This window comes from Streptomyces vulcanius (assembly GCF_042653945.1).
GTDB classification, from domain to species: domain Bacteria; phylum Actinomycetota; class Actinomycetes; order Streptomycetales; family Streptomycetaceae; genus Streptomyces; species Streptomyces mangrovi.
This window is the reverse complement of record NZ_JBHSFK010000014.1, coordinates 1-113,398: the sequence shown is the minus strand read 5'-3', so window position 1 is coordinate 113,398 and position 113,398 is coordinate 1. Positions and strand designations below refer to the sequence as shown.

At 71.1% G+C, this 113,398-nt stretch carries 96 protein-coding genes, 1 other RNA gene and 5 pseudogenes (1 of these 102 cut by a window edge); 56 read left to right on the top strand and 46 right to left on the bottom strand.

From position 1 onward, the window contains the following. The 4 genes from ACFPIH_RS22435 to ACFPIH_RS22420 form a co-directional block, all read left to right on the top strand. Window positions 1-796, top strand: partial view of a CHAT domain-containing protein gene (locus tag ACFPIH_RS22435; RefSeq protein ID WP_381164283.1) — the 3' portion only. 1,262 nt of this gene lie to the left of the window's left edge; the window shows 796 of its 2,058 coding nt (coding positions 1,263-2,058); its start codon lies beyond the left edge, outside the window; its stop codon occupies window positions 794-796. An 11-nt stretch (window positions 797-807) separates the two neighbouring features. Next, entirely contained in the window at window positions 808-1,239 is a 432-nt protein-coding gene (locus ACFPIH_RS22430; protein ID WP_381164286.1) for a hypothetical protein, read from the top strand. A 206-nt stretch (window positions 1,240-1,445) separates the two neighbouring features. Then, window positions 1,446-1,691: a CD225/dispanin family protein gene (locus ACFPIH_RS22425; RefSeq protein WP_381164289.1), complete on the top strand. Its 246-nt coding sequence runs from the start codon at window positions 1,446-1,448 to the stop codon at window positions 1,689-1,691. After that, window positions 1,688-2,083 (top strand): DUF2752 domain-containing protein, encoded by a 396-nt coding sequence (locus ACFPIH_RS22420; RefSeq protein ID WP_381164292.1) that lies wholly within the window; start codon window positions 1,688-1,690, stop codon window positions 2,081-2,083. The genes ACFPIH_RS22425 and ACFPIH_RS22420 overlap by 4 nt, the downstream gene beginning before the upstream one ends. 328 nt (window positions 2,084-2,411) lie before the next feature. Here ACFPIH_RS22420 and ACFPIH_RS22415 read toward each other — a convergent pair whose 3' ends face one another. The 3 genes from ACFPIH_RS22415 to ACFPIH_RS22405 are packed head-to-tail and all read right to left on the bottom strand — an operon-like array spanning window position 2,412 to window position 3,689. Next, window positions 2,412-2,609 carry a hypothetical protein gene (locus ACFPIH_RS22415; RefSeq protein WP_381164295.1) on the bottom strand — a complete coding sequence of 66 codons (198 nt, stop codon included), beginning with the start codon at window positions 2,607-2,609 and terminating at the stop codon, window positions 2,412-2,414. A 30-nt stretch (window positions 2,610-2,639) separates the two neighbouring features. Next, entirely contained in the window at window positions 2,640-3,218 is a 579-nt protein-coding gene (locus ACFPIH_RS22410; protein ID WP_381164298.1) for a suppressor of fused domain protein, read from the bottom strand. 24 nt (window positions 3,219-3,242) lie between these two features. Beyond that, window positions 3,243-3,689, bottom strand: coding sequence for an ATP-binding protein (locus ACFPIH_RS22405; protein ID WP_381164301.1), 447 nt, complete (start codon window positions 3,687-3,689; stop codon window positions 3,243-3,245). A 75-nt stretch (window positions 3,690-3,764) separates the two neighbouring features. Between ACFPIH_RS22405 and ACFPIH_RS22400 the strand changes: the two genes are divergently transcribed. Together ACFPIH_RS22400 and ACFPIH_RS22395 are read left to right on the top strand one after the other, a co-directional pair. Next, window positions 3,765-4,595 (top strand): helix-turn-helix domain-containing protein, encoded by an 831-nt coding sequence (locus ACFPIH_RS22400; RefSeq protein WP_381164304.1) that lies wholly within the window; start codon window positions 3,765-3,767, stop codon window positions 4,593-4,595. After that, window positions 4,573-4,764, top strand: a complete 192-nt coding sequence (locus ACFPIH_RS22395) for a DUF397 domain-containing protein (RefSeq protein ID WP_381164307.1) — start codon at window positions 4,573-4,575, stop codon at window positions 4,762-4,764. The genes ACFPIH_RS22400 and ACFPIH_RS22395 overlap by 23 nt, the downstream gene beginning before the upstream one ends. Here the strand turns inward: ACFPIH_RS22395 and ACFPIH_RS22390 are convergent. Beyond that, window positions 4,748-5,917 carry a steroid 3-ketoacyl-CoA thiolase gene (locus ACFPIH_RS22390; protein ID WP_381164310.1) on the bottom strand — a complete coding sequence of 390 codons (1,170 nt, stop codon included), beginning with the start codon at window positions 5,915-5,917 and terminating at the stop codon, window positions 4,748-4,750. The two genes, ACFPIH_RS22395 and ACFPIH_RS22390, sit on opposite strands and share 17 nt — an antisense overlap. A 173-nt stretch (window positions 5,918-6,090) precedes the next feature. Between ACFPIH_RS22390 and ACFPIH_RS22385 the strand changes: the two genes are divergently transcribed. The 3 genes from ACFPIH_RS22385 (at window position 6,091) to ACFPIH_RS22375 (ending at window position 8,090) form a co-directional block, all read left to right on the top strand. Further along, window positions 6,091-7,326, top strand: coding sequence for a cytochrome P450 (locus ACFPIH_RS22385; RefSeq protein WP_381164313.1), 1,236 nt, complete (start codon window positions 6,091-6,093; stop codon window positions 7,324-7,326). Window positions 7,327-7,443: 117 nt separating this feature from the next. After that, window positions 7,444-7,707 (top strand): hypothetical protein, encoded by a 264-nt coding sequence (locus ACFPIH_RS22380; RefSeq protein ID WP_381164316.1) that lies wholly within the window; start codon window positions 7,444-7,446, stop codon window positions 7,705-7,707. Then, entirely contained in the window at window positions 7,704-8,090 is a 387-nt protein-coding gene (locus tag ACFPIH_RS22375) for a PIN domain-containing protein (RefSeq protein WP_381164319.1), read from the top strand. Before ACFPIH_RS22380 ends, ACFPIH_RS22375 begins: the two co-directional genes overlap by 4 nt. 23 nt (window positions 8,091-8,113) lie before the next feature. On the opposite strand, the gene ACFPIH_RS22370 is transcribed toward ACFPIH_RS22375, so the two are convergent. From ACFPIH_RS22370 to ACFPIH_RS22350, 5 genes are all read right to left on the bottom strand, one after another. After that, on the bottom strand, window positions 8,114-8,803 hold the full coding sequence (locus ACFPIH_RS22370; RefSeq protein WP_381164322.1) for a YoaK family protein: 690 nt from the start codon (window positions 8,801-8,803) through the stop codon (window positions 8,114-8,116). 111 nt (window positions 8,804-8,914) lie between these two features. Further along, complete coding sequence (locus ACFPIH_RS22365) at window positions 8,915-9,331, bottom strand: aggregation-promoting factor C-terminal-like domain-containing protein (RefSeq protein ID WP_381164647.1); 417 nt, start codon at window positions 9,329-9,331, stop codon at window positions 8,915-8,917. Window positions 9,332-9,604: 273 nt separating this feature from the next. Further along, window positions 9,605-10,033 (bottom strand): nuclear transport factor 2 family protein, encoded by a 429-nt coding sequence (locus ACFPIH_RS22360; RefSeq protein ID WP_381164325.1) that lies wholly within the window; start codon window positions 10,031-10,033, stop codon window positions 9,605-9,607. 104 nt (window positions 10,034-10,137) lie between these two features. Beyond that, on the bottom strand, window positions 10,138-11,175 hold the full coding sequence (locus ACFPIH_RS22355) for an MBL fold metallo-hydrolase (RefSeq protein ID WP_381164328.1): 1,038 nt from the start codon (window positions 11,173-11,175) through the stop codon (window positions 10,138-10,140). A gap of 512 nt (window positions 11,176-11,687) precedes the next feature. Continuing rightward, window positions 11,688-12,218, bottom strand: coding sequence for a helix-turn-helix domain-containing protein (locus tag ACFPIH_RS22350; protein ID WP_381164331.1), 531 nt, complete (start codon window positions 12,216-12,218; stop codon window positions 11,688-11,690). 647 nt (window positions 12,219-12,865) lie between these two features. On the opposite strand from ACFPIH_RS22350, the gene ACFPIH_RS22345 reads away from it, so the two are divergent. Beyond that, complete coding sequence (locus ACFPIH_RS22345; protein WP_381164334.1) at window positions 12,866-13,753, top strand: CPBP family intramembrane glutamic endopeptidase; 888 nt, start codon at window positions 12,866-12,868, stop codon at window positions 13,751-13,753. Between the two features lie 658 nt (window positions 13,754-14,411). Here ACFPIH_RS22345 and ACFPIH_RS22340 read toward each other — a convergent pair. Continuing rightward, entirely contained in the window at window positions 14,412-14,786 is a 375-nt protein-coding gene (locus ACFPIH_RS22340) for a hypothetical protein (RefSeq protein WP_381164337.1), read from the bottom strand. A 269-nt stretch (window positions 14,787-15,055) separates the two neighbouring features. Here ACFPIH_RS22340 and ACFPIH_RS22335 point away from each other — a divergent pair, with 269 nt between their 5' ends. Both ACFPIH_RS22335 and ACFPIH_RS22330 read left to right on the top strand, forming a co-directional pair. Beyond that, the gene (locus ACFPIH_RS22335; RefSeq protein ID WP_381164339.1) at window positions 15,056-16,513 is read left to right on the top strand and encodes an aldehyde dehydrogenase; all 1,458 of its coding nucleotides are present in this window, start codon (window positions 15,056-15,058) and stop codon (window positions 16,511-16,513) included. Window positions 16,514-16,519: 6 nt separating this feature from the next. Further along, on the top strand, window positions 16,520-16,792 hold the full coding sequence (locus tag ACFPIH_RS22330; protein ID WP_381164341.1) for a ferredoxin: 273 nt from the start codon (window positions 16,520-16,522) through the stop codon (window positions 16,790-16,792). A gap of 48 nt (window positions 16,793-16,840) precedes the next feature. Here ACFPIH_RS22330 and ACFPIH_RS22325 read toward each other — a convergent pair whose 3' ends face one another. The 3 genes from ACFPIH_RS22325 to ACFPIH_RS22315 all read right to left on the bottom strand — a co-directional run bounded on the left by ACFPIH_RS22325 (window position 16,841) and on the right by ACFPIH_RS22315 (window position 21,048). Next, complete coding sequence (locus ACFPIH_RS22325) at window positions 16,841-18,847, bottom strand: ATP-binding protein (protein WP_381164343.1); 2,007 nt, start codon at window positions 18,845-18,847, stop codon at window positions 16,841-16,843. 84 nt (window positions 18,848-18,931) lie between these two features. Then, a complete protein-coding gene (locus tag ACFPIH_RS22320) occupies window positions 18,932-20,344 on the bottom strand; it encodes a pentapeptide repeat-containing protein (RefSeq protein WP_381164346.1) in 1,413 nt (470 codons plus the stop codon). Continuing rightward, the gene (locus ACFPIH_RS22315; protein ID WP_381164349.1) at window positions 20,341-21,048 is read right to left on the bottom strand and encodes a TetR family transcriptional regulator; all 708 of its coding nucleotides are present in this window, start codon (window positions 21,046-21,048) and stop codon (window positions 20,341-20,343) included. Before ACFPIH_RS22315 ends, ACFPIH_RS22320 begins: the two co-directional genes overlap by 4 nt. A 209-nt stretch (window positions 21,049-21,257) precedes the next feature. Here ACFPIH_RS22315 and ACFPIH_RS22310 point away from each other — a divergent pair, with 209 nt between their 5' ends. Genes ACFPIH_RS22310 through ACFPIH_RS22300 form a run of 3 tightly spaced genes read left to right on the top strand, consistent with a single transcriptional unit; the run spans window position 21,258 to window position 24,639 of the window. Further along, a complete protein-coding gene (locus tag ACFPIH_RS22310) occupies window positions 21,258-22,832 on the top strand; it encodes a glycosyltransferase (RefSeq protein WP_381164352.1) in 1,575 nt (524 codons plus the stop codon). Further along, entirely contained in the window at window positions 22,826-23,572 is a 747-nt protein-coding gene (locus ACFPIH_RS22305) for a class I SAM-dependent methyltransferase (protein ID WP_381164355.1), read from the top strand. The genes ACFPIH_RS22310 and ACFPIH_RS22305 overlap by 7 nt, the downstream gene beginning before the upstream one ends. After that, entirely contained in the window at window positions 23,569-24,639 is a 1,071-nt protein-coding gene (locus tag ACFPIH_RS22300; RefSeq protein ID WP_381164358.1) for a prenyltransferase, read from the top strand. The genes ACFPIH_RS22305 and ACFPIH_RS22300 overlap by 4 nt, the downstream gene beginning before the upstream one ends. A gap of 4 nt (window positions 24,640-24,643) precedes the next feature. On the opposite strand, the gene ACFPIH_RS22295 is transcribed toward ACFPIH_RS22300, so the two are convergent. From ACFPIH_RS22295 to ACFPIH_RS22260, 8 genes are all read right to left on the bottom strand, one after another. Next, on the bottom strand, window positions 24,644-24,937 hold the full coding sequence (locus ACFPIH_RS22295) for a hypothetical protein (protein ID WP_381164361.1): 294 nt from the start codon (window positions 24,935-24,937) through the stop codon (window positions 24,644-24,646). Between the two features lie 142 nt (window positions 24,938-25,079). Then, the gene (locus tag ACFPIH_RS22290; RefSeq protein ID WP_381164364.1) at window positions 25,080-25,307 is read right to left on the bottom strand and encodes a hypothetical protein; all 228 of its coding nucleotides are present in this window, start codon (window positions 25,305-25,307) and stop codon (window positions 25,080-25,082) included. Between the two features lie 150 nt (window positions 25,308-25,457). Beyond that, window positions 25,458-26,468, bottom strand: coding sequence for an LLM class F420-dependent oxidoreductase (locus tag ACFPIH_RS22285; RefSeq protein WP_381164367.1), 1,011 nt, complete (start codon window positions 26,466-26,468; stop codon window positions 25,458-25,460). Window positions 26,469-26,570: 102 nt separating this feature from the next. Then, complete coding sequence (locus ACFPIH_RS22280) at window positions 26,571-27,410, bottom strand: hypothetical protein (RefSeq protein WP_381164370.1); 840 nt, start codon at window positions 27,408-27,410, stop codon at window positions 26,571-26,573. Between the two features lie 126 nt (window positions 27,411-27,536). Continuing rightward, window positions 27,537-28,496, bottom strand: a complete 960-nt coding sequence (locus tag ACFPIH_RS22275) for an N-acetylmuramoyl-L-alanine amidase (protein WP_381164373.1) — start codon at window positions 28,494-28,496, stop codon at window positions 27,537-27,539. 36 nt (window positions 28,497-28,532) lie between these two features. Further along, the gene (locus ACFPIH_RS22270) at window positions 28,533-29,366 is read right to left on the bottom strand and encodes a hypothetical protein (RefSeq protein ID WP_381164376.1); all 834 of its coding nucleotides are present in this window, start codon (window positions 29,364-29,366) and stop codon (window positions 28,533-28,535) included. After that, window positions 29,366-29,938: a SigE family RNA polymerase sigma factor gene (locus tag ACFPIH_RS22265; RefSeq protein WP_381164379.1), complete on the bottom strand. Its 573-nt coding sequence runs from the start codon at window positions 29,936-29,938 to the stop codon at window positions 29,366-29,368. The genes ACFPIH_RS22270 and ACFPIH_RS22265 overlap by 1 nt, the downstream gene beginning before the upstream one ends. Window positions 29,939-30,009: 71 nt before the next feature. Next, window positions 30,010-31,437: an MFS transporter gene (locus ACFPIH_RS22260; protein ID WP_381164381.1), complete on the bottom strand. Its 1,428-nt coding sequence runs from the start codon at window positions 31,435-31,437 to the stop codon at window positions 30,010-30,012. Window positions 31,438-31,582: 145 nt separating this feature from the next. Between ACFPIH_RS22260 and ACFPIH_RS22255 the strand changes: the two genes are divergently transcribed. The 3 genes from ACFPIH_RS22255 (at window position 31,583) to ACFPIH_RS22245 (ending at window position 35,173) form a co-directional block, all read left to right on the top strand. Further along, entirely contained in the window at window positions 31,583-33,334 is a 1,752-nt protein-coding gene (locus ACFPIH_RS22255; RefSeq protein WP_381164384.1) for an MFS transporter, read from the top strand. 118 nt (window positions 33,335-33,452) lie between these two features. Further along, complete coding sequence (locus tag ACFPIH_RS22250; RefSeq protein WP_381164387.1) at window positions 33,453-34,442, top strand: AraC-like ligand-binding domain-containing protein; 990 nt, start codon at window positions 33,453-33,455, stop codon at window positions 34,440-34,442. Between the two features lie 80 nt (window positions 34,443-34,522). After that, window positions 34,523-35,173 (top strand): class I SAM-dependent methyltransferase, encoded by a 651-nt coding sequence (locus ACFPIH_RS22245; protein WP_381164390.1) that lies wholly within the window; start codon window positions 34,523-34,525, stop codon window positions 35,171-35,173. Here the strand turns inward: ACFPIH_RS22245 and ACFPIH_RS22240 are convergent. From ACFPIH_RS22240 to ACFPIH_RS22230, 3 genes and pseudogenes are all read right to left on the bottom strand, one after another. Next, window positions 35,170-36,663, bottom strand: coding sequence for a hypothetical protein (locus ACFPIH_RS22240; protein WP_381164393.1), 1,494 nt, complete (start codon window positions 36,661-36,663; stop codon window positions 35,170-35,172). The genes ACFPIH_RS22245 and ACFPIH_RS22240 overlap by 4 nt on opposite strands. A gap of 31 nt (window positions 36,664-36,694) precedes the next feature. Beyond that, entirely contained in the window at window positions 36,695-37,327 is a 633-nt protein-coding gene (locus ACFPIH_RS22235; protein WP_381164650.1) for a response regulator, read from the bottom strand. A gap of 461 nt (window positions 37,328-37,788) precedes the next feature. After that, a pseudogene (locus tag ACFPIH_RS22230) lies at window positions 37,789-39,150 on the bottom strand (sensor histidine kinase); the annotation flags it as partial. 300 nt (window positions 39,151-39,450) lie between these two features. On the opposite strand from ACFPIH_RS22230, the gene ACFPIH_RS22225 reads away from it, so the two are divergent. The 3 genes from ACFPIH_RS22225 to ACFPIH_RS22215 are packed head-to-tail and all read left to right on the top strand — an operon-like array spanning window position 39,451 to window position 42,390. After that, window positions 39,451-40,308, top strand: coding sequence for a MaoC/PaaZ C-terminal domain-containing protein (locus ACFPIH_RS22225; RefSeq protein WP_381164396.1), 858 nt, complete (start codon window positions 39,451-39,453; stop codon window positions 40,306-40,308). Window positions 40,309-40,349: 41 nt separating this feature from the next. Continuing rightward, window positions 40,350-41,426, top strand: a complete 1,077-nt coding sequence (locus ACFPIH_RS22220) for a Zn-dependent alcohol dehydrogenase (protein ID WP_381164399.1) — start codon at window positions 40,350-40,352, stop codon at window positions 41,424-41,426. Window positions 41,427-41,442: 16 nt separating this feature from the next. Beyond that, a complete protein-coding gene (locus tag ACFPIH_RS22215; RefSeq protein ID WP_381164402.1) occupies window positions 41,443-42,390 on the top strand; it encodes a 3-oxoacyl-ACP reductase in 948 nt (315 codons plus the stop codon). 67 nt (window positions 42,391-42,457) lie between these two features. Here ACFPIH_RS22215 and ACFPIH_RS22210 read toward each other — a convergent pair whose 3' ends face one another. Together ACFPIH_RS22210 and ACFPIH_RS22205 are read right to left on the bottom strand one after the other, a co-directional pair. Further along, window positions 42,458-42,616: a hypothetical protein gene (locus ACFPIH_RS22210; RefSeq protein ID WP_381164405.1), complete on the bottom strand. Its 159-nt coding sequence runs from the start codon at window positions 42,614-42,616 to the stop codon at window positions 42,458-42,460. A gap of 96 nt (window positions 42,617-42,712) precedes the next feature. After that, window positions 42,713-43,942 (bottom strand): hypothetical protein, encoded by a 1,230-nt coding sequence (locus tag ACFPIH_RS22205; protein ID WP_381164653.1) that lies wholly within the window; start codon window positions 43,940-43,942, stop codon window positions 42,713-42,715. Between the two features lie 203 nt (window positions 43,943-44,145). On the opposite strand from ACFPIH_RS22205, the gene ACFPIH_RS22200 reads away from it, so the two are divergent. Genes ACFPIH_RS22200 through ACFPIH_RS22190 form a run of 3 tightly spaced genes read left to right on the top strand, consistent with a single transcriptional unit; the run spans window position 44,146 to window position 47,245 of the window. Further along, window positions 44,146-44,985 carry a Nif3-like dinuclear metal center hexameric protein gene (locus tag ACFPIH_RS22200; protein ID WP_381164408.1) on the top strand — a complete coding sequence of 280 codons (840 nt, stop codon included), beginning with the start codon at window positions 44,146-44,148 and terminating at the stop codon, window positions 44,983-44,985. Continuing rightward, a complete protein-coding gene (locus ACFPIH_RS22195) occupies window positions 44,982-45,725 on the top strand; it encodes a zinc ribbon domain-containing protein (protein ID WP_381164656.1) in 744 nt (247 codons plus the stop codon). The genes ACFPIH_RS22200 and ACFPIH_RS22195 overlap by 4 nt, the downstream gene beginning before the upstream one ends. An 11-nt stretch (window positions 45,726-45,736) precedes the next feature. Next, window positions 45,737-47,245, top strand: a complete 1,509-nt coding sequence (locus tag ACFPIH_RS22190; RefSeq protein ID WP_381164411.1) for a bifunctional RNase H/acid phosphatase — start codon at window positions 45,737-45,739, stop codon at window positions 47,243-47,245. Here ACFPIH_RS22190 and eda read toward each other — a convergent pair. The 5 genes from eda to ACFPIH_RS22165 form a co-directional block, all read right to left on the bottom strand. After that, window positions 47,217-47,876, bottom strand: a complete 660-nt coding sequence (gene eda / locus ACFPIH_RS22185) for a bifunctional 4-hydroxy-2-oxoglutarate aldolase/2-dehydro-3-deoxy-phosphogluconate aldolase (protein ID WP_381164414.1) — start codon at window positions 47,874-47,876, stop codon at window positions 47,217-47,219. The two genes, ACFPIH_RS22190 and eda, sit on opposite strands and share 29 nt — an antisense overlap. Window positions 47,877-47,962: 86 nt before the next feature. Next, complete coding sequence (yaaA, locus tag ACFPIH_RS22180) at window positions 47,963-48,745, bottom strand: peroxide stress protein YaaA (RefSeq protein ID WP_381164417.1); 783 nt, start codon at window positions 48,743-48,745, stop codon at window positions 47,963-47,965. A gap of 107 nt (window positions 48,746-48,852) precedes the next feature. Beyond that, on the bottom strand, window positions 48,853-49,446 hold the full coding sequence (locus ACFPIH_RS22175; RefSeq protein WP_381164420.1) for a hypothetical protein: 594 nt from the start codon (window positions 49,444-49,446) through the stop codon (window positions 48,853-48,855). Then, window positions 49,443-50,198, bottom strand: coding sequence for a MerR family transcriptional regulator (locus ACFPIH_RS22170; protein ID WP_381164423.1), 756 nt, complete (start codon window positions 50,196-50,198; stop codon window positions 49,443-49,445). The genes ACFPIH_RS22175 and ACFPIH_RS22170 overlap by 4 nt, the downstream gene beginning before the upstream one ends. Window positions 50,199-50,231: 33 nt before the next feature. Next, window positions 50,232-51,842: an FAD-dependent monooxygenase gene (locus ACFPIH_RS22165; RefSeq protein WP_381164426.1), complete on the bottom strand. Its 1,611-nt coding sequence runs from the start codon at window positions 51,840-51,842 to the stop codon at window positions 50,232-50,234. 47 nt (window positions 51,843-51,889) lie between these two features. Between ACFPIH_RS22165 and ACFPIH_RS22160 the strand changes: the two genes are divergently transcribed. The 5 genes from ACFPIH_RS22160 (at window position 51,890) to rnpB (ending at window position 55,344) form a co-directional block, all read left to right on the top strand. After that, window positions 51,890-52,531 carry a TetR/AcrR family transcriptional regulator gene (locus tag ACFPIH_RS22160; protein ID WP_381164428.1) on the top strand — a complete coding sequence of 214 codons (642 nt, stop codon included), beginning with the start codon at window positions 51,890-51,892 and terminating at the stop codon, window positions 52,529-52,531. Window positions 52,532-52,554: 23 nt separating this feature from the next. Then, on the top strand, window positions 52,555-53,379 hold the full coding sequence (locus ACFPIH_RS22155; RefSeq protein ID WP_381164431.1) for an AraC family transcriptional regulator: 825 nt from the start codon (window positions 52,555-52,557) through the stop codon (window positions 53,377-53,379). Between the two features lie 19 nt (window positions 53,380-53,398). Next, window positions 53,399-54,349 carry a DMT family transporter gene (locus ACFPIH_RS22150; RefSeq protein ID WP_381164434.1) on the top strand — a complete coding sequence of 317 codons (951 nt, stop codon included), beginning with the start codon at window positions 53,399-53,401 and terminating at the stop codon, window positions 54,347-54,349. 113 nt (window positions 54,350-54,462) lie between these two features. Then, the gene (locus ACFPIH_RS22145; RefSeq protein ID WP_381164437.1) at window positions 54,463-54,828 is read left to right on the top strand and encodes a beta/gamma crystallin domain-containing protein; all 366 of its coding nucleotides are present in this window, start codon (window positions 54,463-54,465) and stop codon (window positions 54,826-54,828) included. A gap of 114 nt (window positions 54,829-54,942) precedes the next feature. Next, window positions 54,943-55,344: RNase P RNA component class A (rnpB, locus tag ACFPIH_RS22140), an RNA gene on the top strand. A 214-nt stretch (window positions 55,345-55,558) separates the two neighbouring features. Here the strand turns inward: rnpB and ACFPIH_RS22135 are convergent. Beyond that, entirely contained in the window at window positions 55,559-56,533 is a 975-nt protein-coding gene (locus ACFPIH_RS22135; protein ID WP_381164440.1) for an AraC-like ligand-binding domain-containing protein, read from the bottom strand. A 761-nt stretch (window positions 56,534-57,294) separates the two neighbouring features. On the opposite strand from ACFPIH_RS22135, the gene ACFPIH_RS22130 reads away from it, so the two are divergent. From ACFPIH_RS22130 to ACFPIH_RS22090, 9 genes are all read left to right on the top strand, one after another. Beyond that, window positions 57,295-59,016: an amidase gene (locus ACFPIH_RS22130; RefSeq protein ID WP_381164443.1), complete on the top strand. Its 1,722-nt coding sequence runs from the start codon at window positions 57,295-57,297 to the stop codon at window positions 59,014-59,016. After that, the gene (nthB, locus tag ACFPIH_RS22125; RefSeq protein ID WP_381164446.1) at window positions 59,013-59,732 is read left to right on the top strand and encodes a nitrile hydratase subunit beta; all 720 of its coding nucleotides are present in this window, start codon (window positions 59,013-59,015) and stop codon (window positions 59,730-59,732) included. Before ACFPIH_RS22130 ends, nthB begins: the two co-directional genes overlap by 4 nt. Further along, window positions 59,729-60,331, top strand: a complete 603-nt coding sequence (gene nthA / locus ACFPIH_RS22120; RefSeq protein ID WP_381164449.1) for a nitrile hydratase subunit alpha — start codon at window positions 59,729-59,731, stop codon at window positions 60,329-60,331. The genes nthB and nthA overlap by 4 nt, the downstream gene beginning before the upstream one ends. Continuing rightward, window positions 60,328-60,786: a nitrile hydratase accessory protein gene (locus tag ACFPIH_RS22115; protein ID WP_381164452.1), complete on the top strand. Its 459-nt coding sequence runs from the start codon at window positions 60,328-60,330 to the stop codon at window positions 60,784-60,786. The genes nthA and ACFPIH_RS22115 overlap by 4 nt, the downstream gene beginning before the upstream one ends. Before the next feature lie 101 nt (window positions 60,787-60,887). Continuing rightward, window positions 60,888-61,190 carry a (2Fe-2S) ferredoxin domain-containing protein gene (locus ACFPIH_RS22110; RefSeq protein ID WP_381164455.1) on the top strand — a complete coding sequence of 101 codons (303 nt, stop codon included), beginning with the start codon at window positions 60,888-60,890 and terminating at the stop codon, window positions 61,188-61,190. A gap of 36 nt (window positions 61,191-61,226) precedes the next feature. Continuing rightward, a complete protein-coding gene (gene oxdA / locus ACFPIH_RS22105) occupies window positions 61,227-62,288 on the top strand; it encodes an aliphatic aldoxime dehydratase (RefSeq protein WP_381164458.1) in 1,062 nt (353 codons plus the stop codon). Window positions 62,289-62,381: 93 nt separating this feature from the next. Next, on the top strand, window positions 62,382-64,103 hold the full coding sequence (locus tag ACFPIH_RS22100; protein ID WP_381164461.1) for an AMP-binding protein: 1,722 nt from the start codon (window positions 62,382-62,384) through the stop codon (window positions 64,101-64,103). 96 nt (window positions 64,104-64,199) lie between these two features. Next, entirely contained in the window at window positions 64,200-64,421 is a 222-nt protein-coding gene (locus ACFPIH_RS22095) for a CbtB domain-containing protein (protein ID WP_381164464.1), read from the top strand. 22 nt (window positions 64,422-64,443) lie between these two features. After that, window positions 64,444-65,208, top strand: coding sequence for a CbtA family protein (locus ACFPIH_RS22090; RefSeq protein WP_381164467.1), 765 nt, complete (start codon window positions 64,444-64,446; stop codon window positions 65,206-65,208). A 312-nt stretch (window positions 65,209-65,520) separates the two neighbouring features. Here ACFPIH_RS22090 and ACFPIH_RS56520 read toward each other — a convergent pair. Both ACFPIH_RS56520 and ACFPIH_RS22075 read right to left on the bottom strand, forming a co-directional pair. Continuing rightward, window positions 65,521-65,745 (bottom strand): annotated as a pseudogene (locus ACFPIH_RS56520) (transposase); the annotation flags it as partial. 164 nt (window positions 65,746-65,909) lie between these two features. After that, a complete protein-coding gene (locus ACFPIH_RS22075; RefSeq protein WP_381164470.1) occupies window positions 65,910-66,809 on the bottom strand; it encodes a LysR substrate-binding domain-containing protein in 900 nt (299 codons plus the stop codon). Window positions 66,810-67,221: 412 nt separating this feature from the next. Here ACFPIH_RS22075 and ACFPIH_RS22070 point away from each other — a divergent pair, with 412 nt between their 5' ends. The 13 genes from ACFPIH_RS22070 (at window position 67,222) to ACFPIH_RS22010 (ending at window position 85,768) form a co-directional block, all read left to right on the top strand. Beyond that, window positions 67,222-68,496 carry an MFS transporter gene (locus tag ACFPIH_RS22070; RefSeq protein ID WP_381164473.1) on the top strand — a complete coding sequence of 425 codons (1,275 nt, stop codon included), beginning with the start codon at window positions 67,222-67,224 and terminating at the stop codon, window positions 68,494-68,496. Window positions 68,497-68,568: 72 nt separating this feature from the next. Next, on the top strand, window positions 68,569-70,986 hold the full coding sequence (locus ACFPIH_RS22065) for a beta-glucosidase (protein ID WP_381164476.1): 2,418 nt from the start codon (window positions 68,569-68,571) through the stop codon (window positions 70,984-70,986). A gap of 15 nt (window positions 70,987-71,001) precedes the next feature. After that, window positions 71,002-71,640, top strand: coding sequence for a TetR/AcrR family transcriptional regulator (locus ACFPIH_RS22060; RefSeq protein ID WP_381164479.1), 639 nt, complete (start codon window positions 71,002-71,004; stop codon window positions 71,638-71,640). Window positions 71,641-71,678: 38 nt separating this feature from the next. Beyond that, window positions 71,679-72,434, top strand: a complete 756-nt coding sequence (locus ACFPIH_RS22055) for an IclR family transcriptional regulator (RefSeq protein WP_381164482.1) — start codon at window positions 71,679-71,681, stop codon at window positions 72,432-72,434. Window positions 72,435-72,620: 186 nt separating this feature from the next. Then, complete coding sequence (locus ACFPIH_RS22050; RefSeq protein ID WP_381164485.1) at window positions 72,621-73,973, top strand: MFS transporter; 1,353 nt, start codon at window positions 72,621-72,623, stop codon at window positions 73,971-73,973. Between the two features lie 53 nt (window positions 73,974-74,026). Continuing rightward, entirely contained in the window at window positions 74,027-74,497 is a 471-nt protein-coding gene (locus ACFPIH_RS22045; RefSeq protein ID WP_381164488.1) for a nuclear transport factor 2 family protein, read from the top strand. After that, entirely contained in the window at window positions 74,494-74,805 is a 312-nt protein-coding gene (locus ACFPIH_RS22040) for a hypothetical protein (protein ID WP_381164491.1), read from the top strand. Before ACFPIH_RS22045 ends, ACFPIH_RS22040 begins: the two co-directional genes overlap by 4 nt. Further along, on the top strand, window positions 74,802-76,079 hold the full coding sequence (locus tag ACFPIH_RS22035; protein WP_381164494.1) for an aromatic ring-hydroxylating oxygenase subunit alpha: 1,278 nt from the start codon (window positions 74,802-74,804) through the stop codon (window positions 76,077-76,079). The genes ACFPIH_RS22040 and ACFPIH_RS22035 overlap by 4 nt, the downstream gene beginning before the upstream one ends. Then, the gene (locus ACFPIH_RS22030) at window positions 76,069-76,575 is read left to right on the top strand and encodes an aromatic-ring-hydroxylating dioxygenase subunit beta (protein WP_381164497.1); all 507 of its coding nucleotides are present in this window, start codon (window positions 76,069-76,071) and stop codon (window positions 76,573-76,575) included. Before ACFPIH_RS22035 ends, ACFPIH_RS22030 begins: the two co-directional genes overlap by 11 nt. Window positions 76,576-76,599: 24 nt before the next feature. Next, entirely contained in the window at window positions 76,600-77,547 is a 948-nt protein-coding gene (locus ACFPIH_RS22025) for a PDR/VanB family oxidoreductase (protein ID WP_381164500.1), read from the top strand. A 26-nt stretch (window positions 77,548-77,573) separates the two neighbouring features. Next, on the top strand, window positions 77,574-78,857 hold the full coding sequence (locus ACFPIH_RS22020; RefSeq protein ID WP_381164503.1) for an amidase: 1,284 nt from the start codon (window positions 77,574-77,576) through the stop codon (window positions 78,855-78,857). A 378-nt stretch (window positions 78,858-79,235) separates the two neighbouring features. Further along, window positions 79,236-83,474, top strand: a complete 4,239-nt coding sequence (locus tag ACFPIH_RS22015; RefSeq protein ID WP_381164506.1) for a HAMP domain-containing protein — start codon at window positions 79,236-79,238, stop codon at window positions 83,472-83,474. Then, window positions 83,471-85,768 (top strand): SpoIIE family protein phosphatase, encoded by a 2,298-nt coding sequence (locus ACFPIH_RS22010; RefSeq protein ID WP_381164509.1) that lies wholly within the window; start codon window positions 83,471-83,473, stop codon window positions 85,766-85,768. The genes ACFPIH_RS22015 and ACFPIH_RS22010 overlap by 4 nt, the downstream gene beginning before the upstream one ends. A 22-nt stretch (window positions 85,769-85,790) precedes the next feature. On the opposite strand, the gene ACFPIH_RS22005 is transcribed toward ACFPIH_RS22010, so the two are convergent. After that, window positions 85,791-86,720: an anti-sigma factor RsbA family regulatory protein gene (locus ACFPIH_RS22005; protein WP_381164513.1), complete on the bottom strand. Its 930-nt coding sequence runs from the start codon at window positions 86,718-86,720 to the stop codon at window positions 85,791-85,793. Beyond that, window positions 86,717-87,010, bottom strand: a complete 294-nt coding sequence (locus ACFPIH_RS22000) for an STAS domain-containing protein (RefSeq protein ID WP_381164659.1) — start codon at window positions 87,008-87,010, stop codon at window positions 86,717-86,719. Before ACFPIH_RS22000 ends, ACFPIH_RS22005 begins: the two co-directional genes overlap by 4 nt. 399 nt (window positions 87,011-87,409) lie before the next feature. On the opposite strand from ACFPIH_RS22000, the gene haaN reads away from it, so the two are divergent. Next, window positions 87,410-88,687 (top strand): cyclophane-containing RiPP N-acetyltransferase HaaN, encoded by a 1,278-nt coding sequence (haaN, locus tag ACFPIH_RS21995; RefSeq protein ID WP_381164516.1) that lies wholly within the window; start codon window positions 87,410-87,412, stop codon window positions 88,685-88,687. On the opposite strand, the gene ACFPIH_RS21990 is transcribed toward haaN, so the two are convergent. After that, entirely contained in the window at window positions 88,627-89,127 is a 501-nt protein-coding gene (locus tag ACFPIH_RS21990; RefSeq protein ID WP_381164519.1) for an ATP-binding protein, read from the bottom strand. The two genes, haaN and ACFPIH_RS21990, sit on opposite strands and share 61 nt — an antisense overlap. Before the next feature lie 124 nt (window positions 89,128-89,251). Between ACFPIH_RS21990 and ACFPIH_RS21985 the strand changes: the two genes are divergently transcribed. Further along, window positions 89,252-90,046, top strand: coding sequence for a helix-turn-helix domain-containing protein (locus tag ACFPIH_RS21985; RefSeq protein ID WP_381164522.1), 795 nt, complete (start codon window positions 89,252-89,254; stop codon window positions 90,044-90,046). Beyond that, window positions 90,039-90,242, top strand: coding sequence for a DUF397 domain-containing protein (locus ACFPIH_RS21980; RefSeq protein ID WP_381164525.1), 204 nt, complete (start codon window positions 90,039-90,041; stop codon window positions 90,240-90,242). The genes ACFPIH_RS21985 and ACFPIH_RS21980 overlap by 8 nt, the downstream gene beginning before the upstream one ends. Window positions 90,243-90,285: 43 nt before the next feature. Here ACFPIH_RS21980 and ACFPIH_RS21975 read toward each other — a convergent pair whose 3' ends face one another. After that, entirely contained in the window at window positions 90,286-91,719 is a 1,434-nt protein-coding gene (locus tag ACFPIH_RS21975) for an amino acid permease (protein WP_381164528.1), read from the bottom strand. Window positions 91,720-91,870: 151 nt separating this feature from the next. On the opposite strand from ACFPIH_RS21975, the gene ACFPIH_RS21970 reads away from it, so the two are divergent. Continuing rightward, window positions 91,871-92,569 carry a FadR/GntR family transcriptional regulator gene (locus ACFPIH_RS21970; RefSeq protein ID WP_381164531.1) on the top strand — a complete coding sequence of 233 codons (699 nt, stop codon included), beginning with the start codon at window positions 91,871-91,873 and terminating at the stop codon, window positions 92,567-92,569. A gap of 35 nt (window positions 92,570-92,604) precedes the next feature. Then, window positions 92,605-94,071, top strand: a complete 1,467-nt coding sequence (locus tag ACFPIH_RS21965) for an APC family permease (RefSeq protein ID WP_381164534.1) — start codon at window positions 92,605-92,607, stop codon at window positions 94,069-94,071. Between the two features lie 24 nt (window positions 94,072-94,095). Here ACFPIH_RS21965 and ACFPIH_RS21960 read toward each other — a convergent pair whose 3' ends face one another. The 8 genes and pseudogenes from ACFPIH_RS21960 to ACFPIH_RS56460 form a co-directional block, all read right to left on the bottom strand. Continuing rightward, the gene (locus ACFPIH_RS21960) at window positions 94,096-96,318 is read right to left on the bottom strand and encodes a bifunctional serine/threonine-protein kinase/ABC transporter substrate-binding protein (RefSeq protein ID WP_381164537.1); all 2,223 of its coding nucleotides are present in this window, start codon (window positions 96,316-96,318) and stop codon (window positions 94,096-94,098) included. Next, window positions 96,318-98,540: a bifunctional serine/threonine-protein kinase/ABC transporter substrate-binding protein gene (locus ACFPIH_RS21955; RefSeq protein WP_381164540.1), complete on the bottom strand. Its 2,223-nt coding sequence runs from the start codon at window positions 98,538-98,540 to the stop codon at window positions 96,318-96,320. The genes ACFPIH_RS21960 and ACFPIH_RS21955 overlap by 1 nt, the downstream gene beginning before the upstream one ends. Further along, complete coding sequence (locus tag ACFPIH_RS21950; protein WP_381164543.1) at window positions 98,540-99,409, bottom strand: hypothetical protein; 870 nt, start codon at window positions 99,407-99,409, stop codon at window positions 98,540-98,542. The genes ACFPIH_RS21955 and ACFPIH_RS21950 overlap by 1 nt, the downstream gene beginning before the upstream one ends. Before the next feature lie 177 nt (window positions 99,410-99,586). Next, complete coding sequence (mhpA, locus tag ACFPIH_RS21945) at window positions 99,587-101,182, bottom strand: bifunctional 3-(3-hydroxy-phenyl)propionate/3-hydroxycinnamic acid hydroxylase MhpA (protein WP_381164546.1); 1,596 nt, start codon at window positions 101,180-101,182, stop codon at window positions 99,587-99,589. Between the two features lie 10 nt (window positions 101,183-101,192). Beyond that, window positions 101,193-101,981, bottom strand: a complete 789-nt coding sequence (locus ACFPIH_RS21940) for an arylamine N-acetyltransferase family protein (RefSeq protein WP_381164550.1) — start codon at window positions 101,979-101,981, stop codon at window positions 101,193-101,195. Between the two features lie 46 nt (window positions 101,982-102,027). After that, a pseudogene (locus ACFPIH_RS21935) lies at window positions 102,028-105,096 on the bottom strand (type I polyketide synthase); the annotation flags it as partial. Between the two features lie 106 nt (window positions 105,097-105,202). Then, a pseudogene (locus tag ACFPIH_RS21930) lies at window positions 105,203-111,020 on the bottom strand (SDR family NAD(P)-dependent oxidoreductase); the annotation flags it as partial. Window positions 111,021-111,506: 486 nt separating this feature from the next. Beyond that, window positions 111,507-113,243 (bottom strand): annotated as a pseudogene (locus ACFPIH_RS56460) (SDR family NAD(P)-dependent oxidoreductase); the annotation flags it as partial. Between the last annotated feature and the right edge of the window lie 155 nt (window positions 113,244-113,398).

Below are 113,398 nucleotides of genomic sequence, written 5' to 3'. Positions count from 1 at the left end.
CCTCGAAACAGCGAAGGGTGAACTGGTGGCCCAGTGCCTGCCCGTGCAGCGCGAGAAACCGGTGCGCCTTGCCTGGAGCCCCTGGCGACGGCACGTGGCGAGCCGGCACAAGGACGGCACGGTGGTCATCTGGGACCTGAAGACCGAGATGCCCGTGCGCGTCATGACCGCTGGAGGGCAGGGCGACGCCGTCGCTTTCAGCGCTGACGGCCACTGGCTCGCGCTGACCGCGGGGAACCGCATCCACGTCTACGACGCGCTCGGCGCCCGGGTGCGGGACCTGTACGTCTGCTCACCGAAAGAGACCGCAGTATGGTCCGCGGGCCAGAACTCCCCCCTCGGACCCGTCAGCTTCGCGCCAGGAGACCGACACCTAGTCGTGGCCTGCGGAGACGGCGTGGTACGACAACTGAACGTTCGGGGGCTGCCCGTCATGGAATGGCGCCACCCTCAGCCCGTCCTCTCTCTCGCTGTCACGGAAGATCTTCTCGCCGTCGGCTGCCTGGACGGCCGGGTGCGCCTGTGGACCTGGGATGGCCACCTCCTCTGGCGCACGCAACCCGGGCGCCCCGCCTACCATTTGGCGTTCGCCGCCGAATGTCCAGGGGTCGCGATGGCCCATCAACGAGGCAAGGTGGCCATCCGGAACGTGTACACCGGAAAGGCTTCACCTGTGTCGAAGCTTGCCAGCAGGCCTGTGGGGCTTGCATTCCTCGAAGACGACAAGGGACTCGTCACCGCCACCCGCACGGGCACAGTCGAACGCTGGGAACTGCCCGACTGGATGGTCGAATAGGGAGCCGCACCATGACAGACCTCAAGGTCGAGATCCTCTGGCCCTTGTCTCTGCCTGCCAATCCGGCCGAGGAGGGGCAGGACCTTCTGCGTGCAACCGGAATCGACACCACCTGCATGCTGCTTCCGACCCGGAGGGGAGCGGCCGACGTCGTGTTGGTGCTCGTGACGACAGCCGTCATGGAGCCATTCCTGCGAACCATCTTCCAGAAGCTCGCCGAAGAGGCCCACAGAGGGCTGAAGGCATTCACGGACCGGCTGTTGAAGCCGACTGCGGATGGGACACAAGCACCGGAAAGCGTGGTTTTCGAGATGTCGACAGGCGGTCGGGTCACGTTCACCACGGACCTTCCGGAGCGGGCGTACGAACAGGCCGTCGGCCTGGACGCCCGCAATGAGAACTGGACCTGGGACTCCCGGCACACCATGTGGGTCCCCAGCTGAGACCCGGATCCGGAGGAGGGCAGTCAGCCATGGCAGACAAGCATCAACAGCCATCGCCCGAAGAAGGCTGGGGGCCAGACCCTCTGGGATCGGAACGCCATTCCTTCTCCACTCCTCCTCAGCAACCGCAACGGAAACAGCCCCCGCACTCCCAGCCGACCTGGGGGCACCAATACCCGCCACAGAGGCCGGCGCCCGAGTCATACATGACCCCTGCCATCCTCGTCACCATTCTGTGCTTCCTGCCGACCGGGATCGCGGCCATCGTCTTCGCCTCACAGGTCTCGGCCAAGAACACCGCGGGCGAATACCAGGGAGCTGTCGAGGCGTCACGGAGAGCCCGGATCCTCATCTTCGTGAGCATTGGGCTCGCTGTTGTGTTCTGGCTGATCATCATCATCATCGCGGTGAGCGTGTCGGACACCTCCACCGAATACATGCCCGCGCCATGAACTCACTGCGCCGACGCTCCGCCCTTGAAGCATGGCTCGGCGGCGGCCTCTTGGCGGCGGTCACCCTCGCCGCCGCACTACTCGACCCCACGCGCCCGGGCCGGTTCCCCACCTGCCCGTTCCGGGGCCTCACGGGATTCGACTGTCCGGGCTGTGGAACCCTGCGTGCGCTGTACGAGCTGACCCACGGCCATCTGGTGGCGGCGGTGGACTACAACGCATTCCTGGTCGCTTTCCTGCCGTTCGCCGTCGTGGTGTGGCTGCGCGCTATCACCGGGAGGTCAGGCCCACGGGTTCTTCCCGTGTGGTGTGCCCGTGCGGTGCTTGCCGTGGTCGTCGGCTGGGCCGTGATGCGCAATCTCCCCGTCTTCGGGGGCGCGTTGGCCGCGTGAAGGGTTCAGCCGTGTGTCGCGAGCCTGTACCTGCCGCCGTGCGTGTAGGACTCCCGAATGGAGCTGTGTGACGAGGCGCTCATGCTTCTCGCTACTGAACGACCCTAGCGGCGACGCGAACTCCCCCTGTTTCGACGCCCTCCCCGTCAGGAACAATGGCCCGCCGGTCGTGTCGGGGCAAAGGACATGGTGCGGCCTGGCCTGTCGCATCCCGAGCTCCCGCTCTTCGGAGCCCGCGTGGACGAGGACACGATCGTGGTCAAAATTCCCACGCGCCCCACGGACGAGATCCTGCGCGTGGAGGTACCAGCTCGGATGCCGAATGGTCCTACACCGGGTTTCGGTGCCCTCCGGCGATGGCTGGCGCGGACACGCGGAAGATCTTCCAGCTCTCCATCCGGGCGATGGCGTACTCCACGCGCGCGAGCACACCGTGGTCTTGCCGACCGTGCTTCGTACCGGACAGTTCCCACGCCTTGCAGTGGTTCCGGTTGCCGGGCACCGGCCGGGCGGGTCCTTCACTCATCACAAGCGGTTGCCGCTGGAGGCCTGGAGCTCAGACGACCGATGCCCTGAAGGGATCGGTGGGGATGATCTCTGCCTCATCGAAGAGCTGCTCCAACGCCTCGTGCCCGTGACGCCTGCGGAACTCGATCTCAGACGCGGTCACCGGCAGGGTCCATAGGATGCGGGCGTGTCCTCCAGGCAGCGGACAATGTTCAAGGCCGGGGCCGTGGAGATAGGGCAGGCTGATCAGAAGATGGTCGCAGGTCGAACCCGGCACCCACGGTTCACCAATCGGCATGCTGTGCGCCAGGTCGAGTTGATGCCCTCCGCAGTGGTAGTAGGCAATCATCGCCATGAGTTCGATGAACCGCTGGTCGCGGACGTGGGCAGTCATGACGAACTCAAGTCCGTGACCGTGCTTCTCCATCGAGGCCCAGCACCCGGCAGTCACATAGGTCCAGCTGTCGCTGCGGGAGCCGGGTTCCACAACGAGAACCCGCAGATTGGGCATCACCTGTCGCCGTTCCGGTCCGAGGTCGTAGTCGTCGACCTCCACGGTGTGCCCCATGAAGAACGCCCGGACGTGTGACTCAACGGCCTCCGTGGCCAGCAGCCTTGCATCACTCACCGCACGATCATCCCAGACTGCGGTCTACCGCCCCTGGCCGCTCACAACGCATCGTGGTTGGTCGCACTCGAACCACACCGTCTTTCCACCCCCGGATGCCGGTGACACTCCCCACCTGTCGACCATCGCGTCCAGGAGGAACAGACCCCGGCCGGACTCCGACTCCAGGTCCAAGGTCGTTGGGGGAGTGGGGAGTTCCGGGTGGTTGTCGGTTACCTCCACGCGGACTCCCTCCCGGCGTTTCAGGAGGAGGAACGTGCAGTGGTGGTCCGGGACGTGGCGGATCACGTTGGCGATCAGTTCCGTTGTCGCCAACTCGACCGGGTCCGTCAGGGGTTGGAGGTTCCAGTCCTCCAGGAAGCTGCGGATGATGCGGCGGATGTGGCGGGCCGAGTGGGCGCCGGCCGTCAGGGTCATGCGGTACTGGGTGGGGACCGGCGAGGCGTAGATCGAGGGGAAGTATCCGTTCACGGTATGAGAGTGACCCACTTCGACTACTCTGGGCTATCGGTTGGATACAACGCGTTCCGTTGTGGGGGGCCTCTCGTGGTGCACATCAACGTCCTCGATCCCGGTGCTTCGCCGCTCGACTACTACGGCTTTGAGCTGCGGCGGTTGAGGGAGGCCGCGGGTCTCACGCAGAAGCAGATGGGAGATGTGCTCAACTACACCGGCTCGCTGGTTGGGCAGATCGAGACCGCGAGGAAAGTTCCCACGCTTGAGTTCAGTGAGCGCGTGGATGCCGCTCTCGGGGCGGGTGGTCTCTTCTCCCGGCTCGTCGTGCTCGTCCTGCGGAGTCAACTTCCGGCCTGGTTCAGGCAGGTGGCTGAGCTCCAAGCGCGGGCCACCGAGATCTACTCGTTCGAGATCGGGATGGTTCCTGGGCTTCTGCAGACCCCGGCGTATGCCCGTGCTGTGCTGGGGGCGATCGATGACGCGGATCTGGACGACCGCACCGACATCCGGCTGGCCCGTCAGGGGATCTTTGGGAAGGGCGAACCACCGCTCTTCTGGGTCGTCCTCGCTGAGGCCGCTCTGCATCAGGAAATCGGTGGCCCCAAGACCATGCACGAGCAACTGGCCCACCTGTTGTCCTTCCAGAACAACCCCCGGATCAACATCCAGGTGCTGCCGTTCGCGGCTGGAGCACACGCGGGACTGACAGGCTCGTTCGACATCTATCGCTTCTCCAGCGACCCGGCCATCGTCTATACGGAGGGCTATGGCAGCGCGCATCCCAGCGCCAACCCGGACACCGTCAAGGGCTGCTCGCTCCGTTACGATCATCTGCAAGCCGCCGCCCTTTCCCTCAAGGATTCGGCGGCACTGATCCGGCGAGTGATGGAGGAACGCTATGGAGAGCAGCATCTGGCGTAAGTCCAGCTACAGCAGCGACCAGGGCGGCAACTGCGTCGAGATCGCCGAAAACCCCAAGACCGTCGCCGTACGCGACTCCAAGAACCCGGCGGGGCCGATCGTCACGCTTCGGCCCGCCGCGTTCTCGGACTTTCTCAACTGGACGGCAGCGGCTACAGCCGCTGGATGATCGTGCCGGTGGCCAACGCGCCGCCCGCGCACATCGTGATCAGGGCGAACTCCTTGTCCGTGCGCTCCAGTTCGTGAAGGGCCGTGGTGATGAGGCGGGCGCCCGTCGCGCCGACCGGGTGGCCCAGGGCGATCGCCCCGCCGTTCACGTTGACCTTCGACAGGTCGGCCCCGAAGACCTTCGCCCAGCTCAACACCACTGACGCGAACGCCTCGTTGATCTCGACCAGGTCGATGTCCTTCAGCGTCATGCCTGCCTTGCCGAGGACCGCTCGTGTCGCGTCGATGGGCCCGTCCAGGTGGTAGTGCGGGTCCGCGCCCACCAGCGCCTGGGCCACGATCCGTGCGCGGGGGCGCAGCTTCAGTGCCCTTGCCATCCGTTTCGACGACCACATGATCGCCGCCGCGCCGTCGCTGATCTGGGACGAGTTGCCCGCCGTGTGGATCGCAGTCGGCATCACCGGTTTCAACCCAGCCAACGCCTCGGCCGAGGTGTCGCGTAGGCCCTCGTCCTTGTCGACCAGGCGCCACATGCCCTGGCCTGCTGTCTGTTCCTCCTCCGTGGTGGGGACCTGGACGGCGAAGGTTTCGCGCTTGAAGCGTTCCTCCGACCAGGCCACCGCCGCGCGGGATTGGGAGAGGAGGCCCAACTCGTCCACGTTCTCCCTCGTCAGGCCGCGGTTGCGGGCTATGCGCTCCGCCGCCTCGAACTGGTTGGGGAGGTCTACGTTCCACTCCTCCGGGAACGGCTTTCCGGGGCCGTGCTTCGAGCCCGAGCCGAGGGGGACTCGGGACATCGCCTCGACCCCGCACGAGATGCCTACGTCGATGACGCCGGCCGCGATCATGTTCGCCGTCATGTGCGATGCCTGTTGCGAGGAGCCGCACTGGCAGTCGACCGTGGTCGCCGCCGTTTCGTACGGCAGGCCCATCGTCAGCCAGGCGGTGCGGGCGGGGTTCATCGACTGTTCGCCGGCGTGGGTCACGGTGCCGCCGACGATCTGCTCCACCGCGTCGGCGGGGATGCCGGTGCGGCCCAGGAGCTCACGGTAGGTCTCGCCCAGGAGGTAGGCGGGGTGCAGGTTGGCGAGCGCGCCGCCGCGCTTGCCGATAGGGGTGCGTACTGCTTCCACGATCACGGGTTCGGCGGCCATGGGTGCGGATCCTCCTCCGAGGAACTAGTACGTGTTCTAGTTCTTCCGAGCAGTCTGCGGACGTGATGTGCGTCACCGCAAGGGTCTTGCAGCCTTCAGGGGTCTGAACTACCTTCACGACAATCTATTTCTGATGAACCGTCAGATGGAAAGTTCGATGGCTGGAGCCGCCGATGCCCTGTCCAGCGCTTCCCGACGGGTTTGACTTCACCGACCCCGACCTGTTGCAACACCGTGTGCCCCTCCCCGAGTTCGCCGAGCTGCGGACCGCAGAGCCGGTCCGCTGGATCCCGCAGTCGGGCAACGTCGCCGGCTTCCAGGACGAGGGGTACTGGGCCGTCACCCGGCATGCCGATGTCAAGTACGTCTCGACCCACCCCGAGATCTTCTCCTCCTACCTCAACACCGCGATCATCCGGTTCAACGAGCACATCCCCCGGGAGTCGATCGACGCTCAGCGGTTCATTCTGTTGAACATGGACCCGCCTGAGCACACGCGCGTGCGGCAGATCGTGCAGCGTGGGTTCACGCCCCGGGCCATCCGGGGGCTCGAGGAGCGGCTGCGGCAGCGGGCGCAGGGCATCGTCGACGGCGCCCGTGCGCACGACGGGCCCTTCGACTTCGTCACCTCCGTGGCCTGCGAGCTGCCGCTGCAGGCCATCGCCGAGCTGATCGGCGTCCCCCAGGACGACCGGGGCAAGGTCTTCGAGTGGTCCAACAAGATGATCGCGTACGACGATCCCGAGTACGCCATCACTCAGGAGGTCGGGGCGCAGTCCGCTGCCGAGGTGCTCGCCTACGCGATGAACATGGCCGCGGAGCGGAAGCAGTGTCCCGCCCAGGACATCGTCAGCACGCTGGTGGCGGCCGAGGACGAGGGGAATCTGAACTCCGACGAGTTCGGGTTCTTCGTGCTCATGCTTGCTGTGGCTGGGAATGAGACGACCCGGAACGCGATCACCCACGGGATGCACGCCTTCCTCACGCATCCCGAGCAGTGGGAGCTGTACAAGGCGCAACGGCCCGACACCGCCGCCGAGGAGATAGTGCGGTGGGCGACGCCCGTCGTCTCCTTCCAGCGCACCGCCACCCAGGACACCGAACTCGGCGGCAAGCTGATCAAGAAGGGGGATCGGGTGGGCATTTTCTACGCCTCCGCCAATCACGATCCCGAGGTGTTCGAGCGTCCCGACGAGTTCGACGTCACCCGGGATCCGAACCCGCATCTAGGGTTCGGTGGGGGCGGGCCGCACTTCTGTCTCGGGAAGTCCCTTGCCGTTCTGGAGATCAACCTCATCTTCAACGCGATAGCCGACGCCATGCCGGGGCTGTCGCTCGTCGACGATCCCCGGCGGCTGCGGTCCGCCTGGATCAACGGGGTGAAGGAGCTGCGGGTCAGCGCCGGCTGAGGGGCAACCGCGCCCGGACCGGCGGTATCGCAGCGACGCCGGTCCGGTCCCGTGTCCCGATGCCATGAGTTTGGCGGAATGCCGACAGTGCTGTTTACGTGGTCGTATACTTCCGGCATGTCTGACGCGATGATCAGGGTGCCCGCCGAGGTGCGGGATCGCCTCGCGGTGATCGCCGAGTCACGGGGAACCTCGATCCGCTCTCTGGTGCAGGAGTTCGCTGAGTCAACCTTGACCGACGAGGAGCGCCGGGAGCGGGCGGAGCGGACCCGTGCGTATCTTGCGGAGCACTTCGCTGTCGAGGTGACCGACGAGGAGAGCGCCGCAATAGGGCGTAAGGTCCGGGAGGTGTTCGCCCGGCAGCAGGAGAAGGCCGCGTGATCCTCCATCATCTTGTGCTGGATGCGCCGACTCTGGTGGCGATGTCGGGTAATCGACAGGTGTCCGCGCTCATCCACTGGGCCGACTTCGAGGTGGAGACCCGTCTGTGGGTGCCCACCCTGTCGGTCTTGGAAGCTGATCGCGAGTATCTCGGAATCGCTGAGCACGTCGGGCAGTTGGAGTCCCTTCACACCGTCGATCTGGACTATCCGGCCACCTTGGCCGTCGCCCGGATGCAGCGTGACGGCGTGCCTCCAGGGATCGGTGCCGCGATCCAGGCCGTCGGTCACCTGCCCGAGTGGGGTGCGGATGGGGCTGTCGCCACCGTGCGTCCGAAGGCATACGAAGGGCACGCTGTGCCTGTGCTCGACCTCAACCGCTGAGACTCCTGCCGCACCGCTGTGTGTCAGTCCCTGCCGGAGGCCAGCACGGCCAGTACGCCCGACATCGCCGCCGCCAGCAGCAGCGGGGCGGCGATGCCGTGGTGGAGGACCAGGGCCGCGCCCAGGACCGCGCCCGCGAACATCGCCGCCACGGACGCCGTGCGACGGCGTGAGCGCTCGCCCGAGCCGCCGGCCGCGTGGGAGTCGGAGGCCAGGCCGGTCAGGGTCATGGTCACGACGGTGGTCGTGGTGAGGGCGGGGACGGCCAGCTTCTGGACGGTCGCGTTGCGCAGGCCCATCGCGAAGGCGGTGAGGGCGATGACGGCGTAGACGTGGAGCCGGCCGTCCTCCGCGGTGACGTGGGCCACGGTGGCCGCGGCGGCCAGCAGGACGGTCTCGGTGGCGAGGGTGACCCGGGTCCAGGTACGGCGGGAGCCGGCGCCGGTGCCCCGTATGATCCGGCCGCCCGTTGTCGCGCCCGCGAGGAAGAACGCCAGGGAGGTCGCGCTGTGCGGGACCGAGAAGCCGGGGGCGCCGGCGGCGGCGAAGCCGAGGATGACGACGTTGCCGGTCATGTTCGCGGTGAAGACATGGCCGAGGCCGAGGTAGCTGACCGCGTCGATCAGACCGCTGACCACGGTCAGGACGAGGAGGACGGGGGTGAGGCGTACGCCGCGCGCCTCGGGGTCCTCGGCAGAAGGCTCGGTGGGCATCGGGTCAGTGGACCACGCGAAGGTGGGGGGCGCGGTGAGGAAACGGCGAAGGCGGCGGCCCCGGGGATCGGGGGCCGCCGCCTTCGCGCGTCAGTGTGTGGTGGGCGGGGCTCAGTACCAGCCGTTCGCCTGCCAGAAGTTCCAGGCGCCGACCGGGCTGCCGTAGCGGGAGTTCATGTAGTCCAGGCCCCACTTGATCTGGGTCTGGGCGTTGGTCTTCCAGTCGGAGCCGGCGGAGGCCATCTTGGAGCCGGGGAGGGCCTGGACGAGGCCGTAGGCGCCAGAGGAGGCGTTGGTGGCGTCGACGTCCCAGTTGCTCTCGTGCTTCACGATGTGGGAGAAGGCGTTGTACTGCGCGGCGTCCGGGATCATCCTGTGCGCGATCGCCTGGGCCTTCGAGGGCGACGCCGGGGTCGCCGCGTGGGCCGGAGCCGCGGTCATGGCCAGGCCTGCGGTGGCGGCGGCCAGGGCGACGGTGGTGAGGGCCTTCTTCGGGCTTGCGATGCGACGGACGACGGAGACGGACACAGACACGGAGAACCTTTTCCTCGGGGACAGTCGGGTCGCTGTGAAGCTCGGCGCGACGTCGTCCACAGAAGCAGGATCGGGAGCTGCCCGCAAAGATCCCATTTGCTAGTTTTCGTCGTATTGGGGAACTTCGGGTGCCGTGTGAGCCGGCTCTCAATGCGCAGGTCAGGGGCCTGGGCGGCAGGGGCGTGAAGCGCGGAATATGCCACTAGTGCAGATAGTAGGTGATGTGGGTCATGTGGGGCGGTTCACCGTTCAAGGGTGCCGAGGGCGCTAGAGGCGCGGGGTCGGGCCGTCGTGGGGGAGGTGCAGGGTGCGGGTCGCCAGGAGCCAGGCGCCGGTCGGGGTGCGGCGCAGGGTGTCCTCGTAGTGGCCTATCCGGACAGGGGGACAGGGCGGGGTGTCGTCGACGCGGTACGTCGTGAAGTACGACGTCGCCCGCGCCGTGTTCGGGGACGTCACGTGGACCCGTACGTCCGCCATCAGGCGGCGCGCGTGGCAGTCGGCGGGATGGGCGTCGTAGTGGGCGCGCAGGGCGGCGCGGCCCTTGACCAGACGGTCGCCCTCCGGCCAGGCCCACGTGGCGTCCTCGGTGAACAGGTCGGCCGCGGAGCCGGGTCCGCCGAGGTCCAGCCGGCGGACGAGATCGAGGAGCAGGCGCTGGCAGGCTCGTTCGGCGAGGAGCTGCTCGATGGGGTCCATGGGGGAAGCCACCAGGGGTGCCGGGACGGGGATGTCAGGGCACCGTAGGGGGGAGTCGTGAACTGCGTGGATCCGTGTCGTGAACGGCGCCGCTCATACCGGACCTACACGGCCGCGTACGTCACCGGATCGCTGCCCGCCACCGCCTCCGCCCGCCCCAGCTTCACCAGCCGCCGCAGGTGTGCCTCCGCCTCCGAGACGGCGATGTTCCGGGACCCGTAGGGGATCTGCTCCCAGGGACGGTTCCACTCCATGCGCTCGGCCAGCTGCCAGGGAGTGAGGGGCGTGGCGAGGAGGGCGAGGAGGTCGGTGAGGCGGGACTCGTGGTGGGTGAGGAGTTCCGCCACGCGGGCCGGGGCGTCCGTGAAGGGGTACTGGTGGGCCGGGAGGATCTCGGCGGGGGCGAGGCGGCCGACGCGTTCGAGGGAGTCGAGATAGTCGCCCAGGGGGTCGGTGACGGTGGCGTCGTCGGGGTCCTCGTAGAGGCCGATGTGGGGGGTGATCTCGGGGAGGACGTGGTCGCCGGAGAAGAGGCGGCCACGGCCCGGGAGCCCGGCCGGGTGGTCCTCCTCCAGGTGGAGGCAGACATGGCCGGGGGTGTGGCCGGGGGTCCAGATCGCGCGCAGTCGGCGGCCGGGGAGGGGGAGGAGGTCGCCGGGGACGATCTCGCGGTCGGGGAGGGCGGGGGAGAGGCCGGGGAGCGTGCGGCGGCGGGCCGTGCGCAGCGGGGTGAGGTGTTCCTCGGGGGCGCCGGCGGCGGCCAGTTTCTCCGTCATGTACGTGTACCAGCGGTCGGGGCGGGTTCCGCGCGCCCGGCGCACGATCGCCGTGTCCGCCGCGTGCATCGCCACCCACGCCCCGGAGGCCTCCCGCACCCTGCCGGAGAGGCCGTGGTGGTCGGGGTGGTGGTGGGTGATGACGACGCCGTGGAGGTCGGAGACGCTCGTGCCACAGGCTGTGAGACCGGCGAACAGCGCGTCCCAGGAGGTTGGGTCGTCCCAGCCGGTGTCGATCAGGACGGGGCCGCGGTCGGTGTCGACGACGTAGACGAGCGTGTGGCCGAGCGGGTTGTCCGGGATGGGGACCCGCAGGGACCGCACACCCCCGCCATGATCGAACGTCGTCCCCGTCATCTCCGTCATCTGTCCTCCGTCCCACGGCCCCAAGCCCCCACCGGCCCATGACCCTTGCCCACTATAACCAGAACTGACGAGCCGTCAGAAGGCGATATGTGGGCATCTAGGTTGGAAGGGTACGCACCCCTCGGTCGGCGGTCATCAGGGCCGGTACGGGATGCGGGAGATCGTCAACGCGCTGCTTTTCCAGGGCCGGACCGGTTGCCGGTGGGGCGTGCTTCCCAGTTCTGACCTGCGGGGTCGTCCGGTCGATTCGTGGACTGACCCGGTCCTGGTGACGCAGATCACTCGATCGCTCCAGTGTTCGTCTCGTCCGACCCGCAACCCCGAGGAGCGTCGGACGTCTGTCGGGGTGGATGCGCCTCCAGCACAGGGCTGCGGCAAGGGAAGCCACCCATGGCGGACGGTCGGCCGACAGACCGACACCGATGATTCGAGGACCCACAATGCCGGCACGTCGCACCGCCGTCCGCAGGTGGGAGTTCGCGAACGTGTGCCGCCCGCTCGGCGTGCCCCGCTCACGCGGGCTTGTCCGGCACGACGACGAGGCTGATGACGCGACGTACGCGGCCGCCATCCCTGGCGTGGCCGACCCGCGCGAGGACCGAGCTCTCGATCTCCTCGACCAGGGCTGTCAGTTCTTCATCGGTCAGCCATACCGCTGCCTGTCGGTAGACCACACCGTCCGCGTTGGGATCGGCGTCCTCGTAGGCGAGGTAGCGGTCGAAATCCGCCATCAACGATGCTGCGAACGTGGTGTAGGCCCGGAGATGGTCCTCCCGCGTCATCGCTGCTCGCGCGGCGGGGTCGACCACCGCTTCTTCCTTGCACACCCGGTAGCTGCGCTCCACCGTGCCGCGCACCCGTTTCTCGTCCACCACCTCCAGCACGCCCGCTTCGGTCAGTACGGCGATGTGCCGGTACATCGTCGCCGGGGCGATGTCGGGCAGGCGCTCACGCAGCTGCGCGGTGGTCAGCGGATCGGCGTCGAACAGCGATTGCAGGATGCGCATCCGGACGGGATGCAGAAGGACGTCCGCGGTTGCCATGGACCGACCTTTCTCGTATGCGATAACATTCTCAAACTTGATAATGACGGCTCACGGAGCATGCGGGAGGTCGGCATGACAGCCATGCGGACAACGGACTGCCCCTGGGCGGCTGGCTCAACCAGCACGATGCCGCCCCGCACCTCGCGCATGGTCGGACGCCCCGCCATTCGGGCCGACTCCGTTGGCGTGGTCGCGCACAGTGAGGGTGCCCTCCACGCCCTACCCCTCGGCACCCACCCGGAGACTGAGGTCGAGATCCGCCGGATCCCCGACCTCACCCACTTTCTGCGCCGCGGCCCTGGTCGTCCGTCGGTGCGCTCCCATCGCCGACCGCTGCGCCAGTCGGTCGACACCGGCCTGCTCGCGCAGGGGGCCGACCGGCTCGCCTGCCGCCTCCAGGATACGGCCGCAGGAGATTCGCGCCGCAGAGCGAACGGGTTCTCCCTGACGCGACAGAGAGGCTCTGGTCCGACCATTCCGGCCGGCCGGGTGCCGACTGGGCGCAGCGTCCGGTCGGCGCATTTGGTTTCGTCGCTCCCGGACTCGCCGTCGGCCGTATCGTTCCGCGCCGACTCCCGAGAATTATTCGGTTGTATTTTAATCCCGCCGCCGGAATGAATGAGAAAAACCTCCAAGCAGTACCCGTGAAAGGCAAAAGTGTGACTAGCGCAACCCCTCTTCGCCATAAAAGCAGCCTTGTTGTTTTCGGGGCTGTCACGTTCGCGACGAGCTGGGGTTTCTGGCTCATCGCGATCGCACTCGGTGGATCGGTGAAGAATTCCCCCAGCGTCATTCCCTACGTGCTCGGTGGCTTCGGCCCGGTGTTCGGTGCGATCGTGGTCCGAGTGCGCCGCTCCCGCCGCCGTGAACTCGCTCCCGCCCATACGGTGAGGCTCCGGCTGAGCATGCGGCTGTGCTGGGTGCTGCCCCTGCTGGTGATGGCATCGGCAACCGTACTGGCAGCCGCGCTGCTCGCGGACCGCCTGGGTGGTCCCGCGCTGAGTTTCGCAGAGGGGCGGAATCTGATATCGGACATCGGCGGACCCGTGCCGTTCTTCGTCAGCATGCTGGTCGCTGGTCCGTTGTCCGAGGAGCCCGGTTGGCGCGGCACGGCATATCCACGCCTGCGCGCGTCGTTCGGACGCCTTCAGGCCGGCCTGCTGCTGGGTGTCGTCTGGGCGATATGGCATCTGCCGCTGTTCTTCATCACCGGGACCCTCCAGGCGGGATTCGGTCTGATCAGCTGGAACGGGGTGCTGTTCGTGCTCACCGTCATCCCGATGGCACTGCTGACCGGTTACGCCTACGAGCGCGCTGGGGTTGCGGCGTCGATAGCGGTTCACCTAGGCGTCAACGCGACAATCGCGCTGTTGGACGTCAAATCGCCCGTGGTGCTGGCATGCATCGTGGCGGTACAGACCATTGTTGCGATCACCCTGCTTGCCTGGCAGCGCGATCGCGGGGCGGACCTCCCGGTTCACGCGGATTCTCACCCACGCCAGATTGTCACCAGCAGCACCGAAGCCCCGTGACCACGCTGCTTTCCAGCATCTGACGGGCGCCGGCCGATCAGGAGAAGCCCCAGGCGTACCCCGAGGTCGTCGATCCGGCGCACGCCGACTTCGTTGCCCTTCAGTAGCGCGAGAAAAATCGGCAGCAGCTATCTGCGGCTGCCGTATCCCTGTGTACTGGAGAGAGATCCCTGTGGGGGTCTCCTCCCCTTGCGGCGGTTTACGGCATCAGGGTATTCGCCGGCGCACGGTTCCGTGCGACTTTCGGATCAGGGTTTACCGCCTGAGGAGGTTCATGGACCATCTCGCTGTTCATGTCCGGGCCGCCAGGGCTGTGCTGCTCGCAACCGCGCTCTTCGCCCTGCCGGCCCTTTCCGCTGTACCTGCGCCAGGCATACCTGTGACCGCGGCTGCCGTCGCCGATGCGGATCCGCTGTCGGGAGTGAGCGCGCCGATGTCGACCTCGGACTGCCTGGCGAAGGTGAAGTCGCGCTGTTACTCGCCGCTGCAGTACCGGACCGCGTACAACCTGGACCCGCTCTACCGGGCCGGAATTACCGGCAAGGGCCGCACGATCGTGGTCGTGGTCTCCTACGGCTCCCCGACCATCCAGCATGACCTCGACGTCCCCACTGCTCCAGCCGCGCCGGCACCGCTCCGAGCGTCAGCTCCCCGCCGGTCATGCGGCGTGCCGGGCCGGCGTGGTCACCGCGGTCAACCGGCGCAGTATCACCGCGGTCATCGCCCGGTACACCCGCGACTTTGGACTGCGGGGCCGGTGTTCGTAGTCGCGCACCAGCCTGCGGGACAGCACCGAGATCCCATAGGCGCGCTCCACGGCCCACCGCTTGGCCCGGGGAACCAACCCGGTCCGCGCGGGGTCGCGCCAAGCAACCTCCACCTCGATGTTCACCTTCTGCCCGTGCGCGACGACGGCGTTCCCGAAGCCCTGGCCGACCAGAGATTTCTCCACGGCGTCCGTGTCGACGGCAACCTTGTCCAGCAGCCCGATCCCGGCGGCGTTCTCGTGCGCCGCCACGACCACTGCGATCACCAGCCCCACAGCCCCACAGCCCCACAGCCCCAGAACGTCAACGGCCAGGCCGCGCTTGCGGTGCCGAGTAGCGAGAGCCGCACGCGGATCTGCGGTCGACGGCACGCATCGGGCCGCCCGTGGAGGCAATGACGGCCCACAGGCGGCCCACGCGGCATGCCATCGGCGGCAAATCCGCTGGTGGGGGCCCATTCTGCTCCGGCCCTGGCTTAGTTCAACCAGAACTGGTATCAGTTTCTGAAACACCGTCAGAAACGAAGGCAGTGGCCATGGCCGAGCTCGTGGAACACGGACAGCTGTTCATCGGCGGGGAACTGACCGACCCCCTCGGCAAGGACGTCATCGAGGTGATCTCGCCCCATACGGAGGAGGTCATCGGGCGGGTGCCGCACGCCTCGCGGGCCGATGTCGACCGGGCCGTCGCCGTCGCCCGGCAGGCCTTCGACGAGGGGCCCTGGCCGCGGCTCTCGCTGGACGAGCGGCTCGCGGTCGTCACCCGCATCAAGGACGGGATCCTCGCGCGCCACGAGGAGATCGCCCGGGTCATCTCCTCCGAGAACGGCTCCCCGTACTCCTGGAGCGTCCTGGCGCAGGCCCTCGGCGCGATGATGGTCTGGGACGCGGCGATCACCGTCTCCCGCGGCTTCACCTACGAGGAGCAGCGCGCCGGCGTGCTCGGGAAGATCCTCGTACGGCGTGAGCCGGTGGGCGTGGTCGCGGCCGTGGTCCCTTGGAACGTCCCGCAGTTCGTCGCCGCCGCCAAGCTCGCGCCGGCGCTGCTCACCGGCTGCACGGTGATCCTCAAGCCGTCGCCGGAGTCGCCGCTGGACGCGTACATCCTCGCGGACATCGCGCGCGAGGCCGGGCTGCCGGAGGGCGTGCTGTCGATCCTCCCGGCGGACCGTGAGGTGAGCGAGTACCTGGTCGGGCACCCCGGCATCGACAAGGTGTCCTTCACGGGGTCGGTCGCGGCGGGCAAGCGGGTCATGGAGGTGGCCGCCCGCAATCTCACCCGCGTGACACTGGAGTTGGGCGGCAAGTCGGCGGCGGTCGTGCTGCCGGACGCGGACCTCGACACGGCGGTCGCCGGCATCGTCCCGGCGGCCTGGATGAACAACGGGCAGGCCTGCGTGGCCCAGACCCGCATCCTTCTCCCGCGCTCCCGCTACGACGAGTTCGCGGACGCCTTCGCGACTGCGGCGAGCGCCCTCGTGGTCGGCGACCCGCTGGACCCGGCGACGAAGGTGGGCCCGTTGGTGGCCCAGCGGCAGCAGCAGCGCAATCTCGATTACATCCGGATCGGGCAGGAGGAGGGCGCCAAGGTCCTTACGGGGGGCGGGCGTCCGGCAGGCCTCGACCGGGGCTGGTACGTCGAGCCGACGCTCTTCGGCGACGTCGACAACTCCATGCGGATCGCCCGCGAGGAGATCTTCGGCCCGGTGATCTGTCTGCTGCCCTACGGCGACGAGTCCGAGGCGCTGAAGATCGCGAACGACTCCGACTACGGGCTGAGCGGCAGCGTGTGGACGGCGGACGTGGCGCACGGCATCGAGGTCGCCCGGCAGGTCCGTACCGGGACGTACTCCGTCAACACCTTCAGCCTCGACATGCTCGGGCCGTTCGGCGGCTACAAGAACAGCGGGCTGGGGCGGGAGTTCGGGCCCGAGGGGTACGGGGAGTTCCTGGAGCACAAGATGATCCATCTCCCGGCGGGCTGGGAGGGCTGAGCGGCGATGGAGGTATCTCCCGCGCGAGCGGATTCGAGCGCGGGGGCGGGTGACCGCTGGCACGTCGAGGTGGACCGGTCCCTGTGCATCGGCTCCGCCCAGTGCATCCACCACGCCCCGGACGGCTTCCACCTCGACACCGCCCGCCAGTCCCACCCCCGCAAGCCGGAGGCCGACGCGAACGAGCAGGTGCTCACGGCGGCCGAGAGCTGCCCGGTGGAGGCGATCACGATCACACTGCTGGGCAGCGGGGAGGCGGTGTTCCCACCGGAGGAATGAGCGGGGGAGCAGCGCCGGCTCCGACCGGGGCCACTGGGCCGTCGCCCGTCACGGGAGGCGGTCCAAGAGGCCGCGCACCGTTTCCGCCGAGGGGTCTTGCAGCAGTTCCAGGATGCGCAGTGCCTCGGTGAGGGCCGCACGGGCCTTGGCGTAGTCCGACTCGATCAGCAGCCGGCCCAGTTCCACGAGGGAGTCCGCGAGGCTGGGGCGGTCGTCCGCCCTGCGCCGGAGCGTGACGGCCTGCTCGTACCAGTCGGCGGCGGCTGCCCGATCCTGCAGCCGGACGCTGGCGACACCCAACTGGTGGAGGATCGCGGCCTCCGTCAGCAGGTCGTTCGCGACCCGGGACAGGGGGAGCGCGGCCAGCAGGTGCTCGCGGGCTCTCTGGGGATCGTCGAGCGCGAGACTGATGGTGCCCAGTTCGTTCAGGCTGATCGCCTGGCTGCGCTGGTTCTCGTCGTCACTGTGCCGGTCCAGAGCCTGCTTCTGCTGGACGTAGGCCTCTTCGTAGCGGCCCGCGACACGCAGCGTCCACGCGAGGTTGCGGGAGGCGATGTCCTCCCACTTCCGGTCGCCGGTCCTTCGGCTGAGATTCAGCGCGGCGGTGAAGTGGGTGGCGGCCTCGGCGTGCCGTCCGACTTCGCCCTCCGCTCCGCCCAGGCAGATCAGGGCCCAGATCTCCGCCCAAGGATTCCGGCACAGACGGGCCGCCTGCACGGCCGTGGCGGACAGGCCGTGGCGGTAGACGTGATGGTGGCGGACCACGAGGTAGTAGATGAGCGCTATCGGAATCTTCCAGGCCAGGTCGTGCAAACGCCGTTTCATGGCCTGGTCGACGGCGGCCCCCAGGCTGACGATCTCCGCGTCGCACCAGGCGAGCGCCGAGGTGTGGTCGGGGAAGTCGGGCACCGCCGAGGAAACGCCTTCCTCTTCTTCGTCCAGCGGGACATGCTGGCGCTGCGGAGCCAGCAGCCGGTCGACGCGGTCACAGCGGTGGAGGTAGTGCAGGAGCTCGCGCCGCGCCGCCGCGTCGCGGTCGGCCTCCGACTCCTCGGCGAGGAGGCGTTCCTCGGCGTAGTCGCGGACCAGGTCGTGGAAACGGAACCGTCTGTCCGAGATCTCTTCCAGCAGGTTGTCCGACTTCAGGGAGCGCAGCAGCCGCAGCGCCGCGCTCGTCCGCAGGCCGGTCAGCGCGGCCGCGGACTCGACGGAGAAGTCGGGCTCCGCGTGCAGGGCGAGCAGCCGGAAGGCGCGCGCCTTCTCCGGCGTGAGTCCGTTGTACGACCATGAGAGCACCAGACGCATTCCCGTCTCCTCGTCCGGACTGGACAAGGCTGTCAGCCGGTTGTCGGGGTCGGTCAGGTCCTCGATCAGGTCCGCGATGTCGCCGGGCGTCTGGGTCTGCTGCGCGGCGATCCGTACGGTGAGGGGCAGCCTGCCGCACTGACTGATCAACGTAGTGACCTGCCGGGTCTCCGCCTGTCCCGACACGCGAGAGAACAGTTCGACGGCGTCGCGCTGGGGCAGCGGACGCAGGGCCACCCGGCTGGCTCCGTGAGTCGCCTCCAGGGCGTTCAGGTCGCTGCGGCTGGTGACGACCACGCAGCATCCGGGGGTTCCGGGCAGCAGCGGTACCACCTGGTCGGCGTTGCGTGCGTTGTCGGCGATGATCAGCACCCGCTTGCCGTACAGCAGGGAACGGAATTTCGCGGACATCGCGTCGAGGTGGCCCCGCAGATTGTCCATGGGGGCGTTCAGGGCGAGGAGGAAGGAGTGCAGGGCCTCGTCGGGCCGTTGCGGCGGCTGGCTGTGGTACCCGCGCAGGTCCGTGTAGAGCTGTCCGTCCGGGAACTGGTCCATCGTCTGGTGGGCCCACCACACCGCCAGCGCGCTCTTGCCCACACCGGCCTGTCCCGACACCACGGCAAGGCCGTTGTCCTCGCGGGCCGCCGTGTCCAGTCGTCCGACCTCCGTGATGCGGTCGGTGAAGTGCGTGGCTGCCCGCGGCAGTTGGTGCGGAGCGGACGGCTGCGCCGTGGCGCTGTGCTCCTCCATCGTCGACCTTTCGTCCGCGCCACCGCCGTGTGCGGCAGGCCCCCTAGGGAGATATGTGTCGGCGTGTCGAGGGCGAAACACCCCCTAGGGACCCGTGGAACGCCAGGCCGGCGGCACGGTGAGTCCGGTCGGCAACGGCGCGCTCGGTCCGCCCGTCGGCAGAAGTCCCGTAGGTGCCGTGCCCCTGGCGTCCGTGAAGTCGACCGTGCCGCCGGAGAGGCTGCTGCGGCCGAAGTCGACCGTGGCGCCGATGAACGTCGCGTTGTCGAAACCGACCCGCCCGCCGGAGAACACCGAGTCGGTGAACCTGACCCGGCCGGCGGCGAACGTGGCGTCGGCGAACCCGACCGTGCCGCCCGAGAACCCGGCGCCGTCGAAGTCGACTCCGGTGCCGAGGAACCCCGCGGACTCGAAGGTGACCGTACCTCCGGAGAACGTCACCCCGCCGAGAAGGACCCGGCCGGCCGAGAACGTCGCGCCGCCGAAGTCCACCGTGCCGCCGGAGAACTCCGCGCCGCCGGCGGCACTGAGGGAGTGGGCGCCGCTGAAGGACACCGCGCCACCGGAGAACTGTGCGCCGTGGAAGTGGACCGCGCCGCCGGAGAACACCGAGCCGGTGAAGTCGACCGTGCCGCCGCGGAAGTCCGCCCCGGTGAAGTCGGCCGTGCCGTCGGCGAAGGCCGAGCCGCCGAAATCGGTCGCGCCCGCCGAGAACACGGTGTGCGTGAAGTCGGCCGTGCCGCCGGTGAACCGTACGCCGCCGAAGGAGACGGGGTACCCCGCGAAGGTCGCGCCGGTGAACCTGGCCACGCCGCCCGAGAAGACCGCGCCCGAGAAGTCCCCGCCGTCGAAGGTGACGCCGGTGAAGTCGAAGTCGTGGCCCTGCCACGCGTGTTGATGTTCCGGCGGCAGCCGCAGATGGTCCCGGACGAGCCGGATGACGGTGTGCCTGACCTCCCGGAGCGCCAGATAGGAGTGCCGGGCGTCCGCGTCGCCGGTGGGGAGATCGTCCTCCGAGGTGTAGGGCAGCCGTGAGTAGGCGCACAGGACGTCTATGCAGGTCTGGCGGAGCGCCCGGGTGGGGGCGTCGTCGGCGAGTCCGGCCAGGGCGTGGACACCGCCGAGGCGGACGGGGGCGGATTCGTCGCCCAGTTGGGAGACGGCGGCGGTGAACCGTTCGGTGTGCAGGCGGGTGGCCTCGCGCAGGGCGCCGTCCTCGTCGACGCGCTGACGTCGGTAGGCGACGACCAGGGCCACCAGGGCGCCGGCGCCGGCCACCACCCCGAAGGACAGCTTGACGAGGTCGAACAGGGTGGTGGAGTCGACGCGGCGTTCCGGCTTGAGGCCGTGCGCGTCGAGCAGGCCCCACCCGGTGAGGAACACGGTGGCGGCGACCACGACGGCGGTGGTGAACGTGACGGCAAGGGCGAGGCCGACTGGCCACAGACGCAGGCCACGCCGTTCGGACCGGGTCAGCCGGGACGGAGGAGGAGTCACCTCTGTGAGGACCGTCCTCGCGGGCGGCTGGTTGCGGCCGTCGCCGTCCCTCCGCTCACCGGCCGCTGCGCGGGATGCTCCGGATCCGTCACCTCGATCAGGCGGCACACCGTCTCGATGTCGATGCGGACCTGGGCGATGGACGCGCGGCCCGAGAGCCAGGTGATGAGGGCCGAGTGCCAGGTGTGTTCGATGACGCGGACCGCGGAGAGCTGCTCGGGGGTGGGGTCGGTGCGGCCCATCGCGTCGAGGATGATCGCCGTCGTCTGACGGGAGACCTGGTCGACCTCGGGGGAGACACTGCGGTCGGCGAAGGTGAGGGCGCGGACCATCGCGTCGGCCAGATGGGGCTCGCGCTGGAGGGCGCGGAAGGCGCGCATCAGGGTCTCCGCGACCCGGTCCGCAGGGCGGTCGCCGGACGGGGGCTTCTTGCGGAGCGTGCCGTGCATGTGTTCCAGCTGGTCCTGCATCGTCGCGACCAGGAGGTGCACCTTGGAGGGGAAGTAGCGGTAGAGCGTGCCGAGGGCGACCTGCGAGGACTCGGCGACCTCCCGCATCTGCACCGCGTCGAACCCGCCCCGGCTCGCCAACTGCGCGCTCGCGTGCAGGATGCGCCGACGGCGGGCCTGCTGCCGCTCCGTCAGAGGAGAACGCTCCGTCAGAGGGGAGGGGGCAGGGCGCTGGGTGGTGTCTTCCGCAGGCATGGGCACCGTTCCGTGACAGTCGGTGAGGTCCGGTGATCGGGCGGCGGGGAGGGGCCGCCGGTCGTGGTGTGAATCACCTGATCCACTTCCTCCAGCGCTCCTACCAGCCGGTAGATTCAGAGCCTCCCGAACGATCAAGTCTGAAACTTGTTCTAGATTAGCGTCCCGTCGTAGTCTCGCGGGACACCGCAGGCAGAAGGGGGCCCGGAGTGACCGCTGAGGCCAGTCGGGCCGGGAGCGGGGGAGACCGACCGCTCTCCATCGCGCTCCTCACCTACAAGGGGAACCCGTTCTGCGGCGGTCAGGGCGTCTACGTCCGACACCTCTCGCGGGAACTCGCGCGCCTCGGGCACCGGGTCGAGGTCATCGGCTCCCAGCCGTATCCCGTCCTCGAAGAGGGCCACGGCGACCGGCTGTCCCTCACCGAGCTGCCCAGCCTCGACCTCTACCGCTCCCCGGACCCCTTCCGCACCCCCGGGCGCGACGAGTACCGGGACTGGATCGACGCCCTGGAAGTCGCGACGATGTGGACCGGCGGCTTTCCCGAGCCGCTCACCTTCTCCCTCCGCGCCCGCCGCCATCTGCGCGCCCGGCGCGGTGAGTTCGACGTCGTGCACGACAACCAGACGCTGGGATACGGGTTGTTGGGGGATGTGGGGGCGCCGCTGGTGACCACCATCCACCATCCCATCACCGTCGACCGGCAGTTGGAGCTGGACGCCGCCCAGGGCCTGCGGCAGCGGCTGTCCAAGCGGCGCTGGTACGCCTTCACCCGGATGCAGAAGCGCGTCGCCCGCCGGCTGCCCTCCGTGCTCACCGTCTCCGGCACCTCGCGCCAGGAGATCGCCGACCACCTCGGCGTACGGGACGACCGCATCCACGTCGTGCACATCGGGGCGGACGCCGAACTGTTCTCGCCCGACCCGTCCGTGGCCGTCGTACCGGGGCGGATCGTCACGACCTCCAGCGCCGACGTACCGCTCAAGGGGCTCGTCTTCCTCGTCGAGGCGCTGGCGAAGGTGCGTACCGAGCATCCGCGGGCGCATCTCGTCGTCGTCGGCAAGCGGCCCGCCGAGGGGCCCGTCGCGCAGGCGGTCGAGCGCTACGGCCTCGAAGGCGCCGTCGAGTTCGTCAAGGGCATCTCCGACGCCGAACTGGTCGACCTGGTGCGCTCGGCCGAGGTGGCCTGCGTGCCGTCCCTGTACGAGGGCTTCTCGCTGCCCGCCGCCGAGGCCATGGCCACCGGGACGCCCCTGCTCGCCACCACCGGCGGCGCGATACCCGAGGTCGCCGGACGCGACGGGGAGACCTGTCTCGCCGTACCGCCGGGCGACGCGGGCGCGCTGGCCGCGGGCCTCGGCCGGCTCCTCGGCGACCCCGGACTGCGGGCCAGGCTCGGCGCGGCCGGACGCGAGCGGGTGCTTCAGCGGTTCACCTGGGCACGCGCCGCCGAGGGCACGGTGGCCCGCTACCGCGAGGCGATGGCGACAGCCGGGGGCGGCCGTCGGTCCGTGCCCGCGGCCCGCGATGATGTGCACGTCGCCACCGATCACGACGTCACCGATCGCGGCGCCACCGATCGCGGCGCCACCGATCGCGGCGCCACCGATCGCGGCGCCACCGATCGCGGCGCCACCGATCGCGGCGCCACCGATCGCGGCGCCACCGATCGCGGCGCCACCGATCGCGGCGCGACCGGTCGCGATGGAGCTGGTCGCGATGGAGCCGGTCAAGACGTCACCGATCACGATGCAACCGATCGCGAAAGCAGGGCCACGTGCTGACCGTCGACTTCTCCCGGTTCCCGCTCGCGCCGGGCGACCGAGTCCTGGACCTCGGCTGCGGGGCCGGCCGGCACGCCTTCGAGTGCTACCGGCGCGGTGCCCGGGTCGTGGCCCTCGACCAGAACGGCGACGAGATCCGCGAGGTCGCCAAGTGGTTCGCGGCGATGAAGGAGGCCGGTGAGGCGCCGGAAGGCGCCACCGCCACGGCCATGGAGGGCGACGCCCTCGCGCTGCCCTTCCCCGACGAGTCCTTCGACGTCGTCATCATCTCCGAGGTGATGGAGCACATCCCCGACGACAAGGGGGTGCTCGCGGAGATGGTGCGGGTGCTGAAGCCGGGCGGGCGAATAGCCGTCACGGTGCCGCGCTACGGCCCGGAGAAGGTCTGCTGGGCACTCTCCGACGCCTACCACGAGGTCGAGGGCGGCCACATCCGCATCTACAAGGCCGACGAACTCCTCGCCCGGATCCGCGAGGCGGGGCTCAAGCCCTACGGCAGCCATCACGCCCACGCGCTGCACTCGCCGTACTGGTGGCTGAAGTGCGCGTTCGGCGTCGACAACGACAAGGCCCTGCCGGTGCGGGCGTACCACCAGCTGCTGGTCTGGGACATCATGAAGAAACCGTTCGCGACCCGGGTCGTCGAACAGGCGCTCAATCCGCTGATCGGCAAGAGCTTCGTGGCCTACGCGACCAAGCCGCATCTGCCCCGGGCAGAAGCCGAGGTGGCGGCCGAGTGACCACGCCCCGGACAGAACACCTCGTCCTGCCCGGGGTCCTCACCGCCGAGCAGGCCGCCGCGACCGTCGCCGGCATTCTCGCCGTACAGCGGGAGGACGGCGCGATCCCGTGGTTCCGGGGCCATCACCTCGACCCCTGGGACCACACCGAGGCCGCGATGGCACTGGACGCGGCGGGCGAGCACGAGGCCGCCGAGCGGGCCTACACCTGGCTGGCCCGGCACCAGCACGAAGACGGCTCCTGGTACGCGGCCTACGCCGACGGCGACTTCGGCGACGTCACCGACCGGGCACGCGAGTCCAACTTCGTCGCCTACATCGCCGTGGGCGTCTGGCACCACTACCTGTCGACCGGCGACGACACCTTCCTCGACCGCATGTGGCCCGCCGTCTACGCGGCCGTCGAGTGGGTGCTGCTGTTGCAGCAGCCGGGCGGGCAGATCGGGTGGCGGCGCGACGACGACGGCACGCCGACCGCCGACGCGCTGCTCACCGGCTCCTCGTCCGTCCATCACGCGCTGCGCTGCGCCCTTGCCATCGCCGAGCAGCGCGAAGAGCCGCAGCCGGACTGGGAGTTGGCGGCCGGCGCGCTGCGGCACGCGATACGGCGGCACCCGGAGCGGTTCCTCGACAAGGACCGCTACTCGATGGACTGGTACTACCCGGTCCTGGGCGGCGCGTTGACCGGTACGGAGGCCAAGTCCCGTATCGAGGCGGGCTGGGAGCGGTTCGTGGTGCCCGGACTCGGGGTGCGGTGCGTGGTGCCCAACCCGTGGGTGACGGGCGGCGAGTCGGCCGAACTCGCCCTGGCGCTCTGGGCGATGGGCGAGTCCGACCGCGCGCTGGAGATCCTGCAGTCCATCCAGCATCTGCGGGACGCCGAGTCCGGCCTGTACTGGACGGGGTTCGTGTTCAAGGACGAGGCCGTCTGGCCCCGGGAGTTGACCACGTGGACCGCCGGTTCGCTGCTGCTGGCGGTCGCCGCCCTGGGCGGTCACGAGGCCACCTGCGCGGTGTTCGGCGGGGAGTTGCTGCCCTCGGGGCTCGAGGCGGAGTGCTGCGGCTGAGCGGTCAGTGGCGGTGGGTGCGGTTCGCTATCGCGTGGCCCACGAACAGGTAGACCACCGCCGCGAGGCCGTAGCCGGCCACCACCCGTGCCCACGCCTCGTCGAACGTGAACAGGTCGTAGGACCATCCCGCCAGCCAGCGGGCCACGTCATGCACGAACTGGACGAACTCGTTGCCGCGGTTGGCGTCGAGCAGGTACATGAGGATCCACAGGCCCAGGAAGAGGGCCATGACGTCGGCGACGATCGCGATGACCGTGCCGGCCTGATTCGCTCCGGTGCGAGATCGATAGGACATGGAACCCGGGTTGCCGTTTCCGCCCGGCTGAAACCGAGCCCAGCGCCTCAGCCGGTGACAGACGGAAGTGGCAGGAGGGCAGTTGCCCGAGGAGCCAAGACTCACCACCCGTCAGGCGCGGCGGCGGCGCGTGCCCCGGCATCTACTGCGACCTCGACATGCGCCGTTTCATGGGGCTGCTCGACGGCACGGCCGCCGGCCGGAGCGGCGCCGACCAGGACGGCGACGGACGGGTCCCGCTGACCACCGCCGTCGCCGCCTCGGGCTGGGTCTCCGTCACCGGCCGCTTCACCGCCCGCCGCGCGGAGAACGGCGACATCGTGCTGCGCGCCCAGTACGGCACCGGGGATCCGGCCACCCTGGTGCGCATCACCTGTGAGGCGTCCGGGGTGCGCGAGGGCTTCCAGAACGCCGATTACTTCGCAGGGGAGTTCCAGGCCCGCTGCCTGGGCGAGGTGCCGACCTGGAACCGGCAGAAGGGGGGAACTGACCCTCAACCCGGTCGCCGTCTTCCTGTGACTCAGGTGTTCAAGTCCGCCAGCACCCGCAGGGTGTCCGGATCCGGTGCCACCACCAGCAGGTCCGTCACCGGGCCCTTGCGCCACAGCTCCAGCCGCTCCGCGATCCGTTCACGGGGGCCGACCAGCGAGATCTCGTCGGCGAAGGCGTCCGGCACGGCCAGCACGGCCTCCTCCCGGCGTCCGGCCAGGAACAGCTCCTGGATCCGGCGTGCCTCCTCCCCGTACCCCATCCGCGCCATCAGATCGGCGTGGAAGTTACGGGTGGCGTGGCCCATGCCGCCGATGTAGAACCCGAGCATCGCCTTGACCGGCAGCAGCCCCTCCGCCAGGTCGTCGCACACCTGTGCCCGGGCCATCGGCGCGACCAGGAACCCCTCCCGCAGCTCGCCCACCGCCGGTCCGTACGCCTCCGGCCGGCTCGGCGACCAGTACAGCGGCAGCCAGCCGTCCGCGATCCGCGCCGTCTGCGCCACGTTCTTCGGTCCCTCGGCCCCGAGCAGCACCGGCAGATCGGCCCGCAGGGGATGCGTGATCGACTTCAACGGCCGCCCCAGACCGGTCGCGTCCGGCCCGCGGTACGGGTGGGCGTGGAACCGCCCGGCCACCTCCACCGGAGCCTCCCGCCGCAGCACCTGCCGTACGACGTCCACGTACTCCCGGGTCGCGGTCAGCGGCGACCTCGGGAACGGCCGCCCGTACCAGCCCTCCACGACCTGCGGACCCGACAGCCCGAGCCCCAGCATCATCCGGCCGCCGGAGAGATGGTCCAGGGTGAGGGCGTGCATGGCGGTCGTGGTGGGGGAGCGGGCCGCCATCTGCGCCACCGCCGTCCCCAGCCGGATCCTCGACGTCCGCGCGGCGATCCAGGTGAGCGGGGTGAAGGCGTCCGACCCCCAGGACTCCGCCGTCCACACCGAGTCGTACCCGAGCCGCTCCGCCTCAAGGGCCAGCTCCAGATGGCCGGGGGAGGGGCCGCGACCCCAGTAGCCGAGCGCGAGACCGAGCCGCATGACTGCCTCCTGACGGTACGTCAGATGTGGACCGGGCTGCGACTGTATGACAGCGGCCCCCCGCCCGGAAGGGCGAGGGGCCTGCTGTACGAGAGCGGGAACTCAGCCGCGCTGGATGCCCGAGGTGTCCCGCAGCACACCGCGCCGGCCGTCCTGCGTCTGGGCGACCAGACCCTGGCCGCCCTGCTCCACCGCGAGGTACCAGGTGCCCGGCGCCAGTTCCGCGATCGGCATCGGCGCGCCGTCCTCCGCGTACAGCGGACGCGGCACCGGCACCGCGAACCAGAACGGCGAGAACTCCGGCGCCGGCGGCTGCGCGGCCGGCACGGGACCGGTGCCGGCACCGGCGCCGGGCTGGGCGCCGAACGGCTGCTGCCCCGGCTGCGGGGCCGGGCCGCCGAAGGCCGACGGCTGCTGCTGCGCGCCCGGGTAGCCGTAACCGGCGGGCGGCTGGGCGCCGTACGGCGTCGGGGCCGGGGGCTTGGGGGCCGGCAGGAGGGCGCCCTGGAGGGCAGGGACGAGCGGGGTGGCGATCGCACCGCCCGCCAGGATCAGGGTGGCGACGAGGGCGAGGATCAGGCCGGTTCCGGCGCTGGGCCCGTTGGTGCTGTCACCGACGTTGTCGTAGCCGCCGGCCGGGTCGAAGATGTTGCCGAGCGCGCTCCACGCGGCGAAGACCGTGAAGGCCACGCCGAACTGACGCAGGTCGAGGCCCACGACCTTGCGCTCCGGCATCGCGCGCCCCACCACGACGAGAGCGGCGCCGATGATGCCCGCGAGAACGACACTCAGCAGCACAGGACCGCTGCCCCAGAGGCTCGGGAGGTCGTAGCTGTCGGGGATCCCGTCGATCGAGTAGAGATCCAGGAACGACGCGACGAACAGCAATACCGCTGCTCCGATCACCACGCCGTCGCCTCGAGTGAGGGAGCGGATATTCACTTCAGGTCCTTCGTCAGTCGTCTCGTCATCGGTATGTCCGGTAGAGGCGTAGCCGTCGCCCTCGTCATCGTAGGGACGACACTATCGTCCGCACGATCAGGGTGTCCGCATAGATCGGGGCGTTGATCACTTCCCGCGCAGGAAACTCACGATTCCCTCAGAGATCCCCCGTGCCGCACTCTGCCGCCAGGCGCTGCTGGTCAACAGCGCCGCGTCCTTCGTATCGCGCATGTTCCCGCACTCGATGAACACCTTGGGAACCGTTGACAGATTGAGACCGCCCAGGTCCTTCCGCGTGACGAGACCGGTGCCGTCGCCGATGTAGTTGGACGGTGAACTGCCCGTCGCTTGTGCGAAGTCGCCCTCGACCGCCGCGCCCAGTTCCTTCGACGGAGCGACGATCGCGCGGGTGTCGGCCGACCCCTCGTGCACCTCGCCCGGCATGATCACGTGGAAGCCGCGGTTGCCCTCCCCGGAGCCGTCGGCGTGGATCGAGATCGCCGCGTCCGCGTGCGCCGCGTTCCCGATCTCGGCCCGCTCGTCGACGCACGGGCCGAACGCCCGGTCCCCGTCCTGCGTCAGCTTCACCGTCGCGCCCTGTGCCTCCAGCAGCGTGCGCAGCCGGTGTGCCACGTCCAGCGTGAACCTGGCCTCGCTGTACCCCGCGTTGGTGGACGTCCCGGTGGTGTCGCACTCCTTCCAGTTGGTGCCGATGTCGACCTTGCGGTTGATGTCGGCGGTGTGCTCGTAGTTGGTGGGGTTGTGACCGGGGTCGATGACGACGACCTTGCCCCGGAGCGGCGCCGACGCGGCGCTCGGCGAGGCGGAGAGGGTGCCCGGCTCGGCGTCCTTGCCGTCACCGCCGTTCTCCGAGGGGCGCGCGCTGCTCGTCGCGGCCCCGACCGCGCGGTCCGTGCCGCCGTCACCGCCGGAACCGGTCCCGCCCAGGGCCTCGTAGGCCAGCCATCCGAGCAGCGCCCCGGGCACCAGGGCGGCCAGGGTCAGGGTCAGCGGGCGGCGCAGCGGGGAGCGGCGGGGCGGCTGCCAGGAGCCGAGCGGGTCGGAGTGCGGGCCTTGGTACGACACGCCTGCCACCCTAGCGGGCGGCCCCTCCTGCCCCGGCTAGCCCGTCACGTTCGCCGACTCGTACGCGGTGTCCTTCGGCGCCAGGCAGACGAAGAAGTCGTACGGCAGGCCCTCCGTGGGCCGGATGGCCATCTCGTCGCTGTTGATGTCGGCGTTCGGGGGCACCCTGTGGACCTCGGTCGACGTACCGTCCTTCCAGGCACAGGTCACCTGCTGGGCGGTCTTGGCCACCCGGCCGATCACCAGACGTTCGGGTCCCGCGCTGTCCGGGTCGAGCGGGACCGCGGCGGCCTCGATGTCCGTGCCCGCCATGGCGTCACTCCCGGCGCTCAGCCCCTGCATGGTCAGATGCTCCCGGTCGACTCCGTTCTCCCCGGTACCGCGGTGCACGAAGTACGCGCTCCGGCCGATCAGGTCGGACGGCGCGTTCACGGCCGGGCTCTCGCCGTACTCCGCCATCGCGTTCAACTCGGCCCGGGCCTCCGCCTCGTCGGCCGGCGCCGGCCACACGTCGACGGTGACCCGCCACTCCAGGCCGCCGTCCGTCCCGGTGGCGAGCGTGGCCTTCCCCTGCGGCTGGGACACCGTCGGCGACGCGATGACCGCAGGCAGGGTCGTCACCGGAGTCGCCCGCTCGCCGCCCGGCAGCCCGGTCAGCGCCAGCGCCCCCGTCGAGCCGGCCACCACCAGGGCGACGCCCGCCCCGACCGCCCAGCGGCGGGCCTTGCGGCGGCGACCGCCGCGGATCAGCGCCTGGGTGGGGGCTATGCCGATCTCCACCTCGTCGGCCGCGTCGGCCAGCAGAAGCGCGATGTCGTGGTGTGTCATCTCGTGGTTCTTCTCCTCGTGGTTCTCCCGGTCCGCGCTCATCACTTCCGCCCTCCGTGCGTCACCATGTCCGCCAGTCCCGGTATGGCGCGGAGTTTCGCGATCCCCTTGGCCGCGTTGCTCTTGACCGCGCCGACCGAACAGCCCATCGCCTCGGCCGCCTGGGTCTCGGTCAGGTCCTCCCAGTAGCGCAGCACCACCGCCTCCCGCTGCCGCGGCGGCAGCTCGGCCAGCGCCCGGAGCAGGGCGTGGCGGTCGTCGGCCTGGGCGATGCGGTCGCCGGTGTCGGCGATCTCATACCTCGGGTCCGAGCCGTCGTCGCTCCTCGGGGCGAGGAACTCGCGCAGTTTCCTGCGGTACCTGCGGGCATGCGCGTTGATCATCACGCGCCGTACGTACGCCTCCGGCTCGTCGGCCGAGGAGACCTTGCGCCAGTGCACATAGACCTGTTCCAGCGTCGACTGGACCAGATCCTCCGCCGAGTGCTGCTCCCCCGTGAGGAGAAATGCCGTGCGCATCAGCCGTGGCCAGCGGCCGGTGACGAAGGCCTGGAACTCCGCGTTCCCGGAGCTTCCGGAGTCCCCGGCGCTCCCGACCTGTTTCCCATCCCCCATGGGCACACCTCCTAGATGGTCAAAGGAGGCCATGAGCGCCCCGAACCGTTGCCTCGGCCGGAGAAGAATTCTCAGGGCGTGGCGCCCGACCGCCGCGGCAGCCACAGCAGCATCAGCACCGCCGCCGCCAGCAGCACCCCCGTCCCCGTCCGGAACGCCAGCGCGTACCCCTCCGTCAGGGCCTCCGGCGTCCCGCGCCCCGCGGTCCGGGCCGCCGCGATCGTCGACAGCACCGCCAGGCCCAGCGAGCCGCCCATCGTGCGGGAGGTGTTGACCAGGCCCGACACCAGACCCGCCTCGCCCGGCGCGATCCCCGACGTGGCCAGCGCGGCGAGCGGGGTCAGGGCGAGTCCCGCGCCCGCCATCATCAGCACGCCCGGCAGCATGATCCCCGTGACGTACGCGCCGTCGGCGCTCATCGTCGACTGCCAGCCGAAGCCGGTCGCCCCGATCAGCGTGCCCAGCGCCGCCACCGTGCGCGCCCCGGCCGTCCGCATCAGCCGGGGTGCGAGCTTCGCGCCGAGGACGATCGCCAGGGAGCTCGGCATCAGCGCGAGACCGGCCTCCAGCGGGGTGTAGCCGAGCACGTTCTGCGCGTACAGCGTCAGGAAGAACCACATGCCGAACATCGCCGAGCCTGACAGGAACATCGCCGCGTTCGCCGCCGACACCGCCCGCGCCCGGAACAGCCCGAGCGGCATCAGCGGGGCGGCCGTGCGGGCCTCGACCGCGAGGAAGAGTCCGGTCAGGAGGAGCCCGGCGGCCAGCGGTACGAGGGTCGCGGGCGCCGTCCAGCCCTCCGCCTCGGTCCGTGAGATGCCGTAGGCCAGCGTGGCGAGGCCCGCGGTGACCAGCAGCGCGCCCGGCAGGTCGAGGCGGCGGCCGTCACCGGCGCGGCTCTCGGCCAGCCACCGCAGGGAGCCCGCCAGCAGCACGGCCCCCACCGGCACGTTGATCAGCAGCACCCAGCGCCAGGACAGCACCTCCACCAGCGCCCCGCCGACCAGCCCGCCCGCGGCCCCGCCGCCCGCGCCGACCGCCGCCCAGGTGGCGATCGCCCGGGCCCGCGCGGCGCCCTCCGGGACGGCACCGGTGACGATCGTCAGCGTCGAGGGGGCGAGCACCGCCGCGCCCAGACCCTGCACGGCCCGGGCGAGGAGTAGCTGCCAGCCGTCCTGGGCGAGCCCGCCCACCAGCGAGGCCAGCGTGAACAGGGCGAGCCCGGTCAGGAACATCCGCTTGCGGCCGTAGAGGTCACCGGCCCGGCCGCCGAGCAGCATGAACCCGGCGAAGGCGATGGCGTAGGCGTTCACGACCCACTGCAGGCCGGAAGCGCTCATCCCCAGATCCGCGCGCATCGAGGGCAGTGCCACGTTGACGACGGACACGTCGAGCACCACGAGGAACTGGCCGGCGCACGCGAGCGCCACGACCAGCCAGTCGGCGGAAGCGGTGGGGCGGGGTGTCCGGGCGCGGGAGGTGTCGGCGGCCTTCGGCATGAGAGATCTCTTCCCCAAGAGAAGCTAAAGAAATTGTTAGTACGTCAAAGCATCGGAATAGTTGCCCATGCATACAGGTTCAGAACCCAAGTAATCCCCGATCCACCGCGTGATTCCCGAACCACCGCCCCGGAGGCCCCACCCCATGACGCACTCGACGACCGACCGGCCAGGCCGCCCAGCGAGCGGAGCCGTCGTCCCGGTGCTCGCCTTCGCGGGCATCGTGGTCGCGGTGATGCAGACCCTGCTGGTCCCGGTCATCAAGGACCTGCCTCAACTCCTGGGCACCGAGCCCAGCAACGCCACCTGGGTCCTGACCTCCACCCTGCTGTCCGGCGCCGTGGCCACCCCGATCATGGGCCGCCTCGGCGACCTGTACGGCAAGCGGCGCATGCTGATCTTCAGCCTCGCCGTGATGGTCGTCGGCGCCCTGGTCAGCGCGCTCACCAGCGACCTGCTCATGATGATCGTGGGCCGTACCCTCCAGGGCTTCGCCATGGGCGCGATACCCCTCGGCATCGGCCTGATGCGCGACATGCTGCCCCGCGAGAAGCTCGGCTCCGCGATGGCCCTGATGAGCTCCTCGATCGGCGTCGGCGGCGGACTCGCCCTGCCCGCCGCGGCCATGGTCGCCCAGCACGCCGACTGGCACGCCCTCTTCTACGGCGCCGCCGGCCTCGGCGCGCTCGCCATCGTCCTCACCCTCCTCGTCGTACCCGAGTCCCCGATGCGCGCCCAGGGCTCCTTCGACGTGCTCGGCGCGATCGGGCTCTCCGCCGGTCTGGTCCTCTTCCTCCTGCCGATCACCAAGGGCAGCGACTGGGGCTGGACCTCCGGCACCACGCTCGGACTCTTCGCCGCCTCCGCCGCCGTACTCCTCCTGTGGGGCGTGATGGAACTGCGCCTCAAGGCACCGCTGGTGGACCTGCGGACGACGGCCCGGCCCGCCGTCCTCTTCACCAACCTCGCCTCGATCATGGTCGGCGTCAGCTTCTACGTCGTCTCCCTGGTCCTGCCGCAGCTCCTCCAGCTGCCCACCGCCACCGGCTACGGCCTCGGCCAGTCGATGGTCGCCGCCGGCCTGCTCGTCGCACCGCTCGGCCTGACGATGATGATCACCGCGCCCGTCTACGCCCGGCTGTCCGCGAAGTACGGCCCCAAGGTCACCCTGATCCTCGGCATGCTGATCATCGCGATCGGCTACGGCGCCGGCCTCGGCCTGATGAGCGCCGCCTGGCAGAGCCTGGTCATCGCCGTGGTGCTGGGCGCGGGCATCGGTCTCGCCTACTCCTCGCTGCCCGCGCTGATCGTCGGCGCGGTCCCGGCCTCCGAGACGGGCGCGGCCAACGGCCTCAACACCCTGATGCGGTCCATCGGTACGTCCGTGTCGAGCGCCGTCATCGGCATGGTGCTGGCCAACACCGCGAACAACGTGAACGGCGTCGCGATCCCGACCATGCACGGCTTCCGCGTCTCCTTCCTGATCGCCACCGCAGCCGTCGCCGTCGGCCTGCTCTTCGCCTTCCTGCTGCCCGGTCGGCAGCACCCCGCGGCCGCGGGGCAGCTGCGCGCCAGCAGCGAGGAGGACGCCAACCTGGAGCGCGCCGAGGAGGCGCTGCGCAGCTTCCGCGGCCGGGTCCTGGACGCCGGCGGCACTCCGGTCGCCCGCGCCAAGGTCACCCTGATCGACCGCCGGGGCCGCCAGGCGGGCGCGACCGTCTCGGCGGAGGACGGCGCCTACGCCCTCGCCGTCCCCGCGCAGGGCGCCTACGTCCTCGCCGCCAAGGCCTCCGGGCACGGCCCGCTCGCGTCCGCCGCGACCCACGCGGGCGAGGAGCGGCCGGTGGACCTGGACCTCACCCTGCCGCTGCCGGAGGAGACGGTCGCCGCCGGCTGAGCCCGGTCTCCCGGCACTTCGGTCCGTTCCCCACACGTCGGGCCCGGCTCCCGCACCCTTTCCGCACGAAGCGGTCACTAGGATCGCCATCGAGGACGGGGGACGGGAGCTGGGCTGCATGATCGGGACGGTGTTCCGAAGCGACGACCTGCCCGCGGAGGGCAGGTTCGAGTCCTGGCGGGAACTGGTCGGCCGGACGATCGCACCAAGTGACATCACCAGTGCCCACGCCGACGACTTCTGGGCGGAACTGCGGTTGTTGGAGCTGGGACCGGTGCTGGTCTGGCCGACGTCGTTCCGGCCGGCGCGGTTCCGGCGGAACGACCGGCTGGTGCGGCAGTCCGATCCCGAGCAGTACCACCTCTCGCTGATACTCGGCGGCGTACTCGGCCTCGAACACGTCGGGCGGACCGACACCTACCGCCCACGCGACCTGTGGGTCACCGACACCTCGGAGCCCTACGACGTGATGCCGTCGGGCGACGGAGACGGCTGGGCCGTCACGGGGGTGGGGGTCGAGATCCCCAAGGCGCTGCTGCCCGTCGCACCGGACCGGGTCCGGGACCTGCTGGGCCGGCGCCTGCCCGGGCAGGAGGGAACGGGCGCCCTGCTGACCGACTTCCTCATCGGCCTGGACCGCCAGTCCGCCTCCCTGCGGCCGTCCGACGCGCCGCGCCTGGGCACGGTCCTGCTCGACCTGCTGGCCGTCTGGTTCGCCCAGACGCTGGAGGCGGAGACCGAGCTGGATCCGGAGACCCGGCACCGGGTCATGACCACGCGCATCCGGGCGTTCATCCGGCAGAACCTGCACGACCCCGGGCTGAGTCCGCCCGTGATCGCCGCCGCGCACCACATCTCGGTCAGCTATCTGCACCGGCTCTTCCAGCAGGACGCGCGGGGCGAGACGGTCGCGGCCTGGATCCGCAGCCAGCGCCTGGAGGGCGCCCGCCGCGATCTGGCCGACCCGGCGCGGCACAGCACGCCCATCCACGCCGTCGCCGTCCGCTGGGGCATGACCCGCGCCTCCGACTTCACCCGCGCCTTCCGTGCCGTGTACGGAGTCTCACCGAGGGATTACCGGCACCAGGCACTCGCCGATCAGGAGTAGGGCCCCTTTCGTCTGTCGCCGGGGGATACGGCAGCATGGGCCGCCGACGTCGTCGTACGACCACCGGAAGGCAGGCCCCCATGCCCGCGGCACCCGCGCCCGAGATCCTCGCCGCGTTCGAGAAGGCGAAGGGGTTCATGCCCGTGGACGAGGGGCTCGCGCTGTACGCGGCGGCCGTGGAGGCGGGCGGGCTCGGGCTGCCGCTGCTGGAGGTCGGCACCTACTGCGGGCGCTCCACGGTCCTGCTCGCCGACGCGGCCCGCGCGACCGGTGTCAGCGCCCTCACGGTCGACCACCACCGCGGCAGCGAGGAGCAGCAGCCCGGCTGGGACTACCACGACCCGGAGACCGTCGACCCCGAACTCGGTCTGATGGACACGCTGCCCGCGTTCCGCCGCACGCTCCACCGGGCCGGTCTGGAGGAGCACGTGGTCGCGCTGGTCGGCCGCTCGCCGCAGATCGCCAGGATCTGGGCCTCGCCCCTCGGCCTCGTCTTCGTCGACGGCGGCCACACCGACGAACACGCCACCGCCGACTACGAGGGCTGGGCCCCGCATGTCGCGGAGGGCGGCCTCCTCGTCATCCACGACGTCTTCCCCGACCCCGTCGACGAGTTCACCGGCCAGGCCCCCTACCGCGTCTACCTGCGCGCCCTGGCCTCCGGCGCCTTCACCGAGGTCTCGGACACCGGCTCACTGCGGGTACTGCGGCGCACGGGCGCCGGCGTCTAGGCCGCCGTGCGCCTTCGGTGGCGGCGGTACAGGACCGCGCCGGTCAGCAGTGCGACGGCGGTCAGGGCGGCCGGGACCAGTACGGCGGGCCTTCGGTAGGGCGGTGCCGGTGCCGCCTCCAGGGGGATCGCGGCGACATCGTTGCCGGGGGTGCGGTCGAAGGGGTTGTAGGTGCGGATGGTGCCCTTCGCACCGGGGACCCGCCGGTCGATGCGGACGTGGAAGTCGATGGCGGTCGTGCCCAGTTCGTGCCGCACCTCCAGGAACCGGTCGTAGCCGATCTCGCAGACGAACGCCCCGCCGGGTTTCTCCGGCCGGTCGCACGCCCACTTCCCGCCGTCCTCCTCGAAGGTGTACGGGATGGAGGTGACCGTGGTGCCCTCCGGCGGGACCACCTCGAAGCGGCCCGAGCCCTCGTCGCCGAGCACCCGGCCGGGGCCGAGGTCGCGCACCCCGAGCCGCACCTTCACCGTGTCGCCGACCCGGCCCCGCACGGTCGCGGTGACGGGACGGTAGTCGACCTGCACGGTGGTGGTCACGCCGACCCTGCCGTGACTGTCGGCGAACTCCTTGTGCGCGGCGGTGCGGACCAGGGTGAGCGGGGCCCCGGTGCCGCGCACGGTGTGGTCGGCGGGTTTCTGCGGAGCCGACGACCAGGTGTAGGTCACCTCGGCCGTCAGTTTCTCGGGCGCGGTGAGCGTGTAGGTCAGCGGGGCGCTCGCGCGGTAGGCGGCGCCCGGCGCGGCCTTCGTGGGGAAGGCACACCATGCCGAGGTGGGCGAGGGGCCGGCGTAGAAGCAGTTGCTGTAGCGCGGGGTCAGTGTCACCCCGTCCGAGACGTTGACCTGGAGGGCGACGCCCTGCTTCGCCGGGAAGCGGGTGTTGTTGGCCAGCCGCGCGGTCACGTTCGTGGGCTTCCCCGGTGCCAGTCCGCTCACGCCCTTCTCCTGTCCGGGCGCGGCGAGCGTCGGGCCGCCGACGGTCATCCGGGTGGTGCCGGTGATCGTGGCCGCGTTGTCGGCGGTCGCGGTGTACGTCACCGTTCCGCTGTCGCCCGGCTCGACACCGTCGACGCCGGTGAGGGCGAGGGGGGTGTAGCTCTCGCCGTCGCCGTTCTGCAGGTCGCCGTATTCGCACGTGTAGACCGGGCCCTCGCCCTCGCACGTCCGCTTGGCACCGAGCCGGGCGACGCCCTCCAGCCCCGACGCGTCCACGACGACCCTCACGTTGCGGGCCCGTTCGCCGCCCTTTCTCGCCTCGACGAAGACGGGGACGACGAAGTCGTCGTTCGACGCCTTGGCCCCCTCGTCGGCGTTGTACATGACGTAGGTCCTCGCGGTCTCGAACCGCATCACGACCTGGTCGGAGCCGTCGGCCACGGCGGGTGCGGAGGCCGACGCGAACACGGCGGTGAGTGCTGCCGCCAGGGCGGCCCCACGGGTGGCCGCCCGGCGGAGGGCCGGTATCGGTATCAGGAGCGGTAAGGACATCCGGGCACTATGCCACCGCCGGTCCGGTCCTCTACAGCCAGCCCTGCCGGCGTGCCTCCCGCATCGCCTCCATCCGGTTGCGGGTACCCGTCTTGCCGATCGCGGACGACAGGTAGTTGCGGACCGTGGACTCGGACAGGTGCAGCCGGGCGGCGATGTCGGCGACCGTCGCGCCGTCCACGGACGCCTTCAGTACGTCGCACTCCCGGGCGGTGAGCGGATTCGGCCCGGCGCTGAGCGCGGCCGTGGCGAGCGCCGGGTCGACCACCGTCTCCCCGGTCAGCACCCGGCGGACCGCCGCCGCCAGCTCCTCCACCGGGCCGTCCTTCACCAGGAAACCGGCGGCCCCGGCCTCCAGGGCGCGGCGCAGATAGCCGGGCCGGCCGAACGTGGTGAGGATCAGCACCCGGCAGTCGGGCGCCTCCTCGCGCAGCAGGGCGGCGGCGTCCAGGCCGCTCATGCCGGGCAGCTCGATGTCGAGCAGCGCGACGTCGGGGCGGTGGAGGAGAGCCGCGTCCACGATCCTGTCCCCCGTGCCGACCTGGGCGACGACCTCGATGTCCGGCTCCATGCCCAGGAGCAGGGCGAGCGCGCCGCGCAGCATGCCCTGGTCCTCGGCGAGCAGGACCCTGATCGACTTGGCGGGACGGTGGTCGCGGGGCATCTCGTCCACGGGCCGGCCACCGGGTGTCTCGTTCACGGCCCAAGGGTAGGGCCGACGGGAGCGGACGGCACGTCCCGGACGGCTCCCTTCGGGGGCGCGGCCGGGGGTGCGTTGTGCGGTATCTCCGCCGGGAGTCCCGCCGGCATCTCCGCCGGGAGTCCCACCGGGACCTCCGCCGGGAGCCTTACCGGGGCCGCCGTGGGAGTAGTCCCGTCGGTATCTCCGCGGGGAGCCCTGCGGGGGCCTCCGTGGGGGAGTCCTACGGGCAGCTCTGCCGGGGCCGCCGTGGGAGTAGTCCCGTCGGTATCTCCGCCGGGAGCCCTGCCGGGGCCTCCGTGGGGGAGTCCTACCGGCAGCTCCGCCGGGGCCGCCGGGGCCGCCGTGGGAGTAGTCCTGCCGGTATCTCCGCCGGGAGCCCTGCCGGGGCCTCCGTGGGGGAGTCCTACCGGCAGCTCCGCCGGGGCCTCCGTGGGGAGTTCCGCCGTGACGGTGAAGCCGCCGCGCGGCCCGGGGCCCGCCGTCAGGGAGCCGCCCGCCGCCGCGAGGCGTTCGCGCAGGCCGGTGAGACCGGTGCCGCCTGTGCGGTAGCCCCGCACGCCCGCACTGTGGACACCCGTGCCCGCACTGTGGACACCCGTGCCCGCGCCGCGCTCTTCCGTGCCTGGGCGGTAGTCCTCCGTGCCTGTGCGGCAGTCCTTCGTGCCCGCGCCGCCGTCGTCCGGGGCGGCGCCGTCGTCCTCCGGGCCCGCGCCGCAGGCACCCGTGCCGTTGTCCGTGACCGTGAGGCGGGTGCGTTCCGTGGTGCCGGTCACCGTGATCTCGCAGCGGGTGGCGCCGCTGTGCCGGACGACGTTGGTGACCGCCTCCCGCACCACCCAGCCCAGCAGGGCCGCCGTCTGCGGCTCCGGCGGGGTGCCGGACTGGTTGACGCAAGGCTCCATGCCCGCCGCCGTCAGCGCCGAGCGCGCCTGGTCCAGCTCGGTCGGCAGACTGCCCTCGCGGTAGCCGGTGACCGCCTCGCGTATCTCCGTCAGGGCCTGGCGGCCCACCGACTCGATGTCCGTGATCTGCGAGAGCGCCGCGTCCATGTCGCGGGGCGCGAGCCTGCGCGCCGCCTCCGACTTGACGACGATCACCGACAGGGTGTGGCCGAGCAGGTCGTGCAGGTCGCGGGAGAACCGCAGCCGCTCCTTCTCGACCGCCCGGTGGGCCAGCTCCTCGCGGGCCGCGCGCAGCTCCCGCACCGCCTCGGAGAGGGAGAGGATCGCGGCCGTCACCATGGTCGAGATCCAGGTGGCGTAGGCGATGGTCAGGCCGTTCCAGCCGTCGTGGACGCAGGCGATCACGCCCGCGAGGACCGCGACGGCCGTGCCCAGGCTGCGCAGCAGGTCGCCGCGCAGGACGGCGCCCGTCGCGAGGCCGAACAGCGGCAGGAAGAGCAGCCAGCTGCCGCCGTAGGCGAGGGCGAGGGCGCAGGCCACCGTGCCGAGACCGGCGAGGGCCAGCCGGGTCGCGAGGGCGTCGCGGCGGTCCTTGGCGAACGCGTGGAAGGCGACGTAGATGTACAGCGAGTTGAAGGCCAGCACGCCCAGGCCGCCGATCCAGGGGTTCGCGGTCTTGCCCTGGAAGAGGTTGGAGAAGGCGCCCATCCCCATCAGCAGCCACGGCAGCAGGGAGAAGCCGTTGGCCGGCGGGCCGGGTTCCTCCGGGACCCGCCCGGCCTTGCGGGCGGCCCGGTACTCGGCCTTGCAGCGCTCCTTGTCGGCCTTCCACCGCCGCTGCCGTTCCAGCGCGGCGGTCCAGCGGTGCCTCACCTCAGCCATCATGGTCGTGTCCCTTCCCCCGGGGCGTGCTTGCGTTCTCGTCCTCGACGCTACGTTCCCGGGCGCCGGACCGGCAGGTCGGGAAGTCATCGACCCCGCAGTACAAATGTCACGGCCGCCGGGAGCCGGCCCCCCGCGTCTGACACACCGTCAGGAGCCTTCACAACTGTGGAGCGCTCGGCTATACAGGGGGCGCCGGACTGGAACGCGTTCTAGATCGGCCATCGTGACGACCTCGGCACGGCCGACGGTGCGGACGGCCGCGCCGAGGTCTTGGACACCTCAGGAGCCAGGAGCCCCATGCCCATCGACGCAGCGAAGGCCCTCGCCGCCGAACCCCGGTCCGGCGAGATCACCTGGGACCGCAAGGACGTCCAGCTCTACCACCTCGGCATCGGCGCCGGCACCCCCGCCACCGACCTCGACGAGCTGCGCTACACCCTGGAGTCCCGGCTGCACGTCCTGCCGAGCTTCGCCACCGTCGCGGGCAACGGCTCGCCCGGGGTGATCAGCGGCCTGTCCATGCCCGGCGTCGACGTCGATCTCGCCCGCGTCCTGCACGGCGGACAGCGCCTGGAGATCCACCGAGCGCTCCCGGCGGAGGGCCGCGCCACCGCCACCGGGCGCATCGCCGCCGTGTACGACAAGGGCAAGGCCGCCGTTCTCGTCATGCGCACCGAGGTCGCCGACGCCGACGGCCCGCTGTGGACCAACGACGCCCAGATCTTCGTACGGGGGGAGGGCGGCTGGGGCGGCGACCGCGGGCCCTCCGCCCGTCTCGAACCGCCCGCCGGGGAGCCGGACCGGACGGTCGAGCGTGCCGTCCGCGAGGACCAGGCGCTGCTCTACCGGCTCTCCGGCGACTACAACCCACTGCACGCCGACCCCGAGTTCGCCAAGCGCGCCGGGTTCGACCGGCCCATCCTGCACGGCCTGTGCACCTACGGCATCACGCTCAAGGCGGTCGTCGACACCCTGCTCGACGGCGACGTGACCAGGGTGCGCTCGTACACCACCCGCTTCGCCGGGGTCGTCTTCCCCGGCGAGACCCTGCGCATCCGTCTGTGGCGGGGGGAGGGCGAGGTACGGGTGGCCGTGAGCGCCGTCGAGAGGGACGACGCGCCCGTCCTCGCCGACACGATCGTCGAACACTCCTGAACCCGGGAAGCCCGTAGGCAGCTTTTGAGGGGAGCCGCACCATGCGCGCAGCCGTACTGCACGAGATCGGCCAGGACAAGCTGGAGGTCCTCGACGACGTCGAGGCGGTGGGCTTCGGCCCGGGCAGGGTCAGGATCCGGGTGCGCGCCACCGGGCTGTGCCACTCCGACCTCTCCGCGATGGGCGGGGTGCTGCCGCAGCCCGCGCCGTTCGTGCCCGGCCACGAGGGCGCGGGCGAGATCCTGGAGGTCGGCGAGGGCGTCAGCGGACTCAAGCCCGGCGACCGGGTCGTGGTCTGCTGGCTGCCGGCCTGCGGCGCCTGTCCCGCCTGCAAGCGGGGTCAGACCGAGCTGTGCCTGGCCGGGTTCATGAACGCGGGCACCCCCAACTTCCGCCGCCCGGGCGGGGATCTGTTCGGCATGGCGGGGACCGGCACCTTCGCCGAGGAGGTCGTGGTGGACGCCCGCTGCGCCGTCCCGATCCCCGACGACGTGCCCTTCGACATCGCCGCGCTGATCGGGTGCGGGGTCACCACCGGACTGGGCGCCGCGCTCAACACCGCCGACCTGGAGGCCGGTTCGTCCGTCGCCGTGATCGGCTGCGGCGGGGTCGGCATCTCCGCGATCCAGGGCGCGCGGCTCAGGGGCGCCGCCGAGATCGTCGCCGTCGACCCGGTCGCCTCCCGTCGCGAGGCCGCGCTCAAGTTCGGCGCCACGAAGGCGGTTTCACCCGAGGAGCTGGCCGAGACCAAGCAACTCGTCACCGGGGGCGAGGGGTTCGACTACGTCTTCGAGGTCGTCGGCCGCTCCGCCACCGCCCGCACCGCCTACGAGAACACCCGGCGCGGCGGCACCCTGGTCGTCGTCGGCGCGGGCGCCCTGGACGACTTCCTCAAACTCAGCATGTTCGAGCTGTTCTTCGACGAGAAGCGCATCCTGCCCTCCATGTACGGCGGCGGGGACGTGCTGCGCTCCTACGAGCGGACCATCGCCCTGTGGCGGGCCGGCCGGATCGACCTGACCGAGCTGATCACGCACCGCGTCCCGCTCGCCGAGATCAACGAGGCGCTGGACCAGATGCGTTCCGGGACCGCGCTGCGGACCTGCATAGAGATCTGAAGGGCGGGCGTTACCCATGGCGTTGCTGCCACTGGAAGGGCTGTCGGCGATCGTCACCGGCGCCGGGCGCGGGCTCGGCCGGGCCGAGGCGCTCGAACTCGCGAGGCTCGGCGCGGCCGTCGTCGTCAACGACTACGGGCAGCCCGGGCGGGACGGCTCGGGCGAGGCGTCGGCCGGTCCGGCGGAGGAGGTCGCGGCGGAGATCCGGGCGGCCGGAGGCACCGCACTCGTCCACACCGGGGATGTGTCCGACTTCCAACAGGCCCGCGAACTGGTCGAGTTGGCCATCGAAACGTTCGGCAAGCTGGACGTCGTCGTCAACAACGCGGGCATCCTGCGCGACCGTATGGTCTTCTCCCTCACCGAGGGCGAGTGGGACGCGGTGATCCGGGTCCATCTCAAGGGGCACTTCAACACCACCCGGTTCGCCGCCGCGCACTGGCGGGAGCGGTCCAAGGCGGCGGGCGCGCCGGTGTACGGGCGGATCGTGAACACCTCGTCGGAGGCGTTCCTGGCCGGGTCGGCCGGACAGCCCAACTACGCGGCGGCGAAGGGCGGAATCGTCGGGCTGACGACCTCCTCGGCCCTCGCGCTCGGCAAGTACGGCGTGACGGTCAACGCGATCTGCCCACGCGCCCGCACCCGGATGACCGAGGACGTCTTCGCCGGGTTCGAGGAGCCGGCCGAAGGGCTCGACCCGCTCGCGCCCGAGCATGTCGCCCCGCTCGTCGGGTATTTGGCGTCACCGGCCGCCGCGCGCGTCAACGGACAGCTGCTCGTCGTGCACGGGGGGATGGTCGCGGTCGTCGAACGGCCGCGTGTGCAGGTGAAGTTCGACAGCAAGGAGGACGTGTTCGGCTTCGAGGAGCTGGAGACGGTCCTGGGCACGCACTTCGCGGAGCGACCGGAGGGCGAGACGTTCGGGGCGGCGGAGGTGCTGGGCCTGAAGAGAGGCAGGGAATAAAGGAGCAGCGGGAGATGTGTGAAGGGGCCCCGCCGCCCATGGACGGCGGGGCCCCTTCGGCGTACTGTCAGGCAGCGGCCTCGGCCGATTCATCGGCCGACTTGCGGTGCCTGCCCTGGGGGGCCGAGTCGCCTTCGTGGGCGGAGACCGGGCCTCGGTGCCGGCCGTGACCTGCCGTCTCCTGGGAGTCGGCGGACAGCGGCTGCGTGGTGCTTGCGTCGCTCATCTGGAGAGTTCACCCCGTCAACATGATCTTTCTTACAGCGGGGAGATTTTATCCAGCGCCCCACGGGGGGTATCCAGACGGCCGGGCCAACCGCAGCTAGTTTGTTACAAGTCTGCCGAACGGGGCCTGTTGCAGAGGCACCGGCCGGGGTGTGACGGGCTCCGGTTCCGGCTCCGGGCAAGCGGGTTCGGGCGGGGGCGCGAGGGCCGGCGGGGTAAGCCGCGCCACCCCGCAGGGCTCCGCCTCCGTGGCGTACGGCAGCCGCAGCACACCGTCCGGTGTCCACAGCCCACTGCCCGCCAACCAGCCGTCGGGCGCCGCGAGTTGGTGCAGCCTCCGCTCCGCCGGGCGCCACACGCCGACCCAGCTGCCGAACGGGCCCTCGATGCGCAGCGCCACCGCGCAGGCCTCCGGGAGCAGCATCTGCCCCGGCTGGATCGCGAACGGCGTGAGGGTGCGGCCGGGCAGCCGCAGGGACTCCGGGAAACGGACCGGGAGCGTGCTGCCGAGGACGCCCCAGCCCAGCCGGGACTCGCCGGGGGAGGGCGCGTCCGAGGCGATGAGCAGCAGCCCGCTGTCGCTGTCGGCGAGCAGCAGCCGGTCGTCGCTCTCGGCGGCGATCTGGAGCAGCGGTGACACCTCGCCGCCGCGCTCCAGGTCCACCACGACCGTCTTGGTCCGGCCGCCCACCTCGCGGTCCAGCGCGAGCATCCGGCCCGTGTGGTCCAGCCAGACGCCGCCCGAGCAGCGGCCCGGGATCTCCGCGAGGTGCTCGGGCCCGAAGGCGCCGCCCGCCACCTGCCACACGGCGGTGCTGTGCCGCCCGACGGCCAGGGCGTACGCCCGCTCGCCGCAGGGCGCCGGGGACAGCAGCCGCAGGCGAGTGCCCTCGTCCCGGCACTCCACGGCGCCGAGCGGGAGTTCACCGGTGCCGGGGTCGGTCGGGTACAGCAGGGAGAAGGCGTGCCGCCCCGCCACGAACCGCCGGACCAGGACCCGTCCGTCGCCCATCGGCTGCACCTCCGTGCCGGGCTCCTCCGGCTGGTGGGCGGGCAGCGGCACGGCGTACGGCTCGGGGCCGTCGAGGGTCCAGCGCTCCGGGAACCAGGCGTCGGCGCGGGCGTCCAGCGCGAGGCGCGCCGCGTAGGTGCCGCCCGCCGTGATCACACAGGGTGCGTCCGCCGCTCCTCCGGGCGTCCCCTCCTCGTACGCCACTCCGCCATACGTCTCCTCCTCGTACGCCGCTCCGCCACACGTCTCTTCATCCGCACCGTCCGCCGCGTCCGTCGCGTTCTCCGCGGGTGGTTCGATCGCACAGGCCGGCATCGTCATCGGTTCGCCACCTCCGGCGACGAAGCTAGTTTTCGCACGCACGGACGTGGGACCACGTGGCGGGGGCTTCGCCCGTAAGAGTGGTGCAGAAGCGATTCGCCGGAGGTCGGCGGAAGCGTTGTGCATCACGCGTCGCCCGCTCGGCCGCGGGCCGTACGGGGTTCGGCCCAGGCAGGCGGCCAGGTAGCCTTGCCCCCGTGCCCCGTCTGTCTGAAGTCATCGCCGCGCTGGAGAACCTGTGGCCCGCCGAGCGGGCCGAGTCCTGGGACGCGGTCGGCACCGTCGTGGGCGAGCCCGGTCAGGACGTCTCCCGGGTGCTGTTCGCGGTCGACCCGGTACAGGACGTCGTGGCGGAAGCGGTGAAACTGGGCGCCGACCTGCTGGTCACACACCACCCGCTGTATCTGCGCGGGACGACGACCGTCGCGGCCTCCACCTTCAAGGGCCGGGTCGTGCACACCCTCATCAAGAACGACATCGCGCTGCACGTCGCCCACACCAACGCCGACACCGCCGACCCGGGTGTCAGCGACGCCCTCGCCGGCGCCCTCGACCTGCGGGTCGTAGGGCCCCTCGTGCCGGACCCGACCGACCCCGACGGGCGGCGCGGACTCGGCCGGATCTGCGAGCTGGACCACCCGCTCACCGTCCGCGAGCTCGCCGCCCGTGCCGCCGAGCGACTGCCCGCGACCGCGCAGGGCATCCGGGTGGCCGGCGACCCGGACGCGCCCGTGCGCACGGTCGCCGTCAGCGGCGGCTCCGGCGACAGCCTCTTCGCGCAGGTGCGCGCGGCCGGCGTGGACGCCTTCCTCACCGCCGACCTGCGCCACCACCCGGTGTCCGAGGCGGTCGCCCAGAGCCCTCTCGCGCTGCTCGACGCGGCGCACTGGGCCACCGAGTGGCCCTGGTGCGAGCTGGCCGCAGCCCAGCTCGACCAGATCTCCGACCGGAACGGATGGGGACTGCGCGTCCACGTCTCGACGACGGTCACCGACCCCTGGACCAGTCACTCCCCTTCACCTGGAGCCCCCAACTGAACGCCGCGCCCGCCGACCAGATCCGACTTCTCGACGTCCAGTCATTCGACGCCCGCCTCCAGCAGCTCGCGTACAAGCGGCGGTCGCTGCCCGAGCACGCCGAGATCGAGTCGCTGACCAAGGACCTGACGCAACTGCGCGACCTGCTCGTGGCAGCGCAGACCGAGGAGAGCGACACCGCCCGCGAGCAGACCAAGGCCGAGCAGGACGTCGACCAGGTCCGCCAGCGTGCCACCCGCGACCAGCAGCGGCTCGACTCCGGTGCCGTCACCTCGCCCAAGGACCTGGAGAACCTCCAGAAGGAGATCGTCTCCCTCGCCAAGCGCCAGGGCGACCTCGAGGACGTCGTCCTGGAGGTCATGGAGCGCCGCGAGGCCGCGCAGGAGCGGGCCGCCGAGCTGACCGAGCGGGTCGGCGCGGTCCAGGGGAAGATCGACGACGCGACCGCGCGCCGCGAGGCCGCCGTCGAGGAGATCGACGGCGAGATCGCCACCGCCACCAAGGAGCGCGAGGTCGTCGCCGCGTCCATCCCCGCCGACCTGCTCAAGCTGTACGACAAGCTGCGCGACCAGCAGGGCGGGGTCGGCGCGGCCAAGCTGTACGCGCGCACCTGCCAGGGCTGCCGGCAGGAGCTGGCCATCACCGAGCTGAGCGAGATCCGGCAGGCCGCGCCCGACACCGTCATCCGGTGCGAGAACTGCCGCCGCATCCTGGTGCGCACCTCCGAGTCCGGGCTCTGAGGGCCGGCGACGTGCGGGAGTTCATCGTCGAGGCCGACGGCGGGTCGCGGGGCAACCCGGGGCCCGCGGGCTACGGCAGCGTGGTGATCGACGCGGCGACGGGGGAGACGCTCGTCGAGCGCGCCGAGTACATCGGCGTCGCCACGAACAACGTCGCCGAGTACCGGGGCCTGCTGGCCGGCCTGCGCGCCGCCCGCGAACTCGACCCCGCGGCCTCGGTGCGCGTGCGGATGGACTCCAAGCTCGTCGTCGAGCAGATGTCGGGCCGCTGGAAGATCAAACACCCCGACATGAAGCCGCTCGCCACGGAGGCCGCCCGGGTCCTCCCGCCGGGGCAGGTCACCTACGAGTGGATGCCCCGCGAACAGAACAAACACGCCGACCGCCTGGCCAACGAGGCGATGGACGCGGGCAAGCGCGGCGAACAGTGGGACGCCGGTGCGTCCCGCGCCGCCCTCGACGCCCGCAAGCCCGCCGCACCGGACACCCTCACCCCTACGGGCCCGCCCGGCGACGCGACAGCGGGCGCGGCGAAGGCCCGCGAGGCGCTGGCACGGAGGCGCGAGCCGTCCGACACGGGCCGCACCGCGGGCGGGGAGGCAGGCGTGCGTGGTGCGGGCCGGGAGACCGGGGAGCCCGGTGTGCGTGCTGTGGCCCGGGAGGCCGGGGAGGCCGGTGTGAGTGGCGTGGGTGGCACCGTCGGTTCCGGCTCGCGGGCAGATGCGCCCGGCACCGGCTCGGCCACCGCGGGCGCGGCGTCGGGCGGCGTGGGGCGTTCTGCCTCCGCCTCCGGTGTCGCCAAGGGCGACGACGACCTTCGGGCCGCGAACGCCGTTGCCGCGAACGCCGTTGCCGGGAAACCGTCTGTCGGCTGGGGCTCCGCCCCCGACCTGGGGGCGCCCGCCACCTTCGTGCTGCTGCGGCACGGCGAGACCCCCCTCACCCCCCAGAAACGCTTCTCCGGTCGCGGCGGTACCGATCCCTCGCTCTCCGACGTGGGCCGGGAGCAGGCCGAGCGGGCCGCGGCGGCGCTGGCCCGGCGCGGGACCATCCAGCACATCCTGGCCTCCCCGCTCGCCCGTACCCGGGAGACGGCGGCCGCCGTCGGCGCACGGCTGGGCCTGGAGGTCACCGTCGAGGAAGGTCTGATCGAGACCGACTTCGGCGCCTGGGAGGGCCTCACCTTCGGCGAGGTCCAGCAGCGCCACCCCGACGACCTCACCAAGTGGCTCGCCGACCCCGAGGCCGAACCCACCGGCGGTGGCGAGAGCTTCGCCGCCACCGCCACCCGGATCGCCGCCACCCGTGACGAACTGGTCGCGGCGTACGCCGGCCGCACGGTCCTGCTGGTCACCCACGTGACCCCGATCAAGACCCTCGTACGGCTCGCCCTGGGCGCCCCGCCCGAGTCCCTGTTCCGGATGGAACTCTCGGCGGCCTCCCTCTCCGCGGTGGCGTACTACGCCGACGGCAACGCCAGCGTCCGCCTCTTCAACGACACGTCCCACCTGCGTCCCTGAGGTACGAGGCGGCGCGCGCCAGCCCCTCGATCCGCCCCCAGTCCCGCGCCGCCACCGCCTCCGCCGGCACCATCCAGGTACCGCCCACACAGCCGACGTTGGGCAGTGCCAGATACTCCGCCGCGTTGTCCGGGCCGACCCCGCCCGTGGGGCAGAAGCGGGCCTGCGGCAACGGCCCGGCGATGGCCTTCAGATACGGCGTCCCGCCCGCCGCCTCCGCCGGGAAGAACTTCATCTCCCGCACCCCGCGCTCGAGCAGCGCCACCACCTCCGACACGGTCGACACCCCCGGCAGGAACGGCACCCCCGACTCCCGCATCGCCGTCAGCAGGACGTCCGTCCAGCCGGGGCTCACCAGGAACCGCGCCCCCGCCGTCGTACACGCCGTCACCTGCTCCGGGGTGATCACCGTCCCGGCCCCGACGACCGCCTCCGGGACCGCCCCGGAGATCTCCCGGATCGCCTCCAGCGCGACCGGTGTCCGCAGCGTCACCTCGATCGCGGGCAGCCCGCCCGCGACCAGCGCCCGGGCCAGCGGTACGGCGGCGGAGACGTCGTCGAGGACCACCACGGGCACGACCGGGGCCAGATTCATCACCGCGGCGGCGGAAAGGGTCAGGGGAGAGACCATGCGGCTCATACTGCCCTCGGTGTGCAGCATGCGCAAAGGACGTTGCGCATGCTGCAACGGCCCCGAACGCACTGCGACAGCCCTGCTCAGGTCACCTCGTCCACCAGCACGTCCAGCGTCCAGACCGCCCCCGCCCGCGCCGGCTCCCGCACCTCCACCACGTACCCCAGCTCCCGCAGCGCCGTCACCAGCTCGGCGGGACCCTTCGGCGCGATACCGGCCGCCAGCAGACTCCGCACGATCCGCCCCTTCGTCGCCTTGTTGAAATGGCTGACGACCTTCCGGGTCGGCGCGTGCAGCACCCGTACGGTCGCCGTCCGCCCCGCCAGCTCACCCTTCGGCTTCCACGCCGCCGCGTACGCCGACGACCTCAGGTCGAGCACCAGCCCGTCCCCGGCCGCCTCCGGCAGCACCGCCGCCATCGGCGCCCGCCAGTGCCCGCCCAGCGCCCCGAGGCCGGGCAGCTTCACACCCATCGAGCAGCGGTACGACGGGATGCGGTCCGTCACCCGGACGGCACCCCACAACCCCGAGAACACCAGCAGCGACCGCGCCGCGCGCCGCTTCGCCGCCGCGTCCAGCGAGGCCAGGCCGAGGGCGTCGTACAGGACACCCGTGTAGACCTCCCCGGCCGGTCGCGCGCCCGCCGTGCGCAGTCCGGTGTTCTTCGCGATCTCGCCGCGCAGCCCCTCGCTCAGCCCCAGGACCTCCTGGGCCTTCCCCTCGTCGCCGAGGCACAGCTCGACGAGTTCGTTCAGTACGGCCTCCCGCGCGGCGGCGAGCCCCGGCAGGGACAGGGACTCCGGCTTCAGCGGTGCGCCACGGCCGGAGCCGGCCTTGCCTTCGGACGGGGGCAGCAGGACGAGCACAAATTCTCCTTCTCTTGAGGTCTCCTGAGTTCCCTTGAGTTCTGTTGAGACCTCTCGAACTCCGGAACAGCGTACGGCGCGCCCCCGAAGCCCCCCTACGGGCCGCCTTACCGAGGCGGGACCGGTGGTGCGCTTCGCGCCCGCGTGACGGCTTCGACGAGGCCACGGGGGTCGTCGGCGTGCAGGCGTATCACCGTGACGTCCCGGCGACGGCCGAGGAAGGTGAAGTGGGCGACCGGCCCGGCCAGTTCGAGAGTGACGGAGGTCTGCGAGCCGACCGGGAGGTTCAGCTCCCCGTCGGTGCCCTCGTGCGTGGTGCGCGGCTCGCGCCGTACGGCGGCGATCAGCTCCAGCGGGACGCGGAGGTCGACGTGCGCGGCCTGGCGGATGCGCAGGGCGTCGTGGTGGAGGACATGCGGGCGGACCGTCCAGGCGGCGTACAGCCCGGCCAGGAACAGGACGGTGTACAGGTCCAGGACCAGCACCACCCGGTGCGCGGTGGGCCAGCCGCGCAGCAGCACGGACATGGTGAACGTCTCGATCACGCACACGAACAGGAACCCGGCCATCACCGCGCCCTGCCCCCGCGCGTACCCGAACGCCCGCCCGTCACCGATCCCGTGCCGCCGCCGGGCCACCCACAGTGCCAGGCTCGCCAGCAGCCGCGCCTCGTGCCGGACGAGGGCTGGGAGGACCTTCATCGGCTCTCCTCCGTGAGAATGCGCATCGCCCGGCGGATCGCCGCCGCCTGCGCGGGCGCGAAGTCGGCGTAGAAGGCGCGCAGGAAGCTGCTGTCGTGGTCGATGCGGGCCGGGTCGGGGAGCAGTTCGCGCGGGGTGCAGTCGGCGAGCCGGCGGGCGGCGGTCTCCACCCGGGGGTCGGCGGGGTCGGCGTCGGCGAGGGAGTCGAGCAGCGCGTACGCCTCGTTGGCCAGGGCCACCGCCTCCGGCGTCGCCACGACCGCGCCGACCGCCGCCAGCAGTTGCTCCCGCACCTCGGGTGTCGCGGCCGTCTCGATCAGGGCGAGCACCTCGCGGTCCTTGGCGGCCATGGGGGAGTCCGCCACGTGGTCCGCGGTGCGTGCGAAGAGCGCGGCGAGCTCGGGCGACACCGGTCCCTCGGCGGGCAACGCCTCGGCCGCCAGCAGCACCCGCAGCCGGGCCCGGCGCTCCCGGATCGCCGCCTCCTGCCGGGCCAGGTCCTCGTCGAGCTCGGTGAGCACCTCGACGAGGTCCTTGCCCGCGTCGTCGGCGAGGACGTCCCGCACCTCCGCCAACCCGAGGCCCAGCTCGGTCAGCCGCCGGATCCGGGCGAGTACGACGGCGTGCCGCAGGGTGTAGTCCCGGTAGCCGTTCGCGCGCCGCTCGGGCTCGGGCAGCAGGCCCAGGTGGTGGTAGTGCCGGACGGTCCGCGTGGTGACGCCGACGGCCTCGGCGAGTTCTCCGATCCGCATGCGACCAGTAGAGAGGTTGACGCCGCGGCAGGGTCAAGCGCGGGTGGGGGCGCCGAACCAGACGGCCAGCGCGTCCGCCGGCCCCTCGCCGTCACCGGTGTCCGCCGCCCACGCCACATACCCGTCCGGCCGCACGAGCAGCGCGGCGAGCCCGGGCCGGGCGGGACAGGCGACGGTCCGTACGTCCACCCGGTCCGCGTACCCCTCGGCCCGGGCGCGCAGCTTGTCGTCGTCCGCCAGGTCGAGCAGCAGTCCGCGTCCGCCGAGCAGCCGGTCGGCGAGCCGGGTGCCGTCGGAGAGTTCCAGGTCGGGGGCGCTGCGGCCGGTGAGCGGATGGTCGCCCGGGAGGTCGTAGTGCTGCCAGACCCCGGAGATCCTCTTCACCAGGTACGTCGTGCCGTCGACCGTGCCCGCCATACCGGTCACCACCTCGCGCAGGGCGCGGGCGTGCGGCTCGGGGCGCATCAGCGCGATCTGGGCGCGGGTCCACTCCAGCACCCAGGCGCCGATCGGATGCCGTTCGGCCGTGTACGTGTCGAGCAGTCCCTCGGGCGCGGTGCCGCGCACCACGGCCGCCAGCTTCCAGCCGAGGTTCACGGCGTCCCCCATGCCGAGGTTCAGGCCCTGGCCGCCGAACGGCGAGTGCACATGCGCCGCGTCGCCCGCGAGCAGCACCCGTCCCCTGCGGTAGTCGGTGGCCTGACGGCAGTTGTCGGTGAACCGGGTCGCCGTGCGCACCTCGGTCACGGTGACGTCCGCGCCCGTGACCCGGCGCACGCTGCCGGTCAGCTCCTCGGCGGTCACCGGCGCCGAGCGGTCGACGGGCGGCCCGTCGAACTCGACGGTGAGGATCCGGCCGGGCAGGGGCCCGTGGGCGTACGTCCCGGTGGCGGTGGTGTTCCAGCCGACCTTCAGCTCCTCGGCGCCGGTCATCGTGACGAGCGCCTGGTAGCCGGTGATCTCCGGGGCGGTGCCGGGGAAGTCGAACCCGGCGAGCTTGCGGACGGTACTGCGGCCTCCGTCGCATCCGACGAGCCAGGAGGCGCGTACCTCGTGGGTGGGCGATTCGGTGGGGGAACCGGCCGGTGACTCGGTGGGTGATTCAGTGGGCGTGAGGCGTACGGTGACGCCGTCGTCGTAGGTGTCGAAACCGGTTACCTCCACCTCCCGCCGCAGCTCCACGCCGAGTTCGCGGGCGCGGTCGGCGAGCAGCCGTTCGAGCGAGGCCTGCAGGATCAGGCCCACGTCGCCGGCCGGGCCGAGGTCGGCGAAGGCCGGGTCGGAGTCGTCGAGCAGGTCGGCGGTGAGCGGGATCGCGGCGAAGTGCCCGGCGAACTTCGGCGGCGGCACGGCGCCACCCTCGCCCTGGTTGTTCTTGTTGTTCTTGCTGTTTCTGATGAACTCCCGGAACCGGCTCATCGCCGCCTCCTGCACCGCCGTGAGCGCCGGGAGCAGGCCGCGCCGGTAGAGGGCGACGGCCGTGGGGATGTTGACCGACCCCGCCTTGATCGTCTCGTCCACCTCCGCCAGCCGCTCCACGACCAGCGTCCGCGTCCCGCCGAGCGCCAGCTCGCAGGCGAGCATCAGGCCGACGGGCCCCGCGCCGGCCACCACCACGTCGTAATCCGTGTCTTCCGTCCTCATGGACTTCACTGTAGTCACTAAAAGTTTGTGTGCGCTATAGTTTTCTCGTGAGCGAGGAACCGACGACGGACGAACTCCCCCTCCGGGAGCGCAAGAAGCGGGCGACGCGGCAGCGCATCTCCGACGTGGCGACCGGGCTGTTCGCGCAGCGCGGCTTCGACGAGGTGACCGTCGCGGAGGTCGCGCGGGCGGCGGAGGTCTCCGCCATGACCGTCTTCAACTACTTCCCGCGCAAGGAGGACCTCTTCCTCGACCGCATCCCCGAGGCCGTCGACCTGTTCACCGCGGCGGTACGCCGCCGCCCGCCCGGCGAACCCCCGCTCGCCGCCCTGCGCGCCCTGGCCCTGCGGCTCCTCGACGAACACCACCCGCTGGGCGGGGTCGACGACCACTTCCCGCACTTCTGGCGCGTGGTGATCGCCTCGCCCGCGCTGCGCGCCCGCGCCCGTGAGGGCGTGGAGGAGGTGGAGACCGCTCTGGCGGAGGCCCTCGCCGAGATCACCCCCGAACTCCCCGACCCCGCGCTCGCCGCGGCCCTGACGGTGGCCGCCTACCGCTCCGTCTACGTCACCACCGCACGCCGCCTGCTGGCGGGCGAACCGGCCGAGGCGGTCGCCCAGGACCACCGGGACCGGGTGGGGGCCGCGTTCGACGCGCTGGAGGTGGTGTTCGGCCGGCCTGCGCGATGATGGAGGCGAAGGGGGTGCCGGGCATGGGGGAGCAGGCGGAGTGGCGGCGGGCGCGGCTGGGGCGGTGCGGACCGCCCCTCGACCTGCTGACGGCGTGCTTCGACAAGCACGTCTACGCGCCGCACGCGCACGACGAGTTCACGGTCGGCGTCTGCGTCGGCGGCACGGAGATCATCGCCTACCGGGGCGGGCACATCCGCACCGGCCCGGGCTCCATCGTCGTCCTCGCCCCCGACGAGATGCACACCGGAGGCCCCGGCAACGACACCGACGGCTACGCCTACCGCGCCCTGTACGCCGACCCCGGGCTGTTCACCGACGGCGTCCTCGGCGGCGTACCGCACTTCCGTGAGCCCCTGCTCCACGACCCGGAACTCGCCGCCGCCTTCCGCACCGCCCACACCGAGCTCAGCGCCTGCCCCGATCCCCTGGAAGCCGAGTCCCGCCTGCCCTGGCTGCTCACGGCCCTGGCCCGCCGCCACTCCACGGCCCGCCCCGGCTCCGACACCGTCCCCGGCGCCGACCGCATAGCCCGCACGGTCCGCGACCGCCTGGCCGACGAACTCCAGGACCCACCGTCCCTGGCCGACCTGGCCGCCGGCCTGGGCCTCTCCCGCTATCAGCTGCTGCGCGCCTTCCGTACGACGATGGGGGTGCCGCCGTACGCCTGGCTCGCGCAGTACCGGGTGCACCGCGCCCGCGGCCTCCTGGACGCCGGTCTGCGACCCGCGGAGATCGCCCCGCTCGTCGGCTTCGCCGACCAGGCTCACCTCACGCGCTGGTACCGCAGGGTGCTGGGCGTGACCCCGGCCGCGTACCGCAACAGCGTTCAAGACAACGGGTGGTGAGACGGCCGAAGGTGGCCGTATGACTGCACGCGGCTGGTTCCTGTTCTCCCTGATGGGAGTGGTCTGGGGCATTCCCTATCTGCTGATCAAGGTGGCGGTGGAGGACCTCTCCCCGTCCGTGGTGGTGTTCACGCGCTGCGCGCTGGGCGCTCTCCTCCTGCTCCCCTTCGCGCTCCGCCAGGGCGGCCTGCTGCGGACCGTACGGGCGCACTGGGCGCCCATGCTGGCCTTCGCGTGCATCGAGATCATCGGTCCCTGGTTCACCCTCACCGACGCCGAACGCCACCTCTCCTCCTCCACGGCGGGCCTGCTGATCGCGGGCGTCCCGATCGTCGGCGTCCTCGCGGCCCGCCTCTTCGGCGACGCGGAGGTCCTCGGCGTACGCCGGATCACGGGCCTCGCCCTGGGCCTGGCGGGAGTCGGGGTCCTCACCCTCCCGCACCTGACGGGCGGAGACGCGCGCTCCCTGGCCGAGGTCTTCCTGACGGTCGTCGGCTACGCCACGGCCCCCCTGATCGCGGCCCGCCGCCTCAAGGACGTCCCCACTCTCCAGCTCATCGTCCCCTGCCTGACCCTGTCGGCCCTGGTCTACGCCCCCGCGGCGGCGGCTTCCCGGCCCGCGTCACTCCCCTCGGCCACGGTCCTGGCCTGCCTCGCCGCGCTCGGTGTCGTCTGCACGGCCGTCGCCTTCGTCGCCTTCCTCGAACTGATCAAGGAGGTCGGCCCGACCCGCTCGACGGTCATCACGTACGTCAACCCGGCGATCGCGGTCGCCGCCGGCGCCGTGTTCCTGGACGAATCCCTGACCGCGACGATCCTGGCCGCCTTCGCCCTGATCCTGACGGGTTCGGTACTGGCGACGGCGGCGGGTCCGAAGCGGGACGCCACGGGCCTGGAGCGGGTGGCGGAAGCGGCGGAGACGGAAGCCGTGGGGTCGAAACGTGACGCCGTCGGCCCGGAGGGTCGATGACTTCGTAATTGCGGGCAGTTCTGCCTTCTCGGGCTGGTCAGCCATCGCGCCGGCGGAAGAGGATCACCCCGTATCCGCGCAATTGCCGCACCACTGGAAGGCAGCGAATTTCCATGAGACACATCGCCAAACGGGCGGTCCTGGCCGCGCTGACGTCCGTCGCGGTGACGGCCTCGCTCACCGTCGGCGCGACGAACGCGTTCGCGATCAATGAAGGCACGTGCAGCCGGACCGACTTCCTGCAGATCACCATCCACCGGCCCGGCACCGACTCGACCATGCGGTGTTACGCCAACGCCGGAGAGGCCGACCTGCTCTCCACGAACTGGTGGGTCACCCGGATCTCGACCGGCAACAACCGCGTCCAGTGGCACGGGGACGGACAGTGGCAGCCCGCCGGGGCGATCAACAAGTGGACCGTCTTCACCTGGCCGAACCACCCCGGTGGGGTCCGCATAGACAAGATCAAGATCCTCTGAACAAGATCCTCTGAACCACCGGTGACATCGAGGACGGCGATCCCGCCCGATCGCCGTCCGAGACGGCGGGAACGAAGGGCCGCGCCCGCCCGGTACCATGGTCCACACGGCAGACGAGCCGGGCGGACGGCCGCGTGGAGTCCCCTAGGGGGCTTCCCGAGGAACGTCCGGGCTCCACAGGGCAGGGTGATGGCTAACGGCCACCCGGGGTGACCCGCGGGACAGTGCCACAGAAAACAAACCGCCGAGGGCTTCGGCCCCCGGTAAGGGTGAAACGGTGGTGTAAGAGACCACCAGTGCTCAGGGTGACCTGGGCAGCTAGGTAAACCCCACCCGGAGCAAGGTCAAAAGGAAACACCCCGGTGTTTCCGCGCGGACGTCCGAGGGCTGCCCGCCCGAGTCCGCGGGTAGACCGCACGAGGCCGGTGGCAACGCCGGCCCTAGATGGATGGCCGTCTCCCCGGCCGCCGCGAGGCGCCCGGGCGACAGAACCCGGCGTACAGCCCGACTCGTCTGCCGCCTAGGGCTTCTGACCAGCGAAATCGCAGGTCAGGGGCCCTTTTTTCTTTTCCTCGTCCTTGATGCCCAGTTTCAGCAGTGCGGGCGGGGTCGTAGATCAGCCGGTGGCCGTTCGTCTATGCGGACTCCACCTCGATGCCGGAGCAAACCCCCGGATCAGGTCGAGCCCGTACACCACTTCCCAGGACGCAACCGAGTCGATCACTCGTGGTCAGCGGCGGAGTTCGCGGTAGCGGCTGGGGGTGATCCCGTAGGCGGAGGTGAAGGTCCGGCTGAAGACGGCGGGGTTGGTGAATCCGTATCGGGCCGCGATGTCGGTCAGCGAGTGGTGGGCGTTGCGTGGCGAGAGCAGAGCTTGTCGGCAGGATTCCAGGCGGCGGGTTCTGATCGCGGTGGCCACGGTGGTGTCGAAGCGGGCAAAGATCCGGTGGAGGGTGCGAGTGGAGATGTAGAAAGTGTTCGCGATCTGCTGGGGCGACAGGCTCGGGTCGTCGATGTGGGCGTTGATGTGGTGCAGTACAGCGGTGTAGAGCTGACGTGCCTGAGCATCGGGGTCGCCCGGCTCGACCTCCTCGAGCGCGGCTGTGATCGCCAGCTCGGCAATTTGGTCAGCGAGCCGGATCGCACCTGCAGAGGACACCTCGCACCCAGGGTCCAGCACGTTCGACAGGACTGGTGACAGCAGCCGTCCCAGCGCCGAATCCGCGCGCACGGCAGTCGCCGTCAGCTGCTGCGATCCCGACTCCGCCAGCGGAATGGAGGCGCGTGGCCAGGTGTACACGCGCAGCTTCCAGTCAGAGCTCAGGTTCCATGTGAACGGCCGGGAGGTTTCGTAAATGGCGAAATCTCCCGGTCTCAGCGTGCAGGTCCGCCCGTCCTGGGAGAGAAGGCCCTCGCCCGCGGTCGGCATGCCGATCTGTAGAAGGTTACTGGGCTGGTGGGCGGTCAGGCGGGGGGTGCGCTCGAAGGTCTGTGAGGTGGCGGCGACATCGGCGGCCATCAGGTGCCCCAGCTGCCGGGTGCGCACCGACCCGGAGAACTGGGCCGGGTCGGCAGGCGTGATGTCGAGCGCGACGAAGGTGTCGCGGATCATCTCGATCCAGGTGTCGACCGCATTGGTCCGAATCGTTGCCGGGGCGCAGTCCTGAACGTCCGGCCGATCGGCGGGTGCGGGTTGCAAGGACATCGACGGCCCCCTCCTCTCGGAGTTACCCGCGCGAAAGCGACTATGGCATGTATTGCGGCCGTACGATACGCGGTCGCAGTCCGGAACGGGAGGTGCGGTTGGTGGCCCGTCCGGGCCGGCGCGTACAGGCCGTGCGCGCGCCGTCCGTGGCCTGGCCGGCTCGCGGCCGCAGCTCCAACCATGCGACCCGTGCGACCGGATGCCCTCCGCTCAGGCGGAAGGCCGGGCAGGAGCACGTCACGAGCGAGCCCGGCGACCGAGGCGCCGTCGCGGACCCACGCCGCCACGGACATCCCCGTCGGGCCGCGGACGGAAGGGAACGCCACAGGCCGAACCGGACGGAAACCGCCAGACCCCGGAGACGGCCGAAACCACTCGTCCCACGAGTCACAGCACCGTTCCGGGACAGGCAACCGAGCCCCACAGGGACCACGGTCCTCGGCACACGGCGGGCCGGCCGCGACGATGGCGCTGACGGTCAAGACGGCTGTCTCTGTGTGACAAGCACGACGGCGCGGCGACTCGTACGGTCGTGGTTACTCGCAGGACCCCAAGGGGACTTTCCGGGCTTTCGCCGACGCGCACTGGAGGCCGAGATGCCACGTCATTCCGAGTGAAAAAACCGAACCGCGTTTCGAAATGTAGTCGGCCACTTGTCCCGAGGGCATCACGGAAATTCTGTCCGTTCATTTCGGGGCGCAGGCGTCGCGGCTGAAGGATGCGCTCGATGCGTACGGGTATGCCGGCGTCATGTTGATGGCGTGCTGACCCGGTCGACAGCGGTGGCGCGGTCGAGCCCGACGGGCCCGGGCGCCGGCTCCGGCACGTCGCGCCGGATCGCATCTCGCAGTCGGCTTCTCTCGCCTTTCGCCTTTCGCCTCTCGACGAGACGCGGATCGCGGTTTCTCCCTACGCGTCAACGAGTCCTGGCATATAGGAGGATTGGTATGGAGCTTCCCTCGCGGAGCGCCGTCGAGGACCTGGCGGACGAGTTGCGGCTCGGCATTCCCGCGGAGCACCTGGACGTGTACCACGCGGTGACATCGGGCTTGCTCGGCTCCTGGGCGGTCGTTGACGAGCTGTACGACCGCGATGTGGCGCCGACGGCCCCGGTGCGCAAGTGGTCCGAACCGGCCGACAACCCGCTCGGCGCGTGGTACGTGACCACCGAGTTGCGCGAAGGCACCGATGGCCCGTTGGCGGGTCGCCGTGTTGCGGTCAAGGACAACGTCGCCGTCGCGGGCGTGCCCATGATGAACGGATCGGAGACACTTCGCGGCTTCGTTCCGAGCGTGGACGCGACCGTGGTGACGCGCCTTCTCCAGGCAGGAGCGACCATCGCCGGCAAGGCGGTGTGTGAAGACCTCTGTTTCTCCGGGGCCTCGCACACCTCCAAGACCGGCCCGGTCCGCAACCCCTGGGATCGTGACCGCACGACCGGCGGCTCCTCCAGCGGCAGCGCCGCTCTGGTTGCCTCTGGTGAGGTCGACCTCGCGCTCGGTGGTGACCAGGGCGGCTCGGTTCGAATCCCGGCCGCGTTCTGCGGTGTCGTCGGCTTCAAGCCCACCTTCGGCCTGGTGCCGTACACCGGGGCGTTCCCCATCGAGCAGTCACTGGACCACCTGGGCCCGATCGCGCCGACTGTCGCCGATGCCGCCGCGATGCTGACAGCGATCGCGGGTGCGGACGGCAAGGACCCCCGCCAGCCCGCCGGCGTCGCCGGAACGGACTATCTCGCCGGGCTGGAGAACCTGGGACGTGGCCTGCGTATCGGTGTCGTCGCCGAAGGGTTCGACCAGGCCAACTCCGATCCGAGCGTCAACGCGGTCGTCAGGCGGGCCATCGAGAAGCTGACGGCGGCGGGCCACGTCGCCGAAGAGGTGTCGATTCCGTGGCACAAGCACGGCGCCGCGATCTGGGACGTCATCTCCGTCGAGGGCGCGACCTGGCAGATGGTCCAGGGCAACGCCTACGGCATGAACTGGAAGGGTTCCTACGACCCGGCACAGATCGCGTTCTTCGGCGAGCAGTGGCGCCGCGACCCATCGGCGTTTTCCGAGACGGTCAAGCTGGTCGCCCTCGGCGGCACATACGCGCTTCGCAACGGCTACGGCGCCGGCTACGCCAAGGCGCGAAACCTCGAAGGCGTCATGGCCGCCGCCTACGACAGTGTGCTCGACACCTACGACGTCCTGGTCATGCCGACGCTGCCCATCACCGCGAGCCTCATCCCACCGGCGGACGCTCCTGTCGAGGAGATCCTCGGGCGGGCCCTGGAGATGGTCTCCAACACAGCGCCGCTCGACGTGACCGGTCACCCCGCATGCACCGTCCCGGCCGGCCTGGCCGATGGCCTGCCTGTCGGTCTGATGGTCATCGGCAAGCGGTTCGACGACGCCGACGTCCTGCGCGCAGCCCACTCCTTCGAGCAGGCGCTCGGAACGCTCACCGCCCCCGACAGGAAGAAGGAGTTCACCGCATGAACGGTGTGTTCGACCTCGCCGGCACCGATGGTGTCGGGCCGGTCATCGTCCCCGAGGAGGAGCCGGTCTTCCGCGCCGAATGGGAGAAGGCCGTCTTCCCGATGTTCGCCATGTGCTTCCGCGCAGGCTTCTTCGGCGTCGACCAGTTCCGGCACGGCATCGAGTTGATCGATCCGGCCGTCTACCTGAAGTCGCCGTACTACGAGCACTGGGTCCACACCGTCGAGCACTTCGGTGAGAGGCTCGGCAAGCTCGACATGGCCGAACTCGACCGACGCACCGAGCACTACCTCGCGAACCCGGATGCTCCGCTTCCGGAGCACGCCGACGACCCCGAGCTTCTCGCCTTCGTCGAGGCCGTGGTTCCGGCCGGCGCTCCGGCCAAGCGTCCCTCGGACAAGGTGGCCCGTTTCAAGGTCGGCGACATCGTCCGAGTCGACCGCTCGGCTCCCAAGGGTCACACCCGCCGTGCCCGCTACGTCCGTGGCGCGATCGGCGAGGTAGTACTCCACCACGGACCGATGATCTACCCCGACACCGCCGGGAACGGCCTCGGCGAGAACCCGGAGCACGTCTACACGCTTCGGTTCACCAACGAAGAACTGTGGGGCGCCGAGCACGCTGAGCCCAACGGCTCCGTCTACTTCGATGTCTGGGACCCCTACATCGAACTCGTCACCCCCGTGTCCGCCAACGCCGAAGGAGTAGTCGCGTGAGCGCGAAGATCCGGACCCAGGAGGAGATCGCCGCTCGAGTCAAGGCGCTCGAGTCCATGCTGATCGAGCAGGGCATCATGACCACCCAGGCCATCGATCGAATGGTCGAGATCTACGAGCACGAGGTCGGCCCACAACTGGGTGCCAAGGTCGTTGCCAAGGCCTGGAGCGATCCGGAGTTCAAGGCCCGCCTCGTCGAGGACGCCTCCGAGGCATGCAAGGAGCTCGGTATCAGCGGCCTGCAGGGTGAGGACATGGTCGTGGTGGAGAACACCGACACCGTCCACAACATCATCGTCTGCACGCTCTGCTCCTGCTACCCGTGGCCGGTGCTCGGCCTTCCGCCCAACTGGTACAAGGACCCGCAGTACCGCGCCGCCATCACCCGTGAGCCGCGCAAGGTGCTCGGCGACTCCTTCGACTTCATCGTGCCCGAGGACGTCGAGGTGCGCGTATGGGACTCCAGCAGCGAGATGCGCTACTGGGTTCTGCCGCAGCGCCCCGTCGGCACGGAGGACTGGACCGAGGAGCAGCTTGCCGAGCTTGTCACCCGCGACTCGATGATCGGCGTCGGTCCCGTCGCCACGGCCGCGTCATGATCAGCGCAGACACCCTCCCGGGCCCGTACGCCTCCCCGGAGGCGCTCGGGGAGTCCCGGCGTCAGGTCGAGGAGCTCGTCTGCGGCCTGCCGGGCGCCGACCCGAGCCAGATGGGCTTCCAGTTCCCGTGGGAGATCCGCGCCTTCGCCATGGCGGTCGCGGCTCACCAGGCGCTCAAGTTCGACTGGTCGCTGTTCCAGGGCGCGCTCATCGCCTCCATCCAGGGCTGGGAGAACGGCAACGCCGAGACCGGCGAGGTTCCTTGGTCGTACTACGAGCACTGGGTCGCCGCACTGGAGACCGTCATGGCCACCCAATGCGCCCTGGAGCCGAACGCGCTCGACGAGAAAGTCCAGCGAGTCCTCGCCGAGCCGCCGAACCGCAACCACCACGAGGCCCACACCGAGCCGATCGCCATCGATCCCGCACGTAGCCGGAAGAGGCGCAGCGTGTGAACGCGTCGGCGGCTCCGGCGACGTCAGGGCCGACGCGCATCGGCCCACGGATCCGGATGTGCCGGGGCTGCTGTTGCGGCACCACCCGCAAACATCCCGACGTGGATCACGCCGGCATCGCCGAGATCCTCAGCCACAACAGCGGTCCCGACGCCGAACTGGTGCGTACCGAGTGCCTGTGGGCGTGCGGGCTCTCCAACGTCGTAGTCGTCAACCCATCCGCTCAGGCACGACACGCAGGGACCAGGCCCGCCTGGATCACCCACGTGAACACCATCGAGCGTGCCGAAGCCCTGGCTGCCTGGGTGCGTGACGGCGGCCCCGGAATCGCCAAGCCGCCGCTGGAGCTCGGCCGTATCCGCACCGGGGCGGAGATCGCACGCACCAGCAACTCCGGTTGGTGACGGCACCCTCACCCGACCTCACAGAAGGAACCACTCATGGAATCCGCGATCGACACGCACCTCCGGTGCCCGCGCACGCTGTCGCGGCGTGTGTCCGACGACTACGCGCCGCCGTTCCCGATGTTCGTCGCCCGTGGCGACACGGCGTTGCAGCAGGTCGTGATGGCCTACTTCGGTGTCCAGTACGCCGGGGAGGGCAAGCGTCCGCAGGCTCTGGCCGCGCTGCGGCACATCGTCGAGAGCTTCGGCCTCGCCGATGGCCCGGTGCGCCATGACCTGACCCAACACGTGGACAACCAGGACCATCACAACCTGATGGCCGTCGCGTACTGGGCCGACCCGGCCGCGTACTGCCGCTGGCTGCGCTCCGACGACGTCAAGGCCTGGTGGGAGTCGGAGGAGCGGCTCGACGAAGGCCTCGGCTACTTCCGCGAGGTCGTGGCTCCGCGTGCGGAGCAGTTCGAGACCTTGTATGCCTTCACCGAGGACTTCCCGGGCATCGGTGGAGTCATGGGTGAGTGCAGTGGCGAGGTCGAGGAGCACGCCTACTGGGGCTCGATGCGTGACCGTATCCCGCTCTCGCAGACCGACTGGCTGGAGGCCGACGCCGGACTGACTGTCGTCTCAGGTGACCCGGCCAAGGGTGGCCGCGTGATCGTCCGCGGCCACGACAACATCGCGCTCATCCGGTCCGGCCAGGACTGGATGGCAGCGGGAGAGGACGAGCGCGCCCTCTACTTCGACGAGATCCTGCCCAGTCTTCAGGACGGCATGGACTTCCTGCGCGACAACGGCGACACGCTCGGCTGCTACAGCAACCGTTTCGTGCGCAGTATCGACATCGACGGCAACGAGCTCGACGAGAGCTACGACATCGGCCACTGGCGGTCGCTGGACCTGCTCGAGCGGTGGGCAGAATCGCACCCGACGCACCTACGGATCTTCGTCACCTTCTTCCGTGTGGTGACCGGCTTGGAGAAGCTGCGGCTCTACCACGAGGTCTCGGTCTCCGACGGCAAGGACCAGATGTTCGAGTACATCAACTGCCACCCGCGCACAGGAATGATGCGTGACGCCGTGGTCCCGGCCGCCGTCTGAAGCGACCGCACGGATCCCGTTGCCGGGCCGGGGCATCGGCCCGGCAACGGACCACACCCGTTCGCTTTCCCGCCAGAGATGAAGGCCTCGACGATGAGTACGACGACCACCAGGCTCCGTGCGGCCCGCGACCAACTGCACAAGCTGCGCGCCGCGTACGAGGACGCACTCTCCTCGTTCTCCTGGCCCGATGTCGGCCCGACGTTCAACTTCGCCCACGACTGGTTCGACGCATACGCGCGCGGCAACAACCAGCCCGCACTGGTGATCGTCGAGGAAGACGGCACCCGTGCCTCGTACTCCTTCGACGACATGGCCCGGCGCTCCGACAAGGTCGCGGCCCACCTCGCCGCCCAGGGCATCGGCCGCGGCGACAGCGTCGTCGTCATGCTCGGCAACCAGGTCGAACTGTGGGAGAGCATGCTCGGCCTCATCCGGCTCGGCGCCGTCATCATGCCGACGACCACCGCCGTCGGGCCCGCGGAGCTGATCGATCGCATGGACCGCGGCAACGCCCGCGCCGTCATCTGCAACCCCGCCGACGCATCGAAGTTCGACGAGATCCCGGGGGATTACCTCAAGCTCGCGGTCGGGGACGCGGAAGTGCCGGCCGGATGGCTCCGCCATGCCGACGCGCACGACCTCGCCGGTGACGCCGCCAGGGCAGCCGTGCCCCACCCGGGCAACGCGAGCACCGACCCCCTGCTGCTCTATTTCACCTCTGGCACCACAAGTCGGCCGAAACTTGTCGAGCACACCCACCTGTCGTACCCGATCGGGCACCTGTCGACGATGTACTGGTTGGGCCTCCAGCCGGGTGACGTCCACCTGAACATCTCAAGCCCGGGCTGGGCCAAGCACGCGTGGTCGAACTTCTTCGCGCCGTGGCTGGCCGAGGCCACGATCTTCGTCTACAACTACGCCCGCTTCGACGCTCGAGCCCTCCTCGGGCAGATCCGGACCGAGGCGGTGACGACCTTCTGCGCGCCGCCCACCGTCTGGCGGATGCTGATCAACGCGGATCTGAGTGGTGGACCGGGCAGCCTGCGTGAGGCGATCGCCGCTGGTGAGCCGCTCAATCCGGAGGTCATCAGCCAGGTCCGGCGACAGTGGGGACTCACCATTCGCGATGGCTTCGGGCAGACCGAGATGACCGCCGCAGTGGCCAACACCCCTGGCCAGCCGCTGAAGTCGGGATCCATGGGCCGCCCGCTTCCGGGCGTCCCCGTGGTGCTCACCGACCCGATGGGCAACAAGGTCGAGGGCGTAGGAGAGGGCGAGATCTGCCTCGACCTTGCACAGTCCCCGTTCACCTTGATGACCGGTTACCAGGGCGATCCTGAGCGTAACGCCGCAGCGATGGAGGGCGGTTGCTATCACACGGGTGACATCGCGTCGCGTGACGAGGACGGCTACATCACGTACGTCGGCCGTACCGACGATGTCTTCAAGGCGTCGGACTACAAGGTCAGCCCGTTCGAGCTCGAGTCGGTGCTCATCGAGCACCCGGCCGTGGCGGAGGCCGCGGTTGTTCCGGCTCCGGACGCGGTCCGCCTGGCGGTGCCGAAGGCGTACATCGCTCTGGTCGAGGGGCACGAGCCCAACGCCGACACCGCGCGGTCGATCCTGAAGTACGCGCGCGACCACCTCGCGCCGTTCCTGCGCGTGCGGCGGATCGAGTTCTACGAACTGCCGAAGACCATCTCCGGGAAAATCCGCAGGGTCGAACTCCGCCGGCGTGAGAACGAGGTCGAAGGAAACCGCCCTGCCGGTGAGTACCGCGACGACGACTTCCCCGAACTGAAGCTGCCCTAGACAGTGACGAGAAGCGACAAGGCGGAGCAGACATCGACAACACCACCCGCAAGTGCACTACCGAGATGGAACGCGAACCCCAAAGGAGGTCCTGCCATGGCACAGCACATCGCGCAGCCGACAGTCACCAGTCCCGAACTTCCCGCCAAGCTGCCGATCGGCGCGATCGTCCCGTGGGCGGTCTTCTTCGGCATCCTGATGCTGATCCTGCTCTACTTCGTCGGCGCCGAGCAGGGGGCCACCTCCGTGGTGAGCGGAGAGTATGTCCACGAGTGGGTGCACGACGCCCGCCACCTCCTCGGCTACCCCTGCCACTGACGCAAGGGACACTGACGCGCTCATGAACTCCGCAACCGTGAGAAACCTGCTGGTACGCGGCATGCTCGCCGGCCTCGGGGCCGGCGTGCTCGCCCTGTTCGTGGCCTTCTTCCTCGGAGAGCCGAACGTCGACAAGGCGATCGGCTTCGAGGAGACCCACGCCGCCACGCACGAGCACGAGGTCGAACTCGTCTCCCGCAGCCTCCAGTCCACCGCCGGCCTGGCCACCGGTGTCCTGATCTACGGGATCGCCTTCGGCGGTATCGCCGCCCTCGCCTACTGCTTCTGCCTCGGCCGAGTCGGCCGCTTCACTCCGCGAGCCACGGCGCTGTTGCTGTCCGCCTGTGCCCTGGCCGTGGTCTATGTCGTGCCCTTTCTGAAGTACCCGGCCAACCCGCCCGCCGTCGGTAACCCCGACACCATCGGCAATCGGACGACCCTGTACTTCCTGATGATCGTGCTCAGCGTCCTCCTCGCCGTGGCCGCGGCCCTTCTCGGCAAGCGCCTCGCCCCCAAGCTGGGCACCTGGAACGCCACCGTCACCGCGGTGGGGGCCTTCGCGCTGGCGATCGGCCTGGCGTTCGCTTTCCTGCCCGCCGTCAACGAGGTGCCATCCGGCTTCCCAGCGACCGTGCTGTGGCGGTTCCGGCTGTCGGCTCTCGCCATCCAGGCCACTCTGTGGGGAGGCTTCGGACTCGTCTTCGGCGAGCTGGCGGAACGACTGCTGAATCCCGATCCGCCCTTGGCGGTGGCGGCGTCGACTTCGGCGGTGGCGGCGCCCGGCTGACCATGACACGACCAGGTCGGCGGTTCTCGACGGGGTGCGCACCTGCCCGACCACAGGGGCCGGGCAGGTGCCGAACCGAGCCGAGACCGTGAGGCCCTCCGCGCTTGCGGCCGGTACCTTTTTTGCCGTGTCACGCCCCGTCGACTCAGCGGGCACTCCGGCCGCCGCGTGCACGCTCTGGGTGTCGAGCACCACCAGGCTCGGGTCCACCCTCCGGCGCGCCGTTTCCCGCACCTGCCAGCGCAGCAGGTCGTGGATGGTCTGGTCGGTGCCGTCGTCACGCCAGGTGTGGAAGTAGTACTTCACCGCGCCGGGTGGCGGAAAGTCGTGTGGGAGCAGTTCCCACTGGCAACCGGTCCGGCCCTGGTAGAGCAGTGCGTTGAACGGTGTGCCAGATCTCCGGCACGGCACCGGGCAGCCGCCGAGCAACCCGGACACGGGCAGCCGCGCGGCCTGGCCGAGGATGTCCCACAGGGCCATGTCGAGAGCGGCCTTGGCGGTCGGGTTGGCCACGGTCCGGTCGAGCCTGGCGTGCACCGCCTCCCGCTCCAGGGCGGTCAGTCCCACGATCTGCGGCGCGAAGATCCTGTCGATCACCGCGGGTGTGCACCTCACCGCTGGCGAACCTCAGCGGCTTTTCGCAGGGGATGGCGGAGGGTATCGCCTCCACTTTGACGATCTTCATGCCACCCGTTCGAGCCTCATGCCACCTCTTCGAGAAAGACGTCGTTCCGCTCCAGGACCTTCAGGAGATTCCGCAGCAGCGGCGACTCGTCGTCCGCACGCCAGGCCAGATCGAGGCGCAGGGACAGCCCGTCCTCGATCTCCCTGCACAGCACTCCCTCACGGGGTGCGGCGCGGATCGACTCCGGGAGCACGGCGACGCCGAGGCCCGCGGCGACCAGCGCCAGAGCGGCCGAGGTCTCGCTGACCTCGTAGGCGCAGTGCGGATAGAAGCCGGAGGCCAGACAGCTGCGCACGACCGCGTCGTTGACGACGGAGCCGAGCGCGGCCCCGTACATGACGAAGTCCTCGTGCCGCAGTTGTTCCATGCGCAGGGACGCGGCCCCGGCGAGCCGGTGTTCCTCGGGGACGGCCGCGATCAGGGGCTCGTCGGCGATGGAGCGGTGGGCGATCCCCTCCTGGCGGACGGGCGGGCGCAGTACGCCGATGTCGAGACGTCGCTCGATCAGCCCCGCTTCCTGGGCGGGGGTGAGCATCTCGGTGTGCACCTCCAGCATCACCTGCGGCATCTCCCGTTTCACCAGCCGTGCGAGCGCGGGGAGTTGGCGGTACGAGGCGGAGCCGGTCAGGCCGATGCGCAGCACCCCTTCCGCGCCCGAGGCGAAGCGCCCCACCCTGGCCACCGCGTCGTCGACCGACTTGAGGATGCGCTCCACGTCGGTGCGGAACACCTCGCCGGCGCCGGTCAGGGCGACCTGCCGGGTGGTGCGGGTGAACAGCTCCACCCCCAGTTCCGCCTCCAGGCGGCGGATCGCCTGGGACAGCGGCGGCTGGGCCATGTGCAGCTGTTCCGCGGCCCTTCCGAAATGGCGTGTTTCGGCGAGGGTCGCGAAATACCTGAGATGCCTTATTTCCACCTGCTTGCCCCTTCTTGTTTCGGGGGCCTTCGAGTGCGCCCCAGCGTAGGGAGCGGATCCCATACTCCACAAATACCTGGTTGCGGCCTATTGGGACGACAGGGATATCAATCACTGCGGAGTTGTAGATGTCGGGGCGGTAAAAGAGTGGTCGCGTCCAAGATTTCGGCCCGCACAGCGGACCAACGCGGTTGGCTTCCGTTCAGGTGCTGGCCACACTCCGGTCAACGCCGAGCACCTCGGCCGGCCGGGTGGGCGCCGTTCGGCTCAGGTTCCCCCGGACTCCCCACACGCAACGCAACGGCCAGAGGAATGTCGCGCTCCCCTACACAGACCGAGTACTCGGTCTGTTATGTGTTCTCATGTCCCGCCGCTCCGCCCACGCATCCCCCGTGGGTCTGAAGGAGGATCCATGACCACGACAGGCGAAACGGTCGCCGTCGTCGACGAGGCCGCCGCCCCGCCGACCGAGAAGGCGCCGCCCAAGGTCGTCCGGACGATGGCCCTGGCCCAACTGGGCCTCTCCATCGCACTGATCACCCCCGTCACGGCAAGCCTCACGCTCAAGGTCCAGTCGATCGTCGGCACGGACGACGTCGTCGCCGTGTTCGGCACGGTCAGCAGCATCGGTGCCATCGCCGCGCTCATCGCCAACCCCGTCTTCGGCCGGATCAGCGACCGGACGACCGGACGCTTCGGGCGCCGACGCCCCTGGCTCCTGCTGGGGGTTCTCGGGCTCGCCCTGAGCGAGCTCGTCCTCGCCCTCGTGCCCAACGTCATCGGCATCGCGATCGCCTGGTTCGCGGCCCAGGCCTTCGCCAACGCCGCACAGGCGGCCCTGCTGGCCTCGATCGCCGACCAGATACCCACGTCACAGCGGGGCAGGGTCAGCGGGCTGATCGGCCTCATGCAGCAGGGCAGCAAGCTCGGAGCGGCCTATGTGGCCCAGTGGCTCGTCGGCAGCCTCCTGCTGATGTTCGTGGTGCCGGCCCTGGTCGGGGTCCTGTTCCTGGTGCCGTTCCTCCTGGTGCTGCCCGACCGGCAGGTCACCGAACGTCCACCGAAGGAAGGTTTCCGCGCGGTCCTGAAGACGTTCTGGCTCTCCCCGCGCCGCTACCCCGACTTCGCCTGGGCCTGGGGCTCACGGTTCCTGATCACCATGTCGCTGTATCTGTTCATGACGTACCGCCTGCTCTTCATGGAGTACGAGCTGGGGCTGTCGGTCAAACGCGCGGTCGCGGTCCTGGCCACCGCGGTCACCGTCTACACGATCACCCTCGCGCTGGCCGGGTGGGCGGCCGGGTGGCTCTCGGACAAGGTGGGCCGCCGTAAACCGTTCGTCATCGTCTCCGCCCTGGTCTTCGCGGTCGGCATGGCGATGCTCGTGCAGGCCGACACCGTCACCGGCTTCTACGTGGCCGAGGTGGTGCTCGGGCTCGGCTTCGGCATCTACGTCGGCGTCGACCTGGCCCTGGTCATGGACGTCCTGCCCGGACTCAACGACTCGGCGAAGAACCTGGGCGTGCTCAACATGGCCCAGGTCATCCCGCAGTCCCTCGCTCCCGCGGTCGGCGCCCTGCTGGTCGGAACGGGCGCCGGGCACAACTACGACCTGCTGCTCAGCACCGCGGCCGCGGTCGCCGTGGTGGGCGCGCTCATGATCTTCCCGATCAGGAAGGTGCGCTGAGCGCTCCGCTGGACGTGCGCACCCCTTCAAGGAGGCCGCGCCGCATCGGATTCGACTGGAAGGCATTCATCCATGAGCAACCCGCACGACCTGGAATCGCGTCTGGAATCGCGTATCGACAAGGCGATCGGCGCCCTGGACCTTGAGGCCAAGGTCCGGCTGCTGACCGGCGCGACCAATCTCGACCTGCACCCGGAACCGGCGATCGACCTCGCCCGGGTGGTGACCTCCGACGGGCCGACCGGCGTGCGGGGCGCCCGGTTCACCGGCGGACGCGTCGCCTGCCAACTGCCCAACACGACCTTGCTCGCACAGCACTGGGACACCGCGGTCGCCGCAGAAGTCGGGGCACTGCTCGCCGAGGAGGCCGCCGCGCAGCGGGTGCACGTGGTGCTCGGCCCGACGGTCAACCTGCACCGCACACCGCTGAGCGGGCGCCTGTACGAGGAGTTCAGCGAGGATCCGCTGCTCACCGGCGCCCTCGCGACGGCGTACATCAACGCCCTGCAGGAACACGGCATCGCGGCGACCCTGAAGCACCTCGTGGCCAACGAGGCGGAGACCGACCGGAAGACCGTGAACTCCCTGGTGGACGAGCGGACGTTGCGCGAGGTGTACCTCCTCCCGTTCGAGATGGCGGTGGCCGACGCCAACCCCTGGGCGGTCATGGCCGCGTACAACCAGGTCAACGGCACGCCCGCCACCGAGCACACCGGGCTGATCACGCGCCTGTTGAAGGGCGAATGGGGTTACGAGGGGCTGGTGATGTCCGACTGGCACGCCGCCACGTCCACCGCCGGGACCGCCGACGCCGGACTGGACCTGATCATGCCGGGCCCCGCGGGGCCATGGGGCGAGAAGCTCGTCGCCGCCGTCCGCGGCGGTGAGGTGCCCGAGTCCGCCATCGACGAGAAGGTACGCCGACTGCTGCGGCTGGCCGACCGGGTCGGTGCGTTCGGCACGGAGCGGCAGTGGCCGTCCGAGGGGCCCACGCCCGACAGTCCGCAGCGGCGCGCGGCTCTGCGACGGTTGGCCGCGGGCGGCATGACCGTACTGGTCAACCGTGCGTCGGCGCTTCCGCTCCCCGCCGAGGCGAAGGTCGCCGTCATCGGCCGGCACGCGACGGAGACCGTGACGCAGGGCGCCGGTTCGGCGGAGGTCCGACCGCCCCACGTGGTGAGTGTCGCGGACGGTCTGTCGCAGGCACTCGGCGCGGACCGGGTGTCCGTCGTGGACGGCGTCGAGGTCCGTGCGGATCCGCTGACCGCCGCCGAGGGCTCCCTGCGCGACCCCGAGACGGGAGAGTTCGGCATGCGGGTCACGACCCGCGACGGCGACGGGGAGGTGATCGAGTCCCGGCACGTCGGCTGGAGCGCGCTCTTCACCCGGGAGAGCCCCTGGGTGCGGTCCGCCGCGACCATCGAGCTGACGGCCGAGGTCGTCCTGGAGGAGACGGCCCGCATGCAGGTCGGCGTGCGTGGCCGCGGCGAGTGGACGTTCAGTGCGCCGGGGCACTACGAGCGGGTCCGGCTGGAGCGGGTGGACGACGCCGGTGAGGTACTGCGGGTGCCGCACCGTACCGTCACGCTCAACGTGGAACCGGGCGCGCGGATCACCGCGGTCGCGACCGCCGAACCGGACGAACGGCTGATCGGGCTGGCCGCCCGGGTGGCCCCGCCGCCGCCCGCGGTGGCGATCGGCGCTGCCACGCGAGCGGCCCGCGAGGCCGACGTCGCGGTGGTGGTCGTCGGGCTCACCCCGGAGCAGGAGACGGAGGAGGTCGACAAGATCACCCTGGCGCTGCCCGGCGAGCAGGACGCCCTGGTCGCCGCGGTCGCCGCCGCGGCGAAGCGGACCGTGGTCGTCGTGAACGCGGCCACGCCCGTGCTGATGCCGTGGCTGGACCGGGTGGACGCCGTGCTGTGGGCCGGACTGCCCGGGCAGGAAGCGGGCGCCGCGGTGGCCGCGGCCCTGACCGGAGAGGTGGAACCCGCGGGCCGACTGGTCACCACCTTCCCGGCAGCCGACGGGGACGGCCCGGTCTGGTCACCGGTGCCCGTACAGGGCGAAACGTCGTACGGCGAAGGGATCGCCGTCGGGTACCGCGGCTGGCGGGCCGGACCGACCGAGCCGCGTTTCTGGTTCGGGCACGGGCTCGGCTACACCGAATGGGCCTACGGCGAGGCCGAGTTGACCGTCGTCGACGACACGATCCGCTCGGTGACGGTCGAGGTGACCAACACGGGAGGCCGGGCGGGCCGCGAGGTCGTCCAGGTGTACTGGCAGCCGGAGGGCGAGCCCGTACGGCTCGTCGGATGGACCGGCGTCGACCTCGAAGCCGGTCGGACCACGTCGGTCGACGTGACCGTGGACGCGAGGGTGCTGCGACGCTGGCGGGACGGCTCCTGGCAGCGACTTCCGCTCACCGGCGAGGTGCTGGTCGCCCGCGGCCTCGGCGACATCCGGATTACGCTGCCCGCGGCCCACTGAAGATCAGGAGCAAGCATGTCCTTCCCTCCCCAGTACCACTCCGCACGCTCTCCGTCCCAGCGTGCGCAGGCCGGCCGGGCGTCGCGTCTGAAGGCCGTGCGGGCGGCGCTGGAACTGTTCGCCACCACCGGCTACCAGGGCACGTCGGTCGCGAGGGTGGCCGAGCACGCCGGACTGTCGCAGTCCGGCCTGCTGCACCACTTCCCGAGCAAGGCGGTGCTGCTGGCGGCCGTGCTGGAGCAGCGAGACGCCGAGGACAGCGTGTTCCTCACCGGCGAGGACGGAGAGGCGCCACTGGGCTGGGACGCGTTCGAGGCCCTGGAGGCCCTGGTCGCGCGCAACTCGACGCGGCCGCACCTCGTGGGCCTCTACGTCCGGCTCTCCGCGGAGGCGATGGAGCCGAGCCACCCCGCCCACGACTGGCTCAAGGACCGCTATACCGGGATGACGGCGTGGCTGACCGACGCCGTCCGCATCGGCCAGGTGCGCGGCGAGATTCATGCCGACGCTCCCGTCCCCGTCCTTGTGCACACCACGATCGCCCTGGTGGACGGGTTGCAGCAGCAGTGGCTGCTGCATCCGGAGCGGGTATCCATGGTCAAGGAGGTCGGCGCGTACACGGCCGAACTGCGGACCCGCTGGGGTACCGCGTAGACGAGCGCGCCGCGAGAGCGCCGAGAGAGGTGGCCGTGATGATGGCGGAGCCGGACGGTGACTCCCTGCTGCGCAAGGTACGGATGATCCTGGGCGTCTTCGACACCGGGGCGCCGGTGCTCGGTCTGTCGGAGCTGGCGCGGCGCACCGGGCTCGCGAAGACCACGGTCCACCGCGTGGCCACCGAGATGGTCGACGTCGGCCTGCTGAACCGGCACGGCCGCCGCTACGAACTGGGCTCACTCCTCTTCGAGCTGGGCCAACGCGTGCCCCGGACCAGGGACCTGCGCCTGCTCGCCGCCCGCTACCTCGAAGACCTGGCGCTCACCACCCGGGAGACCGTGGTGCTCGCGTTCCCCGGGGACCTGGACGTCCTCTTCCTGGAGAAGTACTTCAGCCAGCGCGGCGGCGGCGTGGCCGTCACCCGGGTCGAGGGACGGGTGCCGTTCCACTGCGGCGCCTCGGGCAAGGCCCTGCTCGCCTTCGGCGATCCCGCGATCCGCGGGCGGGTGCTGGCCGCCCCGCTGCGCCGCCGCACCCAGTGGACCATCACCGAACCGGCCCGGCTCGCCGCCGAACTGGAACAGGTGCGCCGGCAGGGCTATGCCGTCGACCGCCAGGAACTCGTCGCGGGCTACGGGGCGGTCGGCGCCCCCGTGTTCTCCGCGGGCATCGCCGTGGCCGCGCTGACCGTCACCGGCCCGATCGACCGGCTGGACGTGCAGCGGCTCGCGCCTGTCGTCACGGCGGCGGGCCGCGCGTTGACGCGGGATTTCGAGTCGGTAAACGACTGAGCCTCTGGAATTTTTCGGTCCGGTGGCCGGGCCAACGGTATTTCGTCCGGCAACGCCGTGGCGAACAATCCGTGAACAGCCGAACGGCTTCCCCGGACAGCTGAACGGCTTCCCCGACAGCAGATCGGCATTTCCGAACAGCCGAGTCACGGCTGTACATCCGAAAGCGGCCAACGGAGGGCGAGCATGGCAGGAACGAACCGTGCGCCGAGTGCGGTGCGCCGGGCCGCGACCGCGAGTCTGGTCGGCAGCGCGCTCGAGTGGTACGACTTCTTCCTTTACGGCACAGCGGCAGCGCTGGTCTTCAACACCCTGTTCTTCCCCGACGTCGACCCGCTGGTCGGCACGATCGCCGCCTTCGGGACCAACGCGGCGGGCTTCCTCGCCAGACCGCTCGGCGGCGTCGTCTTCGGGCACTTCGGTGACCGGGTCGGCCGTAAGTCGGTGCTGGTGACCACCCTGATGATCATGGGTGTCGCGACGTTCCTGATCGGCGTCCTGCCCACCTACGGCACCATCGGGCTGTGGGCTCCGGTACTGCTGCTCACGCTGCGGGTCGTGCAGGGCATCGCCGCCGGCGGTGAGTGGGGCGGTGGCGTCCTGATCGTCAGCGAGCAGGCGCCGGACCATCGGCGCGGTTACTACTCGGCCTGGAGCCAGACGGGCGTGGGGCTGGGTTTCGTGCTCTCCGCCGCCACGTACTGGCTGGTCCAGGAGCTGACCACCAAGGAGGCCTTCCTCACCTGGGGATGGCGGATCCCCTTCCTGGCCGGCATCCTGCTCACCGGCGTCGGCCTGCTGATCCGGCTGCGGGTGATGGAGACCCCGGCGTACAAGCAGACCTCGTCGGCCGCGTCCCCGGCGGCCGAGAAGAGCAAGCTGCCCGTGATGGAGGTGCTCCGCACCCAGCCCAAAGCCGTGCTGATCACCTTCGGCGCACGCATCGCCGAGAACGGCGCGACCTACCTGTTCCTCACCTTCAGCCTCTCCTACGCGGCGAAGATCGGGGTGGACGGCGACCTGGCACTCCTCGCGGTGGTCGTGGGCATGCTCTTCGAGTCGTTCGCCATGCCCCTGTGGGGAGCGCTCTCCGACCGCGTCGGACGCCGCCCGGTCTATCTGGGCGGGGCCATCGCGGTGATCTCCTGGGCGTTCCCGTTCTTCTGGCTGTTCAACACCCGCAATCCCGTGCTGATCTTCGTCGCCGTGTTCGTCGCGGTCGTGATCTGCCACGGCGCGATGATCGGCACCCAGCCGGCGTTCATCACCGAACTCTTCGACGACAGCAGGGTGCGCTACAGCGGCGTCGCCCTCGGACACGAAACCGCCTCCGTGGTCGCAGGCGGCTTCTCACCCATCATCGCCACCGCGCTGTTCGCCTGGGCGGGTGCGTCCTGGCCGGTCGCCCTTCTCCTCGTCGCCATGGGGGTGATCACGGTCGTCTCCGTGGCACTGGCGCCGGAGACCCGCACCAGGTCCGTCGACGGAGGCGGCACCCGCGAGGAGACCGAGGCGCCCGCCAAGGTGCCCGCGGTCTGAGCGACACCCCCACCCCACTTCACGGCAGTTCGTAGAAAGGAGGCTGATCACGCATGCCCTCCACCGGCACTGTCGCACCGACGTCCGACCATCTGGCGCACGAGGTGCTGACCCGCTACCTGGAACTCTGCGACGTCCCCCGGCCTTCCCACGTGTCCGGCAGCCTGGCGGAGCTGTTCACCCCGGACGCCGTGTGGGAGGGCGTCGGACCGCTCTACACGGCGAAGTTCGGGCGCACGGCAGGGCCGACGGCGATCGAGGCGATGCTCTCGGCCCATCTGCCTCCGAACGGGGACTTCCGGGCCAACGTCCATCTGCTCCATCCCGGCACGACGTATGCCGACGGCGACGAGGTGCGCGGCCGGTGGCTGATGCAGCAGTTGTCCCGCTACGAGTCCGGCACGGCCGAAGTCGTGGTGGCGAGGCTGGAGGTGACCTTCCGCAGGGAGGGATCCTGCGTCCGCATCTCCCGCTTCCGCACGGAACGTGTCTTCGAAGCGGCCCTGGGGGCGGAGGTCTCGTGACAGCCCCCGCCCAGGACGGCCGGACCATGCACCTCACCTGCTACCGGGACATCCGCCGCTACGGCTGGCTCCACGTGGACCTGTTCCTGCACGACCGCGACGGCAGAGAACTGAACTGGGTCCACTGGGGAGCCGCCGAGGAGGGTCCCGACGGCGCCGACGCCGCCTGCGCGGCCGTCGAACCCACCCTGCGCAGGACCACCGAGTGGCAGCACGGAATCCGCGCCGACGGCAGCGACTACTGGACCGCCGGCGCCGTCTGGGACGTCCCCGCCCCAACCGACCCCCCACAGGAAGCGACGCAATGAACACACCCACCACGACCACCGACATCGCGGGGCTGGTCCAGCCCGACCGCGTGGACATCTCCCTCTACACCGACCCGGACCTGTTCGACCTGGAGATGGACCGCATCTTCAGCCGCACCTGGGTGTGGGTGGCCCACGAGAGCGAGATCCCGAACGCCGGCGACTTCCGGACCGCGATGGTCGGCCGGCAACCGGTCATCGTGACCCGCGACCGCCGCGGCGGCATCAACGTCCTGCTCAACCGCTGCCGTCACCGCGGCGCGAGCCTCTGCGAAGCCCCTCGCGGCAACGCCAACGGCTTCACCTGCCCGTACCACGCCTGGTCGTACGCGCTCGACGGAAAACTGCGCGGCATCCCCTACCCGGACGGCTACGAGGACGTCCTGGAGAAGAAGGACCTCCCGCTGCACCGCCTCGAGGTGGACACGTACGCCGGAATGGTCTTCGCCAGCTTCGACCCGGACGTGGAACCGCTGGCCGACTTCCTCGGCCCGGCCCGGCACTGGATGGACCTGTTCATGAAGCAGGGAGCCGGTTACCCGATCAAGGTGCAGGGCGAGCACAAGTTCCGCTTCAAAGGGAACTGGAAGATCCAGCTGGAGAACACCACCGACGGCTACCACTTCCCGATCGTGCACCGCTCCTGGATGTCCTCCGTCGACGCGGAGACCGCCGAGATGCTGTCGTTCATGACCGACGAGAAGGCGGTCACCCACTCCCTGGGCAACGGCCACAGCGTCATGGTCATGGTGCCCGAGCACGTCGACCTCGACGAGGACGACGGCACCGAGCAGCTCCAGGAACGCTTCGGCCACATCGTCGAGGAGCTGTCCAAGGACTTCGAACCGGACCGGGTACGGCGCATCGTGCGCTCGATGCACGGCGCCGGCTTCAACCTGAACCTGTTCCCGAACGTGGCCATGTCGATGTCGTTCTTCCGCGTCCTGCGCCCGGTCTCCGTGACCGAGACGGAGATCCGGCACCTCGCGCTGGGCCTGGACGGCGGCCCGGCGATCGTCAACCGCGAACGCCTGCGGATGCACGAGCACTTCCAGGGCCCGTTCGGCTTCGGCACCACCGACGACTCCGAGGCATGGGACTGGGTGCAGCGCGGCGCCGCGGCCGGGCCGGGTCTGCCGATCATGGTCAACCGCGGACTGGGCCGCGAGCTGGACGAGGAAGAACACAAGGGACGCGTCTCGCACGCCACCGACGAGACCGGGATGCGCGAGGCGTACGCGATGTGGAAGGCGATGATGACCGATGTCCGTTGAGACGGCCGAAACCACCCACCTGGCCGATGCCCGCATCGCTCCCGCACTCGAACTGGTCTGGCGCGAGGCCCACCTGCTGGACCGCAAGCAGTACGAGGAATGGGACCGGCTCTGGGCCCCCGGCGGCCTGTACGTGATCCCCATCGAGCCGGACTCCGAGGACTTCGAGTCCGCGCTGAACATGGTCTACGACGACGACCGCATGCGCCGGATGCGCATCGAGCGCCTGACGTCCGGCTACTCGATCTCGGCGACAGCCGCCGCGCGCACCGTACGGACGCTGTCCCGGTTCGTGGTCCAGCACCGCGACGAGGAGTCCGTCGAGCTCTGCTCGGCCCAGGTCCTGGTCGGTCACCGGCGGGAGGAGACCTTCGTCCTCGCCGCGGACGTGACCCACCGGATCCGCCTCGACGGGCCCCGGCCGCTGATCCAGCAGAAGGTCGTCCGGCTGATCAACTCCACGGACAGCGTCAACAGCTCCGGCTTCCTGCTGTAGGCGGAGACGGAGACGGAGGCGACGATGATCACGGTCACGGTCAGCGAGACAAACCCCGAAACCAGCGCGGTGAGATGCCTGCGGCTGCGCCGCAGCGACGGCCGCCCGTTCGCGCCGTACGAGGCGGGCGCACACGTGGACGTCCTCGGCCCGAGCGGCATCACCAGGCAGTACTCCCTGTGCGGGCCGCCCGACGACACCGGCTCCTATCTCATCGCGGTCAAGCGGGAGGAGGCCTCGCGCGGCGGCTCCGCGGCACTGCACGAGCAGATCGGGGCCGGCGGCGAACTCGTCATCAGCGAACCCCGCAACCTCTTCCGCATCGAGCCCGCCGCAGGGCGGCACGTGCTGGTCGCGGCCGGCATCGGGATCACCCCGCTGCTGAGCATGGCGTACCAACTGCGGGGAAGTGGCGCCCGGTTCCGGCTCCACTACTTCGCGACCAGCCGCGAGAAGGCGGCGTTCGTGTCCCTGCTGGAGAGCCCGGAGTTCGCCGCCGACGTCGAGTTCCACTTCGGCGTCGACCGGAACGCACAACCCGAGGCGCTGGCGGAAGCGCTGGCGGACGTGGACTCCACGACGCACGTGTACACCTGCGGCCCCAAGGAGTTCATGCAACGTGTCGTCGACACGGCGGCCCGCACACTGCCCGAGGACAATGTCCACGTCGAACACTTCCAGCCCCTGGAGCCCACGGCCGAGGCCGGGGACACGTTCGAGGTGGAACTGGACACCGGTGAGGTCTTCCGCGTCCCGCCCGGACGCAGCATCGTCGAGGTGCTGGCGGACGGCGGCATCGAGGTCGACACGTCGTGCCGCGAGGGTATCTGCGGCACGTGCGTGCTCACCGTGCTCGACGGGGAGCCGGACCACCGCGACAACTGCCTGACCCGCAAGGAGAAGGCGGCGGGCGACCAGATCGCCACGTGCGTGTCACGGGCCCGGACGGCCCGGCTCGTCCTGGAGCTGTAGCCCGCCCCGCGAAAGGAGACACACAGATGCCGACCCTGGACGGCGAAACCACCCTGTCCGCCCTCGTGGCCCGGATCGCCGCGGGGAAGTCGAGCCCGAGCGACGCGGTCACCGGTGCGCTGGAGCGCCTCGACCGTACCGAGCCCGACGTACGGGCGTGGGTGCGCGTCGACCGGACCGGAGCGCCGGCCGCCGCGCGAGAGCTCGACAGCGAACCGTCCGGCGGCCCCCTGCGCGGCGTTCCGTTCGGGGTCAAGGACATCATCGACGTCCGCGGCACGCCGACCGAGTGCGGATCACCGCTGCGACGGGGCCGCACGGCTGAGTCCGACGCCCCGTTGGTCGCCCGGCTCCGGCAGCTCGGCGCGATCCCCCTGGGCAAGACCGTCACCACGGAGTTCGCGTACTTCTCGCCGGGCCCCACCAGGAATCCGCACAACCCCGAGCACACTCCCGGCGGTTCCTCCAGCGGTTCGGCGGCTGCCGTCGCCGCCGGTGTGGTCCCCCTGGCCCTGGGCAGCCAGACCGCGGGCTCGCTGACCCGTCCGGCCGCGTACTGCGGAGTCGCGGGGTTCGTGGCCCCGGTCGGGGGGCCGCTCGCCACCAGGGGATTCGCGGGCCTTTCCCCCAGCCTCGACGCGGTCGGTCTGCTCACCCCCTCCGTCGCCGATCTCCGGCTCGTCCACGGGGCGTTGACCACGGGCCGCCTCCCGGGACCACTCGAACCGCCGGTCCGCCCGCGGCTGGCACTGTGGTCGGGCACCGAACTGGTCGAGGTCGCACAGGACATGCAGGCGGCCCTGATCCGCTCCGCCGAGGACGCCGTGGCCCGCGGCGCCGTGCTCGTGGACGTGGACTGGCCTGCCCGGACACCCAGGCTCGTCGAGGCACACAGCACGATCATGGCGTACGAGGCCGCTCGCGAGCTGGCCGCGGAAGCGGCCCACCCGGATCGGCTGAGCCCCCAGCTCAACGAACTCCTGGCGCACGGTCGCGGGATCCCGGCCGCGGACTACCGGCAGGCACTCTCCCTCGCCGAGCGGGAGCGCGCCGCGCTGCTGTCCCTGCTGACCGACGTCGACGCAGTCCTCGGTCCCGCCGCTCCCGGACCCGCGCCGAAGGGGCTGACGGCCACCGGCTCACCGGTGCTGAGCCGACCGTGGCAACTCCTGGGCCTGCCGGCCCTGACCGTACCCGGCCACCGGGACGGTCGGGGCATGCCACTGGGGCTGCAGCTCATCGGCCACCCGGACCGCACGGACCAGCTCTTCGCACTCGGCCACGCCATGGAAGAAGCCCTCAACGCCTAGCCCTGCAACGGAGTTCGACTTCACCACCGGTGGTGTGAACCTGCCGGGCATCCGCATCCCGCGGTGAAAGCGCATTGTGCTGGATGATGCCATCCACGCAGGTCAGAGCATATTGATGAAGCAGACGGCGGGCAGGTACGGGGGAGATGACGGTCGACCCCGGGTCGTTGGAAACCCGGTGGTACTGACGAAGGTCAAGTGGTCGGCGGGCCGCGCGCGCACGGGGAACACAGCGGCCCTCACGAAGATTGCGTTTCCTCATGACGTTCTGGCACCGCGGGAGGGATTTAACGGCGTTCGCCGGGGTAGCGTCAGTCGCCGGGATAGCTTCATCCTGTCCGTGCGGCGGTTCGGGATCACCGGGGTGAGGTGGCAGCGATGTCGGAGTTCGTGGAGCCTCGCGGGAACGGAACCGGCCCGGCCGAGGGGGGCCAGGTCGGGGAAGTGGAACTGCGCAAGCTCCTCGCGGGGCTGACCGCCGTGCGTGACGGTGATTTCGGGACCCGTCTGTCCGCTGACGACGAGGGCCTGCTCGGCGAGATCTCGCAGGTCTTCAACGGGATGGTGGACCAGCTGTCCCTGTTCACCTCCGAGGTGACACGGGTCGCCCGTGAGGTCGGAACCGAAGGACGGCTGGGCGGCCAGGCTGACGTACCGGGAGTGGACGGCACCTGGAAGGACCTCACCGATTCGGTCAACGCGATGGCCGGCAACCTGACCACGCAGGTACGGGACATCGCCCAGGTGGCGACGGCGGTGGCCAGGGGCGATCTGTCGCAGAAGATCACGGTCGAGGCCCATGGGGAGATCCACGAACTGAAGAGGACCATCAACACGATGGTCGACGAACTCTCGGCCTTCGCGGACGAGGTCACGCGCGTGGCCCGTGAGGTCGGCACCGAGGGAATCCTCGGCGGCCAGGCCCAGGTGCCCGGTGTCGGCGGCACCTGGCGGGACCTGACGGATTCGGTCAACTCCATGGCGGGCAATCTCACCGACCAGGTGCGCTCCATCGCCCGGGTGGCGACCGCGGTCGCCCAGGGCGATCTGACCCGCAAGATCAGTGTCGACGCCCGCGGCGAGATCCTGGAGCTGAAGACGACCATCAACACGATGGTCGACCAGCTCTCCTCCTTCGCCGCCGAGGTCACCCGCGTCGCCCGGGAGGTGGGAACCGAGGGAATCCTCGGCGGCCAGGCCGACGACAAGGGCGTGTCGGGGACGTGGAAGGACCTCACCGAGTCGGTCAACGTCATGGGCGACAACCTGACGGCCCAGGTGCGCTCGATCGCCGAGGTCACCACCGCCGTCGCGCAGGGGGACCTGACGCAGAAGATCCGCGTGGACGCCCGGGGCGAGATCCTGGAGCTGAAGGAGACCATCAACACGATGGTCGACCAGCTGTCGGCCTTCGCCGACGAGGTCACCCGCGTCGCCCGGGAGGTGGGAACCGAGGGGAACCTCGGCGGCCAGGCCACCGTACGAGGTGTCTCGGGCACCTGGAAGGACCTGACCGACAACGTCAACGTCATGGCGTCGAACCTCACCGGGCAGGTCCGCTCCATCGCACAGGTGGCGACGGCGGTGGCGCGAGGCGATCTGTCGCAGAAGATCACGGTCGAGGCCAAGGGCGAGGTGGCCGCACTCGCCGGCGTCATCAACACGATGGTCGACACCCTGTCGGCGTTCGCCGGCGAAGTGACCCGCGTCGCCCGCGAGGTGGGAACCGAGGGCATGCTCGGCGGCCAGGCCCAGGTGGCGAACGTCGCCGGGACCTGGAAGGACCTGACCGACAACGTCAACTCGATGGCGACCAACCTCACCAACCAGGTGCGCAACATCGCCCAGGTCACCACCGCGGTCGCCCAGGGCGATCTGACCCGCAAGATCGACGTCGATGCCCGGGGCGAGATCCTGGAGCTGAAGACGACCATCAACACGATGGTCGACCAGCTCTCCTCCTTCGCGGCCGAGGTCACCCGTGTCGCCCGAGAGGTCGGCAGCGAGGGCAGGCTCGGCGGGCAGGCGGAGGTCGAGGGGGTGTCCGGCACCTGGAAACGGCTCACCGAGAACGTCAACGAACTGGCCGGGAACCTCACCCGCCAGGTGCGTGCCATCGCCGAGGTCACCAGCGCCGTCGCCGAGGGGGACCTGACCCGTTCCATCACCGTCGACGCCTCCGGCGAGGTCGCCGAGCTGAAGGACAACATCAACTCGATGGTGGGCTCGCTGCGTGAGACCACCCGCGCCAACCAGGAGCAGGACTGGCTCAAGACCAACCTGGCGCGCATCTCGGGCCTGATGCAGGGCCGGCGCGACCTCGCGGTGGTGGCGGAACTGATCATGGACGAACTCACGCCGCTGGTGGGCGCCCAGTGCGGCGCCTTCTATCTCGCCGAGGACGGCGAGGACGGCACGGAACTCGGACTCATCGCCTCCTACGGACACCCGGTGGCCCCGGGCGAGGCGGTCCGGTTCCGGCTGGGCCAGTCGCTGGTCGGCCAGGCCGCCCGCAGCAGGCGCATCATCGCCGTCGACGACCTTCCCGCCGGATACGTGACCATCTCCTCCGGCCTCGGCTCCGCCTCACCGAGCAGCCTGATCGTTCTCCCGATCGTCGTCGAGGACCAGGTGCTCGGCGTCATCGAACTCGCCTCCGTCGCCTCCTTCACAGCGGTCCACCGCGATTTCCTCGGACAGCTCATGGAGACCGTCGGCGTCAACGTCAACACCATCGTCGCCAACGGCCGTACCGACGAACTGCTCGGCGAATCGCAGCGCCTGGCGGCCGAGTTGCAGGCCCGCTCCGAGGAACTCCAGGTACAGCAGGAGGAGTTGCAGCGCTCCAACGCCGAACTGGAGGAGAAGGCCGTACTTCTGGTGTCGCAGAACTCCGACATCGAGACCAAGAACCTGGAGATCGAGCAGGCCCGCCAGGAACTGGAGGAACGTGCCCACCAGCTGACGCTGGCGTCGAAGTACAAGTCGGAATTCCTCGCGAACATGAGCCACGAGCTGCGCACCCCGCTCAACAGCCTGCTGATCCTCGCGCAGTTGCTCGCGCAGAACCCCGGCCGCAACCTGACGTCCAAGCAGGTCGAGTACGCCGGGGTGATCCACTCGGCGGGCTCCGACCTGCTGCAGCTGATCGACGACATCCTCGATCTCTCGAAGGTCGAGGCCGGCAAGATGAACATCGCCCCCGAACGCCTGCCCCTCAACCGCCTGTTGGAGTACGTCGACGCCACCTTCCGGCCGCTGACCGGGCAGAAGGGACTGGACTTCCAGGTCACCGTCGACCCGGGGGTGCCCGCCGAACTGGTCACCGACGACTCCAGACTGCGTCAGATCCTGCGCAACCTGCTCTCCAACGCGGTGAAGTTCACCGAGACCGGCCGCGTCGAGCTGCGTATCGTCGCGGCCTCGGAATCCGGCCTGCCCGCCACGGTCCGCTCCCACGGCCCGCTCATCAGTTTCCAGATCCTGGACACCGGCATAGGGATCGCGGAGCATCAACTGGAAACCATCTTCGGGGCCTTTCAGCAGGCCGACGGCACCACCAGCCGCAAGTACGGCGGCACCGGGCTCGGACTGTCCATCAGCCGTGAGATCGCCCATCTGCTCGGCGGTGCCATCACCGCGACCAGTGTCCCGGGGGAAGGCAGCGTCTTCACCCTGCATCTGCCGGTCGCCTGGTTCGAACCCGCCGACGCGGAGACCGCGGACGAGGCTCCGGAGAACTCCGCCGCTCCCGAGTCCGAGGTACGCGGACCCGTCGGCCCACGGCGTCTGCTGGTCGTCGAGGACCAGCCCCGCGGACTGCTGTCACTCGTCGCCGAGAGCACCGTGAACGGCCACGAGGACACCGGACTCGTACAGGTGAGCTCGGCGACCACACCCGAGGACGCGGCGGCGGCCCTCGCCGCCGACGCCTTCCTGTGCGTCGTTCTCGACCTGGACATGGCCGACGGGGCCGCCGTGTCGGTGCTGGCCGCGCTGGACGGAAACCCTGCACTGCGGCAGATCCCGGTGCTGGCCCACCACTCCCGCGAGCGGGATCCCGACCGCCTGCTGCGGAACACCTCGCCGACCAACCCACCCGAACTCCTCACGGGACTCGATGAGTTGCGTGAGCGGATCGCCGTACACCTGGCGGCCGAGCGGCCCGCCGACGTCCTGCCGCCGGGGACCGGGCGGCCCGTGTCGAAGGTCCTGAGGGAAGTACCGGGTGCCGCCGGCGAACTCGCCGGGCGCACCGTTCTGGTGATCGACGACGACGCCCGCAACGTCTACGCGCTGGCCAGCATGCTGGAACTGCACGCGGTGCGGGTGCTGCACGCCGACAACGGTCGCACCGGCATGGAGACGCTGGCACTGAACCGGGACGTCGAACTGATCATCATGGACGTCATGATGCCCGAAATGGACGGCTATGCCGCCACGTCGGCGATCCGTGCCATGCCGGAGTACGCCGAGCTGCCGATCATCGCGGTGACCGCCAAGGCCATGGAGGGCGACCGCGAGAAGAGCCTGGCCGCCGGGGCCAGCGACTACATCACCAAACCCGTGGACATGGACGCGCTGGTCGCCTGCATGCTCCGGTGGCTGAGGCGATGAGCGCGGACCGCCGCGGCGTCGACGCGCTGGCGCTCACCGTCGAACGCCTTCGCCAGGACCTGGAGCGCGCCCAGGAGACGGCCGACGCCCGCGCCCTGATCGGCATCGCCACGGGCATCCTGGTCGAGCGGGGCCACGGCGGCCCCTCCGAGGCCGACCGGTATCTGCGCCGGCTGGCCGACACGGCCGGGCTGCCGCTGCTTGAGGTCGCCGCCGACATCGTCAACGCCGCGTCCGACGACGGCCTGTCCGAGGCACTGCGGCCCGACGCCTCGGAGCGCGAGAACGGTCCGCGGCATGCCGGGACGGCACTGCGCCTGCGTACGGCCGAGTCGGGGACCCGGTCCGACGACCCGCAGACAGCCGCCGAGGCCCTGCTGCGGCACGCGGTGTCCCCGCTCGGCGGCACCGCGCTGGCCGTATGGCGCGCGGCGTTCGACGGATCACTGGACCTCGTTGGACACGCCGGTCTGACCGCGGTGGAGGCACGCCGGTGGCGATATGTGCCGCCGGGTGTCGGCACCCTCCCGCAACTGGCCCTCACCGACGGCCGATCGCGTTGGTACGGGTCCCTGCCGGACGGCTTCCCGGGAATCGGCACGGCCGCGGGCCCGGTGGGAGCGCGGGCGATTCTGCCCGCCCGTCTCGGCGGACGCATCATGGGTTTCCTCGAAGCGTGCTGGCCCGCAACCCGGTCACCGCTGAACGGCGCGGAGTTCCGCCGGCTCGAAACGCTCGCCGACCTCTGTGCCCACACCTTCACCGGCGAGGACACCACGACGGACGCAACGGTGGGGCCGCTCGCCGACCTCGCGGACGGACTGCTCGATCCCAGCATGGTGCTGCGGCCCCTGGTCGACGACGAGGGGCGCATCGGCGAATTCCTGATCACCCACGTCAACCGGTACTTCACCGACCTCGCGGGCGGTGTACCGCTCGCCGGGAAGAGACTGCTGGAAGCCTTCCCGCTGGCCGCCCGTGACGGCGATCTGTACGACTGTCTCGCCCGGGTCCACTCCACGGGTGAGGCGCTGCGGACCGAGCGGATGGCTGTGGCCGCACTGGCCGGGTCGGTACCGCTCACCGTCATGGCGGCGGTCAGCATCAGCCGGTTCGGTGAGGAGACGCTGCTGAGCCTGCGCGTCGAGCGGGAGGCCGACCGGCTGGCCGCGCTGCTGCACCATGTGCAGCGTCTGGCCCAGGTCGGCGGCTTCGAGGAGAACCTGGTCACCGGCGAGATCTCGTGGAGCAGGCAGCTGTTCGACCTGCACGGGCTGCCGCCCGGTTCCTCACCCGTCCCGCTGCGCCGGCTGCCGTCCTACGTCCACCCTGACGACTCCGTCTCGGCCGACCGGTTTCTGCGCACCCTGATGCAGCGTCATCGCCCGGCGTCGACCGCCTTCCGGTTGCGCCGCGCGGACGGGATCGTCCGGCACATCCGGGTCATCGCCGAACCGGTGACCGACGGGCTCGGTGCCCTGGTGTCCGTCCGGGGCGCGTTCCAGGACGTCTCCACCCACCACTGGACGGAGGTGGCCCTGGCCGCGACGCGGGGGCAGCTCGCCGACGCCGAACTGCAGGCCGCCGAACGCAACCGCCTCGCCCTGCAACTCCAGCAGGCCATCATGCCGCCGGTACCCGCACCCCTCGACATGTCCGGTCTGCACGTGGCGGTGCGCTACCGGCCCGCCGAGAAGGAACACCTGGTGGGCGGCGACTGGTACGACGCGGTCGTCCTGCCCTCCAAAGAGATCATGGTCGCGGTGGGAGACGTCGCCGGACACGGCATCGGAGCGGCCACGGACATGATCGTCCTGCGCAACGCACTGCGCGGGCTCGCCACCACAGGAGCCGGTCCCGCGCAGTTGATGAGCTGGCTCAACAGCGTCGCCCACCACCTCACCGACCAGATCTCCGCCACCGCCGTCTGCGGCCTGTACAGCCCGGAGACCGGAGTCCTGCGCTGGGCACGGGCAGGCCATCCCGCGCCCGTGCTGATCCGCGACGGTCATGCCTCCGCCCTCCCGCTGCCCCGCGGCATCCTTCTCGGGGCCGTCGCGGAAGCGCGGTACGAGGAGCAGCAGTTGACCTTGACCAGCGGAGACCGGCTGCTGCTCTACACCGACGGGCTGGTGGAGCGCCGGGGTGTCTCCGTCGAGAAGTCCCTGGAACAACTGCTCGTCTCCGCGGGGGGACCGACGACCGGCCTGGAGGAGCACCTGGACCAACTGCTCCTCCACAGCCGGTCCGACACCGACGACGACACCTGCCTCATCGGTATCCAGATGTCCTGATCTCCCGGCACCCGCCGGGCGGTCAGCGGGAGAGGTAGCAGCGGATGGTCGTGCCGTCCGGCGCCGTGTGGACGCGTACGAGATCGGCGACGTAGTGAACCAGCAGCAGACCGCGCCCGCCGGGCTGATCACGTGACGGCGGACGTCGGCCGGCCAGCGGATCGGTCAGCCGACCGCCGTCCTGGACCTCACAGACGATCTGCTCTCCCTCGGCCCAGATCCGCAGAGTCCCCGATCCGCCTCCGTGCAGCACGCTGTTGGTGGTCAGCTCCGCCATGGCCAACGTCAGATCCTGCAGCCGTACACCCGCCAGGCCCAGCCGCTCGGCCTCCTGGACGGCGAAGTAGCGGGCCTTGGGGAGATCCTCCGTGTCGAACGAGAGGGTCGCCGCGCCCGGTGGGTACCTGAGCGGCTCGTTGTAGCGGGCGATCACCCGCTCCGGATCGTAGGCCTCGCTGGCCAGTTCGCCGTCCCCGTCGATGACGACCGGATGGGTGGCGCGGGCGTCCGCGAGCACCTCCGGCTCCAGCCGGTCCGCGTCGTAAGGGCACAGGATCGTGACCTCACGGCCCCCGAACGCGGCATTGATCAGCGCCTCGTGCTGGACGCACGCCGGATACTCCACCGCGCTGCGACCCGCCCAGATCGGCTCTCCGATGATGCGCACCCGGCCGCCGGGGTGGGCGTCGGCGAAGGCTCGCAGCACACCGGGGATGATCCGCCCCGGATTGCGGCCGGCCTCGGTCATGTCGAGGAGTCGCACACGGCCGGCGTTCGATCCGAGGCCGGTCCTGATCAGCTCGAGGTTGGGGCCGGGAACGGCGACCGCGACGGCCTCCCCGGCGGCCAGACCTTCCTGGAGGAACGGCACCGTGCCCGCCGTGTACTGCTCCACGCCCCGGTAGAACAGCGCGGGGTGCACGAAGGGTTCACCGTCGACGGCCGTACTCATCGCCCCGCCACCTCGATCCTCGTCAGGCCGGGCCAGAACATGTCCAGGACGCGCGGCAACTCCGGCGGCGGCCGGTCGACGACGATCCGTCCCCCGCCCAGACGCTGCGCGGTGATCGCCAGAGCCGCCGCGCCGCCCACATCGATGAAGGTCACGCCGGAGAGGTCCACGAAGGAGACATCCCTGTGTTCGCTCGCCAGCCGCCGCAGTGCCCGGTCCCAGGGTGCGCGGGTGATCACGGTGATCTCTCCGCTGGCGCGGATCCCGGAACGACCGGACAAGGGCCCCACCTTCAGCAACGCCCCGCCGTGCGTGAGCACCGGGAACGACGCGTCCCCACCGTGGTCAGCAGTCACGTTCTCCGCCCGCCTCAGGTACCGCTGATTCGTGGCCCCTTCCCCGGCCACCCGCAAGGGTGGAGGGCGGTTACCACAGCGACAGTCTACGAGCGATGGTGCGCCCTCGGCCAACGAACAACTGGTAACCGAGTGTTGCCCCCGCGGCGCGGGAGCCGCGTGGTGGCTCCGGGCCGGACATGGCCAGGTGGCGCCCTTGACCGGGATCGTGAGGGCTGGTCCGCTTGACGGGTCGGGGTGTCGGATTCGGGGGGTGGCCTTCGTGGCCGGGTCGGTTCCAGGTGCGCTGAGACGACGGGTGGACGACCGGAGGGGCGACGGGGCGGCGCGGGCATGAGGTTACGGCGCGGTGCCGCCGTCGCCGCCATCGCGGGCGGCGGCGCGCTCACCACGATGCTCATCGGACTCGTCACCAACGCCGTGTCCGACCAGGCACGTTGGCCCGGTTTCCTCGGCTGGGTCCAGCACCACGCCTGGTTCTCGTTCGCCGCGCTGGGCGTCGCCCTGGTCGGGCTGACGGCGCTGCTCGCGGGGCTGTCGGAGGCGCGGGACACAGGCCCCACCGGACAGCCCGGGGCGGACGATCCGGTGGGGCCGCCGGGGGCAGCCCTGGTGCTGCGTTCCCTGCCGAGGGACGCGACGGCGTTCACCAACCGGTCCGCCGAACTGGAGCGGCTGGTGGCCTCGGTACGGACCGCGCAGGACAGCGGCCGGTCGCTGTCGGTGCATGTGATCGACGGGATGCCCGGCGTCGGCAAGACCACGTTCGCTGTGCACGCCGGACACGTCCTCTCCGAGCGCTTCCCGGACGGGCAGTTGTTCCTCAACCTCAACGGGCACACGTCGGGGCAGAGCCCGGTCTGCGGCGGCGGCCACCTCCCGCACCGCTTCGGCGCAGGCCGCGGCTACCGCAACCCCTCGGTCTACTGCGCCGACCTGGAACACCTCATCAGACACGTCCAGGGATCGCTGCGCCGGCACGGCTGGGACCTGGGGGACCGGGGCGTCACCCCCCTAGCCCCCCGACGCGCATCGCGACGACGCGACGCGCGTTGTCGAGACAACGTCCCCGGCATCAGCGAAGACCAAGGCAGGAGAGCCCCCATGAACGTCAGCATCCGACCGGCCGCCGAGACCGACATTCCCGCACTGGCCAGGCTGATCGAGGAGATCGAGCGCTTCTACGGGGAAACCGAGATCCAGCCCCTCGCGGAGCGCCGGACACAGATCAAACAGGCCCTGTTCGGTTCCCCACCGCTGGCCTCGGCCCTGCTGGTGGTGGACGGCCGGAGCGAACTCGTCGGCATGGCCGCGTACTCCTTCCTCTGGCCGGCCGCCGGTTCCTCCCACTCCCTCTTCCTCAAGGAGCTCTACGTCCGTGACTCCCTGCGCCGGCAGGGCGTCGGGAAGGCGCTGATGAGGCGGCTGAGGCGGATCGCCGAGGAACGCTCCGGCTGCAGCCGCCTGGAGTGGATGACCGACCGGGGCAACGACGACGCCCGCTCCTTCTACCGGGAACTCGGCTTCGCGGAGTTCGACGGGAAGATCGTCTACCGCCTGGAGACGGCCGCAGGCGCCCGACGGGAGCCGGCGCACTCCATCTCGGCCTGATCACCCAGGAGCACGTCGGCCCAGACGGTCTTCACGAACTCACCGCGCGGCTCGCAGCCCCAACGCGTGGCGAAGGCGTCGACGAGGAGCAGGCCGCGACCGCCCGCCGCCGTCTCGGACGGCTGCGACGCGGCGTCGGGCAACGACGGCAGCCGGTCCGGGCGGGTGTCACTGACCTCGACGCGGACGCCGGCCGCGGTGAGGCTGAGGCGTACCTCGAAGTCCCGGCCGGGCGTACGGCCGTGTGTGACGGCGTTCGCGGCGAGTTCGGCGGTGACGGCGAGGACCGCGCGCGCGACGGGGGCGGTGAGGGGGACGCCCCACTCGTCGAGTTGCCGCTCCACGAGGAGACGGGCGAGACGGGCACCTCGGCGGGTGGAGCTGAGCTGGATTCTGAAGTGCCGGGCGGGGGCCGGGGCGGTTGTGGGGGAGGGCAGCATGGTGTCGGACTCCACTCGGGGAAGCGCATCGCTGTGTAGCGATCCGCTTACAGAGTGAGACGGCGCGGGCTACCCTCGCCAGGGGGTAGCAGGTGACGAAGCTTCTGTCGCAGGGGAGTTGACGTTGGGTAGCATCTATGGGGACTGGTTGAAGGCCCAGCGCGAGGCGGCCGGGCTGACGCAGCAGGAGCTGGCGGACCAGGCGATCATGACCCGTTCGCACATCTCGCACATCGAGGCCGGTCGCCGTATCCCGTCCAAGGAGGACGCGCGACGGCTCGACAGAGCGCTGAACACCGGGGATGTACTGAGCAGCTTCCTGCCGAATGACAACGCGGCGGTCGCGGAGTACTTCGAGGCTGCTCGGCTGCTCGAACAGCAGGCGGTGGTGATTCGCGAGTTCGCCTTGTCGTTCGTCCCGGGCATCCTTCAGACAAGGCGGTATGCGCGCGAGGTTCTGGCCACGACCTTCCCTCCAGTGAGTGAAGTGGAGTGTGACAGGCTCGTTGTCGCACGGCTCGAGCGCGCGAAGGTTCTGGACGATCCGCTTCGCCCGGTCGTCTGGGCCATTCTGGACGAGGCGGTACTGCGGCGTGTGGTCGGAGGCCCCGAAGTGATGGCCGAACAGATCCTGCACATGGTCCGGTTGGTGGAGAAGGGGCGCGTGCGCGTCTATGTGCTGCCCTTCGGCCTCGGGGTTCATCCACTCATGCAAGGCATGCTCACGCTGATGCGCTTCGAGGATCAGCCGCCGGTGGCCTACTCCGAAGGCATCCAGGTGGGCAGAGTGCACGACTCCCCAGGCATGGTCGATCGACTCGAAGGCGCATACGATCTCGCGCTGGGGGACGCAATGCCGCTTCGAGAGTCACTTGCTCTGATGCAGGCGACAGCAAAGGAATACGGACACCGTGACTGAGCAGACCATTCGGAACTGGCGCAAGTCGACGTACAGCGGCAACGAAGGCGGCAGTTGTCTGGAGGTCCTCGACGGCCACCCGTCAGGTGTTCCCGTCCGCGACTCCAAAGCGCCGCACGGCCCCGCGTTGGTCTTCTCCGCGGCCGGTTGGGCGGCGTTCGTCGTGGCGGTGAAGGCAGGCGGCCTTCGGTCCTGACGGTCCGGGCCGGTGTCGGACCGGACCGTCAGGGCAGGTGTCGTCAGGACAGGGGAGCGGTGTCCTGCGTCCGGTTCCTGCCGGACAGCCGTCCGCGGAGCAGCGCGAAGACCACCACCGCGGCGGCCACCGCGGTGGACAGGACCACCTGGTCGCGGCCGCCGCCCGCGGCCGTGTCGGTCAGCATGTAGCCCAGGACGAAGGTGATCAGGGCGATGGTCGCCCAGGTCAGATACGGGTAGAGCCACATCCGGACGACCAGCTTCTCGGGCGACTCCCGCTCGATGATCTTGCGCATCCGCAGCTGCGAGAAGCAGATCACCAGCCAGACGAACAGGGCGATCGCGCCGGAGGCGTTGAGCAGGAACTGGAAGACCGTGTCCGGCCACAGATAGTTGAAGGCGACGGCGACGAAGCCGAAGGCCACCGAGGCCAGGATGGCCGCGCGCGGCACACCGCGGTCCGTGGTCCGCCCGAAGGCGGCCGGGGCGTCGCTGCGCCGGCCGAGCGAGAAGGCCATGCGTGAGGCGGTGTACAGGCCGGAGTTGAGACAGGACAGCACCGACGTCAGCACGATGGTGTTCATGATCTGCGCGGCGTGCGGGATGCCGATGGAGCTCAGGGCGGCGACGTACGAGCCGTCCTTGAGGATGGCCGGGTCGTCCCAGCGCAGCAGCGAGACGACGATCAGGATCGAGCCCAGGTAGAACACCGCGATCCGCCAGATCACGCTGTTGGTGGCCTTGGTGACGGCGGCCCGCGGGTCCGCGGTCTCGCCGGCCGCCAGGGTGACGATCTCGCTGCCCATGAAGGAGAAGACGACCATCAGGACGCCGGTGAGGATCGCGCCGGGCCCGTTCGGCAGGAAGCCGCCGTGTGCGGTGAGGTTGGAGAAGCCGCTCGCCGGGTGGTCGGATCCGGGCAGCAGCCCGAAGAGCGCGAGGCCGCCGATCACGATGAACGCGGCGATGGCGACGACCTTGATGCCGGCGAACCAGAACTCGAACTCGCCGTAGGAGCTGACCGAGACCAGGTTGGTGGCGGTGAGGACGATCATGACGATCAGGGCCCAGCCCCACTGGGGCACCGCGGGGATCCAGCCGGCCAGGATCTTGGCCCCGGCGGTCGCCTCGACGGCGAGCACCACGACCCAGAAGAACCAGTACAGCCAGCCGATGGTGAAGCCGGCCCAGCGGCCCAGCGCGCGGTCGGCGTAGGCGGAGAACGAACCGGAGGTGGGGTTGGCCGCGGCCATCTCGCCGAGCATGCGCATCACGAGGACGACGAGGACGCCGACGAGCGCGTACGAGACGAGGATGCCGGGGCCGGCGGCGGCGATACCGGAGCCGGAGCCGACGAACAGGCCGGCGCCGATGACACCACCGATCGCGATCATCGACAGGTGGCGGTTCTTCAGGCCGGCCTGAAGACCGGACTCGGACTCTGTGGGAGGGCTTTTGGGGACGGTTGTGGTCATCTCGACATCCATGGGGGAGTGCGGACAGGGAGTACGGACCAGGGGTGCCTGGAAATTAGTTCAGTACGATCGAAAAGAACAAGACTTGTTTAACTGTTCACCGTGCTCTATTTTTCAGGCACCCCGCTCAGCAGGCGGTTAAGGTGGCGCCGTGGTGAATGCAGCGGGCAAGTTCGGCCCCTACAGCGGCTGGGACACACGCGTCCTGGCCGGCCGGGGCACCACGGGAGCGGAGCTCGTCCGGTCCCGGATCGCCCTGCGGGTGCGTCTGAGGTCCGTGTCGCCGGGAGACCGGCTGCCGGACGCGGGTGTCCTCGCCGAGGAGCTGGGGATCAGTGAGATCACCGTCCGCCGCGCGCTGGAGGCCATGTGCCAGGACGGCCTGCTCGACCGCCGTCGCGGCCGGGCGGGCGGAACCTTCGTCGCGGCGGGCTGGGACGCGGTCGTCGCCGTGCTGCACGACGCCGACGAGGCGGCCGCACTGGACGCCTTCCATCTGCTGCTCGAGTGCGGGCTCGTGGCGCACACCGCGGGCGAGGTCCCGGACGGCGGGCTCGACGGGCTGCGCGCGCTGGTGGAGGAGATGGACCTGGCCGACGACCCGGCCCGGCTGCTCGAACTGGAGACCCGCTTCCACCTCGACCTGGCGGAGACGCTCGGCGGCCTCGGGATCCGCGAGTTCGCCGCCGACCTGCTCGGCCGGCAGTGCCTGCTGGGGCCCGCGCCGGAACCCGCCGTCGTACGGGCCCGCAACCGCTGCCATGCCGACCTGCTCGACGAACTGACCCGAGGCGCGATGGACCCGGCGGTCCGCGCGGTGAAGGCGCACCGGCATGCCGGACCGAGCTGACCCGCCCCCTCCCTCCACACCGAGGAGCTGTCGCCATGCCTGACCCCGGACTCGGACGGTCGTCGACGCCGGGCCCCGCCGGTGGCACGCCCCAGCGGCTGCGCGGCGGCGTCCTGGGCATGGCGGACATCGCCGCCGCCACGATGGCCAACGTCGGCCCGGCCATGAGCTTCTTCTTCGGCTTCGCCTTCCTGGCCACCACCGCGGGCGTCGCGTCCCCGCTGACCATCGTGGCGGCGGGGGTGGCGGTCGCGCTGTTCGGCAACACACTGGCCGAGTTCTCCCGGGCGCACCCCTCGGCGGGCAGCTTCACCACCTTCGTGGGCAAGACCTTCGGGCCGGTCAGCGCGGTGACCACGGCTCTGCTCGCCGGACTCGGCTACATCATCGCGATGGCCTCCGTCATCGCGATCTCCGGCGGCTTCATGCAGATCACCCTGCACCACTACACCGGCGTCGACCTGCCGTGGATCATCTGGACGCTGCTGCTGACCGGGCTGGCGGTGGTGCTGATGCTGCGCGGGATCGTGGTGTCCACCAAGTGGGCCGGCTACTTCTTCGGCGTGGAGATGCTCGTACTGGTCGTGGTCTCGGTCGCGGCGCTCGTCGAGCACCGGGGCGAGCTCTCCGCGGCCCCGTTCCTGCCCTCCCACCTCACCCACGGCATCAAGGGCCTCGCGGCGGGCTTCCCGCTGGCGGTGTACCTGTTCATCGGCTGGGAGAACTCGGCGGCCCTGGCCGAGGAGACGGAGAACCCGCGGCGCAACGTCGGCCGCGCCGTGTTCTCCTCCGTCGCGATCATGACGGTGAGCTACATCCTCTTCTCCTACGCCACGGTGACCGGCTTCGGCTACGACGTGCAGCGGCTCGGCGACTCCCGGATCCCCTTCATCGACGTCGCCCAGCACACCCTCGGGGCGCTCGCGATCCTCGCCTACGTCGGCGGCCTGACCTCCACCCTCGGCGTGCTGATCGCGGGCATCAACTCCCAGGCGAGGCTGGTGTTCAACGCCGGACGCGAGGGGCTGCTCCCGTCCTTCTTCGGCTACGTGCACCCCACGCGCCGTACGCCGAACAACGCGATCGTCACCTTCACCGCCACCGCGCTGCTGATCATCGCGGGCTGGGGCGTGGGGCATGTGCTCGGGGACGGCGGTCAGATGAACCCGGTGGTCTTCTTCGCCGAGTCCTCCAGCCTGGGCGCCATCCTGATCCTGCTGGTCTACCTCGCGTCCAACATCGCGCTGCCGCTGTACTACCGCAGATACCGTCCGCAGGAGTTCCGGACCGTACGGCACCTGGTGCTGCCCGCGGTCGGCGCCCTCGCCGTCCTGGTCCCCCTCTACTACCTCGCCAAGCCCGGACAGCCCGCCCCGTACAGCTGGTTCCCGTACGCGGCACTGGCCACCCTTCTCGCGGCCGTCTGCTACGCGGCCCTCCTGGTCCGACGCGACCCGGGGCTGGCCGATCGGGTCGGGTCGGTCGTCGCCGACGCGGAGTGAACGAGGCGGCCGGCCGGTCCCCGCTCAGGACACCGCCGCCTCCTGGTACTGCCCCAGGTACCGGAAGGCGCCGTCCGTGACCTGGAACTCGAACATCGCGTCGTGGTTGTAGCCGTACCCCTTCTCGTACTTGACGGTCCGGGTGATGCCGGAGTACGTGATCTCGGGCATCCGGCGGGCGATGGCACCCCGCTCCGTCACCGCCGAGCCGTCCTTGGCGCAGGCCGCCGCCAGGAACATCACGGCGTCGTAGGCCTCCGCCGCGTACCAGCCGGGGTCGGTGCCGAAGCGGGCACGGTAGGCCGTGGTGAAGGCGCGGGCGGAAGGGCGGGCCGTCGGGTCGGTGAAGGAGGTGGCGAAGACCCAGCCGTTCGCGGCGGTTCCGGCGGATGCGAGGAACCGCGGGTCGAGGGCTCGTTCCGTCGCCATCCGGGTTCCGGTGAACCGGGCGGTGCTCAGTGCCGACGCGAGTCCGGCGGCCCGTGCCGCGTCGCCGGTGAACACGACCGCGTCCGCGCGGGCGGACACCACCCGGCCGGCGAGCGACGCGTAGTCGATCTTCCCGGCGGCGACCCTGGCCACCGTGGCGTCCCGGCCGGCCTGCCGCAGCGCCCGCTCGGTCTGGTCGCACAGGGTCCAGGCGAAGTCGCCCTGCGCCCGGTCGTCCACGAGGAACGCCTGCCGGGCGTCGACATGGTTGCTGAGATAGCGGACGCAGGGGGCGGCGAGGAGACTGTCCGTGACCCGGAGCGCCGCGTGCGAGTGGAAGACGTTCGTGCCGATCGTCGTGCTCGTGGTGTCGGTGCCCACCGAGACGGACACGACGGGCATCACCGCCTTGGTGTACGTGACCTCGGTCGCGAGGAAGCAGGCATCGGTGGTGGGTCCCAGCACGGCGCGTACACCGGCGTCCTTCACCAGCCGGCCGGCCAGCTCGCCGGCCCGTTTCGGGTCGCCGCCGTCGTCGTACGCGGGCAGCTTCAGCCGGAAGGGGTAGCCGCCCTTGGCGTTGATCTGCTCGACGGCCAGCCGGGCCCCTTTGAGCTGGGCGTTCCCGCTCTCCTTCCGGGCTCCGGTCAGATCGCCGTGGAACGCCACGACCAGTTCGGGACGCGGGCTCCCTTCGGACGGAGGGGCGGCCGTCACCGTCCTCGGACGGGTGCTCCACCACCAGGCGCCGCCACCGCCCGCCGCCAGGACCCCCGCGACCGCCGAGCCGAGGCGCAGAACGCTCCGGCGCCCGACACTTGGGGCGGCGGGCCGGGTCGCCGTGACGGCCGTCAGGGTCGCCGCCTCCGGTGACACCGCGCTCGCCGACGCGGACGCGGACACCTGGGTCGGCTCGATCGTGCCGATGGTGAGCACGGCGGCGGCCCGGTCGTTGATCAGCCGGGTGACCGGCGCGGGCAGCCAGTCCGACCGCTCGGCGGAGTCGGTCTCCGTTCCTTCCGCGAGCGCCTCACGGAGCCGGGCGAGGCCGGGCCGGCCGGACGGTTCCTTGTGCAGGCAGGCTCTCACCAGGGGCGTCAGGTCGGCCGGGAACGCCGTCGGATCCGGTTCGTCGTAGACGGTGCGCAGCAGCATGCCGGCGGCCGAGCCGCCGCCGAACGGCCGTACGCCGGTCGCGGCGAACGCCAGCACGCACCCCAGCGAGAACACATCGCTGGGCGGTCCGATCTCCCCGCCCCGCGCCCGCGCCTGCTCGGGCGACAGGAAGCCGGGCGAGCCGACGATCACGCCGCTGGAGGTGAGCGCGGTGGCCTCCGGCGCGCGGGCGATACCGAAGTCGATGAGCCGTGGCCCGTCCGGGGCCAGCAGGACGTTCCCCGGCTTCACGTCGCGGTGTACGAGACCGGCCCCGTGCACCGCCTCGAGCGCCTCCGCGAGCCGCAGGCCCAGCACCCGCACGGAAGCGAGCGACAGCGGCCCGAAGGTGTCCACCGTCTCGGCGAGCGAGGGTCCCGGTACGTACGAGGTCGCCAGCCACGGTGTCTCCGCGTCGGCGTCCGCGTCCAGCAACGGGACCACCCAGGGGCTGTCCACCTGCCGGGCGGCTGCGATCTCACGGCGGAAACGGGCCCGGAAGCCCGTCTCCTCGGCGTACGTGGACCGCACGACCTTCACCGCGGCGATCGCTCCGCCGGGCGCCCGGGCCAGGAAGACCACCCCCATGCCGCCGGCACCCAGCCGCCGCAGCAGGCGGTAGCGGCCGAGCCGGGACGGATCGCCGGACCGCAGGGGCTCCATCAGACGGTGAGCGGCGCGGGGCCGCCGTACACGAAGTCGCCCCGCTCGACCTGCCAGAGGAAGCCGCCGGTGCCGTCGATGACGATCTGGCCGGTGTCCTCGAAGGCGAACGGCTTCGTGATGCCCTCGTACTTCGCCGCCCGCACGGCCGCGAGCAGTTTCTCCCGGGTGCGGTCCTTCGCCGGCAGCCCCGCCAGGGCTTTCAGCAGCATCCCGGTCACGTCGTAGGCCTCCGCCGCGTACCGTGGCGGCGCCTCCTCGAAGCGCTCGCGGTAGGCGGCGGCGAACTTCTTCGCCTCGGGCTTGCGGGTCGCGTCGATGACCGGAGCCACCATCACCCAGCCCTCGGCCGCCTCCTGAGCATCCGTCAGGAACCGCCCGTCGAGCAGCGCCGGTCCTGAGACCCGCGCACCCTTGAAGGCACGTCCCCGCAACGTTTCGGCGATCAACGCCCCCCGGTCGGGCAGACCGGCGAAGAACACGGAGTCGGCGCCGGCGGAGAGCATCGCGTCCACCGCGCTGCCGAAGTCGCGGCGCATCGCGCTGACCACTTCCGGCACCAACGGCTGCCGCACGTTGCCGAGCGCGTTGCTGAGGGAAGTGCCGAGATCCGTACCGTAGTTGCCGGCCGGGCGGTCGACGACGATGCCGACCTTGCGCGAACGCGCGGTGCCGCGCAGGTAGTTGCTGACGTAGACGGGAAGCACCGAGTCGGGCAGCCGTGCGTGCAGGAACGAGCGGAACCCCAGGAGGGAGAGGACGATCGAGCCGGGTGACACCGCGACGACCGGCAGCAGCCCGGCGTCGTACTTCGCGAGCGCCGTCTGCGCCGTGGCGTCGGTGGTCGGGCCGACCACGGCGAGGACCGCCGGATCGTCCGCGAGTTCCGCGGCGAGCCGGGCCGAGGTCGCCGGATCGCCACCGTCGTCGACCGCCCTGACCTTCACGGTGAACGGGGCGTCGTCGCGCGCGTTGAACTCCGCGACGGCCAGCCGCAGTCCGCGCTCCTGGGCCTTGCCCGTCTCCTGCTGCGCGCCGCTGAGGTCACCGTGCAGCGCGACGGTGTGCACCGGGCGCCCCGAAGACGCGGCGCCGGCAGGGCTGTCGTCTCCCGAGTCGTTGTCCCGGGCGACCGCCCACCAGGTCCCGCCCGCGCCCGCCGCCAGCGCGACGGCCCCACCGGCGAGCAGCAGGAAACGGCGTCGGCCGGCCGGGCGGGCGTCCTGCGGCTCCGGCGACCCGGACGTCTCGCGCGTGTCGGGCTCCGCCGGCCCGGAATCAGGCGGCGCGTCGGACGGCGCCAGTGTGTGCTCGATGTCCGGCAGCGCGAGCGCGGCGGCCGATCGCTCGGCGATCAGCCGGGTGACCGGCTCGGGCAGCCACTCGGACGCCTCCTCGTCCTGCGGAGCGCCGTCGGCGGCCAACTCCCTTACCAATTCCCTGGCGTCCGGCCGCCGGGCCGGATCCTTCTCCAGACAGCGGCCCACTACCTCCAGCAGCTCGGCCGGCACCCCGTCGAGGTCCGCCGGATCGTGCACGGCCCGGTACAGCAGGGCGTCGACCGCTCCGCTGCCGAACGGCGCCCGGCCGGTCGCCGCGAACGCCAGGACACACCCGAGGGAGAACACGTCGCTCGCCGGCCCGATGCCGCCGTCCGCACCGCGCCCCTCGGCCTGCTCGGGCGACAGATAGCCGGGAGTACCGACCACCATCCCGGTCGCCGTGAGCGCCGTGTCCTCCGGTGCCCGGGCTATGCCGAAGTCGATGAGCCGCGGCCCGTCGTGGGCGATCAGCACGTTGCCCGGTTTCAGATCCCGGTGGACCAGCCCGGCCCGGTGCACCTCGCCCAGCGCCTCGGCCAGCCGGGAGCCGAGCAGCCGCAGCCCGTGCTCCGTCAGGGGCCCGTACGCCGCCACCGCCTCGCCCAGCGACGGGCCGGGTACGAACGCCGTCGCCAGCCACGGTGCCTCGGCGTCCGCGTCGGCATCCACCAGCGGCACCACCCAGGGGCTGTCGACCCGCCGGGCGACCTCGACCTCGCGGCGGAACCGCTCCTTGAAGCCCGGCTCCTCGGCGTACTCGGCGAGCAGCACCTTCAGCGCCACCAGGGCGCCGCCCGGCGTACGGGCCAGGTACACCACGCCCATGCCTCCGGCGCCGAGCCGCCCGAGCAGGCGATGGTCCGCGATACGCGCGGGATCGGACGAACGCAGCGGCTCCATCAGCTCTGCCCTCCGAGCTCGAACTCCACGCGGCTGAGCATCGTGGTGGTGGCGTGCGACGCGTACTGGCCCAACTCGTCGTCCGAGTAGCCCTTTGCGCCCTTCACCGATACCGCCACGGTCACCGTGCCGAGCCGGGTGACGTACCAGCGGTATGTCTGCTGGCTGTCGCCGGTGAGATAGGAACCTATTTCCACTACCTGGTCGTCGGCATAGGTGTTGTTGCCCTGGCCATAGGGAGTGCCGGTCGACATGAGTCCGGATATCCGTTCATCGGTACGGACCTGCTGCTCCCGGCAGCGCAACGGCTCCTCCAGCGTGGTGGCCAACCGCTCGTCGGCGTCGAGCACGGTGGCGTGCACGGTGACCGCCGCGGTCACCTTGATCTCGCCCTTGGCGCCGGAGCCGGGAATCTCGCTGTAGCGGGACAGCGAGGCCAGGACACCCTTGGGGAGAGTCCGGCGCTCCCACCGGCACTGTTCGTCGAGCACGGCGACGGTGCCGGGGGTACTCGCGGCCGGCTGCTGGGCTCGGAAACCCGCGCCCCACGCCGCCGGTCGCAGCGCGACCGCCGCCGCCAGCTTCTCGGCCTGCCCCTTCGTCCGGGGCACCTGGGCGGGGTCCGCCTGGAACGGCGTCAGCGTCGACGCGTCACCACCCGCGGACGGAGACGCCGGAGAGGAGGGAGACGCGGGAAGCGAGGGAGAACCCGACGCGGTCGGAGTCGCGGATCCGCCGGATGCCGAGGGGCCGGGCTGGTCCGCCTTCTCGTCCCCGGCACCGCAGCCGCCGAGCAACATGGCTGCCGTGGCAACCGACATGACGGTCCTCAGCCGCCAACTCCCGCGTCTGCCTGCGTCGTCGTCCATCCACGTCCCCTCCGCCTCGGCACCCCGCCTTGCGTGCGGTGATCGTACAGAGGTACGTGAAAAGTAAGTGGGCGGTTCGGTGAATAAGGGGGCGGACGGAATCAATCGGCGTCGGACCCGTTCTCGCCGGCGCGTCCCGACGACCGCTCCGCCCCCTGCCGGATGCCCCTCCTGCGCTCAGCCCACCGGCACCTCCGCCCCCAACCGCCGCCCCAGCTCGGCCAGCAGGGCCGAGCACTCCGTCGCCGTCGCGGCCTGCCCGAAGACATAGAAGTCCGGGCGGACCAGGACCGCTGTGGCGCCCGCTTCGGCGAGGTAGGGCAGATACAGGCCGTCCACGTCCGTCACCACGCCCTCGCCCGAGGCGTCCGCGTCCGCCGGGACCACCGTCACCACCCGCACGTCCAGACGCTCCAGGGCACGCAGCGCGTCCGTGTCCAGGTGCGGTCGCGGATCCTCGGAGGTGAGGAGAACGAAGCCGACGCCGATCACGTCGTCGAAGAGCCCGGCCGCCTCCTCGCCCCGGCGTACCCGTCCCTGGGGGGTGAGACTGCCCGTGAGGCGCGCGCCGGCGCCCCCGTGCAGCAGCCCGTCGCGCAGGGGATGGACCGAGGCCCGCGGTGCGCCCCGGCCCACGCCGCGTTCGCGGGCGGCCCGCATCGCCATGTCCCGGTCGGCCGCCGCCGCGGGGTCCAGCTGGCAGATGACCTTGCCGAGGTCGACCGACATGCGTACGGCGTGCCGGACGTGCGCGGCGCGTTCCGTGACGTAGGTGTCCAGGAGCGTCCCGTCCGCCCGGCCGCTCAGGACCAGGTCCAGTTTCCAGGAGAGGTTCGCCGCGTCCCGGATGCCCGAGCACATGCCCTGACCCGCGAACGGCGGCATGACGTGGGCCGCGTCGCCGGCGATCAGCATGCGGCCGGAGCGCCAGCGTTTCGCCCAGCGGGAGCGGAACGTGTAGACGGCGTGGCGCAGAAGGGTCGCGTTGGACCGGGTGACGCCGAAGAGATCGAGCAGTTCCCAGGCGCGCTCCGGGGTGTTCAGCCGCTCCACCGGCTCGTCGTCCAGGCGCATGAACTCCCAGCGGCGGTGACCCGGTCCCGCCGAGGCCTCCGTGCGGGGGCGGGACGGGTCGCAGATCTGGAGGTTGTTCGGGTCGAAGGTCCGCTCTTCGTGCAGGACCACGTCGCAGATCAGCCAGTCGTGGGAGAAGTTCAGCTCGTGCATGTCCGTGCCGATGCGGTCCCGGACGAAGCTGTTCGCCCCGTCGCAGCCGATCAGGAAGCGGGCCGACAGCGTTCGCCGTTCACCGGACGCGTCGGTGCAGGTCAGCTCGACATGGTCGCCCAGGTCCGCCGCGGCGACCGCCTCGTGGCCGCGCAGCACCCGCAGCGTCGGCAGGTGCGCGCCGCGCGCGGTCAGGGCGCTCTCCAGGCCCGGCTGGTACATCGACGTCGAGTCGGGCCAGTGGCACCAGCCCCGCCGCTCGCCCTGGATGTCCAGCAGGACCTCGCCCTCGCCGTTCTGCCAGACGTACCGGCCCGAGGGCTCGGTCTCGTTCGCCATGTAGCCGGTCAGGCCCAACGACGCCAGGACCCGGGCCGCCTCGCTGTCGAACGCGACTGCCCGTGACATGGTGTACGGGTTCGGCCAGCGGTCGACGACCGTGACCGACCAGCCCCGCTGGGCCAGCATGATCGCCAGGGTCTGGCCGACCGGGCCGTCTCCCACCACCAGGACGTCGGCGTCCAGGTGCCTCTCGGAGGTCGTCATCCCGGGCCCCTCACACGTCCTGGCGCAGTACGTGGCGTACGACCGCCTCGTACTCGTCGGTCTTCGCCAGCACCCGTGCCTGGTCCCTGCCGTCCTCCGCCCGCAGGTACCGCCGGCCCACCAGAAGCAGCTGGCCGGTCTCGTACACGCGGCCGTAGATCAGCGTGCCGGCGCGGATCATCTCGCCCGCCCAGTGCCAGAACGGGTCGTCGTTCTCGCCGCTGGCGATCGCCTTCCACTCGGACAGCTCCCGCTCCTGGAGGGTGAAGCGGTAGACCGCCTTCCACTCGCCGTCCGCGGGGCGGCGCTCCAGCACCAGGTGGGCGCCGTCCGTGACGACCCGGTAGTCGAAGCCGTTCTGGCTCTGCACGTCCGCCGAGATCCGTACCGGCTCGGTGAACGACGGGCCGGCGAAGCCCACGTCGACCAGCCACTCCTCGCCGTCCAGGCGCACCAGGCTCAGCATGTGCTCCAGGTCGGGCCCGAACTGGTCGCCCGCGCCCCGTACACCGGAGGAGATGACGGTGACGTCGTAACCGAGTTCGTCGAGCAGCGCGCGGAACAGGCCGCTGAGCTCGTGGCAGATGCCGCCGCGGCCCTCGGTGATCAGCGACTGGAAGAAGACGTCCCGTCCCGCGTCGACGTCGTCCCAGATCGCCAGCCCCTTGGCGGCGTTGCGGGAGTTGTCGAACGGGACCGTCATCATGTGCCGCCTGTGCAGCTCGCGGAGGTTGTCCGCGGTGGGGTCGAGGGTTCCGGTGTGGCCGAGGTGCTTCAGGTAGGTGTCGACGTCGAACATCGGTCGGTCCGCCTTTCGAAGGGGTGGTCTCGGTGGGTCGAGGGGGTCAGCCGGCCTGGGGCGTGAACATCAGTTCCGCCAGGTGGTCGGCGAGCATGCCCGGTGTGGGGTGGTCGAACAGGAGCATCGGGTTGGTGTCGAGGCCGCAGATCCGGTTGATGCTGTTGCGCACCTCGACCGCGGTCAGGGAGCTGAAGCCGAGGTCGAAGAAGCCGGTGTCCTCGTCGAACTCGTCGGTGTTCTCGTGGCTCAGCGCGGTGGCGGCCAGTCCGACGACGAGGGCGATCAGTTCCTTGCGGCGCTCCTCGGCGGGGCGCTCGGCCAGCCGTTCCACCAGGGACCTCTCTGCTTCCTCCGGCTCCGGCACGGTCTCGGTGGGGGTGGTGGTGTTCTGCTGCTGCGGCACGACGGTCCTCTCCAGCCAGTAGCGCTTGCGTTCGAAGGGGTAGGTGGGCAGGGGGACATGGCGGGGGTGCGGAGCCACGGTGAGGGAGCGGCCGCCGACGTGCAGCGCGGCCAGCGCGCCGCGTACCGACCGGGACTCCTCGTGGTCGCGGCGGACGGAGGGGACCGCCTCCACGGCTCCGGTGACGTTCTCGTGGACCATCGCGGCGAGCGTGTCGCCCGGGCCCACCTCCAGGAAGGTGCGCACGCCTTCGGCCCGCAGTGTGCGCAGGGTGTCCCGGAAGCGGACGGTGGCCCGCACATGCCGTACCCAGTACTCCGGGGTCACCAGGTCGTCGCCCTCGGCCGGGCGGCCGGTGACGTTGGAGACCACCGGGACGCGCGGCACGCCGTACGACAGTCCGCGTGTCACGCGCGCGAACTCCTCCAGCACCGGGTCCATGAGCGGGGAGTGGAACGCGTGCGAGACCTGTAGGCGCTTGGTGCGGCGGCCACTGGCCCGCAGCCCGCCGGCGATCTCCAGGACCCTGTCCCGCGCACCCGAGATCACCACCGCCGAGGGGCCGTTGACGGCGGCGATGCTCACCTCGTGCTCGTGGCCGGACAGAAGCGTGGCTACCTCCTCCTCGTCCGCGCGTACGGCGACCATCGCGCCGGGGGCGGTGAGGGACTGCATGAGTCCGGCCCGGGCCGACACCAGCGCGGCGGCGTCGGCGAGCGACAGCACCCCGGCGACGTGCGCGGCGGCGATCTCGCCCACCGAGTGCCCGGCCACCAGGTCGGGTTCGGCACCCCAGGAGGTCAGCAGCCGGTACAGCGCCACCTCGAAGGCGAACAGGGCGGGCTGGGTGAACTCGGTGCGCTCCAGCAGCCGCGCGTCCTCGGAACCCGCGTCCGCGAAGACGACCTCGCGCAGGGGGCGTGGCAGCCGTTCGTCCAGCTCCGCGCACACCGCGTCGTACGCCTCGGCGAACTCCGGGTGCCGGGCGTGCAGTTCGCGGCCCATGCCGACGCGCTGGCTGCCCTGGCCAGAGAAGAGGAAGGCGAGTTGGCCGTCGGTGACCCGGCCGGTCACGACCAGCGGTGACGGTTCGCCCGCGGCGAGCCGACGGGCCCCGTCCAGCAACTCGTCACGGCCGGCGCCGATCAGCACCGCGCGGTGCTCCATCGCGGTCCTGGTGGTGGCGAGCGCCCGGCCCAGCGCCACCGCGTCCAGTTCCGGGTGCGCCTCGGCGTGGGCGGCCAGCCGACGCGCCTGCCTGGCGAGGGCGGTCGGGGTGCGGGCGGACAGGACCCACGGGACGGCCGCGCCCCCGCCGGAGGCGACCTGCTCCGGCTCCTCCCGCGTCTGTTCCAGCTCCTCCCGCGTCTGTTCCACGATCACGTGCGCGTTCGTCCCGCTCACCCCGAACGCCGAGACGCCCGCCCGGCGCGGACGTCCCGTCTCCGGCCACGGGCGGGCCTCGTCCAGGAGCCGTACCGTGCCCGCCGACCAGTCCACGTGCGGGGTGGGTTCGTCGACGTGGAGGGTGCGCGGCAGCACACCGTGCCGGAGGGCCAGGACCGCCTTGATCACCCCGGCGACGCCGGCGGCGGCCTGGGTGTGGCCGATGTTGGACTTGAGCGAGCCCAGCCACAGCGGCCGGTCCGTGTCCCGGCCCCGCCCGTAGGTGTTGATCACGGCCTGCGCCTCGATCGGGTCGCCGAGCTTCGTGCCCGTGCCGTGGCCCTCGACGAGGTCGACGTCGGCCGGGGAGAGCCGGGCGGCGGAGAGCGCCTGCCGGATGACCCGCTCCTGGGAGGGGCCGTTGGGCGCGGTCAGACCGTTGGAGGCGCCGTCGGAGTTCACCGCGCTGCCCCGGATCGTGGCCAGCACGTGATGGTTGTTGCGGCGGGCGTCGGAGAGCCGTTCCAGCAGGAGCAGGGACATGCCCTCCGACCAGCCGGTGCCGTCGGCGGAGGCGGCGAACGCCTTGCAGCGGCCGTCGGGCGACAGCCCGCGCTGGCGCGAGAACTCCACGAACGTGCCCGGCGTGGCCATCACCGCCACCCCGCCCGCGAGCGCCAGGTCGCACTCGCCCGACCGCAGGGACTGGGCGGCCAGGTGCAGCGCCACCAGGGAGGAGGAGCAGGCCGTGTCGACCGTCACCGACGGCCCCTCGAACCCCAGGTGGTAGGAGACCCGGCCGGAGACGAGGCTGCCCGCCACTCCGGCGCCCTGGAGGCCCTCCAGTTCCTCGGGAACGTGGGTGAGCCCCGTGCCGTAGTCGTGGTACATCACCCCGGTGAACACCCCGGTACGGCTGCCGCGCAGCCCGGCCGCGTCGATGCCGGCGCGTTCCAGCACCTCCCACGCCGTCTCCAGGAACAGCCGCTGCTGCGGGTCCATCGAGAGGGCCTCGCGCGGCGAGATGCCGAAGAAGCGGGCGTCGAAGTCACCGGCGTCGTGCAGGAAGCCGCCCTCACGGGTGTAGCTGTGGGCGCGGGCGTCGGGGTCGGGGTCGTAGAGCGCGGCCACGTCCCAGCCCCGGTCCTCGGGGAAGCCGGTGACGGCGTCGCGGCCCTCCGTCAGGAGCGCCCACAGATCCTCCGGGGAGCGCACCCCGCCGGGCAGCCGGCAGGCCATGTCGACGATCGCGATCGGCTCGCGCGCGCTGTCGGCGGCCGCCACGAGTTCCCTCTTCAGCCGCTCGTTCTCCAGCAGGGAAGCGCGCAGGGCCTCGACGACGGCGTTGTCATCCTTGGTCATTCGTCCTCTCCGTCCTCTCCGTTCGGTCCTTCTCCGTCTTCGTGCGGACCGGCCGCAGCCGGGGCGGTCAACGGCCGCCCTCCCCCATGGCCTTGGCGATCAGGCTCGCCACGCTCATCGAGGAGATCTCGCTCGTCGGTCCCTCGGCTGCCGCGCCGCCGACGACGGCGTTCGTGTCGGTGCCGGTGTCGGCGAGTTCCAGCAGGGGCGTCAGGACGCCCAGGTCGCGCAGCTGTCGTAGCGACACGGACGCCAGGGCGCGGCGGAGCCGCTGTTCGCGGGCGGTGTCGATCACCTCGTCCTCCACGGGGGGAAAGAGCCGGTCGTGCAGTTCCCGGGCCGCCGCGGCGGGGGTCGGGTGGTCGAAGACGAGCGTCGCGGGCAGCCGCACCCCCGTCGCGGCGGCGATCCGGTTACGCAGGTCGACCGCCGAGAGCGAGTCGAACCCCAGATCCTTGAACGGCCGCTCGGGATCGATCACTTCGGCGCTCTCGTGCCCCAGCGCCGCCGCGGCCAGCGCGCGCACCAGGCCGCCCAGGCGGTGCGACCGCCGCGGCGCGGGCAGCCGCTGCAGTTCCTCGGCGAGGGAGACGGGGGCCGCCTCCTCCGCTCGCACCCGGCGCCGGGACCGCGGCACCAGGGCCCGCAGCACCGCGGGCACGTCCTCCGACCGGCGCAGTACGGCCAGGTCGAAGGCGGCCGGTACGACGGTGGCGGGGGCCTCGGTGTCCAGCGCCCGGTCGAACAGGCCGAGCGCCTGTTCCGTCGGCAGTGGCAGCACATACCGTCCGCGGCCCTTGCGCACCCCTCGGGTCATTCCGCTCGCGTGCTCCCACAGGCCCCAGGCCAGCGAGACCGCGGGCAGGCCCGTGGCGCGGCGGTGGGCGGCGAGGGCGTCGAGGAAGGCGTTGGCGGCGGAGTAGTTGGCCTGGCCGGCGCCGCCGAGGGTGCCGGCCGCCGAGGAGAACAGCACGAACGCGGTGAGGCCGGCGTCCCGGGTCAGCTCGTGCAGATGCCAGGCGCCGTCGGCCTTGGGCCCCAGTACCGTCTCCAGCCGTGCCGCGTCCAGCGCCTCGACCACAGCGTCGTCGAGGACGCCCGCGGTGTGGACGACCGCGGTCAGCGGATACTCCGCCGGGACCGCCGCCAGCAGCGCCGCCACAGCGGTCCGGTCGGCGACGTCGCACGCGGCGACGTTCACCGTGGCGCCGAGCGCGGTGAGTTCCGCCCGCAGCTCGGCCGCGCCTGCCGCCGCCGGGCCCTGACGGCTCGTCAGCGTCAGATGCCGTACGCCGTGCCGGACGACCAGATGCCGGGCGAGCAGCGCGCCCAGGGCGCCGGTGCCGCCGGTGATCAGGACGGTGCCGTCCGGATCGAGCGGGCGTCGGCCGTCCTCGGCGGAGGCGACCCGTGTCAGACGCGGGACGAGCGCGGCGCCGGCCCGCAGGAAGACCTGCGCCTCGCCGCTCGCCACCGCCGCCGCCGACCGGCGCCGGGACTCCTCGTCGGTGTCCACCAGCACGAACTCGCCGGGGTGCTCCACCTGCGCGGCCCGCACCAGACCCCACACGGCGGCCGTCGCCGGGTCCGTCTCGGCCTCCCGGGTCAGCACGACCAGCGGCCCGTCGCCGGGCGCGCGCAGATGTGCCTGTACGGCGTCCAGGGCCTCGGCGGTGAGTGCCCGGGCCCGTCGCGGCACGGCTGTGCCGTCGTCGGCGGCGGTGAGGTCGAGCACCTTGCCGGGCTCGGGGACCGGGCCCTCGGGCAGTGGCAGCGGTGTGCGGTCCAGGTGGAACAGCGGCGCGCCGGGCCGCGTGGGCGGGGCGAGCCGTTCCGTGTGGACCGGGCGCGTCGTCAGGGAGCCGACCGTCGCCACGGGGGCGCCGGTGCCGTCGGCGAGGTCGAGGCGCAGGGCGCCGGTGTCGGTCCGGCCGAGGCGCACCCGCAGGGCGGTGGCGCCCGTGGCGTGCACGGCGACCGACCGCCAGGCGAAGGGCAGTTCCGGTTTCTGGCCGTCCCGGGCGGGATGCAGTGCCGCCGCCTGGAGCGCCGCGTCCAGCAGCGCCGGGTGCAGGACGAAGCCCTCGGTGTCCGTGCCGGGCAGCTCGGCCTCGGCGAACACCTCGTCGCCGCGCGTCCATACGGCCCGCAGCCCGCGGAAGAGCGGGCCCAGTTCCAGACCGTTGTCCTCCTGCCGGTCGTAGAAGCCGTCCAACGCCACCGGTTCGGCGCCGGCGGGCGGCCAGACGCCCAGTTCCCCGGCGGGCGGCCGGCCCGTGGACAGAAAGCCCGAGGCGTGCAGGATCCACCCGCCCCCGCCCCCGTCCCCGTCCCCGCCTTCGTCCCGCGCCGCGCCGTCCGCGTGGGAGTGGACCGTCAGCCGACGCAGCCCGTCGGCGCCCTCCTCGCCCACGCCGACCCGGAGCCGGACCCCGCCCCCTTCCTCCGGCAGCACCAACGGCGCCTCGATCACCAGTTCCTCGACCAACCCGGCCCCGACCTCGTCCCCGGCCCGCACCGCCAGGTCCACCAGCGCCGTACCGGACAGCAGCACCGCCCCGCCGACGGCGTGGTCGGCCAGCCACGGCTGCTCCTTCAGCGACAGGCGCCCGGCGAACACCACACCCCCGGACGCCGGGACCTCGACGGCCGCCCCCAGCAGCGGATGCCCGGTCGAGCCGACTCCGAGCGCGTCCAGGTCCGCCGTGCGCACCGGCTCCAGCCAGAATCGCCGGTGCTCGAAGGGATACGGCGGCAGCGGCGTGCTCACCCCGGCCGCCGGGAGCGCGCCGGACACGGCCGCCCAGTCGACGGCATGCCCCCGCGTGTGCAACCGGGCGGCCGCGGCGGCCAACGACCGCGTCTCGGGCCGCCGCCGCGCGAGAGCCGGTACGGCGTCCAGCGCGTCGTCGGTCTCCCGCACGAGGGCGGTGAGCGTGTCGCCGCAGCCGATCTCCAGCACGGTGGTCACGCCCTCGTCCCGAAGCGTGCGTACGGAGTCGGCGAACCGTACGGCGGCGCGGGCGTGCCGGGTCCAGTACCCCGGTGAAGCCAGGTCGGTCGGTTCGGCGAGGGCGCCGGTGACGTCCGAGACGAGCGGCGTCGAGGGCGCGTGGTACGCCAGCCGGGCCGCGACCCGGCCGAACTCGTCGAGCATCGCGTCGATGCGCGGCGAGTGGAACGCGTGGCTGACGACGAGCCGCTTGGTGCGCCGGCCCTGCGCACGCAGCCGCTCGGCGAGTTCGAGTACGGCCCCCTCGTCGCCGGAGAGCACCACCGACTCGGGGCCGTTCACCGCGGCGATCGCGACGGCGGACTCCAGCCCGGCCAGCAGCGGCAGCACCGCCTCCTCGGACGCGCCGACGGCCACCATCGCCCCGGTCGCGGGCAGCGCCTGCATCAGCCGGCCCCGGGCGGCGACCAGCAGCGCCGCGTCCGGCAGCGAGAACACCCCGGCGACGTGCGCGGCGGCGATCTCCCCGACGGAGTGCCCGACCAGCAGGTCCGGCTGGACGCCCCACTCCCGCAGCACGCGGGCGAGGGCCACCTCCAACGCGAACAGCGCGGGCTGGGTGTAGGCGGTGGTGTCGAGCAACTCCGCGCCGACGGTGCCGGGTTCCGCGAACATGACGTCCCGCAGCGGGGTGTCCAGGTGCCGGTCCAGCTCCGCGCAGACCTCGTCGAACGCCGCGGCGAACGCGGGCAGCCGGCCGTACAGTTCCCGGCCCATGCCCGGACGCTGGCTGCCCTGCCCGGCGAACGCGAACGCCAGCCGGCCGGCCGCCGTGTGCCCGGTCACCGCATCGGCGGACGGTGTGCCCTCGGCGAGCGCCCGCAGCCCGCCGAGGAGTTCGGCGCGATCGGCGCCCAGGACCACGGCCCGGTGGTCCAGCCGTGCCCGCCGCAGCAGGGCGCCGCCGATCTGCGCGGGGGTGTCCTCCGGGTGGGCGGTGACGTGGTCGTGGAGCCGTCGCGCCGTCTCGGCCAGCGCGGCCGGTGTCCTGGCGGACAGCGCCCAGGGCACGACGGCGGGCGGCGGCTCTTCCTGACCACCCGTCAATTCGTCTTCTCCCGGCGCCTCTTCGAGGACGACATGGGCGTTGGTGCCCGTCGCGCCGAACGCGGAGACCGCGGCGCGGCGGGGGCCGCCGGCGCTGTCCCAGGGGCGGGCCTCGGTGAGGAGGCGGACGGTGCCGGCGGACCAGTCGACGTGCGGGGTGGGCGCGTCGACGTGCAGGGTGCGCGGCAGAGTCCGGTGCCGCATCGCGAGAATCGCCTTGATCAGCCCGGCGACGCCGGCGGCGGCCTGGGTGTGGCCGATGTTGGACTTGAGCGAGCCCAGCCACAGCGGCCGGTCCGTGTCCCGGCCCCGCCCGTAGGTGTTGATCACGGCCTGCGCCTCGATCGGGTCGCCGAGCTTCGTGCCCGTGCCGTGCGCCTCCACCAGATCGATGTCCCGCGCGTCGAGCCCGGCGTCGGCGAGGGCCTGGCGGATGACGCGCTGCTGGGAGGGGCCGTTGGGGGCGGTCAGTCCGTTGGAGGCGCCGTCCTGGTTGACGGCCGTGCCGCGCACGGTGGCGAGGACGGTGTGGCCCTTGCGGCGGGCGTCCGACAGCCGCTCGACCAGCACCACCGCGACGCCCTCCGACCAGCCCGTGCCGTCCGCCGCCGCAGCGAAGGCCTTGCTGCGGCCGTCGGGGGCGAGCCCCCGCTGCCGTGCGAAGTGCACCATCGCGTCGGGCGTGCCCATGACGGCCGCACCCCCGGCCAGCGCGAGATCGCACTCGCCCGAGCGCAGCGCCCGCACCGCAAGATGCAGCGCCACCAGCGAGGAGGAGCACGCCGTCTCCACGGTGACCGCCGGCCCTTCCAGGCCCAGCGTGTACGACACCCGGCCGGAGGCCGCGCTGCCCGAGTCGCCGATGCTCAGTAACCCCTCCAGATCGCGGGGCGCCTCCCGCAGCGGCGGGGCGTAGTCGTGGTACATCACGCCGGTGAACACCCCGGTCCGGCTGCCGTGCAGGGCCGTCGGGTCGATGCCCGCCCGCTCGACGGCCTCCCAGGACAGCTCCAGCAGATGACGCTGCTGCGGGTTGAGGGACAGCGCCTCGCGGGGCGAGATACCGAAGAACTCGGCGTCGAACCCGCCGGCGTCCGTGAGGAAGCCGCCCTCACGGGTGTAGCTGGTGCCGGGGTGGTCGGGATCGGGGTGGTAGAGACCGTCGACGTCCCAGCCGCGGTCGTCCGGCAACGTCCCGATGGCGTCCGAGCCGGAGTCCACCAGCCGCCAGAGGCCCTCGGGAGAGGCGACCCCGCCGGGCAGCCGGCAGGCCATGCCCACGACGGCGATCGGCTCCTGCCGCCGCGCCTCCGTCTCCGCCAGCCGGGTGCGGGCCTGCCTGAGTTCGACAAGGGTCCGCTTCAGATAGTCACGAAGTTGCTCATCAGTGGCCACGAGAGGGTCCTTTACGCGTGATCGGGGCTCAGGACAGGTCCAGTTCGGCCTCGGCCAACCGGAGGATGTCGTCGTCGGTCGCCGACTCCAGGTCGGCCGTGCCGGGGACGGCAGGACCGGAGGAACCGGCGGTCGGTCCGGGGGTGTGCACTTCGGCCGCGAGCCTGCGCAGTCCCGCCGCCACCGCCGCCCGGTCCGCCGGCTCCGCCAGCCGCTCCCCGAGGACGGCCATCAGCTCGCGCAGCTCCCCGAGCGCCCGCTCGGCGACGGGCTCCCGGTCGACCTCGGCGAGGCCGAGTTCGTCCAGCAGATGCTCGGCGAGCGCGGTGGGACTGGGGTGGTCGAACACAAGGGTCGCCGGGAGCCGCAGGCCGGTACCGGCGGCGAGCCGGTTGCGCAGGTCGACGGCGGCGAGCGAGTCGAAGCCGAGGTCCTTGAAGGCCTGCCGTGCGCCGATCGCACCGGTCCCGGCGTGCCCCAGCGTCGCGGCCGTGTGCGCGATGACCGTCTCCGCCAGCCTCGCGAGCCGCTCCGGCACTGCCAACGGCCGCAGCCGGTCGACGAGCGAGTCCGCCGCCTCCGCGCTCCCTGCCGCGTCCGTCCGGCGCGCGGCCGGCCTGGTCCGCGGCACCAGGGCGCGCAGTACGGCCGGGAGGTGCGTGGCCCGCCGCAGCGCGGTGGCACTGAGCTTGACGGGGACCAGTACGGAGGGGTCCGCGTCGCCGCCGGCCGGGGCGGCGCCGGTCAGGGCAGCGTCGAAGAGGGCGAGACCCTCCTCGTCGCTCATCGCCAGCACCTCCTGCTTGAGATGTCCCTGGGCGCCGGCCAGCAGCGCGCCGGTCAGCTCGCTCGCCTGCTCCCACAGCCCCCAGGCCAGCGACAGCGCGGGCAGACCGCGCTGCCGTCGGTACTCGGCGAGGCCGTCCAGGAACCCGTTGCCGGCCGCGTAGTTGCCCTGCCCCGCGTTACCGAGCGTGCCCGACGCCGAGGAGAACAGGACGAACGCCGCCAGGTCGAGATGCTCGGTCAGCAGATGCAGGTTCCACGCGCCGTCGACCTTGGGTGCGAACACCCGGTCGACCCGCGCGGGGTCGAGGGCGGTGAACACGCCGTCGTCCAGGACCGCCGCGGAGTGGATCACCGCGGTCAGCGGATGCGCCGCCGGCACCTCCGCCACCAGGCGCTCGGCCTGGGCCGGGTCGCCGATGTCGCAGGCGGCCACCGTCACCGACGCGCCGAGCGCCGTCAGCTGCTCGACCAGGGCCGCCGCGCCCGGCGCGGCCTCTCCGCGACGACTCGTCAGCAGCAGGCGCCGCACGCCGTGGCGCTCCACCATCCGCCGCGCGACCAGGGCGCCGAGCGTGCCGGTGCCGCCGGTGACGAGGACGGTGCCCTCGGGGTCCAGGGGACGTGCCGCCGCGTCGCCCGGCTCATGGCTGGTCAGCCGCGGGACGGTCACGCTCCCGCCGAGGACCGCCAGTTGCGGCTCGCCCGTCGCGAGCGCGGCCGGCAGCAGCCGACGGGACTCGGGTGCCTCGTCGACGTCGGCCAGGACGACCTGCCCCGGGTTCTCGGACTGAGCCACCCGGGCCAGCCCCCACACCGCCGCCATCGCCGGGTCCCGCCGTGCCGCGCGGGTGAGCACCACCAGCGGCTCGTCGGCCACCCCGGCGGCGAGATGCCGCTGGATGCCCTCCAGCGCTCGGAAGACCAGCGATCGCGCCCGCTGTGGAGCGGCGGCGCCCACCGGCCAGGCCGCCGTCTCCCCTTCCGTCAGGTCCAGTACGGCACCAGGCAGCTCCTGCGCGGTCGCGGACACCGCGAGCGGCTCCCACACCGTACGCAGCAGCAGCTCGCCGGTCGTGTCCCGGCCGGACAGCCGGTCCAGGTCGGCCGGAAGCATCGATAGCGCGCCGATCGTGGCGACCGGGGCACCCGTGGCGTCGGTCAGGTCGACGGTGACGTCGTCGGCGCCGATCGGCCTGATACGCACCCGCAGTGCGGTCGCACCCGCCGCGTGCACCGACACCCCGCTCCAGGCGAACGGCAGCCTGGCCGGTGCGTCGGGCCCGGAACGGCCGGGCAGGAACGCGGCGGCGTGCAGCGCGGTGTCGAGCAACGCCGGGTGCAGCAGGAACCCGGACACACCTTCGGCGTCCTCGGGCAGCGCCACCTCGGCGAAGACCTCGTCGTGCCCCGCCCAGACCCGGCGCAGCCCCCGGAACAGCGGGCCGAACTCGAAACCGGCCGCACGCTGCGCGTCGTAGAAGCCCTCGGCGGGAACCGGCTCGGCCCCCGGCGGCGGCCAGGAGACGAGCCCGGCGGGCGCCGGCCGGCTCCCTCCCAGGAAACCGGTCACGTGCCGCGTCCACGGCGTGCCGTCGAGCGCGTCCGCCGCACGGGAGTGCACCGACACGGACCGCAGGCCCGCCTCGTCCCGCTCCCCGACGGTCACCCGCAACTGCGCCGCTTCCGCCCCGGGCAGCACCAGCGGGGCCTCGGCCACCAGCTCCGACACCACCGACTCGCCCAGCTCGTCACCGGCGCGCACGACGAGTTCGAGCAGCGCGGTGCCGGGGAGCAGGACGGTCCCGGCGACGGAGTGGTCCGCCAGCCAGGGCTGCGTGCCGACCGAGATCCGGTTGACGAACACCGCGCCGTCCGAGTCGGGGAGCCGCACGATCGCGCCGAGCAGGGGGTGTTCGCTGCTGTCGAGCCCCACCGCGCCGATGTCCGTCGCTGCTTCGTCGCGGCCCGGTGTCAGCCAGTAGTGCTGGTGTTGGAAGGGGTAGGTGGGGAGGCGCAGGC

What these genes read in the sequence shown, in the direction of transcription:
- ACFPIH_RS22355 (WP_381164328.1), bottom strand. Translation starts at nt 11,175, where the DNA reads ATGACGGAGATGACGGGGACGACGTTCGATCATGGCGGGGGTGTGCGG.
- ACFPIH_RS22260 (WP_381164381.1), bottom strand. Translation starts at nt 31,437, where the DNA reads ATGCCGAAGGCCGCCGACACCTCCCGCGCCCGGACACCCCGCCCCACC.
- ACFPIH_RS22225 (WP_381164396.1), top strand. Translation starts at nt 39,451, where the DNA reads ATGCCCATCGACGCAGCGAAGGCCCTCGCCGCCGAACCCCGGTCCGGC.
- ACFPIH_RS22350 (WP_381164331.1), bottom strand. Translation starts at nt 12,218, where the DNA reads ATGGCAACCGCGGACGTCCTTCTGCATCCCGTCCGGATGCGCATCCTG.
- ACFPIH_RS22245 (WP_381164390.1), top strand. Translation starts at nt 34,523, where the DNA reads ATGCCCGCGGCACCCGCGCCCGAGATCCTCGCCGCGTTCGAGAAGGCG.
- ACFPIH_RS22045 (WP_381164488.1), top strand. Translation starts at nt 74,027, where the DNA reads ATGCCCTCCACCGGCACTGTCGCACCGACGTCCGACCATCTGGCGCAC.
- ACFPIH_RS22170 (WP_381164423.1), bottom strand. Translation starts at nt 50,198, where the DNA reads ATGCGGATCGGAGAACTCGCCGAGGCCGTCGGCGTCACCACGCGGACC.
- ACFPIH_RS22290 (WP_381164364.1), bottom strand. Translation starts at nt 25,307, where the DNA reads ATGCGCACCAGGGTGGCCGGATCCCCGGTGCCGTACTGGGCGCGCAGC.
- ACFPIH_RS21990 (WP_381164519.1), bottom strand. Translation starts at nt 89,127, where the DNA reads ATGCTGCCCTCCCCCACAACCGCCCCGGCCCCCGCCCGGCACTTCAGA.
- ACFPIH_RS22240 (WP_381164393.1), bottom strand. Translation starts at nt 36,663, where the DNA reads ATGTCCTTACCGCTCCTGATACCGATACCGGCCCTCCGCCGGGCGGCC.
- ACFPIH_RS22430 (WP_381164286.1), top strand. Translation starts at nt 808, where the DNA reads ATGACAGACCTCAAGGTCGAGATCCTCTGGCCCTTGTCTCTGCCTGCC.
- ACFPIH_RS22060 (WP_381164479.1), top strand. Translation starts at nt 71,002, where the DNA reads ATGTCCTTCCCTCCCCAGTACCACTCCGCACGCTCTCCGTCCCAGCGT.
- ACFPIH_RS22215 (WP_381164402.1), top strand. Translation starts at nt 41,443, where the DNA reads ATGGCGTTGCTGCCACTGGAAGGGCTGTCGGCGATCGTCACCGGCGCC.
- ACFPIH_RS22035 (WP_381164494.1), top strand. Translation starts at nt 74,802, where the DNA reads ATGAACACACCCACCACGACCACCGACATCGCGGGGCTGGTCCAGCCC.
- ACFPIH_RS22010 (WP_381164509.1), top strand. Translation starts at nt 83,471, where the DNA reads ATGAGCGCGGACCGCCGCGGCGTCGACGCGCTGGCGCTCACCGTCGAA.
- ACFPIH_RS22325 (WP_381164343.1), bottom strand. Translation starts at nt 18,847, where the DNA reads ATGGAGGAGCACAGCGCCACGGCGCAGCCGTCCGCTCCGCACCAACTG.
- ACFPIH_RS22015 (WP_381164506.1), top strand. Translation starts at nt 79,236, where the DNA reads ATGTCGGAGTTCGTGGAGCCTCGCGGGAACGGAACCGGCCCGGCCGAG.
- ACFPIH_RS22205 (WP_381164653.1), bottom strand. Translation starts at nt 43,942, where the DNA reads ATGCCGGCCTGTGCGATCGAACCACCCGCGGAGAACGCGACGGACGCG.
- ACFPIH_RS22425 (WP_381164289.1), top strand. Translation starts at nt 1,446, where the DNA reads ATGACCCCTGCCATCCTCGTCACCATTCTGTGCTTCCTGCCGACCGGG.
- haaN (WP_381164516.1), top strand. Translation starts at nt 87,410, where the DNA reads ATGAGGTTACGGCGCGGTGCCGCCGTCGCCGCCATCGCGGGCGGCGGC.
- ACFPIH_RS22115 (WP_381164452.1), top strand. Translation starts at nt 60,328, where the DNA reads ATGATCAGCGCAGACACCCTCCCGGGCCCGTACGCCTCCCCGGAGGCG.
- ACFPIH_RS22005 (WP_381164513.1), bottom strand. Translation starts at nt 86,720, where the DNA reads ATGAGTACGGCCGTCGACGGTGAACCCTTCGTGCACCCCGCGCTGTTC.
- ACFPIH_RS22050 (WP_381164485.1), top strand. Translation starts at nt 72,621, where the DNA reads ATGGCAGGAACGAACCGTGCGCCGAGTGCGGTGCGCCGGGCCGCGACC.
- ACFPIH_RS21965 (WP_381164534.1), top strand. Translation starts at nt 92,605, where the DNA reads ATGCCTGACCCCGGACTCGGACGGTCGTCGACGCCGGGCCCCGCCGGT.
- eda (WP_381164414.1), bottom strand. Translation starts at nt 47,876, where the DNA reads ATGGTCTCTCCCCTGACCCTTTCCGCCGCCGCGGTGATGAATCTGGCC.
- ACFPIH_RS22030 (WP_381164497.1), top strand. Translation starts at nt 76,069, where the DNA reads ATGTCCGTTGAGACGGCCGAAACCACCCACCTGGCCGATGCCCGCATC.
- ACFPIH_RS22380 (WP_381164316.1), top strand. Translation starts at nt 7,444, where the DNA reads ATGTCTGACGCGATGATCAGGGTGCCCGCCGAGGTGCGGGATCGCCTC.
- ACFPIH_RS22095 (WP_381164464.1), top strand. Translation starts at nt 64,200, where the DNA reads ATGGCACAGCACATCGCGCAGCCGACAGTCACCAGTCCCGAACTTCCC.
- ACFPIH_RS22210 (WP_381164405.1), bottom strand. Translation starts at nt 42,616, where the DNA reads ATGAGCGACGCAAGCACCACGCAGCCGCTGTCCGCCGACTCCCAGGAG.
- ACFPIH_RS21975 (WP_381164528.1), bottom strand. Translation starts at nt 91,719, where the DNA reads ATGACCACAACCGTCCCCAAAAGCCCTCCCACAGAGTCCGAGTCCGGT.
- ACFPIH_RS22070 (WP_381164473.1), top strand. Translation starts at nt 67,222, where the DNA reads ATGACCACGACAGGCGAAACGGTCGCCGTCGTCGACGAGGCCGCCGCC.
- ACFPIH_RS22315 (WP_381164349.1), bottom strand. Translation starts at nt 21,048, where the DNA reads ATGCCTGCGGAAGACACCACCCAGCGCCCTGCCCCCTCCCCTCTGACG.
- ACFPIH_RS22220 (WP_381164399.1), top strand. Translation starts at nt 40,350, where the DNA reads ATGCGCGCAGCCGTACTGCACGAGATCGGCCAGGACAAGCTGGAGGTC.
- ACFPIH_RS22100 (WP_381164461.1), top strand. Translation starts at nt 62,382, where the DNA reads ATGAGTACGACGACCACCAGGCTCCGTGCGGCCCGCGACCAACTGCAC.
- ACFPIH_RS22235 (WP_381164650.1), bottom strand. Translation starts at nt 37,327, where the DNA reads ATGCCCCGCGACCACCGTCCCGCCAAGTCGATCAGGGTCCTGCTCGCC.
- ACFPIH_RS22055 (WP_381164482.1), top strand. Translation starts at nt 71,679, where the DNA reads ATGATGGCGGAGCCGGACGGTGACTCCCTGCTGCGCAAGGTACGGATG.
- oxdA (WP_381164458.1), top strand. Translation starts at nt 61,227, where the DNA reads ATGGAATCCGCGATCGACACGCACCTCCGGTGCCCGCGCACGCTGTCG.
- ACFPIH_RS22020 (WP_381164503.1), top strand. Translation starts at nt 77,574, where the DNA reads ATGCCGACCCTGGACGGCGAAACCACCCTGTCCGCCCTCGTGGCCCGG.
- ACFPIH_RS22415 (WP_381164295.1), bottom strand. Translation starts at nt 2,609, where the DNA reads ATGAGTGAAGGACCCGCCCGGCCGGTGCCCGGCAACCGGAACCACTGC.
- ACFPIH_RS22295 (WP_381164361.1), bottom strand. Translation starts at nt 24,937, where the DNA reads ATGTCCTATCGATCTCGCACCGGAGCGAATCAGGCCGGCACGGTCATC.
- ACFPIH_RS22090 (WP_381164467.1), top strand. Translation starts at nt 64,444, where the DNA reads ATGAACTCCGCAACCGTGAGAAACCTGCTGGTACGCGGCATGCTCGCC.
- ACFPIH_RS22025 (WP_381164500.1), top strand. Translation starts at nt 76,600, where the DNA reads ATGATCACGGTCACGGTCAGCGAGACAAACCCCGAAACCAGCGCGGTG.
- ACFPIH_RS21940 (WP_381164550.1), bottom strand. Translation starts at nt 101,981, where the DNA reads ATGTTCGACGTCGACACCTACCTGAAGCACCTCGGCCACACCGGAACC.
- mhpA (WP_381164546.1), bottom strand. Translation starts at nt 101,182, where the DNA reads ATGACGACCTCCGAGAGGCACCTGGACGCCGACGTCCTGGTGGTGGGA.
- ACFPIH_RS22390 (WP_381164310.1), bottom strand. Translation starts at nt 5,917, where the DNA reads ATGGCCGCCGAACCCGTGATCGTGGAAGCAGTACGCACCCCTATCGGC.
- ACFPIH_RS21955 (WP_381164540.1), bottom strand. Translation starts at nt 98,540, where the DNA reads ATGGAGCCGCTGCGTTCGTCCGATCCCGCGCGTATCGCGGACCATCGC.
- ACFPIH_RS22370 (WP_381164322.1), bottom strand. Translation starts at nt 8,803, where the DNA reads ATGCCCACCGAGCCTTCTGCCGAGGACCCCGAGGCGCGCGGCGTACGC.
- ACFPIH_RS22150 (WP_381164434.1), top strand. Translation starts at nt 53,399, where the DNA reads ATGACTGCACGCGGCTGGTTCCTGTTCTCCCTGATGGGAGTGGTCTGG.
- ACFPIH_RS22420 (WP_381164292.1), top strand. Translation starts at nt 1,688, where the DNA reads ATGAACTCACTGCGCCGACGCTCCGCCCTTGAAGCATGGCTCGGCGGC.
- ACFPIH_RS22395 (WP_381164307.1), top strand. Translation starts at nt 4,573, where the DNA reads ATGGAGAGCAGCATCTGGCGTAAGTCCAGCTACAGCAGCGACCAGGGC.
- ACFPIH_RS22155 (WP_381164431.1), top strand. Translation starts at nt 52,555, where the DNA reads ATGGGGGAGCAGGCGGAGTGGCGGCGGGCGCGGCTGGGGCGGTGCGGA.
- ACFPIH_RS22360 (WP_381164325.1), bottom strand. Translation starts at nt 10,033, where the DNA reads ATGGACCCCATCGAGCAGCTCCTCGCCGAACGAGCCTGCCAGCGCCTG.
- ACFPIH_RS22135 (WP_381164440.1), bottom strand. Translation starts at nt 56,533, where the DNA reads ATGTCCTTGCAACCCGCACCCGCCGATCGGCCGGACGTTCAGGACTGC.
- ACFPIH_RS22255 (WP_381164384.1), top strand. Translation starts at nt 31,583, where the DNA reads ATGACGCACTCGACGACCGACCGGCCAGGCCGCCCAGCGAGCGGAGCC.
- ACFPIH_RS22335 (WP_381164339.1), top strand. Translation starts at nt 15,056, where the DNA reads ATGGCCGAGCTCGTGGAACACGGACAGCTGTTCATCGGCGGGGAACTG.
- ACFPIH_RS22270 (WP_381164376.1), bottom strand. Translation starts at nt 29,366, where the DNA reads ATGAGCGCGGACCGGGAGAACCACGAGGAGAAGAACCACGAGATGACA.
- ACFPIH_RS22330 (WP_381164341.1), top strand. Translation starts at nt 16,520, where the DNA reads ATGGAGGTATCTCCCGCGCGAGCGGATTCGAGCGCGGGGGCGGGTGAC.
- ACFPIH_RS21960 (WP_381164537.1), bottom strand. Translation starts at nt 96,318, where the DNA reads ATGGAGCCCCTGCGGTCCGGCGATCCGTCCCGGCTCGGCCGCTACCGC.
- ACFPIH_RS22175 (WP_381164420.1), bottom strand. Translation starts at nt 49,446, where the DNA reads ATGAAGGTCCTCCCAGCCCTCGTCCGGCACGAGGCGCGGCTGCTGGCG.
- ACFPIH_RS22145 (WP_381164437.1), top strand. Translation starts at nt 54,463, where the DNA reads ATGAGACACATCGCCAAACGGGCGGTCCTGGCCGCGCTGACGTCCGTC.
- ACFPIH_RS22385 (WP_381164313.1), top strand. Translation starts at nt 6,091, where the DNA reads ATGCCCTGTCCAGCGCTTCCCGACGGGTTTGACTTCACCGACCCCGAC.
- nthB (WP_381164446.1), top strand. Translation starts at nt 59,013, where the DNA reads ATGAACGGTGTGTTCGACCTCGCCGGCACCGATGGTGTCGGGCCGGTC.
- ACFPIH_RS21950 (WP_381164543.1), bottom strand. Translation starts at nt 99,409, where the DNA reads ATGGACGACGACGCAGGCAGACGCGGGAGTTGGCGGCTGAGGACCGTC.
- ACFPIH_RS22065 (WP_381164476.1), top strand. Translation starts at nt 68,569, where the DNA reads ATGAGCAACCCGCACGACCTGGAATCGCGTCTGGAATCGCGTATCGAC.
- ACFPIH_RS22250 (WP_381164387.1), top strand. Translation starts at nt 33,453, where the DNA reads ATGATCGGGACGGTGTTCCGAAGCGACGACCTGCCCGCGGAGGGCAGG.
- ACFPIH_RS22285 (WP_381164367.1), bottom strand. Translation starts at nt 26,468, where the DNA reads ATGCGGCTCGGTCTCGCGCTCGGCTACTGGGGTCGCGGCCCCTCCCCC.
- ACFPIH_RS22165 (WP_381164426.1), bottom strand. Translation starts at nt 51,842, where the DNA reads ATGAGGACGGAAGACACGGATTACGACGTGGTGGTGGCCGGCGCGGGG.
- ACFPIH_RS22265 (WP_381164379.1), bottom strand. Translation starts at nt 29,938, where the DNA reads ATGGGGGATGGGAAACAGGTCGGGAGCGCCGGGGACTCCGGAAGCTCC.